This window comes from Herbidospora sp. RD11066, from assembly GCF_054661255.1.
In genome coordinates this window covers 173,015-283,586 of record NZ_BAAGDO010000001.1, presented here as the reverse complement: position 1 = coordinate 283,586, position 110,572 = coordinate 173,015, and the positions used below count along the sequence as shown (strand labels likewise).

Sequence of the window (110,572 nt, the reverse complement as noted above, 5' to 3'; positions counted from 1 at the left end):
TCGACGCGAAGGTCACCACGAACGGAGGCGGCTACTGGCTGCTCACCTCGATCGGCCAGATCTACGCCTACGGCAACGCCCCCTACCGGGGCGGCAGCCCGACCGGATTCAACGAGGAGATCGTCGCCATGGCCGCGATGCCCGACAACCAGGGCTACGTCATGGTCAGCGCGGTCGGCCAGGTCTACGCCTACGGCTCGGCCGGCTACCACGGCGGCAGCCCGGCGGGCTTCACGGGCCGGTTCGTCGACGTGGAGATGACCCCGGACGGCCGGGGCTACTGGCTGCTCACCTCGGCCGGTCAGATCTACGCCTACGGCAACGCCCAGTACCTCGGCGGCTCGCCCTCCGGTTTCAGCCGGGCGATCGTCGCCATGTCCCCCACTCCGGACGGCCGGGGCTACGTCATGGTCAGCAAGGCCGGCCAGATCTACGCCTACGGCAACGCGCTGTACATGGGCGGCTCGCCCGGCGGGGTCACCGGGGAGATCGCCGACGTCAGTTACCGCGTCGACGGCGTGCCCGGATACGTCATGATCTCCACCACCGGCGGGCACTACGCGTACAACACCCCCTGGCTGGGCAACCCGACCGGCACGGCCGCCTTCTTCTGACGAGGTTCCGTCCCGCTTCTCCAGGGCAGAAGGCGATCATGAAACTGAGTGCGCGGAACGCGATCCCGGCCGAGATCACCGGCATCACACGCGGTGAGGCCACCGCCAACGTCGAGCTGTCGGCGGGTGGCCTCCGGCTGGTCGCGTCGGTCACCACCGAGGCCGCCGACGAGCTGAAACTCGGCGTCGGCAGCCGGGTCACGGCCTTCGTGAAGGCCTCCGACGTGATCCTCGCCACCGATTGAGAACGCGTGGGCGGTCAGCCGCGGGACGAGATCTGCTGCACCGCCCACCCGTTCCCGTCGGGGTCGTCGAAGAACACGAACCCGACGTTGTCGAGGGGATCGGGCATCGACGAGGGGTTCTCCCCCATTTTCTGTACGTCGCTCACCTCGACCCCCCGCTCCACGAGCAGCGCGTGCGCCTTCCGGATGTCCGGGACCACGAGCTGCAGCCCGCGCAGCGACCCCGGCGTCATCGCCGGCACCGCCCCCTTGCCGATCACGACCGAACACCCCGACCCGGGCGGAGTGAGCTGCACGATCCTCACGTCGTCGCCAAATGACGTGTCGTGGTCGACGTTGAAGCCGAGTTTGCCGGCGTAGAAGGCCTTGGCCCGGTCGATGTCCGACACGGGTACGACGACCACTTCGAGCGTCCAGTTCATGCCTGTCCCTTCCAGCAGAGAATCCAGTTTCGTGTACGACTCCGCCATCCCCCTGGCCATCGGATACCGCAGCGCGGTGGCCCGGCCGCCGGTCGTGGCGTAGCGGATCGTCGTGGTGAGCAGGGTGCCCGCGCCGTCGGCGGTGAGCTCGTGGGTGATCAGGGTGACCCCCGGATACGACTGCTCGTCGAACACCTCGCTGATGACGACCCGCGCGGGCGGCTCGACGGCCCGCACCTCCCCCCGCTGCGTCATCCGTTCCCCGCCCGGCCCCTCGGAGACGAACCGGTAGGAGCCACCAGGCGACGCCTCGAAGGCGCACTCGGCCAGCCGCCACCCCCGGGCGCCGTACCACCGGAGGAGCAGGTCGGGCGTGGTCAGCGCGGCGAACACCTTCTCGCGGGAGGCGGCGAACCGGCGCGTGACGACGATCTCCCGGTCGCCCCGGGTGACGACATCGGTCATCCCAGGTCCTTCAGCAGCAGGTCGAGGTTCTGGTAGCGGGCCTCCCAGAAGTCCCGATATCCGGCCAGCCACTCGGTCGCCTCCTTCAGGGGCTCGGCGGCCAGGCGGCAGGGGCGGCGCTGCGCGTCCCTCCCCCGGGTGATCAGCCCCGCCTTCTCCAGGACCTTGAGGTGCTTGGAGATGGCCGGCTGGCTCATCGCGAAGGGCGCGGCCAGCTCGGTCACCGTGGCCTCGCCTTCGGCCAGCCGCGCCAGGATCGCCCGGCGCGTGGGGTCGGCCAGGGCCGCGAACGTGGCGTCCAACATGGGCAGATAACCCTCCAGTTATGTAACAGGATGGTTTTATACCACCTTGTCGGCCCGGCCCGCTAGGGTGACCGCCCGTGTCCCGAAGATCGTCGTTCCACCTGACCCTGGCGGGCCTCGTCTCCGCCGCCTACGTCGTCTACCTGGCGACGATGAACGGCCGCTTCTTCTTCGTGATCCCCGGGGAGGAGGGCTGCCCGGGGAGCGAGCTCTACGTCGACCTCGGCCGTCACGTCGCCCGGCTCGACGAGGTCTCCGGCCTCACCGCCGTGGCACTCGGCGGCCCCCGGCCGTTCGGGCTGGGTCTCTTCGGCGCCGCGTTCTTCGAGGTCACCCACTACGGCGGGGTCGTCCTGGTCATGGCGTCCGCGCTGGCACTGGCCCTGACCAGGAACGGGCGACCGGTCCGGATCATGGCGTGCTGGCTGTTGATCGGCCAGGGGTGGGAGCTCGCGCTGTTCGCCGTCGACCTGGCGCGGGACACGGCGTGCTTCGAGCGCGGGTGGTCGGGCCGGCAGGGGATGCTGGTGCTCCTGGTGCCGCCCTCGGCGACGGTGCTCAACGCGTTCCTCCTGCTGCTGGCGGTCCGGCGCGGCCGCGAGATCCGGTGGCGGATGCCCGCGGCGCTGCCCCGGCTGGTGGTGACCGGCCTGGTCGCCGGCCTCGTGGCGGCCGACGCGAACCGGGACGACATCACCGCCCCCGACTGCGAGCGACTGGCGTACACCGACGGCATCGAGGTCGGCGAGGGGCCGTACCTGTGCGGGATGCGCAGCGGGGGGCGCTTCGCCACGATCCCCGACCGCGACCTGATCGCCTACGGCCGTGCGGCGTGCGCGCGCCATCCCCTGAGGGGGTTCCCCGGCCACGACCTCGCGCCGATCTGCCCGCTCGCCCACCGCGACGAGACCGCGATGCTCGCCGCCGACACCGCGACCTATGCGCTGGGCGACGCCGTCGTCGAGGTCTCCTGCGACCTCGGCCGCCACCGCCCGCTGATCCGGCCTTCCCATGTGGTCGGCACCGTGACCTGGACCGACTACGGCGCCATCGAGTCATGGGATCCTGGGCTGGAGGAGGAGGGCGAGTGGGACCTCCCCGAAGAAGCCTCGCTCATCGCGACCGCCCCCGGCCTGCTCGCCCTGAACGTCCACGCAGACCCGGCCGTCTGCCTGACCGCCGAGGTCTATCGCGGGCGCCCCCCGGTCGAGACGAAGGGCTGGGACCACGTGGTCGAGGTCGGCTACCGGAGCCTCACCGGCCACATGGAACTCTATGACCCGATGGACGGGACGAACGGCCTGAAAGTACCCGGCCTGCGCCCCGGCGACTACCGGATCAGAGCCCACCTGAGGGAGTCGGGGGGAGACCTGTACGACCCGCAGACCCTGCTCCTGATGATCTTCCCCGGTGAGAGGGGTCAGGTCGGCGCGGCCCGTTAGGGTGACCGCTCGTGCCTCGAAGATCGTGGATCTGTTTCGCGCTGGCCTTACTCGTGTCGGTGCTCGACGTGGCGGTGCGGTCGAGGCCGGGCGCGTCGCTGGTCTACTACGGCGCCGGCCCGGCCTGTCCCCCGGACGACGGCCCGTGGTCCGGGCCCGGCTTCTCCGGCCAGGCGCTCTCGATCTACGCGGGCCCCGTCCTCGTGGTGCTCGCGATCGTCGTGGTCGCCGTGGCCACCGCGAGAGGCCGCGCTCTGACGGGCCGGGTCGTCGTCCGAGTGCTGGCCGGGGTGCTGCTCCTGATCTGTGGGCACGGCGGCCTGGTCTTCGGGTTCGATCTGATCCGCGACGTCGGCTGCCATCGTGACCTGCTGAGCTGGGGCGAGCTGCTCTCCTCGGCGGCCCCGTTCCTGCCGCCCTTCGTGGCCGCCGCACTGATGGTGCTGGCCGTCGGGCACCGTCGCTAGGGTGTGCGGCTGTGCCGAGACGTTCATGGATCTCCTTCGCGCTGGCCTTCGTCGTCTCGGCGGGCTTCATCGCCCACGGGATGCTGACCACCGTCGGCGGGTCCGTCGTGCTCGGTTACGTCGAGCCGCTCGAACCCTGCGTGGGCCACGATCTCGACGACGTGGTGTCGCGCGCGCTCTGGTCCGGCCCCGACGGGTTCGGCCGTGACACGGGCCTCCTCCTCGCCGGTTTCGCCGGCCCGATCGTCGTCGCGGTCTCGGTCGTCGTCATGGCCGTCACGACCATGGCCGGGCGGCCCCGACTGGGGCGCGCGTCGGTGCGGGTCATGGTGGCGGCGCTGGTGGCGAGCGCCCACAGCGTCTTCTTCTTCGCCTACGACATGGTCCGCGGCACCGGGTGCCTCCAGGTGTGGGGCGGCCGGACGGGGGTGGAGATGTTCGTGCTGCCCAAGGTGCCCGAGCTCGTCACCGCCGCGCTGATCCTCCTGGCGGTCCGGCGGTCGCCCGTCCGGTGGCCGGTGGTGCGGCGGGTGGTCGCCGTCGCGCTCGTGGCGACACTCGTGGCGGCCGATCTCCAGCAGGGCGGCATCACCCGACCCGACTGCGAGGGGTCGCGGGCCGAGACGGAGGCGGTGTCCTTCCTCTGCGCGGCGCGGCGGGACCCGGAGTTCGCCCGGATCTCCGACCGCGACCTGCTGGCCTACGGCCGCGCGGCCTGCGCGCTCCATCCGCTGAAGGAACCGGCCGACCTCCCGATCGATCCGATCTGCCCGCGGGCCCGTCGCGACGCCGCCGCAATCAAGGCCGCCGGTGACGCCGCCTGGGCCGCGCAGGAGGCCGTGTCGACGATGTACTGCGACCGGACCCGCCACCGGCCGCGTGTCGAGGCCCGCCACGTCGTACGGGACCAGGTCTGGACCGAATACGGCGTCATCGAGTCGTGGGAGGGAGACCACTACGACGAGGAGCTGTTCGACCGCTCCTACGAGACGCCGATCGCGACCTCCGCGGGTCACCTGCTCCTCAACACCGACCCCGACTACGACACCTGCCTCCAGGTCGAGGTCTACGCGGAGCGGCCCCCGGAGGAGAAGGGCTGGGACCGCGTCGCCGAGGTCGGCTACGTCAGCCCCGAGGGCCACATGAAGCTGGCCGACGCGATGTCCACGGGCGACGGGCTGACGGTGCCGGGGTTACGACCGGGCCGATACCGGGTCAGGCTCCACTACAAGGAGCCCGACTACGACGGCACGACACCCCAGGTCGTCGTGCTGATGATCTGGCCGGAACCTTAGTTCAACCCTTTGAACTAAGCATCAACTGGCGGCGTGCAGCCGCAGTGGGGCGCTCGTGTCAAGGAACTCCTCCAGCACCAGCGTGGCCGCCCCCATGGCCACCGCGTCGGGCCCGAGTTCCCCCAGCACGATCGAGGTCGCGTTGTAGGGCTGGGTCAGCGAGTTCTCCCCCACCACCACGCGGATCTGGTCGAGGTGGCGTTCGCCGATCATCAGCCCGGCCCACCCGCCGATGAGGATCCGCTCGGGGTTGAGCATGTTGATCAGGTTGGCCAGGCCGGTGCCCATGTACGTCACCGTCTCGTCGACCACCGCCCCGCCGAGGTCGAGCACCCGTCCCAAAGCGGAGGGCCAGTCGGTCGTCTGGGCCGGAACCCCGGCCCTGGCCAGCAGCCCCTCCGCCCCGATGTAGGCCTCCAGGCAGCCCCGGGACCCGCACCGGCACGGCCGCCCGTTCATCTCGATCTTGGTATGACCCCATTCACCGGCCGAGTTCGAGGTCCCCCGTACGGCCAGGCCGTCGGCCACCACCGTCGCCCCGACGCCCGATCCGATCAGCACGATCACCGCGTGGTCGGCCCCCCGGCCGGCCCCGAACCACAGTTCGGCCTGGCCCATCGTCTTGGCGCCGTTGTCGATGAACACCGGCAGCGTGGTCCCGGCCCGCATCAGCGCGCCGAGCGGCACGCCGTCCCAGCCGAACGTCTTGGCGTGGATCAGCGTGTCGGACGACCCGCGCTCGACGATCCCCGGCACCCCGATGCCCACGCCGAGCACCTGCGAGGCGGCCACCTGGCCGTCGGCCAGCACGACGTCGATCCCGGCCAGGATCCGGCGCGCGACCAGCTCGATGTCGTGGTGGGAGGGCCGGAGCGTGTAGTCGACCCGGGCCTTCTCGGTCATCTCGAGGTCGAACAGTTCCACTCTGACGTGGGTCTCGGCGACGTCCACGCCGATGACGTAGGCGTACACGGGATTGACCCGCAGCAGCACGCGCGGGCGCCCGCCGTCGCTCTCGACCTGACCGGCCTCCATCAGGATCTTCTCGGAGAGAAGATCACCGGTCATGGTGCTGATGGTCGCGGCGGACAGGCCGGTGAGCCCGGTCAGCTCGTGACGGCTCCGCGGGCCGCCGAAGTACAGGGTCCGCAGCAGCATGCCGCGGTTCCCCTTCCGGACATCCCTGACCGTCTTACGCTCCGGCCTCGCCATGGCGCCTGTCCTCCCGTTTTCTGCCGACATGTTAGTTCAATGCGTGAACGAAACGGCTACCAGGCACATGCCGCCGCACAGGGTAGCGGGTGCCGCGTTACCAAAGCGTTTCCGACGAGGGACTGATCTTTTTTTGCGTCTTACATTATCGTCTGTTCAACCCCCCGAGAAGGAGATGGAAATGATCAGGAGAGTCACTGGGGCGGCTGCCGCAGCGGTGCTGCTCGCCGGGCTCGCCGCCTGCGGCGGCGGCTCCGAGGAGGGCGGCGCGGGGTCTGCCGCCACGGAGTTGACCTACTGGATGTTCCAGGACCGCACCCCCCAGGCCGGTGAGGTGGTCGAGAAGATCCGGACGGACTTCGAGAAGGCCAACCCCGGCGTCACGGTGAAGATCGTCAAGATCCCCAAGGACGACTACAACACCAAGCTCGGCTCCGCGCTCGCGGGGAACACCGTTCCCGACGTCGGCATCCTCGACCAGCCGCTGGTCTCCCGGTTCGCCCAGGAGGGCACCATCAAGGAGGTCCCGGCCGGCACTCTCAACGAGGCCGACTACTGGGAGGGCGCGCTCAACACCAACAAGGTCGGCGGCAAGCTCTACGGCTTCCCGATCGACCACACCGCGGTCGCCCTCTTCTACAACAAGGCGCTGGTTCCGACCCCGCCGAAGACGTGGGACGAGCTCAAGACCATGAGCGCCGCCATCCACGCCAAGGACGCCAAGATCGCCGGCATCGTGGTGCCGAAGGGCGACGGCTACGGCGCCTGGATGTGGCCCGGTGTCGTCGGCGGCGCCGGCGGCTCGATGGTCGACGAGGCGGGCAAGAAGATCCTGTTCGACCAGCCCCCGGCCGTGGAGGCGCTGCAGCTCTGGGTCGACCTGCTGCCGTCGTCGCCGCGCGAGATCACCGACTCCGACCAGGCCTTCGCCAACGGCCTCGCCGGCATGATGATCTCCGGCCCGTGGGACGTCGCCACCATCAAGGACCAGTTCCCCGACCTCGACTTCAACGTCGCGCCGCTGCCGTACAAGACGACTCCGGCGGGCAACATCGGCGGCGAGAACGCGGTCGTGTTCAGCAAGGGCAAGAACGAGGCCCTGGCCTGGAAGTGGCTGCAGCACCTGACCAACGCGACCAACAACACCAACCTGGCCCAGGCCCTGGGCGGCTTCCCCGTCAACAAGGAGGCGGCCGAGCGTGACGCCGCGACCTTCGGCGAGCAGCAGCAGGCCTTCCTCGAGCAGCTCAAGGTGGCGCAGGCGCGCCCGGCGCTCCCGCAGTGGATCCAGATCAACGACGAGATCATCGCCCCGGCTCTGGAGTCGGCGCTGAGCGGCAAGATGACCGCCCAGGAGTCGCTGACCGACGCTGCGACCAAGACCCGCGCCCTGCTCGGCTGGAACAGCTAGCCCAGTCATCACGGAAGCGAGGCAACCGTGGCATCTCCGGTCGTGGCCCACCGGCCCGCCGAGACGCCCGCCAAGCCCGGACGGCGCCGCCGTCCGGGCATCGGCAGGCGCGACCATCTGATCGGGTGGCTGCTCATCGCCCCCGCGATGGTGTACTTCATCATCTTCCTGCTCTATCCGGCCCTGGCGGCCCTGTACTACAGCTTCACCGAGTGGGACCTGCACTCGGCTCCCATCTGGGTGGGGCTGCAGAACTACACCGACCTGTTCTTCGACGACGTGAAGTATCCGCACTTCTGGAAGTCGATCATGGTCACGCTCCAGTACACGCTGGTGGCGGTGCCGCTGACGCTGGTCACCGCGCTGGCCCAGGCGCTGCTGATCAACTCGATCAGGCGCGGCTCCAATCTGTTCCGCCTGCTGCTGTTCCTGCCCGTCGTGACCGCCGAGGCGGCCGTCGGCGCCATCTGGCGCTGGCTCTACGACCCGCAGTACGGCGTCATCAACGCGGTGATCGGCCTGTTCGGCATCCCGCGGCAGAACTGGCTGAACACCCCCGAACTGGTGATCCCGGCGCTGGCCTTCATCGCGGCCTGGCAGTGCGGCATCTCGATGATCATCTACCTGGCGGGCCTGAAGAGCATCCCGGAGTCCATCAAGGAGGCCGCCGTCATCGACGGCGCGAGCCCGGTGCAGCGCTTCTTCAAGGTGATCGTGCCGATGCTCCGACCGACGACCTTCTACCTCGTCGTGACCGGCATCATCGCCGCACTCCAGGTCTTCGGGCTGGTGTACGTCATCTTCTCCGGCGGCGGCAACAGGAGCGTCACCGGCGGACCCGAGCAGTCGGGCCTGGCGTACGTGCTGCACATCTACCTGTACGCCTTCCGCTACAACGCGATGGGCGCGGCCTGCGCGATGTCGTTCATCCTGCTGATCTTCATCATGATCATCACGTTCGTCCAGTTCAAGTTCATGAAGCAGGAGGCATCGTGACCCAGAAGACGGTGCGCCGCCTGCCCATCTACATCGCGCTGATCCTGCTGGCGCTGGTGTCGGTCGTCCCGTTCGTGTGGATGCTCGCGACGTCGTTCAAGAACGGCCCCGACGTCTACACGCAGGTGCCGCAGCTCCTCCCGCTGGACAAGAAGACCGGCGAGTGGAACCCGACGCTCGAGAACTACGAGTACGTCTTCACCATCAGCGGCCTGGGCACCGCGTTCTGGAACAGCGTCTGGATCACGTGCTTCCTGGTCCCGGTGAAACTCCTGATCGACGCCCTGGCGGCCTACTCGTTCGCCCGCATCCCGTTCCCCGGCCGGGACAAGATCTTCGTCCTGATGCTGGCGGGCATGATGGTGCCGACGATCACGCTGCTGGTCCCGCGCCTGCACGTCACGCAGGTGCTCGGCGTCTACGACTCGCCGTGGGGCATCATCCTGCCCAACGTCGCCTCGGTCCTGGACATCTTCCTCATGCGGCAGTTCTTCCGCACCCTTCCGGTCGAACTGGAGGAAGCCGCCCGGATCGACGGCGCCGGCCGCATGCAGATCTTCTGGCGGGTCATCCTGCCGCTGTCGAAGCCGGTCCTGGCCGTCGTGACGATCACCAGTTTCATCTTCCACTGGAACGACCTGGTGTGGCCGCTGATCGTGCTCAACGACCCCGAGCTCTACACCCTGCCGCTGGCGTTGCAGCAGCTCGCGAGCACGGAGTCGGGACGCGCCTACTACATCATGGCGGGCGCGGCGCTCGCGGTGATCCCGGTCATGGTCGTGCTGCTGATCTTCCAGCGGCGCATCATGCAGGGCATCGCGTTCTCCGGCCTGAAGAGTTAGGCCCGAAGAGTCAGGCCTGGTGCGACAGGGCGCGCGGGTCCACCTCGAACCTGAGGGGGACACCGCGCGTCAGTCGTTCCACCTCGTCGAGCGCGGCCCGCCCCAGCCTCTTCACCTCGGATCCGAGCGCCCCCGCGACGTGCGGCGTCAGCACGACGTTGGGCAGGTCCCACAGGGGTGAGTCGGGGGCCGGAGGTTCGGGGTCGGTGACGTCCAGGATCGCGAAGATCCTGTTCTTCCGGAGCTCGTCGATGAGCGCCGCCTCGTCGACGAGGGAACCCCGCGCGGTGTTGATGAGGGTCGCTCCGTCCTTCATCGCTCTCAGGCGCTCCGCGCCGATCATCCTGTACGTCTCCCGCGTCGCCGGGGCGTGGATCGACACCACGTCACTGCGGCCGATCACGGCGTCGAGATCCGTGGTGGCCAGATCCGTGGCATAGGGGTCGGCGACCAATACGTCCAGGTCGAAGGGCTTGAGCAGTTCGATCACCCGCCGGCCGACCCGGGAGGCCCCGACGATGCCGACGGTCTTGCGGTAGTTGCCGAGGTCGCCGTCCTGGGTCAGCAGTCCGAGGTCGGTCTTCGCGCGGGAGTACGCACGGGCCAGCCGGGGCACCGCCTTGTTGGCCAGCAGGATCATGGCGAGCGTGAACTCGGCGACGGGGATCGCGTTGGCGTCGGCCGCCGAGCTCACCACGATCCCCCGCGCGAACACCTCGGGCGTGACGTGCCCCTTGACGCTCCCCGCCGCGTGGACCACCGCCTTCAGGTGAGGCGCGGCGTCGAGAGCGGCGGCGTCGAGGACGGGACACCCCCAGCCGGTCACCAGGATCTCCGCCCGTGCCAGCCTGTCTCGCGCCTCCGTGCTGGTGAACTCGGTCAGCGGCGCCTCGGGCCGGTCGAACAGCCGGAGCGTGAGCTCCGGGTACATCGCGAAGTCGACGATCACCCCTGCGTCCATCCGGGCAGGTCGAGCGGCCCGCGCTGGACACCGATCCACTGGCGGCGGGTGAACCCCGGCATCTGGTTCTCGGCGCCGTGCCGGGCGTGCGCGTCGTTGACGTGCACCTCTCCGGCGTGCAGCCGCTCGGCGACGGCCAGCCCCCGCATGAGGTCGCGGCTGAAGACCGAGTTCATCAGCATCGGATAGCCGTTGACCAGCTCGATCGCCTCTTCCTCCGTGCTCGCCACGGTGACCGGGAGCACCGGCCCGAAGATCTCCTCGGCGAACGCCGGCATGTCCGGGGTGACGTTCGTGAGCACGGTCGGCCGGTAGAACAGCCCGTCGTAGGTGGCGCCGGTCGCGACCACGGCGCCCTTCGCGACGGACGGCAGCACGATCCGCTCGTGCACCCGGTCGCGCTGCACCTCGCTGATCAGCGGCCCGAGGTCACTGTCGGCGTCGAACGGGTTCCCCACCTTCAACGCCTCGACCTTGCGCACGAGCGCCGCGACGTACGCGTCGGCGACCGCTTCGAGCACGATGTGACGGCTCGCGCTGATGCACGTCTGCCCCTGGAACTCCAGCGACGCGATCAGCGCGCAGGACGCGGCCAGCTCGACATCGGCGTCGTCGAGCACCACGAACGCGTTGCTCCCGCCCAGCTCCAGCCGCACCAGCCGCAGATCTCGCGCGGCCGACAGCGCGATGGCCGTCCCGACCTCCCGCGACCCGGTGAAGTCGAGCAGGTCGAGCCCCCGGTGCTCGGCCAGCGCGTGCCCCGCCACCGGCCCGTCGCCTTCGACGACGTTGAACACCCCCGGCGGCAGCCCCGCGGCGTGAGCGGCCTCGGCGAGCACCTGCCCGCCGATGATCGGCGTGAGCTCGGCCGGCTTGAGCACGATCGTGTTCCCGAACGCCAGCCCCGGCGCCACCGCCCGCATGGCCAGATTGACCGGATAGTTCCAGGGCGTGATGATCCCCAGCACCCCGAGCGGCACCGCCCGGGACAGCGACAACTTCCCCGCCTTGTACGGCTGGAGCACCTCCCCCGCCGTCCCGCACGCCTCCACCGCCGAGATCCCGAGCTGCTTGAGCCCCGCCGACACCTCGTCGACGGCCTTGGCCCGGACTCCCCCGGTCTCCTTCATCGACAGCTCGACGAGCTCGTCGTACCTCTTGCGGAGTTCATCGGCGAACGCCGTCAGATGGGCGGCCCGCTCGGGAGCCCCCAACGCGGCCCACCCGGGCTGCGCGTTCCGCGCCGCCGCGACGGCCCGATCGACGTCGGCGGCGTCCCCGAGGGAGTATCGCCCGATCTCGGCACCGGTCGCCTTCTCGTGCACGGAAGCGGTGTGTACGGCCGGGACGAAAGCCCCATCGATGTAGTGCATAGGCTATATTCTATACTTAAGCTTATATATAAAAATAAGTATTGACAGGAGCGAGATGGCAGCGGATCGTGCGGCGATGGCCCAGCTCGTACGGGATCTCGTAGACCCGCTCCTGCCTTTCTTCAGCCCCGGCCGAGCCCGCCTGCGCCTGGGTGTGAACACCGCCCACTACGACGACACCGCCGCCGAGTTGGAGGCCTTCGCCCGCCCCCTGTGGGGCCTCGCGCCTCTGGGCGACGGCATGGACCTGTGGCGCGAGGGCCTGGCGGCGGGCACGAACCCCGACCACCCCGAATACTGGGGCGACATCGCCGAGATCGACCAGCGCCTGGTCGAAACGGCGGCTCTGGGCTTCGCCCTGGCCCTGGCCCCGGCCGAACTCTGGGACGACCTGACCGGCACCGAACGCGACCGCGTCGCGACCTGGCTCTCCCAGGCCCTCGACCGCACCGGCGTCGACAACAACTGGCAGTTCTTCCCCGTCCTGGTCGGCCTGGGCCTCAGACGCCTCGGTGTCCCTTTTAATGAGAAGTCGCTGGAAACCCGGCTCGACCGCCTGGAATCGTTCGCCCTGGGACGCGGCTGGTACTCCGACGGCCCGACCGCGCAACGCGACTACTACGTGCCCTTCGCCATGCACTACTACGGCCTGATCTATGCGGGTCTGAGCGAAGACGCGAGAGCCGAGCGTTTCCGTACCCGCGCGGGCGAATTCGCCCTGGACTTCCGCCACTGGTTCGCCGCCGACGGCGCCGCGATCCCGTTCGGCCGCTCGATGACCTACCGCTACGCGCAGGCCGCGTTCTGGGGCGCCCTGGCCTTCGCCGAAGTCGACGCGCTGCCGTGGGCCGAGACGAAGGGCTACCTGCTCCGCCATCTGCGCTGGTGGGAGGGCCGCGACGTGGCCGACCGGGCGGGGGTGTTGACGATCGGCTACGCCTACCCGCAGCCTTTGCTCGCCGAGCAGTACAACGCCCCCGGTTCCCCCTATTGGGCCATGAAGGCGTTCCTCCCCCTGGCCCTGCCCGAAAGCCACCCTTTCTGGACGACGCCCGCGTCCACTTCTCCCGTGCCGGATGGCGCCGTCCACCAGCCCGAACCCGGAGTGACCCTGATCCGCTCCGACGAGGGGCGGCACGTGGTGATGCTGAGCGCGGCCCAGCACAACATGTGGGCGCGTGGCGGCGCGGCGAAGTACGCGAAGTTCGCGTATTCGACGGTGTTCGGCTTCAGCGTCCCCGCCGGAGGTGCGGGCCTCGAACAAGGCGCCTTCGACAGCACCCTGGCCCTGAGCGAAGACGGTCACCACTGGCGCTGCTGCGAGGTCCCCATCGCCGAAGGAGACCTCCACCTGCGCTGGTCACCGTGGGACGACGTACAGATCGAGACCTGGCTGATCCCCCAGGGAGAGGCACACCTGCGCATCCACCGCGTGGTGTCGGCCCGCAGCCTGTTCACCGCCGAGGCGGCTTTCGCCGTCGACCGCGACACCGAAACCGGCAGGGAGTGCGGCGACGGCTACGCCTGGGCGAGCTCGGCCCAGGGACGGTCCGGCATAGAAGACCACGAGGACCCGGAATGGCCGACGGGGGTCCGGCGGGAGGGGGAGGTCGTGCAGCCGCACCCGGGCACCAACGTCCTGGTGCCGCGCACGATCCTCCCCACCCTGCGAGGCGAGCACGAGGCAGGCGAGTTCTGGCTGACCTGCAAGGTCACCGGCTCGCCCGCTCGATGACCTCCTCCGTCGTCAGCGGCGCCCGAGGATGGTGGCTCAGGCACAGAGGTGTACGCACCTTCGCGAACCCGGCACCCTCCGGCGCCACGTAGAACTGCCCCGTGACCAGAGAGCTGATGTCATCGGCCGAGCCGCCCTTGGCACGTGCCATCTCCTTGGCGGCGTCGATCTGCACCTGCGCGTTGAGCAGACCGTAGAACTGGGTGGCCGCGTTGCCCGGGATCTGGTTGTGCAGCCCCTTCGGCGCCTGCGTCGCGAACACCAGCCCGAGCCCGTACTTCCGCGCCTGCGAAGCGAGCGCCAGCGTGCTCTTCGTGCAGACCGTCGTCGCCCCGGACGGCGCGAAGTTCTGCGCCTCGTCCATCACGAACAGCCCACCGAGCGGCCGGTCACCCGCCGGGTTCTTCTTGATCCAGGCGAAGAGCCCCATCTGGAGCTGGTTGACGAAACTCTGCCGCTCGGCGTTGCTCTGCAGCCCCACGAACGAGATGACCGACACCCGGGCCCGCTTCCCCGGTGCCGGGGTGAGCAGCAGCCCGGGATCGACCGGCTGCCCCTCTCCCCCGAACAGCGGGTCGTTGACCTTCGCGGCGTGCAGGACCTGGGAGAGCCCATGCGCGATCTTCACGGCCTCGCTGATCTGACTGATGTCCTCGGGGAAGTCCTCCAGCAGGTTGATGAGCCCGTTGAGCCCCCCACTCTTGTACTTCCCGAAGTGGACGACGGCCGCCTTGAGCACGGCCCGAGCCATCTCGGCCTTCCCCGTGTTGCCCTCGATCTTGGCCCGCGGAACCAGCGCGGCGACGGCGGCGTCGACGGCCTCGTTGAACTCGTCGACGTCGTCCCGGACGCTGGTGAAGTCGGGCAACGGCTGGAAGGCCAGGGGCCGGCCCTTCTCCCTGCGCGGCGTCCACACGACGACCTCGGTGTCCGCGATGTAGCGAGCGGCCCGAGCGGCGTCCCCCGGCCCCCAACCCGAAGGCTCCTCGGGCCAGGCGTCACCGAGCCGAGCGAGGTCGTTGTTCGTGTCGAGGACGATGGAGGAAACGCCCTGAATGGCGCACTCCTCGATGATCCGCCGGATCAGAACGGTCTTTCCGGAGCCGGACCCCGCGAAGATGGCGACATGCTTCCGCAGCGCCTCCAGCTCAACGGAGACCGGAAGCCCACGCTCGTAGGACCGCCCCACGATCAGCGACGGGACCCCGACGGGATGGTTCTGCGGGCCGTGGCCCGAGGTACCGGACTTCCGCGTCGGTAAGGGTTCCGCCTGCGCGGGCGGATCCTCCAGCACGTCGCCTACGGGCCCTTTGGGAGTCTGCGGCCCCTGTTCTTCCAGGGTGTCGACTGAGGGCGCCGGTGCGGGCAGCGTGAGGTCGGGCCAGTCGCCCAGCGCTTCCTTGAAGAACCGGGTGTTCGTCGCGGGCTTGCGCGCCGCGAACCATGATTCGAGGCCGGGCGGAGCCTCTTTGATCAGGTCACGCAGTGCGTGCATCACCCGCAGGTCTTCGTCATCGATTCCGATGTCACGCCCACCAGCTGCGCGGAAGTCGCTCAGAGCCTCCTGCGTGACCTTGCCCTTGTTCCACTCGGTTCTCCGGATGAGAATCAGCCGACGTTTGGGAACCCCAGCGTCGAGCCCAGCCGCTACAGCAGCGTTCCGGATCCGGGTGAGGGCAGCAATGTGATGGGGAGCCGCGATGGCGCGAAAGGCCCAATGCACTTCGTCTTCGGTGGCCTCATTCAGGCTGAGCCGTAGCCGAGCATGCAGGGGAGGTTTCCGACTGGGCTCGGCGTCGACGGAATAGACCCGGTCACCACTCCCCTGCTCGGCGATCCATGCCTTGAGGCCGGCTGCGAGAATCTCAGGAAAGACCTCATCTTCCGCCGCCGGGTCGAGTGCCCGACCGACCTCTACCGAATCTGCGAGCATCGCGAACCGCGTGTCGATGGCGACCAGGTCGACTATCGGCGGCGTGATGACAGGGACATGTTCCTCGATGGTGCCGTCAAGGCGATCAAGCTCGCTTACCTCGCCTCTGGCGACGCAGGCCGCGATGTGGTTGTAGACGCGCTTGAGCAATCTACGAGGCGTCATCAAGGGGGCTACTTCGAACGCCTCTGCCTTGATCGGCCACGTGGGGTAGGGCGGCTGGAATCCGATGTCCGAGAAGTGCTCGGCCGTGCGAATCTCAACCAGCTTGCGGCCCACTTCGGCCGAAGGGATGCGCTTCAGGACGATCGACTCGGCGAAGCGATCCTGGACGGTTTCAACAGCGATGGTCCGGATCGTCAGCCATGTGTCCGGAAGACACGAAACGACCGTCACTGTCCGACGCGTCGTCTCACGTAACTCCATCAACCCGTGGGCAGCCTGAATAGCTGCCACCTTGGCCCGAGAGTCAACATTGCTGTCCACCCGGCCCGCCTCGGGGGCCTGGACGAGCAACATGTCGATCTGGTCGACGGCCATCACGCTCGGCCCTGTAAGCGCCAACAGGCGCGAGATGTCCCGGACGATCTGTTGCGGGGAACGATTGGGAGCCTGAATCCCCCAACGCGACCGCGCTTCTGGGGCGATGTGCTCAATGGACGAGAGGAACGACTGCCCGACGTCTTGTAGGTCCAGTTTGTCCGAAGCGTAGAGAGCAAGCGCCCGAACGGTGTCGCGCGCGTCCCCTCCGACCTTCTTGTGCACCTGCCGCAGGGTCGCGACGAAGGCGTTGAGATCTTCTGGAGTGAGTTCCTTGTTGCCTATCACCGCCAGACGGGTGAGGCGCGGAATGCCGATCTGTAGCGCCAATCGGCGAAGGAAGATCTTGAGCTGGCTTTCTCCGTTCGCGCCTTCCCGAGTCAGCCCGTCGAGAACTGACACGACGACGCTCTCCCAGAAGTTCGCCGAGTCGAGCAGGCTGATGAGGAAGAAGTATCCGCCGCTTGTCTGGGTCTCTTCGCGAAGCCAGCTCAACATGTGAGTCTTGCCCGTGCCGTGGGCACCTTGAAGGACCACGCCGACAGGACTGCTGTCCGGGCTCTGTTCCGCAGCCTTGAGTCCAGCCCTCAGCGCCGCCGTCGGCGATGGGGCCATATCGCCCACGTGGTATTTCGCCGAATGCCATACGTCGTCAAGCGTGTGAACCGTGTTGAACTGCTGCAGCGAACTCAGCGCATACCACTCACCGACGATCATCGCGCTCCGATCATGATCATATGATTCGCCTCATCGAGCACATAGAGCGCGGCGTCACGCTCCTCCTGGCTCATGGCTCGCTGTACCGACTCGGGAACGATCCGCACATCGGGCTGCAGGAGCATCTTCAGAAGCACGGCATCCTGTTCGGCCCTGTCGATATCCGTGAGCAACGGGCGGAGCTTGGCGAAGTGAAGCCATCCGCCGGGCTTGTCCTCAATGGAGTTGTAAGCCTGCCGGATGCGCTCCTCCACCTCATCGTGGGAGAGGGGAGCATCGGAGGGCGCCGCAGAAGGCGCTACCGACCCGCTCTGATTCTGGAGGAATTTCAAGAAAGCCAAGCCCAGCGTCGCCGACGCCGGAACCGGGAAGCCCTCCCGCACCTCTTCAAGCGCACGCTCTCGCCCGGCTTCGGTGAGCGTCCAGGTTCTAACACGCCCATGGACACCACGCTCGATGAGCTTGGCCTCCTCGAGGGCATCCCGCAGCTTCGGAGTGATCCGCAGCCGATAATCCAGGGTCAGGGTGGTGTTGAGAACATCGGGCCTGCGCTCGGCCATCAGAACAAGCAACATGGCAATCTGGTGATACTTCAGCCTGTCGGTTGACACGTGACGTCTCCTTCGATCGTTCCAGAGCGTTGCCCGCAAAGGAACTTCTCTATTTGCCGGACAATCGTCAACAGATCCGACTCGATCTGTTCATTGGTGAAGCGGAAGACGGTGTACCCGTCTTTCTCCAGGTGCGCGTCTCGCCACCTGTCGTATTCGCTCTGCCGGGCGCCCCGATGCTCCGGCCCGTCGATTTCCACGACGCAGCGTTCCTCGGACCACATCAGGTCCGGCCGGAATCGCATCGACAGCTGACTCACCGACGGATACGTCTGGTTCCACGCCCGCCCGCGCGCCCACGCGCACTCCCGGAGCGCCTTCTCCAAAGTCTGTTCGGCCCAGCTGAAGGGATGCGGCCGACCGGCGATCGGCGGCACATACACCTTCTGCGTCTCGCGTTCCCGTGGGGGCAGTTCGCGCACGAGCGCGACCACTTCCTCCCGCACGCGAACCTGCACAGACTCGACCCGGCGCACCTCCGGCCCGACCAGCCACACTCCGATCGCGGCCCGGTAGGCGAGCCACTCACAGCCCGCGACCAGCACGGTCTCCCCATGAGGCGACAGTCCCTCGGGGACATAGACCACCAGCACCGCCCGCTCCCGCCGGAACGCCGAGGCCAGCACCCGCGCCAGCCCGGCGGCACGCGCCTCCGCGGGGAATCTCGCGCTCGGTTCGGGATCACGCCGCAGGGAACGTTCCGCGAGGTCGGCGAGAAACGGCCCGAAGTGGCGGCTTCCCGCTGCCAGTCGCGCCGCCAGTGACCGCACGGCGGCCCGGCCCAGCGAGCTCGTGTCGGAAATCTTGTCGCCTTCGGGGAGCCACGCGGGGAAGAGGGCGACGGCCAGGATTTCGAGCTCCCGTAAGACGCCTTCGACCATTTCCTGGACAGACCCGGATTCCCCCGCGCTATAAGTCACGATCGCCGGCGCGTCAACGGGAAGCGAATCGAAGGACAGTTCGATGGCGTCGGCGTCGATTCCGGCCAGGTGCACGACTCGTCCAGCCGGTAGCTCCGCCCACGACAACGCCATGCGGTTCCCTCTGGACACTCATCTGAAAACGTGACGCCGCAGAGGTTATAGGGCACGCCACTTGATGCGCAGGAATTCCAGAGATATCCCGGTTTCAGGAGTTACAAAACTCCCCAAACGGCCATCCTGACAATATTTCAAATCCACTCATATCCGAAAATATCCGATCAGGACCCCCTCCTCCACCCTCAGGTCCGATCTATGTCCGATTTCGAGCCACTCGAACGCCCACTTTGCACCGTTCCCACGCCAATACATCCAACCTATCTGTTGACGACAAAGACCTGTCAGCTTAATCTCGGCCTGATCACGATCCCTGGGGTCCCCTGTGGTCTCGTACAGGCAGAAGGACAGGATGCATCGGTTAATCCGGGCGCTCGTCGCCGCACTCGTCGCGCTTCTCGTCGCGACCAACCTTCCCGCACCGGCCTCCGCAGCCACCTGGCTCGGCACGTGGGCCGCCTCCCCGCAGAGCGGTTCGAACCGCGAGTTCAACAACCAGACGTTGCGCCAGATCGTCCGGACCAGCATCGGCGGCACCGCCGTCAGGGTGCAGCTGTCGAACGCCTTCGGCACCCGCGCGCTCACCGTGGCCAACGTGCACGTGGCCAGAAGGACGAGTGGTTCGTCGATCGACACGTCCACCGATCGGGTGGTGACGTTCGGCGGGCAGCAGACGGTGACGATCCCCGTCGGGGGGCTGGCCATCAGCGACGCGGCAAGTGTGCCGGTCGCGGCCTCCTCCGACCTGGCGGTCAGTTTCCATCTGCCCTCGGCGACCGGGCCGGCGACCTACCACCAGACCGCGCTGCAGACCAGCTACATCGCCAATGGCAACGTCGCGGGGAACGCCACCATCACGCCGACGGGTGAGACGGGCGACAACTTCATTCTTTCGGGGGTGGACGTCGACAACGCCTCCGGCACCGGGACCGTTGTCGCGCTCGGCGCCTCGATCGTCGACGGCGTCGCATCCAGCCACAACGCCAACCGGCGGTGGCCGAACCTGCTGTCGAACCGGCTCAACGCCTCCGGGCGCGTGGTCGGGGTCGTCAACCAGGGGATCAGCGGCAACCAGCTGCTCCGCGACGGCGCCGGGCAGAGCGCGATCAACCGGTTCGAGCGTGACGTGCTCAACCAGACCGGGGTGAAGTGGGTCGTCTTCGCCGACAACCCCATCAACGACGTCGGGTCCAACCGGCCCGTGCCGACCGGGCAGCAGCTCATCACGGGGGCGCAGAACCTGCTCAACCGGGCGCACGCGCGGGGCATCCAGTTCATCTGCGCCACGCTGACCCCCTTCCAGGGGGCCGGTTACTGGACGCAGGAGGGCGAGAACAGCCGGGCGGCGTACAACACCTGGGTTCGCAGTTCGGGCAGTGGGTGTGACCGGGTCGTCGACTTCGACGCGGCCACCCGCGATCCCGCGAACCCGACCCGGTTCCTGCCCGCCTACGACCCGGGCGACCACCTGCACCCGAACGACGCCGGGTTCCAGGCCATGGCCAACGCCTTCGACCTGGCCTGGTTCGGCACCGGCGGCAACCCGCCGCAGGGCGGGATCCAGCTCCGGTCGCGGGCCAACAACCAGCTCGTCAACGCCGGGCCGACGCTGGTCGCGAACGGCAACGCCACCACGTTCGAGCGCATCGAACTGGGCAACGGCAACATCGCGCTGCGTTCGCGCGCCAACAACATGATCGTCGCCGCCGAGGCGGCGGGCGCGCAGCCGCTCATCGCGAACCGGACGGCCGTCGGGCCCTGGGAGACCTTCACTGTCGTCAACAACCCCAACGGGACGATCAGCCTCCGCGCCCAGGCCAACGGTCAGTATGTCTGCGCCGACGGCGGGGGCGCCCAGCCGCTCATCGCCAACCGGGCGGCCATCGGGCCGTGGGAGCAGTTCGACGTGGTGAACGTCTGACCCAACGGGAACAATGCGGCCATGCGGATCATCGTGGTTCAGGGTGACATCACCGATCAGCGGGCCGACGCGATCGTCAACGCCGCCAACTCCTCGTTGCTGGGAGGGGGCGGCGTCGACGGCGCGATCCACCGGAAGGGTGGCAGCGAGATTCTGGAGGCCTGCCGCAAACTGCGGGCCTCGTCGTATGGGAAGGGGTTGCCGCCGGGGCAGGCGGTGGCGACGACGGCCGGGATGCTCCCGGCCAAATGGGTGATCCACACCGTCGGGCCGGTCTACAGCGCGTCCGAAGACCGGTCGAAGACGCTCGAATCGTGTTATCGCGAGTCGCTGCGGGTGGCCGACGAACTCGGGGCCGAGACGGTCGCGTTCCCGGCGATCTCCACGGGGATCTACGGGTGGCCGATGGACAGCGGCGCCCGGATCGCCGTGCAGACGGCGCGGTTCACGCCGACCAAGGTGGCGGAGGTGCGATTCGTGCTGTTCACCGGTGAGGCGTTGCGGGCCTTCGAAGCTCAGATGTGAGGGCTGATCGCGTCGACGATGACCCGCTTGGGGCGGGCGCCCTTGATCTGCTGCACGACCTCGCCATCGCGATAGAGGTTCAGGGTGGGCAGGCCGATGACGTCGTAGCGGAGCGCGATCGACGGGTGGTCGTCGGCGTTGATCTTGGCGACAACGACCTTGTCGCCGTGTTCGCGCTCGATCTCCTCCAGCAGCGGGGAGATCATCTTGCAGGGCGGGCACCACTCGGCCCAGAAGTCGAGCAGCACGGGCAGTTCGCTGCCCAGGACATCGCGCTCGAACGACTCGGCGGTGACCTCGATCATGTGTTCCTCCGTAGCATCTCGTCGCGGCGGGCCATCAGGTCCCGGATCTCGGTGTCGATCTCGATGAGCTTGCGGCGGACCACCTCGACCGACTCGGGGCAGACACCCCCCGAGTCGTTGCCCGCCTGGAGGCAGGCCACGAACGGCCGCGCGTCCTCCAGGGTGAAACCGACCGCCATCAGCGCCCGGATCTCCTGGACGAGCCGGACGTCCGACTCGTCGTACTCGCGATATCCGTTGGCGCTCCGGCGGGCGGCCAGCAGGCCCTTCTCCTCGTAATGGCGCAGCGCCCTGGCGCTCACTCCCGAGCGCCGCGCCAGCTCACCGATCCGCATATCCGCAGGTTAAACCTTGACATCAGCGGCAGGGTCAAGCCCGGCAGAGGATCTCGCCGTGGGTGATCGACAGGAAGCCGTCGGGGTCGGCCGCCCAGGTCAGCCAGCCGTCGGCGATCCGCCGCAGGTCGGTCTCGGTGGCGATGCCGTTGGCCAGCGCCTGGCGACCCAGCGACGACTTCACGACACGGTCGGCCCACATGCCGCCCCAGAACGCGCGGTCGTCGGGGTTCGCGTAGGTCCAGGTGGAGGTGGACACCTCGATGTCGGTGAACCCGGCCGCGCGGGCCCACGACAGCATCCGCCGACCGGCTTGGGGCTCGCCGTCGTTCAACCTGGCCACGGAGTAGTAGAGCGCGAGCCACTCGTCGAGTTCCGGCAGCGCCGGGAACCAGGTGAACGCGCCATAGTCGCTGTCGCGGGCGGCGACCAGCCCGGCGACGCGGCCCATCTCCCGCAGGGCTTGAACCGGGTCGGCGACGTGCTGCAACACCTGGTGGGCGTGCACGACGTCGAACCGCTTGTCCGGGTACGGCAACGCGTGCACGTCGGCCACCTCGAAGGTGACGTTCGGCGTCCCCCGTCGCTCCGCCTCGGCGCGGGCGAGGTCGAGCTCGTCGGGGCCGATCTCGGTGGCGGTGACGTGGGCGACCCGGGATGCCAGGTCGGCGGTGATGGTTCCGGGGCCGCAGCCCACGTCGAGCAGGGTGGTCTCGGGGGTCAGGTGCGGCAGCAGGTAGGCCGCGGAGTTCTCGGCGGTGCGCCAGCGGTGGGACCGCAGCACGCTCTCATGGTGCCCATGCGTGTAGTGCATGGGCACGAGAGTAGCCTCAGTCTCGCGATACGAGAGGATCTGTCTTGAATGGTGAGACTAGAACGTCTTGCCGATGTGGAACCCACCGGGCAGCCGCACGCTCACGTGGCGGCGTCCGTCGGGTGTGCGGTAGACGTGGAAACGACGGCCCCCGTAGCTGCGGGACACGCCGTGACGTGAAAGGTGAAAGCGCATCGGTCCGACTTTTACGGACTTCCTGTAGTCCCATCCCATGCTCGGTGAACGAGCGGTTACGGGCGGAAGTTCCTAACCGAGCCAGATATAGGCCCCGAAGCGCCCGGTGCGCCCTTCCCGGCGGTATGAATACAGATCACCGGTTTCGATGGTGCACCGGTCGTCGTGCGTCACCGCGGTGACCCCGGCCCGTGCGAGCTGCGCCGCGATGGCGGCCCGCAGGTCGACCGAGGGGGTGTCGCGCGAGGTGGTCGCCCACGCCTCGGGCACGACGGCCGCGACTTCCTCCCGCATCTCGGCGGGCACCTCGTAGCACCGCCCGCAGGCGGCCGGACCGACCAGCGCGACCATGCGCGACGGGTCTCCCCCGCGCCCGGCCATCGCCTCGACCAGCGCGGGCACCACTCCGGCCAGAGTCCCCGGCCGGCCCGAATGGGCGGCGCCGACCAGCCGGGCGACGGGATCGGCCACGAGCACCTGCGCGCAGTCGGCCGCCAGCGACACCAGCGCCAAGCCCTCTTCCGCGGTGAAGACCGCGTCGACTCCGGGCGGTTCGTCACCGAACGGCCGGTCGACATAGGCGACGTCGCGGCCGTGGACCTGCCGCATGAGCACCACGCGCGAGGGGTCGACGCCGAACTCTTCGGCGGTCATCCGCCGGTTGGCCGCCACGTGGCCCGGGTCGTCTCCGACGGCCCCGCCGAGGTTCCGGCTGCCGAACGGCGCCGCGCTCACGCCTCCGTGTCGGTCGGTGATCGCGGCGTGTACGCCCTCGCCCAGCAGCACCCTCACACCCTACCGGTGATCAACGCGACGACCGGGGAGGGGATCCGCAACGAGACAAGCCCGTACATCATCTTGGCCGTGTAGACGTGGTCGAGCCGGAGCCCGTGGCGCGTCTCGAAATCACGGATGAACGCGCTCAGTTCCGGAGTGGTGCGGGCATAGCCGCCGAAATGGAACCCGGTCTCGATGCGCCAGTTCGGCGTGACGTGGCCGAGCGCCTCGGTCTGGAGGCGCGCGACCTCGTCGTACAGGAAATCACCGCCTTTGAGCACCGAGAACCCGACGGCGGTGAACCCGGGCGGCAGCCCGGCCGCGAGCCCGGCGAGTGTGCCGCCGGTGCCGACCGGGCAGCAGACGACGGCCTCGCCGAGATGGGCGAGTTCGGGCCCGATCTCCATGCACCCGCGCACCGCCGCGGCGTTCGAGCCGCCCTCGGGCACCACCCGGTAGCCCGGAAAGTCGGCTTCGAGCAGGTCGAGCATCTCCGGGGAGCTTTTCTCCCGGTAGAGCGCCCTGGTCACGAACACGAGCCGCATCCCGCAGGCCACCGCGAAGTCGAGCACCTCGTTGCGCACCGGTTCGCCCCGGATCACCCCGCCCGTGGCGAACCCGAACTCGCGCCCGGCCGCCGCGACCGCGCGGATGTGGTTCGAATAGGCCCCGCCGAAGGTCACCAGCGGTTCGCCCGTGATGTTGTATTTAAGCTTCCGCCATTTGTTGCCGGGAATGTCGGGATGGAGGAGGTCGTCGCGCTTCAACAGGACCCCGTCGGCCGGGGTGAGAGGCGAGACCACAGCGATAACCTAACGGCCATGCGGGTCGTCTCCTCCTTTGAAACCGCCTTCGGCGGCACCCCCGAGGGCGTCTGGCACGCCCCGGGCCGGGTCAACCTGATCGGCGAGCACACCGACTACAACGACGGTCTGGTGCTCCCCTTCGCGGTGCCGTGGGGGGTGACGGCGGCGGTCGGCCGGCGCTCCGACGACCGCGTGCGCGTCGTGTCGGTGCAGGCCGGCGGCCCGGTCGAAGAGGTCGAGGGCTGGGCGGCCTACCCGATCGGGGTGGCGCTGACCATGCGCGCCGCCGGGCTCCCCGTCGGCGGCGCCGACATCGCCGTCGACGGCGACATCCCGCGCGGCGCGGGCCTGTCGTCGAGCGCGGCCCTGGAGGTCTCGGTCGCCCTCGCCCTCAATGATCTGTACGACCTGGGCCAGACCCCCCTCGACCTGGCGAAACTCGGCCAGCGGGCGGAGAACGAGGTCGTCGGCATGCCCTGCGGCATCATGGACCAGGCCGCCTCGGCCCTGTCGAAAGAGGGCCACGCCCTCCTGCTCGACTGCCGCACCCTCGGCAGCCGCACGATCCCCTTCGACCTCCCGGCCCACGGCCTCGAACTGGTCATCATCGACACCGGCGTCCACCACGAACTGGCCGACGGCCAGTACGCCCAGCGCCGCCGCGACTGCGAGAACGCCGCCAGGAAACTCGGCGTCGAGGCGCTGCGCGACGTCACCGACCTCGCCGCCGCCCTGTCCGAGTTGAGCGGAGACGAGCGCAAACGCACCCAACACGTCGTGACCGAGAACCACCGGGTCGAAGCCGTCGTGGGCCTCCTCCGCGCGGGAGCGGTCGCCGAGATCGGCGCCCTCCTCAACGCCTCCCACCTGTCCCTGCGCGACCAGTTCGAGGTGAGCTGCCCCGAACTCGACGTGGCCGTCGAATCGGCGATCAGAGGCGGCGCGCGCGGGGCCAGGATGACCGGCGGCGGCTTCGGCGGCTCGGCCATCGCATTGGTCGCCACCGACCGCGCCGACACCCTGCGCCGGACGGTGGCCGACGCCTACGAGGCCAAGGGCTGGAAAGCCCCCGTTTTCCGCACCGCGACCCCGTCGGCGGGCGCCCGCCGCCTGGCCTGACCGCGTGGACGGCTCGTGGACACCGGTCACCACCGGCGAGTCGGGCGCCCGGGTGTTCCGCTCACCCGACGGCGCCCGCTACGCGAAGTTCGGCCCCGGTCTCGAAGCCGAGCGCGACCGCATCGAGTGGCTGGCCGCGCGGGGCTTCCCGGGCCAGCGCGTGCTCGACTGGCGCGAGAGCGGCGACGACGCCTGCCTGGTCACTTCGGCCGTCGAGGGCGTGCCCGCCGACCAGGTGTCCCGCGAAGACCTCGAAAGGGCGTGGCCGTCGATCTCCGGCGCGGTCCGCCGCCTCCACGCCCTCCCCGGCTGCCCCTTCTCGCGCGACCTCGACTGGATGCTCGCCAAAGCCGCCGACGTCGTCGCCCGCGGCGCGGTCAACCCCGACTTCCTGCCGGAAGACCAGGTGGGCACCCCTCCGGCCGACCTCCTGGCCCGCCTGACGCCCGAACTGGAGCTGCGCCGCAGGCAGGAGACGGCGGAGGCCGTCGTATGCCACGGCGACCTGACCCTGCCGAACATCATCCTCGACCCCGAGACGCTCACCGTCGCGGGCCTCATCGATGTCGGCAGGCTGGGCCTGGCCGATCGGCACGCCGATCTGGCCCTGCTCTTCGCCACCGCCGAGGAGATCTGGCCGGACCCCTCGCAGGAGGGCTTCGACCCCGATCCCGACCGGATCCGGTTCTATCTGTCCCTCGACCCGCTCACCTGGGGCTGACCGTCTTCCACACCCGGTCGAGGAACCCGGCGATCAGCGGCGCGATCTCCGGCAGGTACTCCTCCAGCGCGAAGTGCCCGGTCGGATAGACGTAGAGCTCCGCGTCCGGCAGGTCGCGGAGGTAGGCGCGGGCGCCGGGTTCCGGGAAGAACATGTCGTCCCGGCCCCAGGTGATCAGCATCGGCGGCTGAGCCGTCCTGAGCCACTCCTGCCATTCGGGGTAGTGGCCGACGTTGCTCCCGTAGTCGAGGAGCAGTTCGATCTGTGGACGGGCCCTCTCGGGCTTGTCCAGGAAGTACTGGTCGAGCACCCAGCTGTCGGGTGAGACGAGCCTGACGTCGGTCGTGCCCGCTTCGTACTGGTGCCGGGTGGTCGGCAGGGTCAGCATCTCGCGGGCCGCCTTCTCCCCGTCGGGGCCGGGCCGGAGCGCGATCAGGTTCCGCATGATCGGCGACAGGCCCTCCTCGTAGGCGTTGCCGTTCTGGACCACCAGACCGGCGATCCGTTCGGGGTGGCGCAGGGCCAGGCGGAAGCCGACCGGGGCGCCGTAGTCGAAGACGTACAGGACGAAATGATCGAGGCGGAGCCTCTCGACGAAGCCCGCCATGACGTCGGCGAGCCGGTCGAAGGTCAGCTCACCCTCGGGGACGTCGCTGTGCCCGAAGCCGGGCATGTCCGGCGCGATGAGCCGGTAGTGGGCCCCGAGGGCGTCGACGAGCCGGCGGTACTGGTGCGAGGCCGACGGGAAGCCGTGCAGCAGGAGCAGCACCGGCGCCTGCTCCGTTTCCGGTACGGATTCGCGGTAGAAGACCCGCAGCCCATCGATGTCGACGTGACGGTGCAGGGTCCGAGTGACGATTGGGAACGCCATTGCGTATCACCTCGCCACTGGCCCTACCCAGTGAACGGCGGGAACCTCGGAGGGCGTTTCTCCAGGAAGCTGGCCACGCCCTCGCCGAAGTCGGCCCGGCCGAACGACTCGGCCATCAGGCGCTCCGCTTTCGTCCGGGACGAATCGAGGGACAGGTCCCAGTCGCCCCAGACCTGCCGCTTGATCACCGCCATCGACGTGGGCGAGCTGTGCGCCGCCAGCTCCCGGGCGTAGGCCCCGGCCATCTCCAGCAGATCGGCTCCGGGCACCGAGCGCAGCGCCAGCCCCAGCCCGGCCGCCTCCTCCCCCGTGAAGGTCCGGCCGGACAGCAGCAGGTCGAGCGCCTTCGCCTGGCCGATCAGCTTCGGCAGCACCCAGGCGAGGCCGTATTCGGCGATGAGGCCGCGCCGGGAGAAGGCGGTGGTCCACTTCGCCTCGTCGGCCGTGAAGACCAGATCGCAGACGAGGGCGTGCACCATGCCCAGCCCGGCGCAGGCGCCGTTCACGGCCGCGATGAGCGGCTTCCCGATGGTCGTGGGGAAGGTGTTGGGCCGCTTCTCCGCGAAGCTCTTCAGCGTGCCCTCCTGGAGCGCGGTGAGCGTCTGGAAGTCGGCCCCGGCGCAGAACCCCCGACCCGCGCCGGTCACCACGATCACCCGCACCTCCGGGTCGAGCTCGGCCGCGGCGAGCAGGTCGAAGTAGCGGGTGCCGAGCGCCTCGGTCCAGGCGTTGAGCCGCTCGGGACGGTTGAAGGTCAGCGTCAGGACGCCGTCGGCCAGGTCGCTCAGCACCAAGTCACTCACGAACAATGTTCTACTACAGCGGCCGGTGGTGGGTGAAGGACGGCCGCATGACCACGTCGTCGTAGTAGCGGTGGAAGACGGGCGTGAGCGCCCCCGACAGCGGCGGGACGATCCACGACCAGTCGGCCGGGCAGACCCGCCCCGACCGCTCCTCCTTCTCCAGATGGGTGAGGAACCGCTTCGACTCGGTGTGGTGGTCGGTCATGGTCACCCCGGCCTCGGCGAAGGAGTGCAGCACCGCCACATTGAGCTCGACCAGGGTGTGGTCGCGCCAGAGGGTGCGGTCGTTGGAGGTGTCCATGCCGAGCCGCCGGGCGATCACCGGGAGCTGGTCGTAGCGGCCGGTGTCGGCGAGGTTGCGGGCGCCGATCTCGCTGCCCATGTACCACCCGTTGAAGGGCGCCGCCGGATAGCAGACCCCGCCGATCTCCAGGCACATGTTGGAGATCACCGGGACGGCGTGCCAGCGCAGCCCCAGTTCGGCGAACCAGGGGTAGTGCGGGTGGCTCAGCGGCACCTCCAAGACGGCCTCGGGCGGCATGGCCCGCATCTCCAGGCGGTCTTTCACGTCGATCAGCAGCGGCAGCACGTCGAACCGGCCGCCGTCGCCCTCCCAGCCGAGCGACCGGGCCACCCGGGTCAGCTCCAGGTGGGAGGGGTCGCCGACGACCTCGCCGTCGCGGTCGTAACCGGCGTAGCGGATCAGCTGGTCGTTGCGGATCCGGGCGGCGCGCTGCCCGGGGCGGTCGGGGGCGAACACGGTGATCGTCGGCCTGATCTTGCCGCCGTTGGTCGCCTCGCGCAGGTGGGCCGCGCACTCGTCGGCGATGGCGTCGGCCGTGTCGATCTCACGCCGGTCGCGGACCTTCAGCGAGTGCCAGTAGAGCCGCCCGATGCACCGGCCGCTGTTGCGCCAGGCGACACGCGCGCCGAAGGTCAGTTCGTCGAGCGTGTGGGCATAGGTGCCGGTCTGCTCGATTTCGGCCGCGATCTCCCGCAACCGCTCCTCCACGGGCCCGGCTGAGGGCACCTCGGCCCGGTGCAGCCGGACGAACTCCTCCGCCGCTCCCCAGTCGACCCCCTCGCCGGTGTTCTCCTCGTCGGATCTTCTCCACCACGTCCGCATCGCGACTTTCCCCTCGCGGATCGCCGATGGCCGTTCCGGGCGGCGACGACGACCCTCGCGCGGTGGCCCTCTCCCCACCGCCGGTGCGTTTTTTGGTCCGCGGCGACCACGCCTGTCTCAGGCGGATTCGTGGATCACATTTTCGGGGCTTCTCCCCGGATTTGTCATCTATATCTGTGCATCTCCGGCGACGGAGCGTCAAGAGCTCGGGGGTGTACGCACACACGAAGAAGCCCCGGCCTGATCTCTCAGGCCGGGGCTTCTGGCAGCTCCCGCGATAGGACTCGAACCTATAACCTGCCGGTTAACAGCCGGCTGCTCTGCCGATTGAGCTACACGGGATCGTGCGGTGCTCCGCTCGGGCCTTGCGGCTTTCCTTGCGGCGCGGAACTAGATTAGCGCACTCCGGGGGTGGTCTGTCACATCCATTGATCGGGGCTTTGAGTCGGCCCGGTTTGGATAGATGACAACCCATTGGGTAGGGGCCGAGGTAGCGAAGCGCGGAGGTGGAAGATGCGGTACAAGGTGATGTTCGCCGCCGGGCTGGGTCTTGGATACGTCCTGGGCACCCGCGCCGGGCGTGAGCGCTACGAGCAGATCGTGCGCGCGACGAAGAGGGTGTCCGACAGTCCCGCCGTGCAGGAGGCGGCCGGGCTCGTGGGCGCCCGCATGTCGAAGATGACCGTGGCGGCCAAGGACAGGGTCCCGTTCCTGCGCAGACCTGACCCGTGGGACGGGGAGACCACAGCCGGCCCGACAGGCTGGCCAGACCCAGAGGTCAACCGGATCACCTGACAACGAGACGCCGAGGGCCCGTCCTTTTGCCAGGACGGGCCTTCGCATGTTCAGACCCCGAGGCTCCGGCGGACCTGCTCCAGCGCCTGTTCCGCGGCGGCCAGCACGCCCGGGTCTCCCCCGTCGATCCCGTCGTCGAACGCCAGTTCCCACTCGATCGCGTCGGTGTCGGCGACCCGGCGGGCGATGAACCGCACCCCGGCGTTTGTGGTGAGTTTCACATAGCGGCTGGCGACGATGGAGTTCTGCACCCTTTCCCGGATGGTTTCGGGCAAGAAGCCGGGTTCTTCCAAATCGACCCGATAAACGCCGCCCGTCACGGTTGTAATGGTTACCCCGGTTTCGTCCCAAGCGGCCTTGTCGATGGTGTGCCAGGGCACCCGTTCCCCACCGGGAAGGTGGAGCGCCACGAAGGTCGCGACGGAGTAGTCACCGGACGGCGTGCGGGCGTAACTCAGCACCCGCTCCCCCGACAGACGGGAGCGGACGTCGGCGGGCAGGCGGTTCCCGAACAGAGGCATGCCCAGAACCTACAAGCGGACGGCCCGTGCCCCGCAGTCCGGGGCACGGGCCGTTTCCGAATGGACGGCTAGTCCAGGTAGTCGCGGAGCATCTGCGCACGCGTCGGGTGACGCAGCTTCGCGAGCGTCTTGGACTCGATCTGGCGGATGCGCTCCCGGGTCACCCCGAACTCGCGGCCGACCTCCTCCAGCGTGCGCGGATGGCCGTCGGCCAGGCCGAACCTGAGCTGGATGATGCGCTGCTCGCGCTCGGACAACGTCGCGAGGATGTCGTCGAGCTGGTCTTGCAGCATGATGAACGCGGCGGCCTCGATCGGCACCACGGCGTCGGCGTCTTCGATGAAGTCTCCGAGGTCGGAGTCCTCCTCGCCGATGGGCGACTGCAGCGAGACGGGCTCCTGGGCGATCCGCTGGATCTCGATGACCCGGTCGATCGGCAGGTCCATCTCGGCGGCGATCTCCTCGGGCGCCGGCTCACGGCCCAGATCCTGGTGCAACTGCCGCTGCACCCGCACCAGTTTGTTGATCGTCTCGACCATGTGGACGGGAATGCGAATCGTCCGCGCCTGATCGGCAATGGCTCTGGTGATCGCCTGCCGAATCCACCACGTGGCATAAGTAGAGAACTTGTAGCCCTTGGTGTAGTCGAATTTCTCGACCGCACGGATCAATCCGAGATTGCCTTCCTGAATCAGATCCAGGAATAGCATTCCGCGGCCGACATATCTTTTGGCGATGGAGACGACGAGCCGCAGATTCGCCTCGATGAGACGTTGCTTGGCGCGTACGCCCTCCCACACCAGGTCTTCGAACTCGGGCCTGGCCACCCTGATCGCGGGGCTCTCACAGAGCTTGTCCTCCGCGAAGAGGCCGGCCTCGATGGCCTTGGCGAGTTCCACCTCCTCCTCGGCGGTGAGCAGCGGAACCCGGCCGATCTCCCTGAGGTAGATCCTTACCAGGTCGCTGGTCGGCGCCCTCTTGGTGACGTCTTCCTCGTCTGGCTTGGATGTCTCCTCGTCGCCCTGGGGCTCGAGGACCTCCACTCCGTTCTCGGCGAGCATGCGCACGACGCGCTCCAGCGCGTCGGCCTCAAGCCCGGATCGGTCGAGCGCGGCGGCCACGTCGTCAACCGTGACGCTCCCGCGCTCCCTTCCCTTCACGACGAGCTCGGCCACCTGGTCTACCGATGGCGGCCCGCTTGGCAGCACCGATGCACCCACGGAACACAGTCTGCGGTATAACCACAACAAAACGGCAGGCCTATTTTTGTCACCGAAGGTTAGATCTGTGTCATTACCGAATCGATATCAAACCCGTGTTTCGCCTCTGTGAGGGGCGGAAAGGAATTGATATTCACGCCCCGGCCGCGCGTTCTCTCAACACGCGTCGCTGCTGTTCGAGGGCGACCAGTTCGGCGAACATGCGGTTGTAGTCGCCCACTTGGTCGACCGGGTTCAGCCGCTGCATGGTCGCCTTCAGCGCGTCGAGCCGGCGACCGACCGTAACCTCCTGGAGCTTGGCCAGAACGGCCATGCCGTAGCGCTCCTCGACGTTCGTCTCGACCTTCACCGGGTCGACCGCGAGACGCGTGAGGAGCGGCCTGAGCTCCTCGGAGGCGGCCGCCAGGAGCGTCTCCACCCACTGCCGCCCACCGGGGCCGCCGGCGGCCGTGCCGCCGCAGGAGGCGACCAGTTCGAACAGCGCGACGTGCTCGGGGACGGTGAAGGCTCCGGCGCCGAGGACGTCGAACTCGGGGCCGAGCAGCGCGGGCCGTTGGACGGCCAGTTTCAGCGCCTCCAGCTCCAGCCGCGCGAGCGGGTCGAGCGGCGTCTCCTTCTTCTTCACCCTGTCGCCCCGGTTCTCCACCGGCCGGGCCGCGATCTCGGTGACCCGTTCGACGACCAGCCGCTCGTTCATGAAGCCGAGCCAGCGGTCGAGGTCGACGGCGTACATGTGCCGCAGGGCCTTGTCCTTGATCGAGGCGACCACGGGGGCGGCGGCGTCGAGGGCCGACAGGCGGCCCTCGTTGGTGCTGGTGTCGTAGCTGCCGATCACGCTGCGGATGGCGAAGGCGAACAGCGGCTCGCGGCTGGCGACCAGGTCGCGGACGGCGGCGTCGCCCTTCTGCACGCGCAGGTCGCACGGGTCGAGGCCGTCGGGCTGGACGGCCACGAAGGTCTGGGTGACGAACTTCTGCTCGTCCTGGAACGCCCGCAGGGCGGCCTTCTGCCCGGCCGAGTCGCCGTCGAAGGTGAAGATGACCTCGCCCTGGCCCTGGTCGAACAGGATGCGCCGCAGCACCTTGATGTGGTCTTCGCCGAAGGAGGTGCCGCAGGTCGCCACGGCGGTCGGCACCCCGGCCAGGTGGAGGGCCATCACGTCGGTGTAGCCCTCGACCACGACCGCCTGCGACCGCTTGGAGATCTCGCGTTTGGCCAGGTCGACGCCGTACAGGACCGAGCTCTTGTGGTAGATCGGGCTCTCGGGGGTGTTCAGGTACTTCGGGCCGTCGTCGGATTCGAGGAGCTTGCGGGCGCCGAAGCCGATGACGTCGCCGGTGATGTCGCGGATCGGCCAGATCAGGCGCCCCCGGAACCGGTCGATCGGCCCCCGGCGGCCCTCGCGGGCCAGCCCGCCCTTGATCAGTTCCTGGACGGTGAAACCGCGCCCCAGCAGGTGACGCGACAGCGCCTCCCACTCGTTGGGGGCGTAGCCGACCCCGAAATGGTCGGCGTCGGCCCGCTCGAACCCGCGCTCCGACAGGAACCTGCGGGCGACCGCGGCCTCGGGCGAGACCAGCTGGGAGACGTAGAACTCGGCCGCGGCCTTGTGGGCGTCGATCAGCCGCGACCGCTCGCCCTGCTGACGGCCGGGCACGTAGCCGCCCTGCTCGTAGCGGAGCTGGATGCCCGCCCGCCCGGCCAGGCGCTCGACCGACTCGGCGAAGGTCAGGGCGTCGATCCGCTGGAGGAAGGAGATGACGTCGCCGCCCTCGGAGCAGCCGAAGCAGTAGTACATCCCCCGCGCGGGGGTCACGTTGAACGAGGGCGACTTCTCGTCGTGGAACGGGCACAGGCCCTTGAGGTTGCCGCCCCCGGCGTTGCGGAGCTGGACGTATTCGCCGATCACGTCGGCGATCGGGGAACGCTCCCTGACGAGGGCAATGTCATCATCACTGATCCGGCCTGCCACGTCGTGAGTCTAGTCAGCGCTGAGCAGATCGACTCCCAGCGGACCGACCTCGACCGGCTTGGCGGGCTTCTTCGTCGGCGTCGGCTGCGGCCGCTCGACGCCCTTGACCTCGGGCTTGGCCGCGCAGGCGATCGAGCACGCCGGAAGCGGACCGGTCTTCTTCCGCACGCCCCTCATCTCGGCCAGCGGAGAGTAGGTGCGGTTGCCGTTGCGCCAGGCGTCGAGGTAGTCCCACGGCTCGACCATGCCGCGCCGGATCCACCACTCGTTGGCGTCGGTCTTCCAGGTCATCGCGAAGTAGAGGTTGCTGGCGGTGTCGCGGGCGTTGCCGGTGTTCCCGATCGTGCCGAGCCGCTGCCCGGCCTTCACCTTCGTGCCCGGCGTGATCCCCTCGCTCACCGTGTCGAGGTGCCCGCCGAGGTAGAGCACCCCGTCGTCGCCGAGCAGCGTGACGAACCGCCCCTCACGGTCGCCGCCCCTGTCGGTCGAGGGCACCCACCGGTTCTGGACGTTCACCTCGCGGACCGTCCCCGCCACCGGCGCCACGAACGCGCACCCCTTGTCGGCCCAGATCGTCGTCTTGGGCAGCACGAGGAGCTTGCGCGCGTAGCTGACCTGGCATCCCTTGACCGGGAAGGCGTATTCGAACTTCGACAGCTTCGGCGGCGGCAGCAGCACCGGCTCGTCGCCGGTGGGCGGCACCGCCGCCGAGATGAAGGCGGGTGCCGGGGTCGCCACGTCGTTGATCGGCTGCCCCGTGACGGGCGGCTCGGGTGGCCGGGTGCTGACCCCCGCCACACCCATCGGCGTGCTACAGCCCGCGGTCAGGCCGACCAGTACGAGGGCCAGGATCCCCGGTCGCATGATCTCCACCCTCATGACGTTATCTGACGCGAGATGACCCAACGGCCGGTTTGAGCCGAAGGTGAGGTCATCCTGCCAAAGGGGTGTCGGGATCGGCCAGTCGCTTCGCGTCGACGGTCTCGCCGGAACGGATGAGTTTCTGGATGTCGCCGACCACGTCCCACACGTTGACGTTCATGCCCGCGACCACCCGGCCCTCCTTCAGCCAGAACGCGATGAACTCCAGGTCGGCGCCCCGGATGACCAGGTCGTCGGCGCCCGTGATGTCGCCGGAGAACTCCATGCCGATCTCGAACTGGTCGGTGTAGAAGTAGGGCACCCGGTCGTACACGACCTCCTGGCCGAGCATCGCCCTGGCGGCGACGGGCCCCTGGTTGAGGGCGTTGGCCCAGTGTTCGACCCTGATCCGGCGGCCCAGCAGCGGGTGGAACGCCTCGGCGACGTCGCCGGCGGCGAAGACGTCGGGGTCGCTCGACCGCAGCGAGGCGTCGACGAGGATGCCCGAGCCGATCTCCAGCCCTGCTTCGCGGGCCAGTTCGACGTTGGGGGCGGCGCCGATGCCGCCGATCACGTCGTCGGCCGGGATCGCCTCGCCGCTCTCCAGGACGACCTCGCGGACATGGCCGCCCTCCCCGGCCAGGCGGGCGACCTTGGCGCCGAGGCGCAGGTCGACGCCGTTGCGGCGGTGGACTCCGGCGAAGATCTCGCCCCTCTCGGCGCCCAGCGTCTTGTACAGCGGGGTCGGGGAGGGTTCGATCACGGTGACGTCGCATCCGGCCTTGCGGGCCGCGGCGGCGGTCTCCAGGCCGATCCAGCCGCCGCCGACGACCACGACGTTGCCGCCGTGGGCGAAGGCGGCCCGCAGGGCCTGGCTGTCGGCGACGGTGCGCAGGTAGTGGACGCCGTCGAGGTCGGCGCCCTCGAACGGGAGCGGGCGCGGGGTGGCGCCGGTGGCGATGAGGAGCTTCTCGTACGCCAGCCGCTCGCCGGTCCCCAGCACGACCTCCTTCGCGGAGCGGTCGATGCGGGTCGCGGCGGCGCCGAGGCGCAGGTCCACGTCGTTCTCGCGGTACCAGCCCTCGGGATGGACGTACACCTTCTCGAGTTCCGAGGTGCCCTGGAGGTAGCCCTTGGACAGCGGCGGGCGTTCGTAGGGGCGTTCGTGCTCGGCGCCGAGGAGCGTGATCGCGCCCTCGTAGCCCTCCTCGCGGAGGGTGGTGGCGGCCTTCGCCCCGGCCAGGCCGGCTCCGATGATGACGAACATGGGTGGCTCCTTTACGCGCTACGGGCGGACAGCATGCGATGCATCGCCGTGGCGGACGCGTCGGTCAGCGACGCGATCTGGTCTATCACCGCCCGGAGCCGTCCGGCGTCGTCTTTGGCGTTCTCGAACGCGGGGCGCAGCGCGGGCTGCAGCGTGTGGGGGGCGCCCAGCATGGTGAGTGAGGTCAGCTCGGCCAGCAGCTCCCGCTGGCGGGCCCGGACGGTCTGGTTGTCGGCCTCCCCGATCACGAACCGGACGGTGACGCCCTTGAGCAGGGCGCACTCCAGCCGGGTCACGTGGGGCACGACGAGGTCGGCGTCGTGGCGGCCGGCCTCGTCGAGGACGTAGGCCTCGCGGGTGGCGTCCTGGGCGCGGCGGCAGAAGCGGCCGATGAGCGTGCTGGTGAGCTGCTTCAGGGCGGCCAGGTCGGGGAATCCGCCGTCGAAGCGGCCGGGCCACAGGGGCTCGCCGATCAGCCGGGTGAAGGTCTCTTCGAGCTCGTTGAGATCGGCGTCGGGCAGGTACCACTCCTGCGTGAGCTTGCAGACCTCCAGCCGCTCGGCCGGGTCGCGCAGCATCGTGGGCGTGACGTAGCCGCTGTGCAGGGCGTCTTCCAGGTCGTGGACGGAGTAGGCGACGTCGTCGGCCCAGTCCATGATCTGCGCCTCGAAGCTCACCGAGCCGACGGGCGCGCCCTGGCGGACCCACTCGAAGATCGGCATGTCGTCGGGGTAGACGCAGTACTTCTCCCCGCAGGAGCGGTCCCACGGGTATTTGATGGCGGAATCCAGGGTGGCCCTGGTCAGGTTGAGGCCGGCGTTGACGCCGTCCTCGGTGATGACCTTGGCCTCCAGGCGCGACAGCAGGCGCAGGCTCTGGGCGTTGCCCTCGAAGCCGCCCGCGCGCTCGGCGATCTGGTTGAGCGCGAACTCGCCGTTGTGGCCGAACGGCGGGTGGCCCAGGTCGTGGGCCAGGCAGGCGGTCTCCACCAGGTCGGGGTCGCGGCCCAGGGCCTTGCCCATCTCGCGGCCGATCTGGGCGCACTCCAGGGAATGGGTCAGGCGGGTGCGCGGGCTGTGCATCATCTGGTCGACCGGCGCGACCACTTGGGTCTTGCTGGCCAGCCTGCGCAGGGCGTCGCTGTGGAGCACCCTGGCGCGGTCGCGCTCGAATGGGCTTCTCTCCGGATTCCCCGGCGGCTCGGGAACCCAGCGTGCCTCGTCGTGCTGGTCATATGGCCTCACGGCTCCCCCTTTCGTCGCGGCGAGGGAGCTAGAAGGTACCCACAAATATCGGCCTTCACGACAAACACGCTGGAAACATCTGATTGCCCGAGCCGCCATATCGTGTTAATGGGGTTACAGAACCCTCGCACGGCCCGCTTCGAGACGTGCGACGGGCACCCGGAACGGGGAGCACGACACGTAGTCGAGGCCGATCTCGTCGCAGAACCTGACCGAGTCGGGGTCGCCGCCGTGCTCGCCGCAGATGCCCATCTTGATACCGGGCCGGGCCCGGCGGCCCTCCTCCACGGCGACGCGCATCAGGCGGCCGACGCCGTCGCGGTCGAGCGACTCGAACGGCGAGACCCCGAAGATGCCCTTGTCGAGGTAGGTGCCGAAGAACGCCGACTCCACGTCGTCGCGGGAGAAGCCCCAGGTCATCTGGGTCAGGTCGTTGGTGCCGAAGGAGAAGAACTCGGCCGCCTCGGCGATCTGCCCGGCGGTCAGCGCCGCCCGCGGCACCTCGATCATGGTGCCGATGAGCGCCTCCATCCCGACCTCGCCGAGGATCCGCCTGGCCTCCTCACGCACGCTCTCCAGTTCCTGTACGGCCCCCACGAGCGGAATCATGATCTCGGGCTTGGCGTCGTCGGCGGCCTTGGCGGCCTCGGCGATGGCCCGCACCTGCATGGCGAACAGCCCCGGCACGACGAGCCCGAGGCGGACCCCGCGCAGGCCGAGCATCGGGTTCTGCTCGTGGAGGCGCTGCACGGCCTCCAGCAGGCGGCGGTCCTTCTTGGTCCCCTTGCCGGTGGCGACCTTGACCGACAGGTCGATGATGTCGGGCAGGAACTCGTGCAGCGGCGGGTCGATGAGCCGGATCGTCACCGGCAGGCCCTTCATGGCCGTGAACAGCCCGGCGAAGTCGGCCTTCTGGAGGGGCTCCAGCGCGTCGAGCGCGGCCTGCCGCTCCTGCGGGGTCTCGGCCAGGATGAGGTCCTCGATGAGCACCCGGCGGTCGCCGAGGAACATGTGCTCGGTCCGGCACAGGCCGATGCCGCTGGCGCCGAACCGGCGGGCCCGCTCGGCGTCCTCGGGGGTGTCGGCGTTGGCGCGGACGCCCAGGCGGCGGCGCTCGTCGGCGTGCTTCATGATCGTGTCGACGGCCCGCACCAGTTCATCCCGAGAAGGACTCCCTTCGAAGTACTCCACCACCGGCGAGGCCACCACGGGCACCTCGCCCAGGTAGACGCAGCCGGTGCCGCCGTCGATGGAGATGACGTCGCCCTCCTCGACCACGACGTCGCGGACCGTGAAGGTCTTCTTCTTCGCGTCGACCTCGATCTCCTCGGCGCCGCAGACGCAGGTCTTGCCCATGCCGCGGGCGACGACGGCGGCGTGGGAGGTCTTGCCGCCGCGCGAGGTCAGCACGCCCCGGGCGGCGATCATGCCGGCCAGGTCGTCGGGGGTGGTCTCGCGGCGGACCAGGATGACGGCCTCACCCCGGGCGGCCAGTTCGGTGGCGCGGGCCGAGGAGAACACGGCCTTGCCGACGGCCGCGCCCGGGGAGGCGTTCATGCCCTTGGTCAGCACGGTGTTGCCGTGGTCGAGCGCGAAGCGGGGGAACATCAGCTGGGCCAGCTGGTCGCCGGTGACGCGCTTCAGCGCCTCGTCGAGGTCGATCAGGCCCTCGTCGACGAGCTGGACGGCGATGCAGAAGGCTGCTCCGGCGGTGCGCTTGCCCACCCGGGTCTGCAGCATCCAGAGCTTGCCGCGCTCGATGGTGAACTCGATGTCGCACAGGTCGCGGTAATGGCCTTCGAGCTTGGCCATGATCTCCATGAGCTCGGCGTAGGAGTGGGCGTCGATGCGCTCCAGGTTCTGCAGCGGGACCGTGTTGCGGATGCCGGCCACGACGTCCTCGCCCTGGGCGTTCTGGAGGTAGTCGCCGTAGACGCCCTGGTGGCCGGTGGCGGGGTCGCGGGTGAAGGCGACGCCGGTGCCCGAGTCCATGCCGAGGTTGCCGAAGACCATCGCGACCACGTTGACCGCCGTGCCGAGGTCGGCCGGGATGCGCTCCTGGCGCCGGTAGAGGACCGCGCGGTCGGCGTTCCAGGAGTCGAAGACGGCCTTGATGGCCAGCTCCATCTGCTCCTTGGGGTCCTCGGGGAAGTCGCGGCCCTTCTCGCGGCGCACGATCTCCTTGTACGTCCCGACCAGCGCCCTGAAGTCGTCGGCGGTCAGGTCGAGGTCGGTGCGGCCGTCCTTGAGGTCGTCGATGGCCTCCTCGAACAGGTCGCCGTCGATGTCCAGGACGGTCTTGCCGAACATCTGGATCAGCCGCCGGTAGGAGTCCCACGCGAACCGCTCACTGCCCGACTGACGCACGAGCCCCCGCACCGACGCGTCGTTCAGGCCGATGTTGAGGACGGTCTCCATCATCCCCGGCATCGAGAACTTGGCCCCCGACCGCACGGAGACCAGCAGCGGGTCCTCCGGGTCGCCGAGCCGCTTGCCCATGGCCGCCTCGAGCTTGGCCAGGTGCGTGCCGATCTCCTCGGCGGGGACGGAGCCGTCCGCCATGTACGCGCGGCACGCGTCGGTGGTGATCGTGAACCCGGGCGGGACCGGCAGGCCGAGGTTGGTCATTTCCGCGAGATTGGCGCCCTTGCCCCCGAGGAGGTCCTTCAGGTCTTTGTTTCCTTCGGTGAAGTCATAGACAAGCTTCGGCACGACAGTCTCCTCCAGGGGCCCAATTAATCGCGGAACCACCCCGCGTGCGGGACACTACCGAATAAGAACAACACGAAACGTCACGGCTGTCACTCATAAGTGTTCCCGCAGGTGAGCAGGGTACAACCGGTCTAATCCAATTCGCCGGAACGTAAAGAACGGCCGTTTTTTCGCAAGACCAACATTGGTCTGAACCAATTCGCCGACCCCGTTTGTTTCGACCCCGTTAATTGGTTCAGACCAATGCCCTGTTATCGTGGAATCACCCTCCGACAAGATCCCATTTCGGAGGGTGACGGATGAGCCGAGCGAAGTTGGTCGCGATCGCCCTGGTGGCGATGACCGGGGTCGGCGGTGGCGGCGGTCCCGCCGACGTGCCCGGCCTGAAGTGGGCGGCCTGTGCCGAGGTGCCCCAGGCGTCCTACGAGTGCGCGACGCTGACGGTGCCGCTCGACTACGCCGACGCGGCGAAGGGCACCCTCGACCTGGCGCTGGTCCGCAAGCGGGCGACCGGGCCGCGCATCGGGTCGCTGGTCCTCAACTTCGGCGGCCCGGGTGGTTCGGGGGTGACCACCCTGATCGACTCGGGCACCGCGTTCGCGTCGCTGAACCGCAACTACGACCTGGTCAGCTTCGACCCGCGCGGCGTCGACCGCAGCAGCGGCATCCAGTGCCTGCCGCCCAAGGAGTTCGAGGCGTTCCTGGAGGCCGAGCCGTCTCTCGACCAGCGCACCGAACGCGACCTGTCGGCCGAGTTCGTCCAGGGCTGCCAGCGCAACAACGCGCGCATCCTGCCGTACGTCGGCACGGTGAACGCCGCCAAGGACATGGAGCTGCTCCGCCAGGGCATCGGCGACCCGAAACTCAACTACCTGGGCTTCTCGTACGGCACCCACCTGGGCGCCACCTACGCCACGCTGTTCCCCGCCAAGACCGGCCGGATGGTGCTCGACGCCGCCCTCGACCCGACGGTCGGCCTGCTCGACCAGTCGAAGACGCAGGTCAAGGGCTTCCAGAAGGCGTACGAGAACTACCTGGCCGACTGCCAGAAACAGGGCTGCCCGTTCGGCGGGAACGCGGCCGTGGTGAAGCTGCTCGACCAGGTCGACAAGAAACCGCTGGTCGTGAACGGCCGCAACGTCACCGACGACACCGTCAGGTCAGCCATCGGCGAGGCGCTCTACAGCAAGACGAGCTGGCCGCTGCTGACCGAGGCGCTGTCGGCCGCCATGAAGGGCGACGGGTCGGGGGTCCAGGCCCTCGCCGACCAATATGCCGGGCGTCAGCCCGACGGGACGTACAACACCCTGCTGTCGTCGCTGAACGCGGTGCTCTGCGCCGACACCACCGAACGGCCGACGTTCGCGCAGTCGGAGGCGCTGGCCAGGGACCTGGCGAAGACCTCACCGATCTTCGGCCCGGACGCCGCCAGCGCCGGCATCTGCAGCATCTGGCCGACGCCGGGCGAGGACTCCAACAAGAAGGTCGACGCCCGGGGCACGGCCCTGCCGATCCTGGTGGTCGGGGCGATCAACGACCCGGCCACGCCCTACGTCTGGGCCCCGAAGCTCACCTCGGAACTCGGCAACGCCGTGTTGCTCACGTTCGAGGGCGAGGGCCACGGCGCCTACGGCCAGACGACGTGTGTCACCGGGACCGTCGACGCCTACCTGCTCAACGGGACGGTGCCCGCGAAGGGCACCGTCTGTCCGGCGACCTAGTCGTTGAGGTGCTGACGGAGGAACGGCTCGACCTGGTCGAGCGCGATGCGCTGCTGCGCCATCGTGTCGCGCTCGCGGATCGTGACGGCCTGGTCGTCGAGGGTGTCGAAGTCGACGGTGATGCAGAACGGGGTGCCGATCTCGTCCTGACGGCGGTAGCGGCGGCCGATCGCGGCGGCGTCGTCGAAGTCGACGTTCCAGCGGCGGCGCAGCTGGGCGGCCAGGTCTTTGGCCTTCGGGGTGAGGTCGGCGTTGCGCGACAGCGGCAGCACCGCGACCTTGACCGGCGCGAGCCGGTGGTCGAGGCGCATGACCGTGCGCTCCTCCATCACGCCCTTGGCGTTGGGGGCCTGGTCGACGGTGTAGGCGTCGAGGAGGAACGTCAGCGTGGCGCGGTCGACGCCCGCGGCCGGCTCGATGACGTAGGGCACGTAGCGCTCGCCGGAGTCCTGCTCGAAGAACGACAGGTCGGTGCCGGAGGCCTTGCCGTGGCTCGACAGGTCGTAGTCGGTGCGGTTGGCGATGCCCTCGAGCTCACCCCACTCGGAGCCGGTGAAGTTGAAGCGGTATTCGATGTCGACGGTCCGCTTGGAGTAGTGGGACAGCTTCTCCTTGGGGTGCTCGTAGAGACGCAGGTTGTCCTTGGAGATGCCGAGGTCGACGTACCAGCGGAGACGCTCGTCGATCCAGTACTGGTGCCACTCCTCGTCGGTGCCGGGCTTGACGAAGAACTCCATCTCCATCTGCTCGAACTCGCGGGTGCGGAAGATGAAGTTGCCCGGGGTGATCTCGTTGCGGAACGACTTGCCCTGCTGGCCGATGCCGAACGGGATCTTCTTACGCGCCGACTGCTGCACGTTGAGGTAGTTGATGAAGATGCCCTGCGCGGTCTCGGGGCGCAGGTAGGCCAGGCCCGATTCGTCTTCGACCGGGCCGAGGTAGGTCTTCAGCAGGCCGCTGAACTGCTTGGGCTGGGTGAAGGTGCCCTTGTTGCCGCAGTTGGGGCAGGTGATGTCGGCCAGGCCGTTGGCCGGAGGGTTGCCGTGCTTCTCGGCGTAGCCCTCTTCGAGGTGGTCGGCGCGGTAGCGCTTGTGGCACGACTGGCACTCGGTGAGCGGGTCGGTGAAGGTCTCGACGTGGCCGCTGGCCTGCCAGACCTCACGGGCCAGGATCACGCACGAGTCGAGGCCGACGACGTCGTCGCGGCCCTGGACCATGGACTTCCACCACTCGCGCTTCACGTTGTTCTTGAGCTCGACACCCAGTGGTCCGTAGTCCCAGGACGCCCGCAGACCGCCGTAGATCTCGCTCGACGGGTAGACCAGCCCGCGGCGTTTGGCGAGACTGACGATGGTTTCCATGACGTCGGTGCGACGTGCCATGAGTGGTGCTCCATCCGGCTGGGTGTCGGCGATGGGAAAAGGGAATGGGCAAAGCTTAGTGGCCTCAGCCCTTGGGATAGACCTGCTCGAACGCCCCTGGCTCATTGATCATCAGGGTCATCAGCGGATACATCGTCATGCGGGCCGCGGACAGGGCACGACGGTAGAAACCGGCGCCCTCCCACTCGCTGACCAGCGCCCACAGGTTCGGCTCGTCGACCGAGCGGCCGACCTGGCCGCGCAGGAAGCCGCTCTGGGCCGAGAACAGATCGATCACCTCGCGGGCGTGCAGCTCGAACTCCTCGGACCGGGCTTCGGGCACGGAATAGCGGATCACGGCCAGCATGAGCCCAGCATGCCATCAGCCGGGGTCCTCCACCTGCGAGTAACCTCGACAGGTGGCCAACAGACGTCCTCCTCAGCGGAAGAAGGCTCCGCGCCCGCTGCCGCCAGGCGAGCAGTTCTTCACGCCCGGCGCGACCGGGCTGCGCAAGACGATCGAGACCCGCAGCGCGCCGGTGCTCGTCTACCTCTACCAGCTGCCCAAGATCGTGCTGCCGATCGTGCTGGTGGTCTGCCTGCTGGCCGGGTTCGCGATCGCCGACTGGCGCGGTGGCCTGGCGATGCTGCCGGTGATCGCGTTCGTCGGGGGGCTCGCCTACCTGTCGTGGCCGTCGCTCGGCGCGGGGGGCCGGGTGCTGCGGGTCGCGGTGGTCGCGTTCCTGGTCGCGGTGGCGGTGACACGGTTCGGAGGGTTCTGAACCGTTTTTGACAATCATTTTCATTTTCTGGCACACTCGGTGGGGTGATGCCCGGAAATGTTGTGCGATTTCTCGCCGGATCCGCTCTTGTCATGACCGCCGCCTGTGGAGCGTCCACGTCGGCCGAGTCGGGCAAGCCCGTGGTGGACGCGGCGTTCTTCCCTCTTCAGTGGCTCGCCGAGAAGGTCGGCGGCGCCGACGTCACGGTCGAGGGCCTGACCAAGCCCGGAGTCGAGCCCCACGACCTCGAACTGACCCCCCAGCAGGTGGCCGGGGTCGCCGAGGCCTCCTTGGTCGTGTACGTCAAGGGCGTGCAGCCCGCCGTCGACGAGGCCGTGGCCCAGCACGCCGGTGACCGCGGGTTCGACGCGGCCTCCGTGGTGCCGACGATGGCCGCCGTCCACGACGAGGCCGAAGAGGAGCACGGCCACGAGGAGGAGGTCCCCTACGACCCGCACCTCTGGCTCGACCCCTCGCGGATGGCCACACTGGCGACGGCCCTGGGAGGACGTCTCGCCGAGGCCGATCCGGCCCATGAGGCGGCGTACAAGGAACGCGCTCGTGAAACGGCGGCCCAGCTGGGGAACCTCGACGCCCAGATGGCCTCGGGCCTGGAGAACTGCACGAGCCGGGTCATCGTGACGGCCCACACCGCCTTCGGATATCTGGCGAACCGCTACAAGCTCGAACAGGTCGGCATCAGCGGCATCGACCCCGACGCCGAACCGTCTCCTGCCCGTTTGGCCGAAGCCGCCCGGATCGCGAAGGAGAAGAAGGTGACTACCATTTTCACCGAGGAACTCGTCAGCCCCAAGGTCGCCGAGGTCCTCGCGAGCGAGGTCGGGGCCAAGACGGCGGTTCTCAATCCGCTGGAGAGCCCTCCCCAGGGTGGTGACTACATCTCCGGCATGACCGCCAACCTCACCGAACTCCGCACCGCACTCGGCTGCCAGTGACCGGAAGGCGACCCATGAGCACGGCTTTCGACATGACCGGCGGTCAGGTGACGATCGACGGCAGGAAGATCCTCCGCGGCATCGACCTCAGGGTCGACGACGGCGAGGTCGTGGCCGTGCTCGGCGCCAACGGCTCGGGCAAGTCGACCCTGATCAGGTCGCTTCTCGGGGTCCAGCCCCTGTCGGGCGGTTCCACTCTCCTGTACGGCCACACCCCCGCCCGCTTCCGTGAGTGGCACCGGATCGGCTACGTGCCCCAGCGGCTGTCGGTGGGCGGCGGCGTCCCCGCGACGGTCCGCGAGGTCGTCGCCTCGGGCCGCATCGCCCGCCAGAAACGCGGCAGGTGGACGAGCGCGGCCGACAAGCAGGCGGTGACGGCGGCGCTGGAGGAGGTCGGCCTGCTCGACCGCGCCTCCGACCCCGTGTCGTCGCTGTCGGGCGGGCAGCAGCAGCGGGTCCTGATCGCCCGCGCCCTGGCCGGCGAGCCCGACGCCTTCGTCATGGACGAACCCACCGCCGGGGTCGACGCCACCAGCCAGCAGATGCTCGCCAAGACCATGGCGGGCCTGGTCGAACGCGGCAAGACGGTGGTCCTGGTCGCCCACGAGCTGGGCGCGATGGAGCCGCTGATCAGCAGGGCGGTCGTGCTCAACCAGGGCTGCAAGGTCCACGACGGCGCCCCGCCCTCACCCGTGGGAACCCACGCGCTCCCCGGCCACGACCACGTCCACCCCCACGAGCCCGAACCGGTCGAGGCCGCCCTGCCGGGCTGGACCCTGGCCCAGGAGAAGGCATGACCATCTTCGATCTCGACTTCATGCGGTACGCCCTCGTCGCGGCCGTCATGGTGGGGCTGACCGCCCCGGCCGTCGGCACGTTCATCGTGCAGCGGCGCCTGGCCCTGCTCGGTGACGGCATCGGCCACGTGGCGCTGACCGGTGTGGCGCTCGGCTTCCTCACCGGCACCGCGCCGGTCGCGACGGCCGTGGTGGTGGCCGCGCTGGGTGCGGTGGCGATCGAGATGGTCAGGGCGCGGGGGAAGACGAGCGGCGACGTCGCGCTGGCGCTGCTGTTCTACGGCGGCCTGGCCGGGGGCGTGATGATCATCTATCTCACGCCGGGTGAGAGCACGGCGTCCCTGAACTCCTATCTGTTCGGCGCCATCACCAGCGTCGACGCCACCGACCTGTGGGTCATCGCGGGGCTCGCGGTGGCCGTTCTGGCGTTGCTGGCGATCTTCGGGCGGGAGCTGTTCGTGCTGTGCCAGGACGAGGAGGTGGCCAGGGCCAGCGGGCTGCCGGTGCGGTTCCTCGGCCTGCTCATCGCGGTGATCGCCTCGGTGACGGTGGTCGTCGCGATGCGGGCCGTGGGCCTGCTGCTCGTCAGCGCGCTTATGGTTGTGCCGGTGGCCACCTCACAGCAGCTCACCCGGAGCTTCCGCACGACGATGGCGCTGTCGATGGTCTTCGGCGTCCTCGCCACCGTCGGCGGCCTGACGTCGTCGTTCTACCTCGACGTGCCCTCCGGGGCCACGATCGTGCTGCTCGCCCTCGCCGGGTTCGCGGTCGCGCTCGGGATCGGTAGATTCGTGAGGCGGAGCCGTACAGGGGAGTCGACAGCATGAGCAGAAGCCGCGACGCGGTGCACGAGATACTTCGGCAGAGCGAGGCGTTCCGCAGCGCCCAGGACATCTTCACCGAGATGCGCGCCGACGGCTCGAAGATCGGCCTGACCACGATCTACCGCGCCCTCCAGGCCCTCAACAGCGACGGCCGGGTCGACGTCCTCCACACCGACGCGGGCGAGACCGTCTACCGCGCGTGCGCCACCGACACCCACCACCATCACCTGGTCTGCGTGACCTGCGGCCGCACGGTCGAGGTCGACGGCCCCGACGTCGAGGTGTGGGCCGAGCGGGTCGGGGCAGAACACGGCTTCACCGCCATCACCCACACGGTCGAGGTGTTCGGCACCTGCGCGGGCTGCGCGAAGGGTTAGAGTTCCGGGACAGAATCCAGAGGAGCTGCGATGCCGTTCAGTCACGACATGGTGCACTCGCTGGCCACGGCGGTCGACCTGGTGAACACCCCACCGGCCGACCTCGAGGAACTCGGCGCTTTAGTGGTGCGCCGCGAGGTGAGCGGCATCGAGTTCGTCAACGCCACCGACCTGGCCGAGGTCCAGGCCCTCTCGGCCGCCTTCCACGAGGTCTTCACCTCGCCCGACGAAGACGTCGCGGTGACCCGCCTCAACACCCTGCTCGGCCGCACCCGCATCACCCCGAGCCTGACCAGGCACGACGGCTTCGCACTGCACGTCCACTACTTCGCCCCCGGGGCGTCGCTGGCCGAGCACCTGGCCGCCGACTGCGGGGTGGCGCTGGCCCACGTGCTGGTCGAGGGTGAGTGGGAGCGCCTGCGCACCTGCTCGGCCCCCGACTGCGCCAACGTCTTCGTCGACGAGTCGCGCAACCGTTCCCGCGTCTACTGCGACTCCCGCACCTGCGGGAACCGCATGCACGTCGCCGCCTACCGGGCCCGCCGCCGGGCCTAGATGGCGGCGTCGAGCCGTTCGAAGGGGCCGGGGCCGTCGTGCGGCCCCGGCGGGGCGCCGAGGTGGCGGACGCGGAGTTCGTCCATGAGTTCCTCGACGAACCCCGGGCCCTGGTCGCGGATGAAGCGCTGGCGGGGGTCGTCGCCGCCCTCGCGCCAGTCGAGGCCCCAGTCGCCGAGGGCGCAGATGATCGGGAGCGTCCGGATGCCGGCCTCGGTGAGGCTGTAGCGGGCGCGCTGGCCCCGCGCCGCCGTGCCGCGCACGAGGATCCCGGCCTCCATGAGCCGGACCAGCCGGTCGGAGAGGATGTTCGTGGCGATGCCCTCGGCCGACCCGTTGAGCAGCGCCCGGAAGTGGCGCAGGTCGCCGAAGATGACGTCGCGCAGCACGAGCAGCGACCAGCGATCTCCCAGCACGTCGACGGCGGCGCCGATCGAACGCCCCGGCCGTGGATCCACGATTCCTCCTTGACAGGCCTTTCGCGTCCCTCAATATAGTGGTTGCATTCTGCAAGCACTATACGGAAAGAGGAGCTGATGGGCCACTTCGTGTACTCGATGAACGTGTCCCTCGACCTGCGGATCGAGCAGGTCCCGGGCGACAACGGCGCGGGCGAGTGGCTGCGCATCACCGAGGAGCTGCACCGCGAGTTCAACGCCCGCACCCGGGAGCTCGCCATGATCGTCCACGGCCGGGTCATGTACGAGACGATGGAGGAATACTGGCCGCGCGCCGCCGCGGACACCTCGCTGCCCGACTACATGCGCGAATACGGCGAGCTCTGGACGTCCACTCCCAAGGTGCTGGTCTCCCGCACCCGGCAGAGCGCCGGCCACGGCACCCGGATCATCGGCGGCGACGACGCGATCGAGCGGCTCGCCGCGCTCCGGAAGGAGACCGAGGGCGTCATCGGGGTCGGCGGCGCCGACCTGGCGACCCAGCTCCTGCGGGCCGGGCTGCTCGACGAGCTGATGCTCACCACCCACCCCTCCTACCTGGGCTTCGGCAGATCGCTGTTCGACGACTACGACCGGCCGCTCGACCTCGACCTGCTGGAGCAGCGCTCGTTCCCCGAGGGCGTCACGATGCACCGCTACGCGATCAGGGGTGCCGCATGCTGACCCGGGTGGCGGAGGGGGTCTACGTCCACGAGAGCGTGTTCGTGCAGACCAACACCGTCGTGGTGCGGGGGCGCGACGGCGTGCTGCTGATCGACCCGGGTGTCACCGAGGCCGAACTCGGCTGCCTCGCGACCGACCTGGCGGAGCTGGGCCAGACCGTGGTGGCGGGCTTCTCGACCCATCCCCACTGGGACCACCTGCTCTGGCACCCCCGCCTCGGCGAGGCCCCCCGCTACGGCACCGAGCGCTGCGCCGCCTCCGCCCGGGAGCAGCTCGCCGACCCCGGGACGAAGACCGAGATCGCCGACCACCTGCTGGAGACGGAGATCGCCGGGCAGGTCCCGCTCGACCTGTTCGGCCTCGTCACCGGCACCGACCGGCTCGTCTGGGACGGCCCGGACGTGCGGATCATCGAGCACGAGGCGCACGCCCCCGGCCACGCGGCCCTGCTGATCGAGGACCTCGGCGTGCTCGTCGCGGGCGACATGCTGTCGGACGTCCTGATCCCGATGCTCGGCTCGAACGACGTCGACGCCTACCTCGCCGCGCTGACCCTGTTCGACGGGGTGCAGACCGATGTCGTCATCCCCGGCCACGGCTCCGTCGGCGGAAAGGGCGAGCTGCGCGCCCGCGCCGACCTCGACCGCGCCTACGTCGAGGCCCTGCGCGACGGCCGCGACTCCGGCGACCCGCGCATCGGCCCGTCGGCCAAGCCCGGCTGGGAGTGGGTGGCCGACGTGCACGCCTACCAGCGGTCCTAGACCTGGTTGGGGATCGCGCCGCCGTAGCGGCGGTCACGGCTGGCGTAGATCTCGCACGCCTGCCAGAGGTCGCGCCGGTCGAAGTCGGGCCACAGCCGGTTCAGGAAGACCATCTCGGCGTACGCCGACTGCCAGAGCAGGAAGTTGCTCGTGCGCTGCTCACCGGACGACCGCACGAACAGGTCGACGTCGGGGATCTCGGGCTGGTGGAGGTACCGGGCGAAGGTCTTCTCGTTGACCTTGCCCGCCTTGACCCTCCCGGCCTCGATGTCGGCGGCCAGCTTGAGCGCGGCGTCGACGATCTCGGCCCGCCCGCCGTAGTTGACGCAGAACTGGAGCGTGAGCGTCTTGTTCCCGGTGGTCATCGCCTCGGCGTCGCTGAGCTCCTGGATCACCGACTTCCACAGCCGCCCGGGACGCCCCGACCACCGGACCCGCACCCCCATGGAGTTGAGGTCGTCGCGGCGGCGGCGGATGACGTCGCGGTTGAAGCCCATCAGGAACCGCACCTCGTCGGGCGACCGCTTCCAGTTCTCCGTCGAGAAGGCGTAGGCCGACAGGTAGGGGATGCCGAGCTCGATGGCGCCCTCGATGACGTCGAACAGCGACGCCTCACCCATCTCGTGGCCCTTGGTGCGCGGCAGGCCGCGCTGCTTGGCCCAGCGGCCGTTGCCGTCCATGACGATCGCCACGTGCTTGGGGATCAGGTCCGCGGGCAGGGCGGGCGGGGTGGCCCCGGAAGGGTGGGGCGACGGGGGACGAACCATGGTCCCTGAGCGTATTGCGTCCCGGTGGAAGGTCAGGACGGTTCCGGTCCGCGAATGGCGGACCTGCACAAAAAAACGACAAATACGAAATTAGGCGCTGGAATTGGTGCCGCGTTCGACGTGCTTCAGCGACCTGATCCCGTGTTCCAGGTGCCACTGCAGGTACGCGGCCACCAGGCCGCTGCACTCCACCCGGTTCCGCTGTTCCGACGTGTCGGCCGTCTCCCAGTCGCCCCGGAGCAGCGCGATCATCAGCGCGATCGTCTCGGCCGCGGGCACCGCCGCGCCCGACGGGCGGCAGTTGCCGCACACCACTCCCCCGGCCACGATCGCGAACGCCCGCACCGCCTCCGCGCCGCAACGCGCGCACTCCGAAAGAGCGGGGGCGTATCCGGCCACGGCCAGCGACCGGAGGAAGAACGCGTCGAGGACCAGACGGGGTTCGTGGGAGCCGTCGACCAGCGTCCGCAGGCCGCCGACCAGCAGGAGGAACTGGCGCAGGGCCGGTTCCTTCTCGCCCATCGTCAGCCGGTCGGCCGTCTCCAGCATCGCCGTGCCTGCGGTGTAGCGCGGGTAGTCGGAGACCAGCGGCTCACCGTAGGGGCGGATCGTCTCGCACTGGGTGACCATGTCGAGGGTGCGGCCCGTGTGGAACTGGACGTCGACGTGGGTGAAGGGTTCGAGGCGGGCGCCGAAGCGGGACTTGGTCTTGCGGACGCCCCGGGCCACCGCCCTGACCTTTCCGGTGCGTCTGGTCAGGATCGTGATGATGCGGTCGGCCTCACCCAGTTTGTGGGTGCGCAGGACGACGCCCTCGTCACGGTAGAGACTCACGGCGGCCATGCTACTCCGGGTCACATTTAGCCAAATTTCAGTAAGTAACCTGATGGCGATGTCTGTACGTCCGGTAAACCTGGGGTGCGACGGGTTAACCGAAAGGTCACTAAGCTTTGGCCTCTGCGTGGGTTTCCTCCGCCCGCCGCATGAACCAGAGAAAGGGTGCCATGACCCGCGTGGTGCTGCTGGGCTCCGACTCCGGAGCTCCCCCACTGCCGCTCACCGGCCTGCCGGGCTCCCCCATGGCCTTCCAGCGGCTGCTCGATCAGGCCGCCGCCTACGACCCCGAGCCCTTGGTGATCGTACGACCAGGTCAAGCTTCTCTTTACCCCGGGGCCAGGACGGTCGAGAGTGTCGACCGGGCCGGTGACCTGAGGGCGATCGGCGAGCTGGCCGCCGTACTGGACGAGGATCTGCTGGTCCTGCCGGCCGACTCCCTGATCCACGACGAGCTGATCTACCAGCTCGTGAAGTCGAAGAAGGGCGCCGTCGCCCTGGTCGTCCGCGAGGAGCGCGATCCCGACGCTCCCGAGCCGGCGCCGATCGAAGAAGCCGTGCCCGAGATCGGGATGAACGTCCTGGAAGGGCGCCCCCAGCGCACCCGGATCAGCAAGACCCGGGTGATCTCCGTGGGGACCGCCTACCACCAGGTGACCCGGCCCAACGCGGCGCTGCTCGGACCGTTGCACGTCAAGGGCCGCCACGTCGCGACCCTCGCCGAGGCGGCGACCGATCTGGCCGAGCTCGCCTCGCTGAGCGGGCCAGAAGACGGCGTGACCGAGCTGCTGGCCCTCGGGCTGGTGCGGCGCGGCGTGTCGCTCGGCATCCGGGGCCGCCGCGACCTGTTCTACCGGCAGATCACGGCCGAGAACGTCCAGGAGTCGCAGCAGGAGTTCCTGACCTACGACGAAGACCGGGCCAAGCTCGACAACGCCGTGAAGGGCGCCGACGGCTTCTTCACGACGTATTTCGTCAGCACGTACAGCCGCTTCATCGCGCGCTGGGCGGCGCGGCGCGGGCTGACGCCCAACCAGGTCACGCTGATCTCGATCGCGCTGGGGCTGCTGGCCGCGGGCGCGTTCGCGACCGGCGGGCGGCCCGGATACGTCGCGGGCGGCATCCTCATCTACTTCGCGTTCGTGTTCGACTGCGTCGACGGGCAGGTCGCCCGGTACGCCCGGAAGTTCGGGGTGCTCGGGGCCTGGCTCGACGCGACGTTCGACCGGTTCAAGGAGTACGCCGTCTTCGTCGGCCTGGCGGTCGGCGCGACCGTGGCCGGTCAGGACAGTGACGAGATCTGGACGCTGGCGCTGATCGCCCTGTCGCTCCAGTCGGTCAAGCACCTGCTCGACTTCTCGTTCGGCGCGGCCAACCGCCGCAAGGCGCCGAACCCGCTGCCGACGCTCGACCTGGCGGTGGCCGACGACCGGCCGCTGCGTGAGGCGCTCGAAGTGCGCAAGTCGGGCAGCACCACGCCCGTCAAGGCGCTGCTGAGGATGTGGACGAAGGCCGGCAAGTTCCGGAGCGTCTACTGGGCCCGCAAGATGATCGTCTTCCCCATCGGCGAGCGGTTCGCCGCGATCGCCATCGTGACCGCGTTCTTCGATCCCCGGATCACGTTCCTGGTGCTGATCACCTGGGGCGGCATCGCGGCCACGTACACCCTGACCGGACGTCTCCTGAGGTCGATGGCATGATCACGCACCCCCAGCCCGAGCCCGAGGTCGTCGACCCCCACTTGGAGCGGCAGCGCGTGCAGACCGCGCGCCTGGTGGCCTACCGCGACGACGGTCCGCTGGTCGCGCTGCTGAAGCCCCGCATGGGGCGGGGGCTGCCGCCGGTGCCGACGACCCTGGCGGCGCTGCTGGCGATCATCGCGCTGGCGGCCACCGGGTCGCTGACCGAGGGGCCGATCCTGCTGGTGCCCGCGGTGGTGCTGACGCTGCTGGTGGCGCCGAGCGCGGCCCACGACCACCTGGGGCGCTTCGACTGGCTGACGCCGCCGCTGCTGCGGGCGGCCGAGTTCCTCACGATCATCCTGATCGGCCTGGCCGTCGACACGCCCAAGTGGCTGCTGTTCGTGCTGCTCTACATCGTGGGCTACCACACCTACGACACCGTCTACCGGACCCGTCAGAGCATCTGGCCCCCGGCGTGGATCTTCCAGGCCGGTCTCGGCTGGGAGGTGCGGCTGCTCGTGCTCGGCGTGGGCGCGGCCACCGGCACCCTGACCTGGGTGGCGGGCGCGCTCACCTTCTACCTGGTGGTGCTGTTCTCGGTCGAGAGCGTGACGAGCTGGGTGCGGCTCGACAAGCAGTCGGCGCTCGCGGTGGCCAACGCGGAGCAGGACCTCGAGGCGAGCCCCGAGGACGCCGTCGAGGCGGCCACCGGCGACGCCGAGCCGAACTAGGCCCGGACCAGGGCCGACCGCTTCGCGTAGAGACGCTTCCCCGCCAGGTTCCAGACGACCTTGGCGGGGAGCGGCAGATGGCCCATGAAGTGGGCGCGCTCCTCCGGAGTCGCATCCTCCAGGATCGCGCCCAGCACGATGAGCTGCTGCTTCATCGAGGCGCCCGACGCCTCCTTCCTCCCGCGCTCCCCGAGTTCGTTCCACTCGGCCACCGTGATGTGCGCGGAGACCAGCGGCAGGATGTGCACCTCCTCCTCGCCGAGGTGCTCCACGAGCGCGTGGTGGTGGTCGGTGAGCAGGTCGGCGATGCGGTCGCGCACGACGGGGTCGGCGGTGCGCGCGAAGCCGGGCAGCAGCTCCCCGACACGGTGCATGGTGTCGGCGATGTACTCGTGTTGGTGCTCCATGCGCTTGACCAGGTCGGCCTCGAGGGTGACCCGGGCCAGCAGCTTCGGCCAGAGCAGCTCGTCTTCGTTGGTGTGGTGGCCGTGCAGGCCGTCGGCGTAGGCGTGGTAGTGCTCGGCCATCAGCTCGGCACGGGCGACATCGCCCGCCCGCACCCGGCGGAACAGCTCGGGCATCATCTTCGACTCGCGCCGGAAGACCCGGTGGATCATGACCATCTCTTGGACGTAAGGGCGTTCGTTCGTCATGTGCTCCAGGGTGGAAGGGACCACTTGGAGATGATTGGTTACCCGCTTGAAGCCCCGCGTACGGCACCGAACCGGGCCCCGGCCGCGGCCCACTCGGCGACCGTGAGGTGCTCCTCGATCAGGGTCAGGACGAGTTTCTCCTCGTCGTCGAGATGCTCGATGAGGTCGGCCCGGTGGTCGGCGAGCAGGGCGGCCAGATGGTCGCGCAGGGCGGGGTCGGCGGTGCGCTCCCACTCGGGCAGCGCGGCCTCGATGCGGTCGAGGCCCGCGGAGACCCGTTCGTGCTGGTGCTCCATCCGGATCACCACGTCGGCCTCCATGTCGACCCTGGCCAGCAGTTTCGGCCAGATGAGGTCGTCTTCGGCGCCGTGATGGCGGTGCAGGCCCATCGCGTACTCCCGGTAGCGAGAGGCCAGGATCCCGGCCCCGGCGACGTCACCGGCGGCGACGGCGGGCACGAGTTCGGCGAGCACGCGGGACTCGCGGCGGAACACCCGGTGCGCCACGAGCATGTCGTGGGTGTCGGGCCGATCGGCAGACATGATCCTTTTCACCTATCTGTGGAGGTCAGGAGTTGAATGTCCGCCGAACGGCTTGTAGGTCTCTTGGGATGTTCTGGGTGTATAGCATTACTCCGTGACTGTTCGCGTGCGGGTCCTCGGACCGCTCGAAGCGGACGTCGACGGGCGTTCCGTGCTCCTCGGCGGACCGAGGCAACGTGCCGTCCTCGCCCTTCTCATCGCCGCGCGCGGAGACGTCGTCTCGGTCGACCGCATGATCGAGGACCTGTGGCGCGGGGAGCCCCCGGCCAAGGCGATCGCCTCGCTCCAGTCATATGTGGCCAACCTGCGCCGCCTGCTCGAACCCGGCCGCCCGCCCCGTGCGCCCGCCTCGGTGCTGGTCAGCGCCGCCCCGGGATACGCCGTCCGGCTCGATCCCGACACCGTCGACGCCTGGCGGTTCGAACGCGCCACCGCCGAGGCCCGTGACCTGAGCGCGCGCGACCCGGCCGCCGCCCGGACCCTGCTGAGCGACGCCCTGGGCAACTGGCAGGGCGCGGCCTTCGCCGAGTTCGCCGACGAAGAATGGGCCGTGGCGGAGGCCGCCCGGCTGACCGAGGTGCGCCTGGTCGCCCAGGAACTGCTGGTCGACACCACCCTGCGGTCGGCGCCCCCGGCCGACGCCGTACCGGCGGCCGAGATGCTGACCCGGCGCGAACCCCTGCGCGAGGAGGGGTGGCGGCTGCTGGCGCTGGCCCTGTGGGGCAGCGGACGGCAGGCCGACGCGCTCGCCGCGCTGCGCCGCGCCCGCACCACCCTCGTCGACGAACTGGGCCTGGACCCCGGCCGGGCGCTGGTCGAACTGGAGGAGGCGGTGCTCGCCCAGCGGCTCGACCTGCTGCACGCCGCCACCCGCGCGCCCGAACCCGCGGAACCGGCGCCGGCGACGATCACGCTGCCGCCGGCGGCGGAAAAGTGGACCGATCCCGCCGGGCCGCTGTTCGTCGGCCGTGACCTGGAACTGACCGAGATCACCGAGGCCGCCGCCCGCGCCGCCGCGGGTGAGGCCCGCGTGGTGCTGATCAGCGGCGAGCCCGGGGCCGGGAAGTCGACCCTGATGTCCCGCATCGCCGACGACCTCGACCCGGCGACCTGGCTGATCGCGACCGGCCGCTGCCCCGAGACCGAGGGCGCGCCGCCCGCCTGGGCCTGGATCGAGGCGCTGGCGCCGCTGACCGAGATCGCCCCCCTGAACGAGCACGCCGAGGCGCTGGCCCCGCTGCTCGGCGACGCGCGTCCCGGCGCCGACGGCGCCGCCACCGGCCGGTTCCGCATGCACCGTGCCGCCTGCGCGTGGCTGCGGGCCGTCACCCGGGGCCGCGCGCTGGCGATCGTGCTCGACGACCTCCACCGGGCCGACGCCGAGACGCTCGGCCTGCTGGTCGCGGTGGCCGAGGAACTGACGAGCGCGCGGGTGCTGCTGGTGGCCGCCTACCGCCCCTCCGACGTGACCGACGCCCAGGAGGACGCGCTGGCCGCGCTCGCCGGGCGCTCCCCCACCCGGCTGCACCTCGACGGGCTGTCCGAGGGCGACGTCGAACGCCTCGTGACCTCGGTCTGCGGCCGCGAGGTCGAGTCCGGGACGGTCGCCTGGATCGCGGAGCGTACCGGCGGAAACCCCTTCTACGTACGGGAGAGCGCCCGTCTCCTGGCCTCCGAGGGCAGCCTGGCGGGGGTGGCGCGGAGCGTCCCCGAAGGGGTGCGCGACGTGCTGCGGCGCCGGCTGGCCCGGCTGCCCGCCCCCGCCGTCACCGTGCTCCGGCTCGCCGCCGCCGTCGGCCGGGAGGCCGAGGTCGAGGTGCTGGTCGGCGCCGCCGACGCCGATGAGGACGGGGTGCTCGACGCCCTGGAGGCGGGCGTGCTGACCGGCCTGCTCACCGAGCCGTCGCCGGGCCGGGTGCGGTTCACCCACGCGCTGGTCCGCGACACCCTCTACCACGACCTGTCGCAGGTCAGGCTGACCCGCATGCACGCCCGCGTCGCCGACGCCCTGGCCGCCCTGCACCCCGACGACCACGCAGCCCTGGCCCACCACTACGCCCGCGCGGGCACCTCGGCGACGGCGGAGCGGGCCATCGCCCACTCGGTCAAGGCCGCCGAGCTGGCCACCCGCCGCTACGCCTACGACACCGCCACCGAACTCTACGAACAGGCGCTCAGCGCGTTCGACCGGGCGCCCGCCCAGGCGATGGCCGACCGCGACGCCGCCAAGGTCGCCCTGCTGACCTCGCTGGTCCGCGCCCAGGTGCAGGACGGCGCGGTGGCGCACGCCCGCGACACCCGCCAGAAGGCGGCGGAGATCGCCCAGGCGGCCGGGCGCGACGACCTGCTGATCGCCGCGTTCTCGTGCTGGACCGAGGCCACCCCGTGGCTCATCCGTTCCTACACCCACATCGACGAACGCACCGTCTCCCTGATCACCGGCCTGCTGAGGACCCGGCCCGACCTCGACCCGGTCGTCCGCTGCCGCCTCCTGGAGACGATCGTCTCCGAGCTGGAGAACGAGGGCGACCCGCGCAGCGCCGCGGCCGCCGCCGAACTGGAGGCGCTGGCCGCCACACTCGACGACCCCGCGATGACCGCGCTGGCCCTCACGGTCCGGATCAAGGAGACCCCGTTCGAGCTGCACCCCCGGGAGATCCTCGACCTGGCCGTCCGCCTGGTCGACCTGGCCGTCAGCCACGACCATCTGCTGGCCTACCGCTGGTACGGCGAGTTCGTCATCGCCCGGGCCTGCTGGGTCCTGGGCGACCTGCCCGCCATGCACCGTCGCCTGAAGGCGGCCTACGACCTCGCCACGACCTACCAGATGGTCGAGGGGCGCGAGGTCATCAACGTCGCCTACGCCACGCTCCGCCACGTGGCCGGCGACTTCGAGGGCGCGGAGGCGGGCTACGCCGCCGCCTACGGGCTGCTGGCCCGCAAGGGCTCGATCAACGCCGAGGGCGCCCACGCGCTGTCGGTCTACACCCTCCGCGTCAGCCAGGACCGCCACGGCGAGTACGCCGACCTGGCCTGGGCGCTGCGGGAGCGCTACGGCCCGACCGTCAACGACCTGGCCGCGGCGGCGCTGGCCCGGGAGGGCCGCCTCAAGGAGGCCGCCGAGTTCTGGGCCCAGCAGTCCCCGCCGCTCCGCAAGGACTTCTACTACTCCCTCTACCTGAGCCTGCGCGCCATGGCGGTGGCCCGGGTGGGCACACCCGAAGAGGTGCGGCAGGTCCGCGACGAGCTTCTGCCGATGCGCGACAGCGTGCCCGGCGCGGCCTCCCTGTCGGTCGCCATGCGCCCGGTGGCGCACCTGCTCGGCGACCTGGCCGTCCGCCTGGGTGACCTCGGCGAGGCCGCCGACTGTTACCGGCACGCCGCCGAGGTGGCCCGGCACCGGGGCGCCCCGGTGTGGGCGGCCGACGCGGAGAAGGCGCTGGCCGCGCTGCCCACCACCTGACCGACCCGCCTCCAAGCACACCCCAAGAGGCGCCCAAGCGGCCCGGCCGACCCTGGATGAGCGGAATTCGCTGATCCAGGAGAGGACACACCCCCATGTCACGCTTGCTCGGCCGCCTCGGTGGCGCGGCCGCCGCCCACCCGTGGCGCACTCTCGCCGCCTGGCTGGTCGCGCTCGTCGCGGTGACCGGCCTGTCCCTGGCCGCGGGAGGCACCCCCCATGACAACTACGACGTTCCCGGCGTTCCCTCCCAGGCCGGTAAGGACTACCTGAAGGAGCACTTCCCGGCGATGGCCGGGGCCGGGTCGCGGGTTGTCGTGCACGGCGACACGGCCGTGCCCCAGGACCTGCTCGCCACCCTGGCCGAGCGGCTCACCGCGATGCCCGACGTCTCGCGGGTCGCCCCGCCGCGCCTGTCGGCCGACGGCGACACCGCCCTGATCGAGATCGGCTACGCCGTCCCGGTCACCGACTTCACCGGCTCCGAGGGCGTGGACGCGCTCACCGAGGCCACCGCCCCCGCCAAGGACGCGGGATACACGGTCGCGTTCGGCGGGGAGATGCCGGAGAACGTCTCGGTGCCGAGCGGCGCCGCCGAGGCGGTCGGGATCGTGGCCGCCCTGATCATCCTGCTCGTCGGGCTGGGCTCGCTGGTCGCGGCCGGGCTGCCGCTCCTGGTCGCCATGATGGGCCTGGGCGTGGGCACCGCGATCGTCACGCTGCTGGCCGGGCTGACCGAGATCTCCACGATCGCGCCGACCATCGCCACGATGGTGGGCCTCGGCGTCGGCATCGACTACGCGCTGTTCCTGGTCAGCCGCCACGTCGAGGCGCTGCGGGCGGGCCTGTCGCCCAGGGACGCGGCGGCCCACGCGACCGCGACCGCCGGGACCTCGGTGCTGATGGCGGGCCTGACCGTGCTGGTCTCGCTGTTCGGGCTGAACCTGTCCACGCTGCCGGTCTACGCCTCGTTCGCGTACGCCACCTTCGCCACCGTGGGCGCGGTCATGATCGCGTCCATCACGCTGGTCCCGGCGATGCTGGGCCTGGCGGGCCGCCGGGTGCTGCCCCGCAGGGAGCGCCAGGGTCAGGGGCGGCCGGCGCGCAGGCCGCTGCGGACCGCCCGGTGGGCCGAATGGGTGGGCAACCGCCCGATCCGGTCGGCGCTGGTGGCTATCGTGGTGCTGCTGGCGCTGGCCGCGCCGATGCTCGGCATGCGCACCTGGCCGCAGGACGCCGGCACCCAGCCGGAGAGCAAGACCACCCGCGTCGCCTACGACCTGGTCGCCGAGGAGTTCGGCCCGGGGGCCAACGGCCCGATCGTGCTGGCGATGGACGCCTCCCTTTCCGACGAGACCGCTTCGCGGTTGACCACGGTGGAAGGCGTCAAGGCGGTGGCCCCTCCCATCACCCAGGGCCGGGCCACCGTCATCACCGTCGAGCCCACCACCGGGCCGCAGGATGAACGGACCACCGAGCTCGTCCGGAATCTGCGCGCCACCCTCCCCGACGGCGTCATGGTCACCGGCGTGGTCGCCGTGTTCGGTGACATCTCCGACCGGCTGGCCGAGCGGCTCTGGGTGGTGGTCGCCTTCGTGGTGGTGCTGTCGCTGTTGCTGCTGACCGTGCTGTTCAGGGCTCCGGTCGTCGCCCTCAAGGCCGCGGTGATGAACCTGCTGTCGGTCGGGGCGGCGTACGGCGTGATCACCGTGGTGTTCCAGACCGACGCCGGGGCGGCGCTGGTCGGGCTGCCGCACGGCGCCTCGGTGTCGAGCTGGGTGCCGATCCTGATGTTCACCGTGCTGTTCGGGCTGTCGATGGACTACGAGGTGTTCCTGCTGTCGCGGATCCGGGAGGACTTCCTGGCGACCGGCGACGCCAAGGGCAGCGTGATCCGGGGCCTGGCCTCGACCGGCAGGGTCATCTCCAGCGCCGCCGCGATCATGGTGGCGGTGTTCGTCGGCTTCGCGCTCGACCCCGACGTGACGGTGAAGACCACCGGCGTGGGCATGGCGGCGGCGGTGCTCATCGACGCGACGCTGGTGCGGCTGGTGCTGGTCCCCGCCACGATGGCGCTGCTCGGCAAGGCCAACTGGTGGCTGCCGGGCTGGCTCGACCGGCTGCTGCCGGAGGTGAAACACCACGACGCCGAACCTGCCGTGTTGGTTCACCGGGAATCTGAACTAATCCATAAATAATCGCATATGCACATGCATTGGCGGCTCTCGGCGATTTCCCATGAATGATGACTGTTTGCCAAGAGCCGCTGATGCGACAATGATGCACTGGGCTATGAAATGCCCCACTCGTGCTGACTCGTGCTGGAGACTGTCGTGACCGCTGATCCGGATTCCGCCGGCGTACTCTCGTACTCCCGTGGCGGCCCCACGGTGCTGCGCATTCTGCTCGGCGCCCAGCTCCGGCGGCTGCGCCGGGCCAAGGGCATCTCGCCCGAAGACGCAGGACACGTCATCCGCGCCTCCCACGCGAAGATCAGCCGCCTGGAACTCGGCCGGGTCAGCTTCAAGGAACGCGACGTCGCCGACCTGCTCACCCTCTACGGCGTCACCGGCTCCGCCGACCGCGACGCCATGATCACCCTGGCCCGGCAGGCCAACTCGCCCGGCTGGTGGCACAAGTACAGCGACCTGCTCCCCTCCTGGTTCGAGATGTACGTCGGCCTCGAGGAGGCCGCGTCGGTGATCCGGGCCTACGAGGTCCAGTTCGTCCACGGGCTCCTCCAGACCCCCGACTACGCCCGCGCCGTGATCCTGCTGGCCAACGGCGGTGCCCCGGAAGAGGAGATCGACCGCCGGGTCGCGCTGCGGATGACCCGGCAGGCCCGCCTCCAGGGCCCCGACGCGGTGAAGCTGTGGACCGTCATCGACGAGGCCGCCCTGCGGCGCCCGCTCGGCGGCCGCGCGGTGATGAAGGCCCAGATCGACCACCTGCTGGAGATGACCGAGCACCCCCACGTCACGCTGCAGATCGTGCCGTTCGACCGGGGTGGCCACGCGGCCGCCGGCGGCCCGTTCACGATCCTGCGCTTCGACGAGCGCGAACTGCCCGACGTGGTCTACCTCGAACAGCTCACCAGCGCCCTCTACCTGGAGAAACTCGACGAAGTGGACCGCTACATGCAGGTGATGAACAGCCTGTGCGTGGAGGCCCACCAGGCCCGCCAGACCCGCGATCTCCTGATGGAGATCAGAGGCTCTCTGTAATTGCCGATGCACGTGCAGATGACCTAATAAGGTGGCCCTCTGAACCAAGTGAGAGGGCACGATGGGATACGTTCCAAATTCAGGTCAGCTTCGGCATGCCGTCTGGGTGAAGAGCAGTCACAGCAACCCGAACGGCAGCTGCGTGGAGTTCGCCCGTCTCCCCGACGGCACCACGGCGCTGCGCAACTCCCGTGATCCGGAGGGCCCCGCCCTGGTCTTCGGCTCCGAGGCGCTCACGGCGATGCTGACCGAGATCAAGTCGGGACGGTTCGACCACCTGATGGGTTAGGCGTTCTCCCGGTTGAAGACCCGCGTCGCCAGGGGGAGCGCGAACGCGAGGAACAGGGCCACCCCGACGACCGCCCACCCGACGCCCTCAGCAGAGCCGGCGAACAGCGCCCTCACCGCGTCGACGACGTGCCGAAACGGGGTGGCCTGCGAGGCGACGTCCAGCCAAGTTGGAGCTCCATCCATCGGGAGCAGCGCTCCCGACAGCAGCAGCAGCGGCACCACCGCCGTGCCGACGACCGGCGCGAACAGCTCGTCTCCCAGCGTGAGAGCCGCGGCGTACGAGAGCGCGGCCAGCCCCAGCGCCATCGCGACCACCAGCACCAGCCCCGCGACCAGGCCCGGCACCGACGCCCGCAGCCCGAAGGCGGCGGCCATCGCGAGCAGGACGACCGCCTGCACCAGCAGCAGCACGGCGTCCTTCATGACCCGGCCCACGAGCAGCGTGAACCTGCTGACCGGAGTGACCCGCAGCCGCTCCAGCACCCCGAACCGGTGGTCGAAGACGATGTTGAACCCGGTGAGCCCGCACGTCAGCAGCGCCAGCTGCATCAGCAGCCCGGGGACCAGCACCTTCCAGTCGCCGATCCCCGCACCGGTGAACACCGGCCCGAAGAAGACCAGATAGAGCGCGGGCTGAACGACACCGAAAACGATAACAAACTTGTGTCGGTACGTTTCCCGGAGATAATGCGCCGCCACAACAAACGCAGTCATCCGATGACCTCCTTCGAGTCATCCGAAATTACGGGACGTTTCCCGCCCATGATCGTTTGCACTCCGGGTACCCATCCGATGTGGCCATCCGGAGAAATCCGAAGACACATTTCCGCACAACCGCAGCCCCCATTTCTCGGCCCGCCCGCCCGGCCGACGCGAGCGTCCCGGCAGTCCGCCCGAAATTTCGTGACACGCGGGAGGTGCCGGATCGCCGGCCGACTCCGCGTTTCCGGCACGACCGCGCCGGTCATGCCACCGCCTCCAGCGCCCGGCCCGTGACGGCCAGGAAGACCGCGTCGAGGGTGGCCGCCCCGTGGTCGCGCTTGAGATCCGCGGGCGAGCCCGTCGCCACGATCCGGCCGCCGTCGATGATCAGCACCCGGTCGCACAGCGCGTCGGCCTCGTCGAGGTAGTGGGTGGTGAGGAAGATCGTGGTGCCCAGCCCCCGGATGTGGGACCACAGTTCCGACCGCGCCCGGGGGTCGAGACCGTTGGTGGGCTCGTCGAGGAACAGCAGCCGGGGCGTGTGCACCAGCCCGAGCGCCAGGTCGGCCCGCCGCGCCTGCCCGCCCGACAGCGACGCGGGCGACCGGTCCTCGAACCCCGCCAGGTCGACCCGTTCCAGCACCTCCCCCGTCCGCCGCCGGGCCTCCCGGGCGGAGTGGCCGTAGAGGCGGGCCTGGAGCCGCAGTTCGGCGCCGATGACCGACAGCGGCGTGAACATGCCGCCCTGGGCGACGTACCCGATGGACCCGCGCACCCCCGAAGGGTCGGAGGCGAGGTCGTGCCCCGCCACGGTGGCCGTGCCGGAGGTCGGCCTGAGCAGGGTGGTGAGCATCCGCAGTGTGGTCGTCTTCCCTGCGCCGTTGGGACCCAGGAAGCCGACGATCTCGCCCTCGTGGACGTCGAAGTCGATGCCCCGCACCGCCTCGACCCCCTTGAAGGCCCGTGTCAGCGCTCTCGCGTGAATCATGTTTTTTAGAGTAACCACAAATTTGGTGTCACTACAAGTTTGGTAGGATCGCCGCCATGGAGACCCTGCGCGAGCGCAAGAAGCGCGAGACGAGGCTGAAGATCTCCGACGTCGCGATGGGCCTGTTCCTGCACCACGGCTTCGACAACATCACCGTCGCCGAGGTCGCCCGGGTCGCCGACGTGTCGGTCAACACGGTCTTCAACTACTTCAAGACCAAGGAAGACCTCTGCCTCGACCGCATCGACGAGGCCGAGCAGCTCCTCGCCGTCGTGGTCCGCGACCGGGAGCCGGGCGAGTCGGCGGTCGACGCGCTGCGCCGCGACTTCCTCGACGCCATCGACACCCGCGACTGGCGCTACGGCACCTCCGAGGGCAGCGAGCTCGTCGCGAAGATGATCAACGACTCGCCGGCGCTGGTCTCCCGCACCCGCGAGCTCCACGAGCGGCGGGAGGAGATCCTCGCCGAGGCCCTCGCCGAGGAGGCCGACGCCGACCCCGGCGACATCACGCCCCGGATCATCGCCGCCGTGACCTGCGCCGTGGTCCGCATCACGGCCTCCTCCTACTACGACCGCCGCACGGCCGGCGAGACGCCCGAGACGATCCTGCCCGACCTCCGGCGGGAGGCGGTCAGGGCCTTCGACCTGCTCGACCGCGCCGCCCCCGACTTCGCGCGGGCGCGTCCCGCCCGGTGAGCGGGCACCGCCAGGCGGTATACAGATGCTCGTGAAGTTGGACGAGCTAGACCGGGCGATCATCGGGGCCCTCGTAGACGACGCCCGGTCGACATATGCGGAGATCGGCGGACAGGTCGGCCTGTCCGCTCCTGCGGTGAAACGACGGGTCGACCGTCTGGTCCAGCAGGGGGCCATCACCGGATTCACCGCCCGTGTCGAACCCTCCGCCCTCGGCTGGACGACCGAGGCCTACGTCGAGCTGTTCTGCCGGGGCAAGACCTCCCCCGCCGAGATCGGCCTGGCCGTCTCGCGGCACCCCGAGGTGGTCAGCGCCTGCACGGTGACCGGCGAGGCCGACGCGCTGCTGCACATCAGGGCCACCGACGTCCGGCACGTCGAGCAGGTCATCGAACGCATCGCCGCCGAACCCTTCGTCACCAGGACGAAAAGCGCGATCGTCCTCACCCGGCTGATCACCTGAGCAACAAATCACCGCGAACCGGCCCGAAGACGCAAGAGACCGCGTTAAGGACGCAATGTCGCCGCATTGGAGCACCGGCCGCCGCTTCCTAGTCTGAGAGCACTACCCCAGCTCACCGCCGGAGACGTGCGTGAACACACCCGCTTTCGAGACTGCGACCACCACCCGCGAGCGGGTGGCCACGACGCGTCACTTCCTTATGTGCCGCCCGGAATTCTTCGACGTCACGTACAAGATCAACCCGTGGATGGATCCGGTCGCGGGTGCGAGCGCCGGGAAGGCGCTGGAGCAGTGGGACGCCCTGAAGGCCGCGTACGAGTCGCTGGGCCACCGGGTGAGCGTGATCGACCCGATCGACGGGCTGCCCGACATGGTGTTCGCCGCCAACGGCGCCCTCGTGGTCGACGCCCAGGTCTACGGCGCCAGGTTCGCGCACGCCGAGCGGGCCGACGAGGGCCCGGCGTACGCCAAGTGGTTCGCCGAGCTGGGCCTGCCGGTCAAGGAGGCCAACTTCACCAACGAGGGCGAGGGCGACTTCCTCACGCTCGACGAGGTGATCCTGGCCGGCACCGGCTTCCGGACCGACGTCGCCGCCCACATGGAGGCGCAGGAGTTCCTCGGCCGCCCGGTGATCACGCTGCGGCTGGTCGACCCGCGGTTCTACCACCTCGACACGGCGCTGTTCGCGCTCGACGGGCGCAACGTCGCCTACTACCCGGGCGCCTTCTCCGAGGGCAGCCTGCGGGTGCTGCGCCGGATGTTCCCGGACGCGATCATCGCCTCGGAGGACGACGCGCTCGTGCTGGGGCTGAACGCCGTCTCCGACGGCAAGAATGTGATCGTCAACGCCGAGGCCGACGGGCTCATCGCCGAACTGGAGCGGGGCGGCTACTCGGTCATCCCGGTCGACCTGTCGGAACTGCGCAAGGCCGGCGGCGGCCCCAAGTGCTGCACCCTGGAGATCCGCCTTTGAACACGCGAGAGATGATCGAGCTGGCCGAGAGCCGGAGCGCGCACAACTACCACCCGCTGCCGGTGGTGATCGCCTCGGCCTCGGGCGCCTGGGTCACCGACGTCGAGGGCAACCGCTACCTCGACTGCCTGGCCGGATATTCGTCGCTGAACTTCGGCCACGGCAACCCCGTGATCCTGGCGGCCGCCCACGCCCAGCTCGACCGGGTCACCCTGACGAGCCGCGCGTTCTTCAACGACCGGTTCCCCGCGTTCGCGGCGGGGCTGGCCGAGCTGTGCGGCAAGGACATGATCCTGCCGATGAACACCGGCGCCGAGGCCGTCGAGACGGCCATCAAGGTCGCCCGCAAGTGGGGCCACGACGTCAAGGGCGTCACCGAGCCCAACATCGTCGTGATGGAGGACAACTTCCACGGCCGCACGACCACGATCGTCAGTTTCAGCACCGACCCCGACGCGCGCGGCGGCTTCGGGCCGTACACGCCCGGGTTCCGGATCGTGAAGTACGGCTCGGCCGAGGCGATCGCCGACGCGATCGACGAGAACACCGTCGCCGTGCTGCTGGAGCCCATCCAGGGTGAGGCCGGGGTGCTGGTCCCGCCGGACGGCTACCTGCGCCAGGTCAGGGAGCTGTGCACCGAGCGCGGCATCCTGATGATCGCCGACGAGATCCAGTCGGGCCTCGGGCGCACCGGCGAGACCTTCGCCAGCGACCACGAGAACGTCGTCCCGGACATGTACGTCCTGGGCAAGGCGCTCGGCGGCGGCGTGGTGCCGGTGTCGGCGGTCGCGGCCGACGCCGACGTGCTGGGCGTGATCAAGCCCGGCCAGCACGGCTCGACGTTCGGCGGCAACCCGCTGGCCTGCGCGGTCGGCGAGACCGTGGTCAACCTGCTGAAGAGCGGCGAATACCAGGCCCGCGCCCGCGAACTGGAGCCGGTCCTGTTCGACGGCCTGCGCGCGCTGCCCGGCGTCACCGCCGTCCGCGGCCGGGGCCTGTGGGCGGGGGTCGACATCGACCCGTCGCTGGCCACCGGACGCCAGGTCTGCGAGGCTCTGAGCAAGAGGGGTGTGCTGGCCAAGGACACCCACGGCAGCACGATCCGGCTGGCCCCGCCCCTGGTGGTCGAGGCAGCCGAGATCGAGTGGGCGCTGCGCCAGCTGGAGGCCGTGCTCAGCGGATCGGAGTGAGCTCCACCCGCGAGACCTCCTTGAGTTTCGGTGGGTCGTCGAGGACGGTCGGCGTATCCCACCGGACCACGTGCTTGCCGTTCTCGTGAGTGAGGGTGGCCAGCGCGTTGGGAAACCAGGGGCCGTCGGTGATGCGCCACTTCACCGGCGGCTTCGGGAGTTTCGCCGTGCGGGCGATCAGGCCGCCGACCAGCGTGGCCACGCCGAACTGGGCGATCACGTTGGCCAGGCGGAGCGTGCGGCTGAGCGGGTTGCGGATCGGTGAGCAGACGAGCTGGTAGATCGGCAGACCGCGTACCCGCGCGACGTAGGAGTAGTGCACGTCGCCCGACATGAGCATGACCGTGGTGCCCGAGGCCGCCAGCATCTTCAGCAGGCGGTCGAACGAGCGGCGGAAGGCCGCCCAGTGTTCCAGGTCGACGGCCTGGCGGATCTTCTCCATGATCCGCGCCACCGTCTTGCCCCAGGCCCCGTCGCACAGGGCCTCGTTCCAGGTCTCGATGTGGTGTATCCCGGCCGGGAGCAGGATCGGCACCGACGATCCGATGAGCACCCGCTCGGGCGGGTCGGCCATCGTCTCCTCCAGCCAGGCCCACTCGGTGGCGTCGAGCATCGACCGCTCGCGCGGCTCCAGGTGCCGGGCGCACCGCGAGTCGAGCATGATCAGCCGGGTGTCGCCGAAATCACGCGCGTAGCTCCACCTGCTGGTCGTCGGGTCGGCGTCGGCCCGCTCGGCGAAGGCGTCGAGCACCGCGGCGCCGTCGCCCTCGGCCGCCTTGAGCTTCGTGTAGACCTCGTCGGAGGCCCGTTCGGCCGGAGACAGGTTGCCCAGGTGCTGGTAGACCCAGTAGGCGCCGAGCCCGGCCACGACCCGGCGCGGCCACCACGGCACCTTCGCCATCTGGGCGCGCCAGTCTTTGGAGGTGTTCCAGTCGTCGCGCAGGTCGTGGTCGTCGAAGATCATGGTGGTCGGCACGGTCGAGAGCAGCCACCGGATCTCCGGGTCGTTCCACGCCTGCCGGTAGAGCTCGGCGTACTCCTCGAAGTCGGCGATCTCACCGATGGGCTCCTGGTCGCCCCGGCGTTCGGTGATGTAGTCGAGCATCTCGCGCGACGGCTCGTCGGCGTAGACCTGGTCGCCGAGCATGATGAGCAGGTCGGGCAGGTCGTCGTGGACGGTCAGGGCGTGGCCCAGGGCGAAGAGGGTGTCGACGCCGTGGGAGATCGTGTGTGAGGTGTCGTGGGGGACGCTGGTCCGGCACGACCCGAACACGACCTTGTTCAGCCGCGCGACGGGACGGATGACGCTGGGGTCCATCGAGTCCAGCGGCCACACCGCCTCGTCGTCGAGGCGGATCTCGTAGGGGACGGGTTCGCTGACGGGGACGTCCACGATCGCGTAGTGGTGTCCGTGCACCGTGAAGGTGCGCTCTGCCGACTGTTCGGCGCCCGCAGTGACCGTGACCGTGCAGGGGTCGCTGGTCTCCACCCAGATGGACGCGGTCGCCGCGTCGACGTGGCGGAGGAGGGGGCCGATCACTAGTTGTGCCACGCTCCTAGTCATACCGGCTGTTTCGTGATGGACGCCACCGCTCACCTCTCCGACTCTGTCTTGATCGCGTTCAGGAACGCCTCGTGCCCCACCCTGAGCTTGGCCGACGGGTAGAGCAGCCTGGCCAGCGGTCCGGTCAGCGATTCGGAGATGGTCACGCGAGTGCGCCCGCCCGGCAGCGCCTCGACGGTGTTCCGGTCGACGGCCTTGTAAACCCCGAGCACGACCCCGCTCCAGGTCAGCTCGCGCCCCTCGGCCACGACGGCGAACCGGGACGTGATCTTCACCCCGCCCAGCCGCCAGCGGTACCGCTCGCCGGGGGCGATCTCGCCCAGTTCGAGCACCTTGTGCGCGGGCCACCAGCGCTCCCAGCCGCGCAGATCGATCATCAGCCCCCACACCTTCTCGATCGGGGCGTCGACCTCGATCGACGAGGTGTTGGTGACCGGGGCCCGCTCGTCGATGCGGCCCTTCATCGCGTAGTCCCTGTGCAGATCTGTCATGAGAGCAATGCTCTCTTTTCGGAGCGGTGTTCGTCAAGAGCACTGCTCTCTTTTCTGTACGCCGCTCTGTTAAGCTGCGGAAATGAGCGCAGCACGGACCGCGAGGGAACGCGTCAGGGCCGAGATGATCCGCGAGATCACCGACATCGCCCGCACCCACCTGGCGCGGGAGGGCGCCTCGGGCCTGTCGCTCCGGGCCGTCGCCCGCGAGATGGGCATGGTCTCCTCGGCCATCCACCGCTACTTCCCGACCAAAGACGACCTGCTGACCGCCCTGATCATCGACGGCTACACCGCCCTGGGCGACGCCGCGGAGAACTCCCAAACGGGCGTCGAGGATCCGGCCGGCCGGTGGCTGGCCCTCTGCCACGCCGTCCGCGACTTCGCGCTGGCCCGCCCCCACGAATACGCCCTGCTCTACGGCTCCCCCGTGCCCGGCTACCGCGCCCCCGCCGACACCGTCGTCCCGGCCGCCCGCACGATCCTCGTCTTCGGCCGCCTCATGGCCGACGCCAGGCCCACGCCCCCGCCCCTCGCGCCGGACGTCCCCGCCGTGATCGGCCCCGACGTCGAGGCCGTCAGGTCGGTCATGCCCGGCACCTCCGACGACGCCGTCACCCGCGCCCTCACCGCCTGGACGGCCCTGTTCGGCGCGGTCAGCTTCGAGGTGTTCGGCCAGTTCGACAACACGATCACGCACCGCCGGGAGTTCTTCGACCACGGCATGCGGTCTCTGGCGAGATACCTCGGTTTGTAACACCCCGTTCACGGCCCGTGACAAAAGTGGTGCGATAGTGGAGCCAGGTTCCACGAAAAAACGGTGATCAAGCCCGTAAATGGGACATCGCCGTGATCGAACTTCAGGACAATGGTGGACATCACCCGTCAATGGCGACGGCTGATCAATCCGAGAGGCACCACCAACATGACCGTCACGGACATCCCGACAGAGTCGTCGGCACCGCTGGCCTCCGCCCAGCGCCATCTCGCCGAGGCCGCGCGTTTCCTCGCCCTCGACGAGGGCCTGCACCACCTGCTCGCCACGCCCCGCCGGTCACTGACCGTCTCGGTCCCGGTCCGCCGCGAAGACGGCCGGATCGACGTGATCGAGGGCTACCGGGTCCAGCACAACCTGTCCCGCGGCCCGGCGAAGGGCGGTGTGCGGTTTCATCCCGGCACCGACCTCGACGAGGTCACCGCCCTGGCCATGGGCCTGACCTGGAAGTGCGCCCTGGCCGGGCTGCCCTACGGCGGCGCGAAGGGCGGCGTGGCCGTCGACCCGGCCGGCCTGTCCGAGCGTGAACTGGAGCGGCTCACCCGCCGCTACACGCACGAGATCCAGCCGCTGATCGGCCGCGACATGCCGTTCCCGACCGCGCGGCCCGACCTGTCCGAGGCGGTGGCGCTCGGCGTGCGGGTGCTGCTGGCCGGGGACACCACGAAGACGGTGGCCGTCCACGGCTCGGGTTCGGTCGCGGGCGCGGTCGTCGCCACCCTGGCCTCAGCTGGATATGCCGTCCGGCTCGACGCGCTGACCGCCGACGCCGACGTGCTCGTGCTCACGACCGGCACGATCACCGCCCACAACGCCACCGGGGTGCGGGCGCCCATGGTCATCGAGGCCGCGAACGGCCCGATCACCCCGGCGGCCGACCAGATCCTCGCCGGGCGGGGCTGCGTGGTCGTCCCCGACCTGCTGGGCAACGCGGGCGGCGCGATCGCCTCGCACAGCGAATGGACGGTCGGCGACCTCGACTCCCGGCTACGCGAACACCTCGAACCCGCCTACCGGGCGGTTCAGGCGATGTCCCGCGACAGGGGCCTCACGCTGCGGCAGGCCGCCCACGTGATCGCCGTCGGCCGGGTGGCGGAAGCCTGCCGGTCACGCGGCGTCTGACACCGCTTCGACGATCCGCTCGCACAGGCGGTGCGTCTCCAGCGCGTCGCCCGCGTCGAGGAGCCTGCCCTCGCCGACCGCCGTCAGGAAGGCCAGGCAGGCGCCGTGAAACCCGCGCTGGGTCCCCACCGGGACCCAGTCGGGACGCCGCCCGCTCACCTCGCCCGCCTCGGTGAAGGAGATCTCTTCACCGAGGTCGAGCACCTTGTGCTTCTCGCCGCGCCCGATGACCTCGCAGGTCTCCTCGGTCTGGCCGCTCACCCGCGACATGATCCCGAGGGCGGTGAAGCCGTCGCCCGACAGGTCGAGCACGACGTGCTCCAGCAGGTTCCCCTGCACTCTGACCCGCACCGACGTGCCGGTGATCTCCCCCGGGGCCAGGAACCGCAGCGTGTCGGCGACGTGGATGAAGTCGTCGAGGACCATCGTGCGCGGGTCCTCCGGCCGGGTGTGCCGGTTCTTCTGCAGGATGATCAGATCACGCGGGAGCGCTTTGAGTGCGGCGATGCCCGGGGCGTACCGGCGGTTGAAGCCCACCATGAGCGGAACACCGCGCTTGCGCGCCAGCTCGACCAGCCGTTCGGAGTCCTCCAGCCGGTAGGCGAGCGGCTTGTCCACGAAGACCGGCACCCCGGCCTCCAGCAGCTCGGTCACGATCGCCGGGTGGGCGGCGGTGGCGGTGTGCACGAACGCCGCGTCGGCCCCGTCCTTCAGCAGCTCGGTCACCGACGTGTGCCGCCGGGGCACGCGGTAGGCGTCGCCCAGCTCACGCAGGGTCTGCGGGTCACGGGTGCAGAACACCAGCTCGGCGCCGTCGATGGCGCTGAGCACCGGCAGGTACGCCTTGCGCGCGATCGATCCCAGCCCGATCATTGCGATCTTCATGGCCCGAAGGTTACCCACCGGAAACCGGCGGGCCACATGGGGGCAATGTGACAAGTGTTCACTTCCCGCCATGAGCTCCCACGCAGTGGTGATCATCGGGGGCGGGCTGGAAGGCCTGTCGATCGCCGCCGCGCTGACCGCCCGAGGGCAGCGCGACGTGCTGGTACTGGAGCGCCGGACCACCGGTTCCGGCGGCACCGCCAAGTCCAGCGGCCTGGTCCGCTGCCACTATGACTGCGCCACCCTGACCGCCATGGCCTGGGAGGGCACCCGCTTCTACGAGCGCCACCCCGGCCTGGGCTTCCAGCAGACCGGCCACATCGTCGGCGTCGGCGAACACGACGCCGCCGCCCTCCGCGCCAACGTGGCCATGCGCCAGGCCCTGGGCGTCGACGTCGCCACCGTCACCCACGACGACGTCGCGGCCCTGTGGCCCGGCCTGGAGACCAAGGACTTCGCCGCCTTCGCCTTCGAACCCCGCGGCGGCCACGGCGACCCGGTCGCCACCTGCCGCCACTTCGCCCAGGCCGCCCAGCGCGGCGGCGCCCGCATCATGGAACACACGAAGGTCGCCGCCCTCCTGGGCGACTCCTCCTCGATCTCGGGTGTACGACTGGTCGACGGCCGCGTGGTCGGCGCGCGCACCGTGATCGTCGCGGCCGGAGCCTGGACCGCCGAACTGGCCGCCCAGGTGGGCGTGACCCTCCCGATCGGCGCGATCCGCGAGCCCATCGTCATCGCCGCCCCCGGCGCCCCCGTGGGCCCGGTCCCCGCCTTCACCGACCTGGTCGGCCTCCAGTACGTCCGCCACGAACACCACGGCCGCCTGCTCATCGGCTCCCACACCGGCGCCGAACTGACCACCCCCGACGGCTACCTCAACAAGGCGACCGACGTCGAACTCGAACGCGCCGCGGCCAGGTTCACCACCCGCTTCCCCGCCTTCCCCGACGTCGTCTTCCCCCGGTCCTACGCCGCCTGCTACGACATCACCCCCGACCTGGCCCCCCTCATCGGCCCGGCCGGCCCCGAGGGCCTCTACGTGGCGGCGGGCTTCAGCGGCCACGGCTTCGCCATCGCCCCGGCGGTCGGCCGCATCGTCGCCGAGATGGTGCTGGGCCTGGAGGCTCCTCCGGAGGGCTTCTCTCCGAGCCGTTTCGCGTGACGGCGATGCGGTGACGCGGCCGGTTGGCGGCGGATACGGCGCGAACCGGCGGCGGCGGGCGGTGCCAGGGTGGGCGGAGCCGTAACGGAAGAAAAAGAAAAGCGCGGGACCACAGCGGCCCCGCGCCTTTCGCGTTTCTTAGCGGTTCGCCCGGTTCACGGCCGAGATGATCGCCTTCAGGGACGCGGTGGTGGTGTTGGCGTCGATGCCGACGCCCCACAGGACGCGGCCGTCGATCTCGGTCTCCACGTAGGAGGCGGCCTTGGCGTCGGCGCCGCCGCTCATGGCGTGCTCGGTGTAGTCGAGGACCCGCACGTCGATGCCGATCGAGCCCAGGGCGTCGCAGAACGCCGAGATCGGGCCGTTGCCGGTGCCGTGGATCTCCCGGATCTGGCCCTCGACGCGGACGTCGACGCTGATCGCGTCCTTGTCGTCGACGGCGGCGATGTTGCGGTGGGCCAGCAGGCCGACGCGGCCCCACGGGTTGGCCGGGTTGGGCAGGTATTCGTCGGTGAACGCCTCCCACATCTGCGCGGGGGTCACCTCGCCGCCCTGGGCGTCGGTGCGGGCCTGGACCGCGCGGGAGAACTCGATCTGCAGCCGCCGGGGCAGGTCGAGCTGGTGGTCGGCCTTCATGATGTAGGCCACGCCACCCTTGCCCGACTGGCTGTTGACCCGGATGACCGCCTCGTAGGTGCGGCCGATGTCCTTCGGGTCGATCGGCAGGTAGGGCACCGCCCACGTGAACTCGTCGACCGGCACCCCGGCCGCCGCGGCGTCGCGCTCCAGGTGCTCGAAGCCCTTCTTGATCGCGTCTTGGTGGGAACCGGAGAACGCGGTGTAGACGAGCTCGCCGCCCCACGGGTGACGCGGGTGGACGGGCAGCTGGTTGCAGTATTCGACGATCCGGCGTACTTCGTCGATGTCGGAGATGTCGACCTCGGGGTCGATGCCCTGCGAGAACAGGTTCATCCCCAGCGTGACCAGGCAGACGTTGCCGGTGCGCTCGCCGTTGCCGAACAGGCAGCCCTCGATCCGGTCGGCCCCGGCCATGTAGCCGAGCTCGGCGGCGGCGACGGCGGTGCCCCGGTCGTTGTGGGGGTGCAGCGACAGCACGATCGAGTCGCGGTAGCGCAGGTTGCGGTGCATCCACTCGATCGAGTCGGCGTAAACGTTGGGCGTGGCCATCTCGACCGTGGCCGGCAGGTTGATGATCACCTTGCGGTCGGGGGTCGGCTGCCACACGTCGTTGACGGCGTCGCAGACCTCGACGGCGTATTCGAGCTCGGTGCCGGTGTAGGACTCGGGCGAGTATTCGAAGTAGATCTCGGTCTCGCCCGCCATGTCGTCGGCCAGCTTCTTGCACAGCTTGGCGCCCTCGACCGCGATGGCGGTGATGCCCTCCTTGTCCAGCCCGAACACCACGCGGCGCTGCAGGGTGGACGTGGAGTTGTAGAGGTGCACGATGGCCTGCTTGGCCCCGCGCAGCGACTCGTAGGTGCGCTCGATCAGCTCGGGCCGCGCCTGGGTCAGCACCTGGATGACGACGTCGTCGGGGATGCGGCCCTCTTCGATGATCTTGCGGACGAAGTCGTAGTCGGTCTGGGAGGCGGCCGGGAACCCGACCTCGATCTCCTTGTAGCCCATCTGCACCAGCAGCTCGAACATCTTCAGCTTGCGGGTGGAGTCCATCGGGTCGATCAGCGCCTGGTTGCCGTCGCGCAGGTCGACCGCGCACCAGCGGGGCGCCTGGTCGATGACCTTGGAGGGCCAGGTGCGGTCGGTCAGGGCGACGGGGGTGAAGGGCTGATAGCGCCGGAAGGGCATGGGGCTGGGCTGTTGCCGGGGGTACATTTTTCGAGGCTCCTCGTGGGTGGTCACATCACAAGACGTGGCCGACGCGCATGACTCGCACCGCGACGAGGGAGCCGGCCTGTTACAGGCCCTCGACGCGGCGGCTAAGGAGGAGCAGCCAGCGCAGCATGGGTTCGAGGCTACCAGAGCCCCGCGACTGACCTCCGCGCGAGCACCCATAGAGTGGGGATCATGCAGGACAAAGAGATTCTCGGCCGCATCGGCGATCTGATCGACGAGGAGCATGAGCTCCGCTCCCGCATCTCCAGCGGGGAGGCCAGCGCCGACGACCACGGCCGCATCAAGAACCTGGAAGAGTCCCTCGACCAGTGCTGGGACCTGCTCCGCCAGCGTCGCGCCCGGCGCGGCGTCGGCGAGAATCCCGACGGCGCGGCGGCCCGCCCGGTCTCCGAGGTCGAGGGCTACATCCAATAAATTCGGTCGCCTCAGGGCGACCGCCGGGGTGGACTGTGTCCCATGGACATCGTCCCCCTCGACTTCACGGCCGAGCCCGGCAGGCTGGCCGAATACCACGCGCTCACGGCCGACACCATGGCGCCGGGTCCGCGGCTGCCCGCCCACCTGTTCCGGCTGCTCGCCGAGCGCGGGTGGCGCGCCATGCCCGCCGAGACCTGGCTCGCGATCGACGACGACCGGGTGATCGGCGGCGTGACCGTCCACCTGCCCGACCGTGACAACACCCACCTGGCGCTGATGCGCTACCTCCAGGTCGCGCCCGGCCACCGGCGGCGGGGGGTGGGCGGCGCGCTGCTGGCCCACGCCTCCGAACGGGCCCGCGTCCACGGGCGCGAGATGCTGCTCATCGAGGTCGCCGAGGGCGCCGTCGGCGAGGCGTTCGCCAAGGCCAAGGGCGCGCGCGAAGTGGCCACCCAGGCCCGGCGGGTGCTCGACCTCACCGGCAACGACCGGCCCGAGCGGGAGATCCCCGGCTATCGGCTGAACCTCCTACGCGGCCGCACCCATGAGCCGATGATCGCCGACATGATCACGTGCATGGAGATCATGAACGACGCGCCGCTCGACGACCTCCAGGTCAACGCCGAGAGCTGGACCCGCGCCGACATCGAGGCCATGGAGCACGCCTGGGACCTGACCCGCCAGGACGTCTTCACCGTGATCGCCCGCGCCGGCGACGGTTCGGTCGCCGCCTACACCCGCCTGTTCGCCGACACCGTCGAGCCCGGCGGCTGGGCCCGCCAGACCGACACCGGGGTGGTCCGCGCCCACCGGGGCCGCGGCCTCGGGATGTGGATCAAGGAGGCCAACACCATCTGGCTGAAGCGCGCCCGGCCCGACCTCGACCGCGTGATCACCTGGAACGCGGTCGCGAACGGCCCGATGATCTCGATCAACGAGCGAATGGGCTACCGGCTCCTCGACGTATGGCACGAGTGGGAATTCCGCGTATGACCCGGAGGATCGCCGGAAGGTCGTCGAGAGGCGGGTTCGCGAGGGCCAGTCGCAGCCCGTTGGCGGTGTAGGGGGGCACCGCGAAGGCGTCCGACGCGGCGACCAGGATGCCCTGCGAGGCCAGGTCGGCGGCGGCCGTGTCGCTCCTGATCTCCTCCGGCAGGGGCAGCCAGCCGAAAGACGAGGCGGGGTGGGCCCGCCAGCCGAGGTCGCCCAGCTCGGCCAGGGCGATCTCCTGGCGACGGCGGGCGTCGGCGCGGTGGTGGTCGTCGAGCTTGACGACCGTGCCGTCGCGGAGCCAGCGGGCCGCCAGGGCCGTCGTGAGGGCGGGGGTCCCCCAGGTCGAGGCGCGCAGCATCGTGGTCAGGGCGGGGAGGTGTTCGTCGGGCGCGACCAGGAAGCCGACCCGCAGGCCCGTGGCCAGGTTCTTGGACAGGCCGCCCACGTAGAGGGTGCGTTCGGGAGCGAGGGCCTGGAGCGGGGGCGGCGCGTCGGCGACCAGATGCGCGTGGGTGCCGTCTTCGATCAGGACGAGGTCATGGCGCCGGGCGAGCTCGACGATGCGCACCCGGTCGTCGAGGCCGAGCACGTGGCCGAGCGGGTTGTGCAGGGTCGGCATGAGATAGAGGGCCGGGATCCGGCTCGTGGACAGCGACGCTTCGAGATGGTCGACGGTCGGGAAGGCGGCCAGGCGCAGGTGGCGGGCCCCGGCGATGAGTTTGACGCCCGGGTAGGTCAGCGCGTCGACGCCGATGAGGGAGGCGGGTGCGGCCAGGGCGCCGAGTGCCACGTCGAGGGCGTGCTGGGCACCGGAGGTGAGCAGGACGTTGGCGGGCGGCACGTCGATCCCCCGCGCCAGCAGGTAGGTCGCCATCGCCGCCCGGTCGGCGGTGCGCCCGCCCGGCGGCTGCTGCCGGAGCAACCCGTCGAGGGCGCCCTGGCCCGCCATGTCCCGGAGGGCGGGCCGGAGAAGGTCCCCGAGGAACGGCGCCTGCGGCTGGTTGAAGCTCAGGTCGGCGACCCGCCCGGCGTGCCCGAGACGGCGGGGTTCGAGGCCGCCGTAGCCGCTCTGGTCGAGAACGAACGTCCCCCTGCCGGTCTCGCCCGTGACCAGCCCGGCGGCGGCGAGTTCGGCGTACACCCGGGAGGCGGTGGCGAGGGCCACGCCGTGGTCGCGGGCCAGTTCGCGATGGGTCGGCAGCCGGGTGCCGGGCGGCAGCGCGCCGCTGTGGATGGCGTCGGCGAGCCCGGTGGCGATGGACTTGTACCTAGGACAATTCGTTGATCGCACCAGTGCCACGTTCCTAGCATCGCACCCATGACAGACCTGTCCGTCCTCGACTATCTGCGGCGCGAACTGGCCGGGGCCCTCGAACCGGGCGACCGGACCCACATGCGCTATCCGACGGCGATCTCCCGGCTGCTGGGCTTCCGGGTGACCGAGGTCGGGCCGGGGTTCGCCGCCGTCGAGGTCGAGGCCGACGCCGCCTCGCACGGCAACCAGCAGGGCACGGTGCACGGCGGCTTCCTCGTGGAACTGGCCGACGCGGCCATCGGGACCGCGCATTCGACGCTGATGGAGCCGGGTGAGACCTTCACCAGCATCGACATCAGGGCGGTGTTCCTGCGGCCCGTGTGGAGCGGCCGTCTCGTGGCCACCGCCCGGCCCGCGCACCAGGGGCGGACGATCACGCACTACGCGTGTGAGATCACGCGGGCCGACGGCAGACCCGCCGCCATGGTCACCGGCACGGTCATGACGCTGCGCGGCGACAGAGCCGCCGGACGATGAAAAAACGGACCCGTCGGGACGGCCCGGACTGTGCCACCAAGTCCGGGAGAGTCCCGACGGGTCCTGACTAAGACGCTACCCTTCTTCGAGCCGTTGAGCTGCGCCGTTACTGAGAACTGTCAAGAACGGTCAGACGGCGAGCAGCTTACGGGCCTCCTCTCCCTGGAGGTCGGCGGCCGTTCCGGCGTTGACGACGTGACCTCCGTCGAGGATCAGGTAGCGATCGGCCAGGCGCATGGCCAGGTCGAGATACTGCTCCACGAGCAGGACGGCGATGCCCGAGGCGTGCAGCGCCTCGATCGCCTCCTCGATCTCGATGATGATCGACGGCTGGATGCCCTCGGTCGGTTCGTCGAGGATCAGGAGCTTCGGCCTGGTGACCAGGGATCGCGCGATGGCGAGTTGCTGCTGCTGGCCGCCGGACAGGAATCCGGCCTTGCGCTTGAGCAGCGGCTTGAGGCGGGGGAACACGTCGAGCGCCTCGTCGAGCGCCGACTGCGGGTTGCCCGACGCCTCCAGCGTCACCAGCAGGTTGCCGAGGACGCTGAGCTGGGGGAAGGTCTCGTGGCCCTGGGGGACGTACCCCATGCCCAGTTTGACCCTCTCGTGGGGCTTCATCTTCGTGACGTCGTGACCCTCGAAGGTCACCGTCCCGGCGGTCGCCGGGATGACGCCCATGATCGTGTTGAGCAGGGTCGTCTTGCCGACCCCGTTGCGGCCCATGACGCAGACGAGCTGGCCCGGCTCGACCGCCAGGCCGACCCCGAACAGCACCCGGGCGCGGCCGTAACCGGCCTCCAGACCATCAACCGACAACATCGTGTGCGGCCTCCTCGCGCGCGCGACCCAGATAGACCTCTTGTACCCGCGGATCGGCGCGCACCTCGTCGACCGAGCCCTCTATCAGGAGTTTTCCCTCGTGAAGCACGGTAACGGTCGAGGCATAACGTCTGAGGAAATCCATGTCGTGCTCGATGACGATCACCGTGTGGTCCTTGGCGATCTCGGTCAGCAGGTCGCCGGTCCTGACGCGCTCCTCCGACGACATGCCGGCGACGGGTTCGTCCAGGAGAAGGAGCCGGGGGCCTTGGGCGATCAGCATGCCGATCTCCAGCCACTGCCGCTGGCCGTGGGAGAGCACGCCCGCCTTCTTCGACGCGAGGTCGGTGAGCTGGGTCGTCTCCAGCGCCTGCTCGACCTTCTCCGTCACGCCCCTGCGCCGGGCCAGCAGCGAGACCAGCGGCTTGCGGAACGACGCGGCGAGGTCGAGGTTCTCCAGGACGGTCAGCTCCTCGAAGACCACCGAGGTCTGGAAGGTGCGGCCGATCCCGAGCCGCACCCGCTGGTGCTCCCGCTTGCCGTTGACGACCGCGCCGTCGAAGCTCACGGTGCCCGTGGTCGGCCTGGTCAGCCCGGTGATGATGTCGATCAGGGTCGTCTTGCCGGCGCCGTTCGGGCCGATCAGGAAGCGGAGTTCGCCGTGGTCGACGGTGAAGTTCACCCCGTCGAGCGCGCGGAACCCGTCGAAGACGACCGAGACGTCGCGGACCTCCAGCAGCGCCGTCATGCCGCCACCTCCTTCTTACGACGCAGCGACCCCAGAAGCCCGATGATGCCCTTCGGCGCCAGGCCGATGACCAGGATGAACAGCGCGCCCTGGAGGTAGAGCCAGGCGTCGGGGAGTTCCTCGCTGAAGTAGGTCTTGGCATAACCCATCAGCACCGCGCCGAGCACCGCCCCGGCGAGCGCGAACCGCCCGCCGATCGCGACGGCCACCACCAGTTCCAGTGACGGCACGACGCCCAGCAGCGCCGGCGAGATGATCCCGACGATCGGCACGAACAGCGCGCCCGCGATGCCCGCCATGACCGCCGACAGGGTGAACGTGATCGTCTTCACGGTGGCCGGGTTGTAGCCGAGGAACCGCACCCGGTCCTCGCCGTCCCGTACCGCGAGAAGGAGCCGCCCGAACCGCGACCGCTGGAGCTGCCAGGCCCCGAGGAACAGGATCCCGAGCACGATCGCCACGGTGAAGTAGAGGCCGCGCTGGGTCGAGTCGGCCGCGACGTCCTGGCCGAAGAACTCGAAGAAGTTGGTCAGGCCGTTGGTGCCGCCGGTCAGCCCCTGCTGGCCGACCAGCAGGATGACCATCGCGGCGGCCAGGGCCTGGGTCAGGATCGCGAAGTAGGCGCCCCGCACCCGCTGCCGGAACACGAGCGTGCCGAGCAGCCAGGCGAGCACTCCCGGCACGACCACCACCATGGCGATCGCGAAGACGGGGTTGCGGAACGGCTCCCACAGGGCGGGCAGCGTCTCGACGCCGCTCCAGACCATGAAGTCGGGCAGGCCGTCCCCGGCGTCGTTGAGCTTGAGGTGCATGCCCATCGCGTAGCCGCCGAGGCCGAAGAACACCCCCTGCCCGAGGGTCAGCATGCCGCCCTGGCCCCAGGCCAGGCCGATGCCGAGGGCGACGATCGCGTAGGTGAGGTACTTGGCCAGCAGCCCCAGCCGGAACGGCTCCAGCACCAGCGGCATGACCACCAGGCCGATGATCGCGACCGCGGCGAACAGGGCGGGCCCGCGCCAGTCGCGCGGCTCCTTGACGGGGGCCTCGGCGACGGGCGGCTTCTCGAGAGTGGCTGTCATGTGAGTGCCCTCGATCGGAGAACGAACAGGCCCTGCGGCCGGAACTGGAGGAAGGCGATGATCACGACGAAGACGATGACCTTGGCCAGGCTGGCGTTGGTCCAGAATTCCGCGTAGGAGTTCAGCAGCCCCAGCGCGAGCGCGGCGATGACCGCACCGCGCAGCTGCCCGAGCCCGCCCGCGACGACCACGAGGAAGGCGTCGACGATGTAGTAGGTGCCGAGCGTCGGCCCGACGGGCCCGATCAGGGTGAGCGCGACCCCGGCGATCCCGGCGAGGCCGGAGCCGATGAAGAAGGTCCGCTGGTCGACCCGGCCGGTGTTGATCCCGCTGGTCGCGGCGAGCTGCCGGTTCTGCATCACGGCCTGCATCCGCCGCCCCTGGGCGCTGCGGTTCATGTAGACCCAGATCGCCACCACGGAGCCCACGGCCAGCAGCAGGATGAACATCCGGTTGTACGGCATCGGCCCCAGCGACCCCTGAAGCCAGGTCGGCGACTGCACCTGCACGTTCGGCGCCCCGAAGAGGTCACGGGCCACCTGCTGGAGCACGAGGGAGACGCCCCAGGTCAGCAGGAGTGTGTCGAGCGGGCGTCCGTAGAAGTGCCGGATCGCCGTCCGTTCGAGGATCAGCCCCATCAGCCCGGCCACCAGGAACGCCACGGGCAGGGCCACCAGCACGGCGTTGCGGTCGGCGAAGTCCTGGAGCAGGTACGCCGTGTACGCCCCGGCCATGATGAACTCGCCGTGAGCCATGTTGATCACGCCCATCTGGCCGAACGTGAACGTCAGGCCGAGCGCGATGAGCAGCAGGACCGCCGCGATCGACAGCCCGATCGGCAGCTGGTTGAGGATTCCCTCCACCCTGCCCCCTTTCTGGAAGTACGGTCCCGGGGCGCCCGCGCGACGCCCCGGGAAGTCGGCGTCAGGAGGCGAGGCTCCCGGCCCACGGATACGACTTCAGGTAGGGGTCGGGCTTGATCGGCTCACCCGAGTTCCAGACCTCCTTGATCAGTCCGTCGGGCTGGATGATGCCGATGCGGGCCGTCTTGTACATGTGCTGCGTCTCGCCGTCGATGGTCACCAGGCCCTCGGGACGCTCCAGCGCGATCCCGCCGGAGGCCTTCTTGACCGCCTCGACCTCGACCGTTCCGGCCTTCTTGGCCGCCTCGGCCCACAGGTAGACCGCGTTGTAGCCGGCCTCCATCGGGTCGGAGGTGACCTTCGCGGCGCCGTACTTGGCCTTGAAGGCGGCGACGAACTTGGAGTTCGCGGCGTTCTCGGTGGTCTGGTAGTAGTTCCACGCCACCGGGTGGCCGACGATGTTGTCGACGCCGATTCCGGTGACCTCCTCTTCGGCGACCGAGACGGAAAGGACGGGCATCGATTCGGCCGTTACCCCGGCGCTCTTCAGCTGCTTGAAGAAAGCGACGTTCGAGTCACCGTTGAGCGTGTTGAACACCGCGTCGGGTTTGGCCTGAACGACCTTGTTGGTCAGCGTCGAATATTCGGTGTGACCGAGTGGCGTGTATTCCTCGCCGAGGATCGTCATTCCGTTGGCGGCGGCGTAAGCCTTGATGATTTTGTTCGCCGTCCGCGGGAAGACATAGTCGCTGCCGACCAGGAAGATCTTGGTCTTGCCCTGTTCCTTCAGGTAGTCCAGACCCGGGATGATCTGCTGGTTGGTCGTGGCGCCCGTGTAGAAGATGTACGGGGACGACTCCAGGCCCTCGTACTGCACCGGATACCAGAGCAGCGCCTTGTGCCGTTCGAAGACCGGCAGCATCGCCTTACGCGAGGCGGACGTCCAGCCGCCGAAGACCGTGGCGACCTTGTCCTGGCTGATCAGCTTGTTCGCCTTCTCGGCGAAGGTCGGCCAGTCGGACGCGCCGTCCTCGACCACCGGTTCGAGCTTCTTGCCGAGCACGCCGCCGGCGGCGTTGATCTCCTCGATCGCGAGGAGCTCGGCGTCGCGGACGGTGACCTCACTGATGGCCATCGTGCCGCTCAGCGAGTGCAGCAGACCGACCTTGATGGTGTCACCACTCGCGGCGCCACCACCGGTCGTGCTCTCGGTCGCCTCGCCACCACAGGCCGCGAGAGCAAGCGCGAGCCCCGCAGCAGCGGCGGTCCGTAAGAATGCGTTGCGCAATGCATTTCCTCCTTGCCAGTACGGCCCCCGCACCGACCCATCTGCCGCAAAGGTGATCGAACGCGATTTCCCGGGAAAATCGGGGAGGTTAATAGCCGATTACCGAAACTTCACTCAATCAACGAGTACGGCGGATCGCGCTATCATGGATTCGAGTGCCGGAAAGTTCGGAAACGCTGCCGTCATCGTGCGGAAACGCCAATGAAACCGATCTTTCTTAGGGTCCGGCCATGCGGCTCACCCCACACGAGCAGGAACGCCTGCTCATTCACGTCGCGGCGGGCGTCGCGCGCGACCGGATGGACCGTGGCCTGCGGCTCAACCATCCGGAGGCCACCGCGATCATCGCCTCGTTCCTTCTTGAGGGTGCCCGCGACGGTCGGTCCGTCGCCGACCTCATGGACGCCGGCCGCAAGGTGCTGCGCCGCCAGGACGTCATGGAGGGGGTGCCCGAAATGCTGGATTCTGTCCAAATCGAGGCGACCTTCCCCGACGGGACCAAACTCGTCACCGTCCACCACCCGATCACATGACGGTCCCCGGAGAGATCGTGCCCGGCACGACCCCCGTCCCGCTGAACCCGGGGCGTGAGCGGGTGACCGTGCGCGTGGTGAACACCGCCGACCGGCCCATCCAGGTGGGCTCCCACTACCATTTCGCCGCCGCCAACCCGGGGCTGGAGTTCGACCGCGAGACCGCCTGGGGTCACCGTCTCGACATCGCGGCGGGCACCGCCGTCCGTTTCGAGCCGGGCGTCGAGCGCGACGTCACCCTGGTGCCCATCGCCGGGAACCGGGTCGTGCCCGGCCTGCGCTCCGAATGGGCCGGCCCTCTCGACGGGACCCCGCATGCCTGAGATCAGCAGAGCCCGTTACGCCGCCCTCTACGGCCCCACCGCCGGCGACCGGATTCGCCTGGCCGACACCGACCTGTTCATCGAGGTCACCGACGACCTCGCCATGGGCCCCGCAGGGGCGGGCGACGAGGCGGTGTTCGGCGGCGGCAAGGTGATCCGCGAGTCGATGGGCCAGGCCCGCGCCACCCGCGCCGAGGGCGCCCCCGACCTGGTCATCACGGGCGCGGTCATCCTCGACCACTGGGGCGTCGTCAAGGCCGACATCGGGGTACGCGACGGCCGCATCGTCGCCATCGGCAAGGCCGGCAACCCCGACACGATGGACGGCGTCCACCCCGACCTGGTGATCGGCCCGTCGACCGAGATCCTGGCCGGCAACGGCAAGATCATCACAGCCGGGGCGGTCGACTCCCACGTCCACCTGATCTGCCCCCAGATCGTCGACGAGGCCCTGGCCAGCGGCGTGACCACGGTGGTCGGCGGCGGCACCGGCCCGGCCGAGGGCACCAAGGCGACCACGGTGACCGGTGTCTGGTACCTGAGCCGCATCCTGGAGGCCATGGACGGCATGCCCGTCAACGTGGCGCTGCTCGGCAAGGGCAACACCGTCAGCGAAGAGGCGCTGCTGGAGCAGCTGCGGGCGGGCGCGTCGGGCTTCAAGCTGCACGAGGACTGGGGCACCACCCCCGCCGCGATCGACGCCTGCCTGAAGGTCTGCGACGCGACCGGCGTGCAGGTCGCCATCCACACCGACACGCTGAACGAGGCCGGTTTCGTCGAGTCGACCCTGGCGGCCATCGCCGGGCGGAGCATCCACGCCTACCACACCGAAGGCGCCGGAGGCGGCCACGCCCCCGACATCATCAAGGTCGCCGGGGAGCGCAACATCCTGCCGTCGTCGACCAACCCGACCCGGCCCCACACGGTCAACACCCACCACGAGCACCTCGACATGCTCATGGTCTGCCACCACCTGAACCCGTCGATCCCCGAAGACCTGGCCTTCGCCGAGTCGCGCATCCGCCCGTCGACGATGGCCGCGGAAGACGTCCTGCACGACATCGGCGCCATCTCGATGATCGGCTCCGACTCCCAGGCCATGGGCCGCGTCGGCGAGACCATCATCCGCACCTGGCAGACCGCCCACGTCATGAAGAAACGCCGCGGCGCCCTGGAGGGCCCGGCCGACAACCTCAGAGCCCGCCGTTACGTCGCCAAATACACCATCAACCCGGCGATCGCCCACGGTCTCGACGCGGAGGTCGGTTCCGTGGAGGTCGGCAAGCTGGCCGACCTGGTCCTGTGGAGCCCCGCGTTCTTCGGCGTGAAACCCGACCTGGTCGTCAAGGGCGGCATGATCGCCTACGCCCAGATGGGCGACGCCAACGCCTCCATCCCGACCCCGCAACCGGTCCTCCCGAGGCCCATGTTCGGCGCCTTCGGCGCGGCCCCCGCCGCGACGTCGGTCCACTTCGTCGCGCCGCTGGCCCTCGAAGGAGACTTCGCCGACAGGCTGAGAGTCGACCGCCGCCTGGTCGCCGTGGCCGACGTGCGCTCCCGAGGCAAGGAGTCGATGCCCCTGAACGACGCCCTGCCCGACATCGACGTCAACCCCGACACCTTCGCCGTCAAGATCAACGGCGACCTGATCGAACCGGCCCCCGCCGAGGTCCTGCCCATGGCCCAGCGCTACTTCCTCTTCTAAGGATGCCCATGCAAGGACCGCCCCCGAGTGGAACTCCGACCGGAGGTCTGCCCACAGGCGGTCTGCCCACCCACGGTCTGGCCGCCCTCCTGCTGCTGGCCGACTCCCGGCTGCCTGCGGGCGGCCACGCCCATTCGGGCGGCGCCGAAGAGGCCTGCCGCACCGGCGCGATCTCCGGCCCCGAGGACCTGGCGCGGTTCCTCCGGGGCCGGCTCGCGACGGCCGGCCGCGTCGCCGCGGCCTTGGCCTGGTCGGCCTGCGCGGCAGCCGATATCCAGAAATATCCGGCCATGGAGGCTTCGGCTCTCGACGCGTGGCGTCTCCTGGATGCCGAGGCCGACGCGCGGATCGCGTCCCCTGCGCAGCGGCTGGCCAGTCGTACCCAAGGCCGGTTGCTGGTGCGAACGGCCAGGCGCATCTGGCCGTCCACAACGCTCAACGACCTCGCCCAGGCCCTCCCCGAGGGGGCTCACCACCCGATCGCCCTCGGGGCCGCCGCGCAGGCCGCCGGGTGCTCGCCCGGCCAGGCCGCCATGGCCGCCGCGTACACCTCCGTCACCGGGCCGGCCACGGCCGCGGTGCGGTTGCTGGGGCTCGACCCCGTGACCGTCCACCGCGTCCTGGCCGAGCTCCCCTATGACTCGGTCATCGCCGAACAGCACGACTGGTCAGCGCTACCCGCGCACGCCGCCCCCGCTCTCGATCTGCTGGCTGAACAGCACCTACGTACGGAGGTAAGGCTCTTTGTCAGCTAACCACGATGACCACCACGACGCGCCCGACGGGCACGGCCGGGCGCTGCGCCTGGGCATCGGCGGCCCCGTCGGGAGCGGCAAGACCGCTCTCACCGCGGCGCTCTGCCGGAGCCTCGGCCCCTCGCTGCGCCTGGGTGTGGTGACGAACGACATCTACACGACCGAGGACGCCGACTTCCTGAAGAGGGCCGGCGTCATCGATCCCGCCAGGATCACGGCCGTGCAGACGGGCTGCTGCCCGCACACCGCGATCCGCGACGACATCGCCGCCAACATCGACGCCGTCGAAACCCTGGAGGCCCGCTTCGGCCCCCTCGACCTGGTGATCGTCGAGTCGGGCGGCGACAACCTGACCGCGACGTTCAGCCGGGGCCTGGCCGACCGCCAGATCTTCGTCCTGGACGTCTCGGGCGGCGACAAGGTCCCCCGCAAGGGCGGCCCGGGAGTGACGTCGGCCGACCTGCTCGTGGTGAACAAGACCGACCTCGCCCCGATGGTCGGCGCCGACCTCACGGTCATGTCCCGTGACGCCGCCGCCGTCCGCGACGGGAAACCGGTGCTGTTCACCTCGATCCGTGAGGACAAGGGCGCCCACTCGGTCGCCGAATGGGTCGTCGGCATCGTCGACTCCTGGCGCCATCAGCACTCCCACAGCCACCTGTGATGACGAAAGCGCTGGTCCGGGCCCGTGCGGTCCTCCGCACGGGCCTGGACGACCGAGGCCTCACCCGCCTTGAGACCATGCGCTCCGACCCTCCCCTGACCCTCCGCCAGACCGCCCCGGGCGAGATCCACCTCGTCTCCACGGGCGCCGGCCCTCTGGGCGGCGACCACCTGCGCCTCGACATCGAGGTCGTCGAAAACACGTCCCTGACCGTCCGCTCCATCGCCAGCACGCTGGTGCTCCCCGGCACCGGCCGCTCCCTGATGGAGATCCACGTGTACGTCGCCTCCGGAGCCACCCTCGTCTTCGCCCCCGAACCGACGGTCCTGGCGGCCGGCTGCGACCACGCGATGACGACCACCGTCCACCTGGAGGAGGACGCCGACCTCTACTGGCGTGAGGAGATCGTCTTCGGCCGCCACGGAGAGAAGCCCGGCCGCTGCCACTCCCGCTTCGACGCCCTGGCCGGCGGCCGCCCCCTGCTCCGCCAGGAGTTCGTCGTCGGCGACCCCGACGTCGACGGCAGCCCTGCGGTCTTCGGCACCGCCCGCTGCGTCGGCAGCACCTTGATCTCCCCGGCCAACGTCAAAGAGGCCCAAGTGGCCGAAGGGGTGGCGGTACTGCCGCTGGCCGGGCCGGGAACCCTGATCTCCGCCCTGGCAGGGGATGCCGTCGAACTCCGCCGGCGGCTCTCGTGGGGCGAGGGCCGCGTTCTCCCCTAGGGTGGAGTGGTGGCAACCGCACATCCCCCCACACCGGATCGAAGCGGGACGAGCACGTTACTCGGGCTGGCCGTGGTCGTCGCGGGGCTCGCCCTGGCCATGACCGGCGTGCTGCCCTGGGCGGGCGTCAGCGCCACGATCGGGGTCGTCAACGCCGACCTGACCACCGTCCACGGCATCGAAGACGGCGCCGGCTGGTGGGTGATGGGGGCGGGCGTCGCCGCCGCAGGGCTCGGCGCGCTGGGCATCAAACGCAGCCGCCTCATCACCGGCATGGCCATCCTGCCGGGCGCGATCGCGGCCTTCTCGCTGGCGATGTTCCTGACCAGACCCCCTGGGTTCGACCGGCTCACGATGGCCATCCCTGGCCTCGTTCGGGTCGAACCCACGATCTCCTTCGGCTGGTTCGCCGGGCTGGGCGCCTCGGTCGTGGTCGCCTCGCTGGCCTGCCTCGCGCTCGCCGGGCGCAAGGTCATGGGCCCGCCCGATCAGTCGTAGAAGCCGAGCCGCCGCAGCTGCTTCGGGTCGCGCTGCCACTCCTTGGCGACCGACACCCGCAGGTCGAGGTAGACGCGGCTGCCGAGCAGCGCCTCGATCTGGTGGCGGGCCCTGCTCCCCACGTCTTTCAGCCGGCTGCCCTTGGGACCGATGACGATGGCCTTCTGGGAGTCGCGCTCGACGAACATGTGGGCGTATACATCGAGCAGGTCGTCGCGACCCTCGCGGGGGCCCATCTCGTCGACCACCACGGCGATCGAGTGGGGCAGTTCGTCGCGGACGCCCTCGAGTGCCGCTTCGCGGATCAGCTCGGCGACCAGCGTCTGCTCGGGTTCGTCGGTGAGCACGCCGTCGACGTAGAGCGGCGGCGACTCGGGCAGCCGGGCGGTCAGCAGGTCGGCCAGCACGTCGAGCTGGTCGTCGCCGACCGCCGACACGGGCACGATCTCGGCGAACTCGGCCAGCTCGGACACCGCGAGCAGCTGCTTGGCGACCTGCTCGCGCGAGGCCAGGTCACACTTGGTGACCACGGCGACCACCGGCGTCTTCTTGACCGCCGCGAGCTTCTCGGCGATGAACCGGTCGCCCTTGCCGATGGGCTCGTTGGCCGGGACGCAGAACCCGAGCACGTCGACCTCGGTCAGCGTGGCCAGCACCAGGCTGTCGAGCCGCTCCCCCAGGAGGGTGCGCGGCCGGTGCAGACCGGGGGTGTCGACGATCACGAGCTGCGCGTCGGGCCGGTGGACGATGCCGCGGATCACCCGGCGGGTGGTCTGCGGCTTGGAGGAGGTGATGGCCACCTTGGTGCCGACCAGGGCGTTCATCAAGGTCGACTTGCCCACGTTGGGCCGCCCCACGAACGCGGCGAACCCCGCGCGGAACTCAGACCCCCGCCGATCAGACATAGCGACCTTTCAATGAACCGTCGGCACCCGCGTGGAAGATGATCGCGTTGCCCATGTCCTCCACCGCGCCCAGGTCTTCCTGGGACGGCTCCTCGGCGTCGTTGACCAGCGCGGCGGCCTCCAAGCCCTCGGCTCCGCTCGACACCGCCATCGCCACCGCGACCTGCACGGCGGTCAGCCGCAGCGAGGGGAGGTTCACGTCGGTGGCGACGTAGGTCCGGCCGGTCTCGTCTCGAACGGCGGCGCCTTCTGCGGTGCCGTTCCTGGCCCTGGCCGACCGGGCCAGGGTGAGGATCTTTTCGTCTTCAGGGTCGAGCGTCACAGGTCAAGGGTAGCGACCTTGCGGGACACCAATCGGGCCAGTTCCTCGGTGGTGCGGGCATCGGGGCCGCTCATGCCGGCGTTCACCAGCCCGATCACGGCCGGGCCCTTGCGGGCCACGATCAGATGCATCTCGTACGGATAGCCGCCCACCCGCCCCACCAGCCGCCGCGCGATGCCCCCGCCCTCAAGGATCTTCTCCGACACCGCGAGCGGCGCCACGGTGAGCCGGTTGACCTCACCGGCGGTCTGGTCGCGGACGGTGGTGCACTTGCGCGACGCCTTGACCAGGGCGTCCATCTCGGTGGCGGCCTCGCGGGAGCCGTACAGGGCAAGGGAGACGGCGGCCGTCTGGCCGACGCCCTCGCCCAGATAGGTCGCGGCGGCGGTGGCGGTCAGCCCCTTCTTGGCCGGACGGCCGGACACCAGGTTGAACAGGCGGCGGCACTCCTGGACGACCGGTTTGAACGGCTGCTCCCAGCCGGGACGCGAGCGGGTGGCGAACCCGCGCGGGATCTCGTCGAGATCGGCGAACAGCGCCTTGATCTTGAGCGCCTGCGGGGTGGTGCGGGCGTCGCCCACGGGCGCCGAACCACAGGCGGCCGCCGCGGCGAGCAGGCAACAGGCGATCGTGAGTCTCGCCACGCGCATTGAAGGTCCCCTCGTCGATCTCCCCCGGGCTACATTCCCGGGCGGAAATTCGACAACCATGGGGCCGAAAACATCATTAGGGGGCTCTCGCCGGACGAGAGCCCCCTAATCGATGATCCCCCTCGGATCTTCCGGTGCGCCGCGAACCCCTCCCGGCGCACCGATCGACCCCTTTGTTCGGCGCCCCGAACCCCTCCCGAGCGCCTTGAGAGAAGAATGCACGAGATGACTTGCAAGTCGCTTAAAGAACGCTTGCGGAGAAACTCCACTTCGGATGCAAGACATGACCAAGCAGGTGAGAGCATCCTTGGCACGTGACATCCGCACCAACCCACGGCCGCCGTCTCCTGCTCGAGTACGTCGGCAACGCCCGGCTCATGTCCCTGTCCGCCGTCGGTGACGACGGGGCGCCGGCCCTTCTCCCCCTGCCCTTCCACGCGGCCTTCGGCCCGGATCGGCTCATGTTCATCGCCCACCGCGAGCGGCCACTGGTCGCCGGTCTGGCGGCACGACCGAAAGTGGCCGGCTCGATCATCGCCGCCCCCGGCAGAGGCGTCACGTTCGCCGGGCTGACCAGCGTCGCCGAGTCGCCCGACCCGGTGCGCCTGGCCCCGGGCGAGCAGCTCTACCGGATCGACGTCACCGAGTGGTTACTCTTCGACGAGAACGCCTACGAGTTCCGCGTGCATCCGCTCAGGAGTTAGTGCCTCGCCACCGCGTCGTCGTCGACCCGCCGGACCACCACCGTGCTGATCCGGTTGCGGCGACCGGCCAGTTCGTCGGCGGTGAGCCGCAACCCGGCCACCGTCGCCTCGGAACCCGCGATCGGCACCCGCCCGAGCGACTGGGCCAGCAGGCCGCCCACCGTGTCGACGTCCTCCGACTCGATCTCGGTGCCGAACAGCTCCTCGAGCTCCCACACCGCCAGTCGCGCGGTGACCCGGACCGCGCCGTCGTCGAGGTGCTCGACCCGGGGGGCCTCCTGGTCGTATTCGTCGGCGATCTCACCGACGATCTCCTCAATGACGTCTTCGATCGTGACGAGCCCGGCGGTGCCGCCGTATTCGTCGATCACGACGGCCAGGTGGATCTGCCGGGCCTGCATCTCGCGCAGCAGGTCGTCGATCGGCTTGCTCTCGGGGACGTAGGTCGCCGGGCGCATCAGCTCTTCGACCGCGCCCTCGTCGTCGCCGGTCTCCTGGATGCGCCGGACGATGTCCTTCAGGTAGGCGATGCCGATGACGTCGTCTTCGTTCTCGCCGGTCACCGGGACGCGGGAGAAGCCGCTGCGCAGCGCCAGGGACAGCGCCTGCTCCAGCGACTTGTGGCGTTCGATGAAGACCATGTCGGTGCGCGGCACCATGACCTCGCGCACGAGCGTGTCGCCCAGCTCGAACACCGAGTGGATCATCTCCCGTTCGTCGGGTTCGATCACCCGCCGCTCTTCGGCCAGGTCGACCAGGTCGCGCAGCTCGGCCTCGGAGGTGAACGGCCCCTCGCGGAACCCCTTGCCGGGGGTGACCGCGTTGCCGAGCAGGATCAGCAGCGTCGGCAGCGGGCCGAGGATCCGGGTCAGCCCGTAGACGACGGGCGCCACGGCCAGCGCGATCGGCTCGGCGTGCTGCCGGCCGAGGGTGCGCGGGGAGACGCCGACGATGACGTAGGCGATGACGATCATGGCCCCGGCCGCCGCCGCGTAGGCCTGGCCCGTGTCGCCCAGCCAGTCGATGAACAGCAGCGTCGCGATGACGGTCGCGCCGAGTTCGCAGCTCATCCGCAGCAGGAGCAGCAGGTTCAGGTAGCGAGGAGGGTCGGCCACGATGGCCTGGAGGCGGATCGCGCCACGGCGTCCGTCTTTGACGAACTCCTCGGCGCGCACGCGGGAGATTCGGGTGAGCGCGGTCTCCGCGCTCGCGAGCAGGCCGCCGCCGATGATGAGGGCGACGGCCGAGATCAACCAGCCGTTACTCATGGTCCTTAGGGGGCTGTTTTACGCCACGACTCGAGCAGCTCACCCTGGAGGCCGAACATCTCGGCGTGCTCCTCCGGCTCGGCGTGGTCGTAGCCCAGTAGATGGAGGATGCCGTGGGTGCACAGCAGATCGAGTTCGTCTTGGGTGGAGTGACCCGCCTCGGCGGCCTGGCGGGCCGCGACGGTCGGGCACAGCACCACGTCGCCCAGCAGCGCCGGGTCGGGTGAGGCGTCGTCGTTGCGGCCCTGGCCGGGGCGCAGTTCGTCCATCGGGAAGGCCAGGACGTCGGTGGGGCCGGGCTCGCCCATCCACTGTTCGTGGAGGGCGGTCATCGCGGCCTCGTCGACGACCAGGATCGACAGCTCCGCGAGGGAGTTGATGCCCATCTGGCCCAGGACGTGGGCGGCGAGGGCGACGAGACGGTTCTCGTCGACCTCGGCGCCCGATTCGTTGTTGACCTCGATCGTCATCGTCGCCCCCTGGGCCGGTTGCCGTTGGCCCGCGGGTCGGACGCGACCGCGGCGTCGTAGCGCCCGTAGGCGTCGACGATCTGGCCCACCAGCTTGTGGCGGACGACGTCGGCGCTGGTCAGGCGGCTGAAGTGGATGTCGTCGATGCCGTCGAGGATCCCCTGGACCACCTTGAGGCCGCTGTCGGTGCCGCCGGGCAGGTCGATCTGGGTGACGTCACCGGTGACCACGATCTTGGAGTTGAAGCCAAGGCGGGTCAGGAACATCTTCATCTGCTCGGGCGAGGTGTTCTGGGCCTCGTCGAGGATGATGAAGGCGTCGTTGAGGGTGCGGCCGCGCATGTAGGCCAGCGGAGCGACCTCGATCGTGCCCGCCGCCATCAGGCGCGGGATCGAGTCGGGGTCGATCATGTCGTGGAGGGCGTCGTAGAGCGGCCGCAGATAAGGGTCGATCTTCTCGTAGAGCGTTCCGGGCAGGAAGCCCAGCCGCTCACCGGCCTCCACGGCCGGACGGGTCAGGATGATGCGGTTGACCCGCTTCTCCTGCAGGGCCTTCACGGCCTTGGCCATCGCCAGGTAGGTCTTGCCGGTGCCCGCGGGGCCGATGCCGAAGACGATCGTGTGCTTGTCGATCATGTCGACGTAGTTCTTCTGGTTGACCGTCTTCGGACGGATCGTGCGCCCGCGCGAGGAGATGATGTCGAGCGAGAGCACCTCGGCCGGCCGGCCGTTGCTCTTGCGCAGCATGGAGATGCTGCGCTCGACCGCGTCGGGGGTGAGCTGCGCCCCGGCCCGGACGACCTCGACCAGTTCCTCGAACAGCCGGACGACCAGACCGCTCTCATCGGGGGACCCGGTGATGGTGATCTCGTTGCCCCGCACGTGGATGTCGGCCCGGAAGCTCTTCTCGATGACCCGGAGGAGCTCGTCACGCGAGCCCAGGATGCTGATCATCGCGTGCTCGTCGGGGATCACGACCTTGGCGTGGGTCTTCTGTGTTTCGCGCGTCTCGGACATGGGCGGCCTCGTCGGGCCTGCTCGCCTCCCTATTTCCGCTGTCAATGGTAGCCGTCCGCTACCCCATCTGGAGCGTGAGCGGAGCCCCGCCCAGCACGTGGAGATGGGCGTGGAAGACGCTCTGCCCCGAGTCGGGTCCGCTGTTCAGGATCAGCCGGTAGCCCGATTCGGCGATGCCCTCGGCGACCGCGACCGCCTTCGCCGCGTTGATCACCTCGTTGGCGAGACCAGCCTCCGCCAACTCACCGGCGTCGCGCACATGGTTTTTCGGCACGACCAGAACATGAGTGGGGGCATGGGGGTTGATGTCACGGAAGGCAAGGGTGGTGTCCGTCTCGTGAACGACCGTCGCGGGTATCTCACCGGCCACGATTGCGCAGAACAAGCACTCATTCTTCACGAGGGAAGCCTAGCGTTGCCAATCGGTAATCCCCGGATCGTCCCGGGCAAAGATCTGCCCGGATAGGGTTTATGTGCGACACTGCACCGTCAACCAATCCCTGTGTCGGGCGAGGACACAACTGGGTCATGCCCCCTAATGATTCGGAAGAACGTAAACCCTCTGGCAAGGACGAGCGTCCTACTGATGTGACCACCGAGACCCTCGTGGCCGACAGGTCGCTGGGCACGGTGCCCGTCGGGTGGGATGCCGACGTGGCCGTTACGGCGCTTTACAGCGCCCACTATCGGTCGCTGGTGCGTCTCGCGGTACTGCTGGTCCGGGATGTGGCCAGCGCCGAGGAAGTCGTTCAAGACGCGTTCGTCGCCATCCATGGCGCCTGGCGCAGGCTGCGCGACCCCGACAAGGCACTGGCCTACCTGCGACAGTCGGTCGTCAACCGTTCGCGCTCCGTGCTGCGCCATCGGGCCGTCGTGGAGAAGTACGCCCCCAAGGGCCTCCCCGACGCTCCGAGCGCCGAGAACGGCGCCATCGGCGAGCTTGAGCGCAGCGCGGTGATCGAGGCGCTCCGCGCCCTGCCCCAGCGGCAGCGCGAAGCCCTGGTCCTGCGCTACTACGGCGACCTTTCCGAGGCCGAGATCGCCCACGCCATGGGCATCTCCAAAGGCGCGGTGAAGAGTCACACCGCCAGAGGCATGGCCTCACTACGAGCAGTGCTGGAGAAGTTCTCATGACCATCCCCCCCGACGAACACGGTGACCTCCTCCGCCGTGTGATGCGCGCGGAGGCGGACTCGGTCGTGCCGTCTCCCGACGGACTGGAGATCATCCGTCACCGCATCGAGAACCGCGGGCTCCGCGGTCTCCTGTGGTGGCGCATAGGTGCGTCCGTGGCCGCCGCCGCCCTGGTGGCCGGAATCGTCGTCGTGTCCGTGCCCGAGATACGGGACAACGTGGGCATCATCGAGGTCGTCAACGGAACCGATCAGACTCCTCAGGGAGTGCTTCCTTCGTCCGACTCGACCTTCCAGCCTCCGCCGGCTCCGTCGGAGCCCGGAATCGCGATCACGACCCAAGACCCGACCAAGGCTCCTGAGACACCCGCCCCGGCCACGTCGGTGGCCCCGTCTCAGCCCGCCGTCGTCCCGTCGCCGGAGCCGTCGGCCAACCCGTGCGTCACGCACGAGCCGACGCCCACGCCCGACCCCGGCCAGAACGCCGCGGCCAAGTGCCCGACGGAAGAGGCCAACCCGACCTCGGGAACTGGTCCGAAGCCGAAACCGACCTCGACCAAGACCCCGAACAAGCCGTCTCCGACGCCGTCGGCCGACACTCCCTCCCCGACCCCCACGGGCTGCGGCGACACCTGTGAGACCCCGACCGCCGACCCGACCCCTACGGAGACACCGTCGACGACGGTGGAGGTCTCGACCCCGGCGTCGTGAGTTCGCGTTTTTTAAAGGCGGGCCCCTCGGAACGTGCCAAGCGCACCCGAAGGGGCCCGTTTTCTTTTTCCGGTACGCATTTCGAATGCGAACGGAATCTGAACGGCAAATGTCCAACCGGAATATCCGGACTGAAAGGGCACCCTCGGCTACCAGCGGCCCGTGCGGGCCAGCAGGACCGCCGCCGCCGCGACCCCGGCCGTCGAGGTGCGGAGCACGGTCGGGCCCAGCAGGGCGGGCACCGCGCCGGCCGCGCGGAAGCGGGTGAGCTCGTCGTCGGAGACGCCGCCCTCGGGGCCGACCACCACGACGATGTCGCCCTTCTCGGGCAGCTCCAGCCGCGACAGCGGCTCGGCCGCCTCCTCGTGGAGGACCAGCGCCAGGGCGGCCGATGCGAGCAGCGCCGCCACCTGGTTGGTGGACGCCTGCTCGGTGACCTCGGGCAGATGGAACCGCCGGGCCTGCTTCCCGGCCTCACGCGCCGTCGAGCGCCAGCGGGCCAGCGACTTCGCCGCGCGGTCGCCCTTCCACTGGGTGATCGACCGCGACGCCGACCACGGCACGATCGCGTCGACCCCGGCCTCGGTCATCATCTCGACGGCCAGCTCACCCCGGTCGCCCTTCGGCAACCCCTGCACGACCACCAGACGTGGTGAGGGCGGCGCGATCTCGTACACGCGGAGGACCGTGAGGTCGAGGTGGTCCTTACCGGCCGACTCGACCGTGCACTCGGCCACCCGGCCGGCGCCGTCGGTGACGTCGACGCGCTCACCGGCGGTGATGCGGCGGACGGCCGCCGCGTGACGGCCCTCGGGCCCGTCGAGGATGAGTCGCGGGCCCGGGGAGACCTCGCCCAGGAAGACGGGGACGGTCACTCGGAAACTCCCGAAGCGTGGAAGGGGTCAGGTCACCGGCCGTTGAAAGCGTCTTTCAGCCGTGAGAAAAAACCCTGTTGCCCGGGTGCGAACTTACCCGGCGGGCGCTCCTCGCCTCGGAGCTGGGACAGCTTGCGGAGCAGTTCTTCCTGCTCGGGGTCGAGCTTCATCGGCGTCTCGACGCTCACGTGGATCAGCAGGTCGCCCCGGCCGGTCTCGTTGAGGCGCTGCACGCCCCGCGCGTAGAGGGGGATGACCTGGCCCGACTGGGTGCCCGGCCGGACGTCGATCTGCTCGGCGCCGTCGAGGGTCTCCATGGTGAGGGAGGTGCCCAGGGCGGCCGCCGTCATGGGGATCTGGACGGTGCAGTGGAGGTCGTCGCCGCGGCGCTCGAACGTCGGGTGGGGACGCTCGACGATCTCGAGGAACAGGTCGCCGGGCGGGCCGCCGCCAGGGCCGACCTCGCCCTCACCGGCGAGCTGGATGTGGGTGCCGTCTTCGACGCCCGCGGGGATGCGGACCTTGATGGTCCGGCGGGTGCGGACCCGGCCGTCGCCGGAGCACTCCTGGCAGGGGTGGCGGATGACGCTGCCGAAGCCGCCGCACTGGGGGCACGGCCGCGAGGTCATGACCTGGCCCAGGAACGAGCGGGTCACCTGGGAGACCTCACCCCGGCCGTGGCACATGTCGCAGGTGTCGGGGTGGGTGCCGGCCGCCGCGCCGGAGCCCTGGCAGACCTCGCAGAGGATCGCGGTGTCGACCACGAGCTCGCGGGTGGTGCCGAAGCCCGACTCGGCCAGGTCGAGCTCGACCCGGATCGTCGCGTTGCGCCCTCGCCGCGCCCGCGAACGGGGGCCGCGCGCGGCCGAGGCCGTGCCGAAGAAGGCGTCCATGATGTCGCTGAACGGGAAGCCCGCGCCGAAGCCCGCAGCGCCGCCGCCCGCGCCACCGAAGGGGTCGCCGCCCATGTCGTGCATCTGGCGCTTCTGGGGGTCGGACAGCACCTCGTAGGCCGCGGTGATGTCCTTGAAGCGCTCCTGCGTCGCCGGGTCGGGGTTGACGTCGGGATGCAGCTCACGGGCGAGACGGCGATACGCCTTCTTGATCTCTTCCTGGCTGGCGTCGCGGCGTACGCCGAGGGTGGCGTAATAGTCCTTGGCCACTTATGACCCCGCCAGGATCTGGCCGACATAGCGCGCCACGGCGCGCACCGCACCCATCGTCACCGGATAATCCATTCGCGTCGGGCCCAGCACTCCGAGCCGGGCCAGTTCCTTGTCGCCCGAACCGTATCCGGCGGCCACGATCGAGGTGCCGCGCAGACCGGTGTAGGGGTTCTCCGAGCCGATCCGGACGGTCAGCTCGGACAGATCGTCGGTCTCGCCGAGGAGACGCATCAGGACGACCTGCTCCTCCAGTGCCTCCAGCACATCGCGCAGTCCGACGGTGAAATCGGCGGCGGCGAGGTTGGCGGCCCCGGCGAACACGATCTTCTCTTCATGCCGTTCGACCAGGGTCTCCAGGATCACAGACAGGATCGTGGCGGCCACCGGCCGGTCTTCGGGGGACAGACGTTCGGGCAGTGCGGCCACGGTCTCGGGGACCTTGGCCAGGCCACAGCCGTCGAGCGCCGCGTTGAGCACGGCGCGCAGATGGGACACCCGGTCGTCGGCGATCACTTCGGGCAGGTCGACCACCCGCTGCTCGACCCGGCCGGTGTTGGTGATCAGGACCAGCATCACCCGCGTGTCGGCCAGCGGCACGATCTCCACGTGGCGGACCGTCGATCGGGTCAGCGAGGGATACTGGACGACCGCGACATGCCGGGTCAGCTGCGACAGCAGCCGGACCGTCCGCATGACGATCTCGTCGAGGTCGAGGGTGCCGGCCAGGAAGGTCTCAATGGCCCGCCTTTCGGCACCCGAGAGGGGCTTGACCTGGGACAGCCGGTCGACGAACAACCGGTAGCCCTTGTCGGTCGGAACCCGGCCCGCGCTGGTGTGGGGCTGGTGGATGTAGCCCCCGTCTTCGAGGGCCGCCATGTCGTTGCGGATCGTGGCAGGTGAGACGCCGAGGTTGTGCCGGTCGGCGAGCGCCTTGGAACCCACGGGCTCGTTGGTGGAGACGTAGTCTTCGACGATCGCCCGCAACACCGCCAGCTTCCGGTCGTCAAGCACGGTCTCACCTCCCTGGCACTCTGTGTTCCCGAGTGCCAAGTGTACGGCCACCGCTCCCAGGGTGCGATAACACGGCCCCGGCCCGGTGGAACAAGCCGACTGCAAATGCGCCGCAAGTCGCCTATCCCACAATGTCCCCTATGACCGCTCCTTATGGCCAGAGCCATGGCCAGCAGCCCCACCCTTATTACGGCGCCCCCCAGGCTCCCTACGGCTCCCCTTACGGCGCCCCGCCCCCTCAGGGCCCCATCCGCCCGCGCGTCCTCTGGATCGTTCTGTCGTGGGTGTTCTTCCTCGTCACCATCGTCGTCGGCGGGGTCATCTTCGCCACCGGCGTCAGCTCGACCATCGCCAACATCGGTGAGATCGCCCCGCAGAGTTCCTTCCAGGGCGGCGAGACCGTCAAGGTGAACCTCGACCCGGCCGACAGCCCCGCCATCTGGGCCGCCGCCGGACAGCCGACCGACGTGTCGTGCCAGGTCACCGGCGCCGACGCAAGCCAGAAGATCACCCTGGACAAGGCGGTCGGCAACCAGACCCTTTCCTACAACGGCAACGACTGGGAGATGCTCTTCACGATCGGCGTCCCGGCGGCCGGCGAATACCAGGTCGCCTGCGACGGCGAGGGCGTCACGTTCGGTGTCGGCAAGCAGCTCCTGTCGGCCGTGACCGGCGAGGCCGCGGGTGGTCTGGTGGGCGGCCTGGCCGCGCTGGTCATCCTGCCCGGCATCGGTTTCCTGCTCGCCCTGATCACCACGATCGTGGTGCTGGTGCGGCGCGGCCGGGCCCGGCGCCGGATGGCGGGGATGTACTAACGTTCCCGCCATGTACGAGCGGGACGTGCTCTCCGGAGACTGGCGGCGCCCCAAGAAGGGGACGATCCCGCAGATCCCGGCCGAGCTCGACCTCGTGGTCGAGTGGGCCGACGACGGGTTCTGCGGGGCGGTGGTGGCCTGCGACAAGGAGGCCGTCACCCTGGAAGACCGGTTCGGGCGACGGCGGCTGTTCCCGCTGGAGCCCGCGGCCTTCCTCCTGGAGGGGAAGACGGTCACTCTGGTCCGCCCCCAGGCCGGGCCCCAGGCCCCGAGGCGCAGCGCCTCGGGTTCCATCGCGGTCGAGGGCCTGAAGGCCAGGGTCGCCCAGCAGAGCCGGATCTACGTCGAGGGCGTCCACGACGCCGCGCTCGTGGAGAAGATCTGGGGCCACGACCTCCGGGTGGAGGGCGTGGTCGTCGAATACCTCGAGGGCGTCGACCACCTGCCCGAGATCGTCGCCGAGTTCGCTCCCGAACCCGGCCGCCGTCTCGGCGTGCTGGTCGACCATCTCGTGCCCGGCTCCAAGGAGAGCCGCATCGCCGCCCAGGTGAGCGGCCCCCACGTGCTGGTGGCGGGCCATCCCTATGTGGACGTCTGGCAGGCCGTCAAGCCGTCGGTGCTGGGCATCAGGGCGTGGCCCGACGTGCCGCGCGGGATCCCCTGGAAAGAGGGCGTGATCGCGGCGCTCGGCTGGCGCCTCGAACCCGCCGACGCGTGGCGCCGGATCCTCGGCCGGGTGACCACCTACGCCGACCTGGAGCCCGAACTCCTCGGCCGGGTCGAGGAACTCATCGACTTCGTCACGTCAGATCTCTGACGACCGCGTCGGCCAGCAGCCGCCCCTGGAGGGTGAGGACGGCGCGGCCCTTCTTGAACGCCTCGACGTCGAGCAGCCCCGTCGCCAGGGCCTTGGCCGCGGCGGGCCGGACCTCTTTGGCCAGGTCGTCGAGCGGGTAGCCGTCGCGCAGCCGGAGTTCGAGCATGACCCGCTCCAAGGTGCGCTCTTCGGCGGTGGTGCGTTCGCGGGCGTGGGCCGGTGAGTGGCCCTCGGCGAGGCGGGCGGCGTAGGTCGAGGGGTGCTTGACGTTCCACCAGCGCACGCCGCCGACGTGGCTGTGCGCGCCGGGACCGGCGCCCCACCAGTCGGCGCCCGACCAGTAGAGCAGGTTGTGGCGGCAGCGGGCCTGCTCGCTCGTGGCCCAGTTGGAGACCTCGTACCAGGAGAAACCGGCCTTCTCCAGCAGTTCGTCGGCGATCAGGTAGCGGTCGGCGGCGACGTCGTCGTCGGGCATGGGGACGGTGCCGCGCTTGATCTGGTTGGCCAGGCGGGTGCCGGTCTCGACGATCAGCGAGTAGGCCGACACGTGGTCGGGCCCGGTCGCGATGGCCGCCTCCAGGGAGGCCCGCCAGTCGTCGTCGGTCTCGCCCGGGGTGCCGTAGATCAGGTCGAGGTTGACGTGGGCGAACCCCGCCTCCTTCGCCTCCCGGACGGCCTGCGCGGCCCGGCCCGGGGTGTGGTTGCGCTCCAGCACCCGCAGCACGTGGTCGCGGGCGCTCTGCATGCCGAAGGAGATGCGGTTGAGGCCGCCTTCGCGCAGGATCGCCAGCTCACGGGGGCCGACCGACTCGGGATTGGCCTCGGTGGTGACCTCGGCGTCGTGCTCGATGCCGAACTCCTCGTGGAGGGCCCTGAGGATGCGTACAAGATCGGTGGGGGGCAGCAGCGTCGGGGTGCCGCCACCGAAGAACACGGTCTGGACCGGCAGATCGGCGTCGCCGAGCACCCGGCGCGAGAGCCGGATCTCCTCGATCACGGTGTCGGCGTAAGCGCTTTGTGAGGCCCCGGAGCCTAGCTCCGACGCCGTGTAGGTGTTGAAGTCGCAGTAGCCGCAGCGGGACGCGCAGAAGGGCACGTGCACATAGAAACCGAACGGACGGTCACCCAGTGTGGCGAGCGCGGCGGCCGGAATCTCACCGGACGTGGGGACGGTCTCACCGTCAGGCAACACGGAAGGCATCCGCCCAGTCTGCCCGATGCGGGGAGGTTCATTGACGGGGTCACCGGAGCCGCTTTATGATCCCGGCAAACTTACAGGAAACTTTCCTATAAGAAGTGCCTCCTAGCAGCGGAGACAAGAGTGCCGAGACTACGCACCCCCCTTCTGTTAGCGCTGGTGGCCGGTCTGGTCGCCACCGCCGCGCCCGTTCCGGCCCAGGCCTCCACCGGCAACTCGGGCTACAAGCGCGTCGCCTACTTCATCCAGTGGGGCATCTACGGCCGCAATTACCACGTCAAGGACGTGGACACGAGCGGTGCCGCTTCCAAGATCACCCACATCAACTACGCCTTCGGCTTCGTCAACCAGCAGAGCGAGTGCTACTCGGCCGACCCGTGGGCCGACTGGCAGCGCCCGGTCCCGGCCGAGCAGAGCGTCGACGGCGTGGCCGACGACGGCACCGGCGCCATCGCCGGCAACCTCAACCAGCTCAAGAAGCTGAAGGCCAAGCACCCGAGCCTCAAGGTCCTGATCTCGCTCGGCGGCTGGACCGGCTCGAAGTACTTCTCCGACGCCGTCCTCACCCCCGCGGCCCGCACCAAGCTGGCCGCCTCCTGCATCGACCTCTGGCTGAAGGGCAACCTGCCCGGCGCCGCCCCCGGCGCGGGCGCGGGCGTCTTCGACGGCATCGACCTCGACTGGGAGTGGCCCGGTTCGTCCGGTGAGGTCGGCAACGTCATCCGTCCCGAGGACAAGCAGAACTTCACCCTGTTCCTGGCCGAGCTGCGCAGCCAGATGAACGCCTACAACAAGAAGCACGAGCTCACCGCCTTCCTCCCGGCCGCCGCCGCGAAGATCGACGCCGGCTTCGAGGTCAAGAAGGTCTTCTCCTACCTCGACTTCGCCACCGTCCAGGGCTACGACCTGCACGGCTCGTGGGAGACCGTGACCGGTCACAACGGCAACCTGTTCACCGACCGCAAGGACCCGAACCCGGTCAAGTACAGCGTCGACCAGACCGTCCGCGACTACATCTCGCGCGGCGCCCCCAAGAAGAAGATCGTCGTCGGCGTCCCCGCCTACGGCCAGGGCTGGACCGGCGTGACCGCCGGCGGCAACGGCCTCTGGAAGCCCGCCACGGGCCCCGCCCCCGGCAAGTGGGCCGCCGGTTCCGAGGACTACAAGGACCTCGTGAACAAGCCCGGCAAGCGCCACCGCGACCTGCTGACCGGCGCCCTGTGGCTGTACGACGGCAACGAGTTCTGGTCGTACGACGACCCGATCTCGCTGGTCGAGAAGGCGGCCTACATCCGCCTGAAGGGCCTCGGCGGCTCGATGATGTGGTCGATCGACCAGGACGACAGCAAGGCGTCCCTGACGACCGCGCTGTACAAGGTCCTGCGCTGACCTGAAGACGGGAGCCGGAGCGCACTGGGTCGCGCTCCGGCTCTTTCTCATTTCTCGTGTACGCGGAACTCCACGACGGACATCCCGCCCGAGGCGTGGGTGGCGACATGGCCGAGCCCGGCCCGTTCGCCGAGCACGGCGAGTTCGGTGACGCCGCGCTCCTTGCCGGTCATGTAGACGAGGATCCGCAGGTTCATCCTGGTATTGACCTGGTCGCCGGTGACCTTCTCGATCACGAACACCCGCCCGCCGGGCCCGGCCGCCTCGGCGACCCTGCGCAGAATCTCGATCGAGCGGGCGTCGTCCCAGTCGTGGATGATCGCGGTCAGCAGATAGCCCCCGGCGTCCGCGGGGACGCGCTCGAAGAAGGAGCCTCCAGTGGCGGAGGCCCTGGTTCCGAACCGCGCGAGACGGCGGGCGGCGGTCGCGGCGGTGGCGGGCTGGTCGAAGACCTCGCCGGTGAGCGTGGGGAACCGGTCGAGCAGGGCTTCGAGGAGCGTGCCGTCTCCCCCGCCGACATCGACGACGTGTCCCAGGGAGGCCCAGTCGAAGGCGGCGGCGATGTCCGGGGCGTCGCCGGAGACGTCGAGGCCCATCTGGTGGTCGTAGTCGGCGGCGTGGGTGCGGGCGTCGGTCCAGAAGTCGGCGCCGTAGAGCTTGGGATAAGCGGCCTCCCCCGTTTTGACGCTGTGCGGGAGATGGACGAGGGCCAGATCACCCCGGCCGATCATGGACGCGGGGTCGGCGAAGGCGCGGAAGCCGTCGGGGTGGTCGTCACGGAGCGGCTCGCCGAGTTCGGTCAGGCGGTAGTGGTCGCCGGATCTCTCCAGAACACCGATGTGCACGAGATGCGCGAGCAGCCGGGTGAGGGCGTCGTCGTCGGTGGCGGTGAGCTCTGCCAGTTCGGGGGCGGTACGAGGAGCCTTGGCCAGGTGGTCGGCGAGGCGCAGGTGCGCGGCGGTCCTGATGGCCATCGGGGTGATCAGATCGGCGAGCTCCCAGATTCCGGGCATGGGTCGACCTCTCTTCGTTGGGGGCGAAGGAGGGACGCTACTGGGCGAGCACCCGTTCCGCGATCGAATTCCCGGCCGTAGCTCAGAGTTCGAAGGGCAGCAGAACGAGCGAGTCGACGTGACATGGCCGCACCACGGTGAAGTGGCGCCGGTCCAAGGTGGCGACTGTGGGGATGTTGAGCCGCTCTGCGACCGCGATCACTGACGCATCAGCCGCCCCCAACCGGAGGCTGGCGTACTGATTGACCAAGGCACTCATCCGACGTAGATCATCGTCGACAAGATCAACCATGATCAGCGCATCGGGGAAGGAAGCGAGGAAGTCCGCCTCCGACCTACTCCCCAATTCCTTCTCAACGAGTTGGCACACCTCCACGATCACCGTCGGCGGGACGAGCAGGGGGCCGGGATAGCGTTCAACGAGGTCAGCGCAGACCTTATGGTGCCGATCGTCACGGTTGAAGGCCGCGACCAACGGCCCTGTGTCCACGACAACAGGTCCGGCAGCAAGGACAGTCACAAAGGGTGATTGTCCCCTGACCGAAGGATATCTTCCGACCGTTCGGCAAAATCAGGTCCGGCTTCCATCGTCCCGATCCACGGCAGATGCCGCACTTTGGGCGCATCGGCGAGCTGGTCGCGGACGAGCCGCAGCACAGGTGCGACCTTCTCTTCAGGGAGCGCGTCGACCAGCTCATGAAGTTCATCCCGCATGACGCTCATACCAGGAGTGTATGAGCGTCACCCGGCCGCGTTACCTGTCTTTATCTGTCTTTACCTGTCACAAACTTGTCGTGCTACTTCTTGGCCTTCTCCACGGCGCCGCTGTCGGTGCTCAGCGCTGCGACGAAGGCCTCCTGCGGCACTTCGACGCGGCCGACCATCTTCATGCGCTTCTTGCCCTCTTTCTGCTTTTCGAGGAGCTTGCGCTTGCGGGAGATGTCGCCGCCGTAGCACTTGGCCAGAACGTCCTTCCGGATCGCGCGGATGTTCTCGCGCGCGATGACGCGGGCGCCGATGGCCGCCTGGATGGGGACCTCGAACTGCTGCCGCGGGATGAGTTCCTTGAGTTTCTTGGCCATGTCGACGCCGTAGGCGTAGGACTTCTCGCGGTGGACGATCGCCGAGAAGGCGTCGACCGCCTCGCCCTGGAGGAGGATGTCGACCTTGACCAGGTCGGCGTCCTGCTCGCCCGAGGGCTCGTAGTCGAGGGAGGCGTAGCCGCGGGTCTTCGACTTCAGCTGGTCGAAGAAGTCGAAGATGATCTCGCCCAGGGGCAGGGTGTAGCGGATCTCGACGCGGTCTTCGCTCAGGTAGTCCATGCCCTGGAGGTTGCCGCGGCGGCCCTGGCAGAGCTCCATGATGACGCCGATGAACTCGGACGGCGCCAGCACCGTCGCCTTGACGATCGGCTCGTAGATCTCGGCGATCTTGCCCTCGGGGAACTCCGACGGGTTGGTCACCGTGTGGTGGGTGCCGTCTTCCATGATCACGCGGTAGATGACGTTGGGCGCGGTCGAGATCAGGGCCAGGTTGAACTCGCGCTCCAGGCGCTCGCGCACGATCTCCATGTGGAGCAGGCCGAGGAAGCCGCAGCGGAAGCCGAAGCCCAGCGCGGCCGACGACTCGGGCTCGTAGACCAGGGCGGCGTCGTTGAGGCGCAGCTTGTCGAGGGCCTCGCGGAGCTCGGGGAACTCGTCGCCGTCGATCGGGTAGAGGCCCGAGTAGACCATCGGCCTCGGGTGGGCGTAGCCGTCGAGCGCCTTCTCCGCGGGCTTGGCGGCCGAGGTGACGGTGTCGCCGACGCGGGACTGGCGGACGTCCTTCACACCGGTGATCAGGTAGCCCACCTCGCCGACGCCGAGGCCGCGGTCGGACGGGAGCGGCTCGGGGCTGATGACCCCGATCTCCAGCGTCTCGTGCTGGGCCTTGGTCGACATCATGAGGATGCGCTCGCGCTTGGACAGGTGGCCGTCGATCACCCGGACGTAGGTGACCACGCCCCGGTAGGTGTCGTAGACCGAGTCGAAGATCAGGGCCCGCGCGGGGGCGTCGGCGTCGCCGACGGGGGCGGGGACGGCGTCGACCACGTGGTCGAGCAGCTCCTTCACGCCCACACCGGTCTTGCCGGAGACGCGCAGCACGTCGGACGGGTCGCACCCGATCAGGTTGGCCAGCTCTTCGGCGTATTTCTCCGGCTGCGCGGCCGGGAGGTCGATCTTGTTGAGGACCGGGATGATGTTGAGGTCGTTGTTCATGGCCAGGTAGAGGTTGGCCAGCGTCTGCGCCTCGATGCCCTGGGCGGCGTCGACCAGCAGGACCGCGCCCTCGCACGCCTGGAGCGACCGCGACACCTCATAGGTGAAGTCGACGTGGCCGGGCGTGTCGATCATGTTGAGCACGTGGCCGTTCCACGGCAGCCGGACGGCCTGCGACTTGATGGTGATGCCGCGCTCGCGCTCGATGTCCATGCGGTCGAGGTATTGGGCGCGCATCGATCGGTCGTCGACGACACCGGTGATCTGCAGCATCCGGTCGGCAAGCGTTGACTTGCCATGGTCGATGTGCGCGATGATGCAGAAGTTGCGAATCAACGCGGGGTCGGTCTGGCCGGTCTGAGTGCGCACCGAGGTCCGTTTCAGCAGGGTTTGAGGCGGTCGTCGGCTGGCGAGGCAGCCACCCTCCATGGTGGCATGTCCCCATGCTTGCCTCGACCACGCGCCGCCGTGCGCTGCTCGGCTTATTGATCGTCGTGGCTGTTCCGCTGGTGCTCGCGGTGACCGGCATGGCCGTCCTCCGGCTCGACTACCTGGGCACTCCCGTGGCCACGGCGCGTTCGGCCGGGACCGACGCGCTGTGGATGGGGCACATGTGGGTCGACGGGCGGCGTACGGAGAAGGATCTCGAGGAACTGAAGCCGCGCCTCACCCACATGCGGGATCTGTTCGTGCACTCGGGGCCCTACGGTCCCGACGGGAAACTCGATCCGAATCTGCACCCCAAATCGCGCGATTTCCTGAACTGGGCGCGGAACCAGCTCCCCGGCGTGCGGGTGCTGCCGTGGCTCGGGCAGACCGTCGACGAGGAGGATCGGGGGTCCCTCGACCTCGGCGACCCGGCCACGCGGGCCAACATCATCGCCGGCGCCAGGGAGATCGTGGCGCTCGGCTACGACGGGGTGCACTACAACTTCGAGCCGGTCGTGGACGGCGACGCCGACTACCTGAAGCTGCTCGACGAGACCCGCGCCGCCATCCCGAACGCCCGCATCTCCGTCTCCAGCCACCAGATCGAGCCCTTCCCCGGGGCGGTGTTCACCTGGAACACGGTCGTGGGCCACGGGAAGTACTGGTCGGAGGCCTATTTCACAACCGTGGCGGAGAAGGTCGACCAGGTCGCGGTGATGACCTACGACTCGTGGACGCCGCTCCAGACGCTCTACGGCGGCTGGGTCGCCCGGCAGGCCCGCAAGGCGTTCGCGCTGGCGCCGAAGGAGACGAGTGTGCTGATCGGCGCCCCGGCCTACCACGACCACATGGTCGGGGTGAGCGACTACGCCGAGAGTGTGGAGATGGCCGCCGAGGGGATGCGGCTGGCGATCACCGAGACGCCGCGCGAGAACGCGGGGCTGGCCCTCTACGTGGACTTCGCCGCCACGGAGCAGGATTGGAAGGAGTACCTCACGTCATGGGTGCTGGTATCCTAAGCAACTGCGTATGGCACGCCCTCTCATCGAGCCAGCGCGGCCCATACCGAAACCCAGACTTCTTTTTGAGGCTTCTTCGTGGCGAACATCAAGTCCCAGATCAAGCGCAACCGGCAGAACGAGAAGGCCCGGATGCGTAACAAGGCCGTCAAGTCGTCCCTCAAGACGGCTGTCCGCAAGTTCCGTGAGGCCGCCGAGACCGGCGACGCCGCTGCGGCGACCGCGGCGATGCTGGCGGCCAGCCGTCAGCTCGACAAGGCTGTGAGCAAGGGTGTCATCCACAAGAACCAGGCCGCCAACCGCAAGTCGGCGATCGCCAAGCGCGCCGCCGCGCTCGCGGCCAACTAAGGCCTGCGTTCACAACGCGTCCGGAAGCCGTGTCCCGTCATACCGGGACACGGCTTCCGCCTTTTGCGGAGACCACGGAGATCCGTGCCGCGATTCAACCCGTGATATGTCACGTTTTCGATATCACATTGGCATCGCCGCAGCGTACCGGCTAGGTCACCGTCTTCCCTGACCCGTCGTCAAGGCTTCCTGCTCCCCTATCGTGTGCCGCACAACGGTGAAAACGATAGGAGTCGGTTCATGCGGGGGCGTATTCCGCTGGTCCTGCGGCGCGCTCTCAGCCAGCCGCTCCTCCTCGTGGCCGCGTTCGGCTCGATCCTGCTGGCGACCACGGCGCTCGTGGCGCTGATCATGTACGCCGTCACCGTCGCCGAGGTCGGTGTCCGGCGGACCATGGAGACGGCCCCGATCAAGACCACCTCGGCCCGGGTCACCACCCCGGTCGACGCGAAGACCTACCCCGAGCGCGACGCCCTCATCCGCGGCCGGTTGGCCACGACCTACGGCGACGTGCCCGCGGACGTCACGGTCGCCATCCGCTCCGACTCCTACGCCATGCCGGGCCAGGAGAAGCTGGAGCAGCCCGAGCTGACCCGGTTCGGCACCTACCAGAACTTCGACCGCTTCGCCCAGCTCGTCGACGGCGCCTGGCCCGCGGATGCTCCGTCGGGGCCGGTGCAGGTCGCGCTGTCGCAGCCGGCCGCGCAGGCGATGAACCTGACCACGGGCGCGACCTTCACCATCGTCGGGCGGCTCGACAAGAAGCCGGTCGACGTGCGGGTCAGCGGGATCTACCAGCTCGACGACCCCTACAGCGACCGGTGGAACGGCGACGAGCTGCTGCGGCGGGGCTCGGAGATCCGCAACTACACGACGTACGGGCCGATGATGACGGCGCCCGAGACGTTCGTGGCGCGGTTCGCGACGAACGTGACGGCGACCTGGTTCGCGGTGCCCGACCTGCGCGACCTGCCGCGCGAGCAGTTGCGGCCCTTCGCCGAGTCGGTGGCGGGGCTGAACGACGAGCTGAAGAAGGAGTGCTCGGGCTGTTCGGCGACCAGCAGCCTGCCCGAGATGCTGGGCCAGCTCGACCAGGCCGCGCTGGTGGCCCGTTCGACGATGCTGGTGCCGGTGCTGCAGCTGCTGGTGCTGGCGGCGTACGCGCTGATGCTGACGGCGCGGCTGCTGGCCGACCACCGGCGCATGGAGGTGGCGCTGCTGCGCTCGCGCGGCGCCGGATCGCTGCGCCTCGGGCTGCTGGCGGGGGCCGAGTCGCTGCTGGTGGCGCTGCCGTGCGCGATCGTGGCGCCGTTCCTGGCGCCGCCGGTGCTCACGTTGATCGGGTCGCTGCCGTGGTTGCGGGCGACCGGGGTGAGGCTCACGCCCACGCCCAACCTGTCGACCTTCCTCATCTCGGCGGGCGTGGCGATCGCGTGCGCCGTGCTGCTGGCGCTGCCGGCGTTGCGGGGGGCGCGGCGGACGTACATCGAAGAACAGTCCTCGCGAGGACGCGGTGAGAAGCAGGGGATCATCCAGCGCGCCGGTGGCGACCTGGCCCTGCTCGTCGTGGCGGCCCTCGCGGTCTGGCAGCTCCAGAGGTACGGCGCTCCGGTCACGTCCACTTCGAGCGGCGGGCTCGGCATCGACCCGCTGATCGTGACGGGACCGGCACTGGCCCTTCTGTGCGGGGGCATGCTGGGCCTGCGGCTCGTCCCGATCGTCTCGGGCATCGCCGAACGGTGGACCAGCCGCAGGTCCAGTCTCGCGCCGGCGCTGGGCGCCTGGCAGGTCAGCCGCCGCCCGCTGCGCTATTCGGGGCCGGTGCTGCTGCTGACGATGGCCATCGCGATCGGCGTGGTGTCGATCGCGACCGCCGCGACCTGGCGCGGTTCGCAGATCGACCAGGCCCGCCACATCGCCGCCGCCGACCTGCGGGTCGCCGGGCCGGTCGCGGGCACCGAACTCGGCTCGCTCGGCCGGGCGGGCACCTATGCCGCGCTGCCCGGGGTCACCGGGATCAGCCCGGTCTACCGGGGCACGATCGAGACGGGCGACGACGACGCGGTGTTCCTGGCCGCCGACGCGGAGCGCCTCGACGGGCTGATGCACCTGCGTCCCGACCTGACCCCGATGACCCTGCCGGAACTCGCGGGCGAGCTCTCCTCCTCCCGGCCCGACCCCGCCTCGATCGCGGTCCCCGGCGAGCCCGCCGCGCTGAAGCTGGGGGTCCGGCTCACGCTCGACGACCCGGCCCGCGCGGCCGGGTACACCGGCCTGTCGCTGCGACTGGTGGTCCGCGACCGGCTCGGCACCCGCGCCGAGGCGCCGACCGGCGTGCTCACCCCCGACGGACGGACCCACCAGCTCACCGCCGATCTGAAGGCCCTGGCCGGGCGCTCCGGCGCCATCGCCTACCCGCTGACCGTCGAGGGCCTGCTGCTCGACGTGCCGATCCCGCCCGAGGGCACCCCGATCACGGTCGCCGTCGACGCGGTCACCACCGACGCCGGAACCACGCTCGCCACCCCCACCTGGACGGTCGTCCAGCGCGGGAAGCAGAGCCTGGGCACCCCGGTGCTCACCCCCGGCGGGTTCCTCCAGCTGAAGACCGACCAGCCGGCCTCCCACCCGGCCGACGTGCCGGTCGAGTCGGAGCACTTCGCGCTGGTGCCGGGCCCGGCCGACCCGGCGGCGCTGCCGATCGCGGTCACCGCGGGCCTGGCCGCCGAGGCGAAGCTCGTGATCGGCAAGACGACGACCATGGCCATCGACGGCACGCCGACCCCGGTGACGCCGATCGCCTTCCTCGACGCGATGCCCGGGACCGAGGGCGGGCAGGCCGCCGTGCTGGCCGATCTGGAGACCGTCCAGGCCCGGGACCTGGCGGGGGCGTACACCCCCCATCAGGCCACCGAATGGTGGCTCGCCACCGGCGACGCGCGCGCCGAAGCGGAGATGACCAGGCACATCGACTGGGACCAGACGATCGTCTCGCGGGCCGCGCTGACCACCCAGCTCCAGGACGACCCGCTGGCCAGCGGCCTCCAGGGCGCGCTGATCCTGGGCTTCGCGGCGGCGCTGGTGTTCGCGGTGCTCGGCTTCCTCGTCAACGCGGCCGTCGCGGCCCGCGAACGCACCACCGAGTTCGCGCTGCTGCGCGCGCTCGGGGTGAGCTTCAACCAGGTCTTCGGGCTGCTCGCCGTCGAGCAGACCTTCATCATCGGGCTGTCCCTGCTGGCCGGTACGGCTCTCGCGGTCGCCGTGGCCACCCTCGTCGTGCCGCACATCGTGCTCACCGGTCAGGCGACCGCGGTGACGCCGGGAGTGCTGCTGGACATCCCGTGGGGCGCGACGGCCGCCCTGCTCGCAGCGGTGGCGCTGTTGCTGTTCGCGGTGGTCGCGGGCCTGGCCCGTACGCTCCGCCGCCAGGGTCTCGGCCGCGCGCTGCGCATCGGGGAGGACTGAGTGAACGTCTGGCAGCTCGTCAAGGTGCACCGGGGCGCCGCCCTGGTGCTGGCGCTGCTGGCCCTTTCCGCGTCGCTGCTGCTCGCGGCGCTGCCGAGGGGGTTCGAGGACGCCTACGACGACGCCGTGCGCGGCATGCTCGGCGACGTCACCGCCCAGCAGACCGACCTGACGGTGACCACGCGGGCGCTCGCGCCCCAGTCGCTGATCACCCATCCGCGCGACTTCGAGAACCGCTACGAGGAGTTCGGCGAGAACCTGCCGCCGGACCTGCGCAAGGTCGTCGTCCCGCTCGGCCAGGGCACCTCCCACGTCGCCGCCAAGACCCACGGCACCCCGGTCGCCGAACGGATCACCGGGCCCACCGGGGCCTCCCACGAGTACGTCGACTTCGCCTGGCTGCCCGGCGCGGCGAGCCGGGTGAAGTGGGTCGAGGGCACGCCGCCCGGCCCCTCGTCGACGCTGGCCACCGTGCCGGGCCGTCCCGAGCTGAAGAACCTGAAGGTGATCGAGCTCGGGGTCGTC

The 110,572-nt window shown here is 69.5% G+C and carries 114 protein-coding genes and 1 tRNA gene (2 of these 115 cut by a window edge); 56 read left to right on the top strand and 59 right to left on the bottom strand.

What is annotated here, in order from left to right; translation table 11 throughout:
• Both ACYQ78_RS01295 and ACYQ78_RS01290 read left to right on the top strand, forming a co-directional pair.
• Positions 1-614 carry the end of a M23 family metallopeptidase gene (locus ACYQ78_RS01295; protein WP_459798766.1) on the top strand. The gene continues 640 nt to the left of window position 1, outside the view, so 614 of the gene's 1,254 nt are visible here — the last part of the coding sequence; the start codon falls outside the window, past its left edge; it ends in the stop codon at positions 612-614.
• A gap of 38 nt (positions 615-652) precedes the next feature.
• Entirely contained in the window at positions 653-859 is a 207-nt protein-coding gene (locus ACYQ78_RS01290; protein ID WP_459798765.1) for a TOBE domain-containing protein, read from the top strand.
• Positions 860-873: 14 nt separating this feature from the next.
• On the opposite strand, the gene ACYQ78_RS01285 is transcribed toward ACYQ78_RS01290, so the two are convergent.
• Both ACYQ78_RS01285 and ACYQ78_RS01280 read right to left on the bottom strand, forming a co-directional pair.
• Positions 874-1,746: an SRPBCC domain-containing protein gene (locus tag ACYQ78_RS01285; protein WP_459798764.1), complete on the bottom strand. Its 873-nt coding sequence runs from the start codon at positions 1,744-1,746 to the stop codon at positions 874-876.
• Positions 1,743-2,051, bottom strand: coding sequence for an ArsR/SmtB family transcription factor (locus ACYQ78_RS01280; RefSeq protein ID WP_459798763.1), 309 nt, complete (start codon positions 2,049-2,051; stop codon positions 1,743-1,745). Before ACYQ78_RS01280 ends, ACYQ78_RS01285 begins: the two co-directional genes overlap by 4 nt.
• 77 nt (positions 2,052-2,128) lie before the next feature.
• Here ACYQ78_RS01280 and ACYQ78_RS01275 point away from each other — a divergent pair, with 77 nt between their 5' ends.
• From ACYQ78_RS01275 to ACYQ78_RS01265, 3 genes are read left to right on the top strand one after another with little or no spacing between them, the layout of a single operon-like run.
• The gene (locus ACYQ78_RS01275; RefSeq protein WP_459798762.1) at positions 2,129-3,493 is read left to right on the top strand and encodes a hypothetical protein; all 1,365 of its coding nucleotides are present in this window, start codon (positions 2,129-2,131) and stop codon (positions 3,491-3,493) included.
• Between the two features lie 11 nt (positions 3,494-3,504).
• Entirely contained in the window at positions 3,505-3,960 is a 456-nt protein-coding gene (locus tag ACYQ78_RS01270) for a hypothetical protein (RefSeq protein WP_459798761.1), read from the top strand.
• Between the two features lie 11 nt (positions 3,961-3,971).
• A complete protein-coding gene (locus tag ACYQ78_RS01265; protein ID WP_459798760.1) occupies positions 3,972-5,255 on the top strand; it encodes a hypothetical protein in 1,284 nt (427 codons plus the stop codon).
• Positions 5,256-5,276: 21 nt separating this feature from the next.
• Here the strand turns inward: ACYQ78_RS01265 and ACYQ78_RS01260 are convergent, their stop codons facing one another.
• A complete protein-coding gene (locus ACYQ78_RS01260) occupies positions 5,277-6,467 on the bottom strand; it encodes an ROK family protein (protein WP_459798759.1) in 1,191 nt (396 codons plus the stop codon).
• A gap of 181 nt (positions 6,468-6,648) precedes the next feature.
• Between ACYQ78_RS01260 and ACYQ78_RS01255 the strand changes: the two genes are divergently transcribed.
• The 3 genes from ACYQ78_RS01255 to ACYQ78_RS01245 are packed head-to-tail and all read left to right on the top strand — an operon-like array spanning position 6,649 to position 9,716.
• The gene (locus ACYQ78_RS01255) at positions 6,649-7,878 is read left to right on the top strand and encodes an ABC transporter substrate-binding protein (RefSeq protein ID WP_459798758.1); all 1,230 of its coding nucleotides are present in this window, start codon (positions 6,649-6,651) and stop codon (positions 7,876-7,878) included.
• A gap of 27 nt (positions 7,879-7,905) precedes the next feature.
• On the top strand, positions 7,906-8,874 hold the full coding sequence (locus ACYQ78_RS01250) for a carbohydrate ABC transporter permease (RefSeq protein WP_459798757.1): 969 nt from the start codon (positions 7,906-7,908) through the stop codon (positions 8,872-8,874).
• Positions 8,871-9,716 (top strand): carbohydrate ABC transporter permease, encoded by an 846-nt coding sequence (locus tag ACYQ78_RS01245; RefSeq protein WP_459798756.1) that lies wholly within the window; start codon positions 8,871-8,873, stop codon positions 9,714-9,716. The genes ACYQ78_RS01250 and ACYQ78_RS01245 overlap by 4 nt, the downstream gene beginning before the upstream one ends.
• Positions 9,717-9,726: 10 nt before the next feature.
• Here the strand turns inward: ACYQ78_RS01245 and ACYQ78_RS01240 are convergent, their stop codons facing one another.
• The gene (locus ACYQ78_RS01240) at positions 9,727-10,677 is read right to left on the bottom strand and encodes a hydroxyacid dehydrogenase (protein ID WP_459798755.1); all 951 of its coding nucleotides are present in this window, start codon (positions 10,675-10,677) and stop codon (positions 9,727-9,729) included.
• Positions 10,662-12,050 (bottom strand): aldehyde dehydrogenase family protein, encoded by a 1,389-nt coding sequence (locus ACYQ78_RS01235; protein ID WP_459798754.1) that lies wholly within the window; start codon positions 12,048-12,050, stop codon positions 10,662-10,664. The genes ACYQ78_RS01240 and ACYQ78_RS01235 overlap by 16 nt, the downstream gene beginning before the upstream one ends.
• Before the next feature lie 55 nt (positions 12,051-12,105).
• Between ACYQ78_RS01235 and ACYQ78_RS01230 the strand changes: the two genes are divergently transcribed.
• Positions 12,106-13,785 (top strand): DUF2264 domain-containing protein, encoded by a 1,680-nt coding sequence (locus ACYQ78_RS01230; protein WP_459798753.1) that lies wholly within the window; start codon positions 12,106-12,108, stop codon positions 13,783-13,785.
• On the opposite strand, the gene ACYQ78_RS01225 is transcribed toward ACYQ78_RS01230, so the two are convergent.
• From ACYQ78_RS01225 to ACYQ78_RS01215, 3 genes are read right to left on the bottom strand one after another with little or no spacing between them, the layout of a single operon-like run.
• Positions 13,763-16,975, bottom strand: a complete 3,213-nt coding sequence (locus ACYQ78_RS01225) for an ATP-binding protein (RefSeq protein WP_459798752.1) — start codon at positions 16,973-16,975, stop codon at positions 13,763-13,765. The genes ACYQ78_RS01230 and ACYQ78_RS01225 overlap by 23 nt on opposite strands.
• A complete protein-coding gene (locus ACYQ78_RS01220) occupies positions 16,972-17,586 on the bottom strand; it encodes a hypothetical protein (protein ID WP_459798751.1) in 615 nt (204 codons plus the stop codon). The genes ACYQ78_RS01225 and ACYQ78_RS01220 overlap by 4 nt, the downstream gene beginning before the upstream one ends.
• A complete protein-coding gene (locus tag ACYQ78_RS01215; protein ID WP_459798750.1) occupies positions 17,568-18,581 on the bottom strand; it encodes a DUF559 domain-containing protein in 1,014 nt (337 codons plus the stop codon). Before ACYQ78_RS01215 ends, ACYQ78_RS01220 begins: the two co-directional genes overlap by 19 nt.
• 394 nt (positions 18,582-18,975) lie before the next feature.
• Between ACYQ78_RS01215 and ACYQ78_RS01210 the strand changes: the two genes are divergently transcribed.
• On the top strand, positions 18,976-20,544 hold the full coding sequence (locus tag ACYQ78_RS01210; RefSeq protein WP_459798749.1) for a GDSL-type esterase/lipase family protein: 1,569 nt from the start codon (positions 18,976-18,978) through the stop codon (positions 20,542-20,544).
• Positions 20,545-20,565: 21 nt separating this feature from the next.
• Positions 20,566-21,069, top strand: a complete 504-nt coding sequence (locus ACYQ78_RS01205; RefSeq protein ID WP_459798748.1) for an O-acetyl-ADP-ribose deacetylase — start codon at positions 20,566-20,568, stop codon at positions 21,067-21,069.
• Here ACYQ78_RS01205 and trxA read toward each other — a convergent pair.
• From trxA to ACYQ78_RS01175, 6 genes are read right to left on the bottom strand one after another with little or no spacing between them, the layout of a single operon-like run.
• Positions 21,060-21,374: a thioredoxin gene (gene trxA, locus ACYQ78_RS01200; RefSeq protein ID WP_459798747.1), complete on the bottom strand. Its 315-nt coding sequence runs from the start codon at positions 21,372-21,374 to the stop codon at positions 21,060-21,062. The two genes, ACYQ78_RS01205 and trxA, sit on opposite strands and share 10 nt — an antisense overlap.
• Entirely contained in the window at positions 21,371-21,709 is a 339-nt protein-coding gene (locus ACYQ78_RS01195; RefSeq protein ID WP_459798746.1) for a MerR family transcriptional regulator, read from the bottom strand. The genes trxA and ACYQ78_RS01195 overlap by 4 nt, the downstream gene beginning before the upstream one ends.
• A 34-nt stretch (positions 21,710-21,743) precedes the next feature.
• Positions 21,744-22,523 (bottom strand): class I SAM-dependent methyltransferase, encoded by a 780-nt coding sequence (locus tag ACYQ78_RS01190; RefSeq protein WP_459798745.1) that lies wholly within the window; start codon positions 22,521-22,523, stop codon positions 21,744-21,746.
• Positions 22,524-22,580: 57 nt separating this feature from the next.
• A complete protein-coding gene (locus ACYQ78_RS01185; RefSeq protein ID WP_083958372.1) occupies positions 22,581-22,757 on the bottom strand; it encodes a DUF4236 domain-containing protein in 177 nt (58 codons plus the stop codon).
• 33 nt (positions 22,758-22,790) lie between these two features.
• Positions 22,791-23,504 (bottom strand): peptidoglycan editing factor PgeF, encoded by a 714-nt coding sequence (gene pgeF, locus ACYQ78_RS01180; RefSeq protein ID WP_459798744.1) that lies wholly within the window; start codon positions 23,502-23,504, stop codon positions 22,791-22,793.
• Between the two features lie 2 nt (positions 23,505-23,506).
• Positions 23,507-24,298, bottom strand: a complete 792-nt coding sequence (locus tag ACYQ78_RS01175) for a 1-aminocyclopropane-1-carboxylate deaminase/D-cysteine desulfhydrase (RefSeq protein ID WP_459798743.1) — start codon at positions 24,296-24,298, stop codon at positions 23,507-23,509.
• A gap of 18 nt (positions 24,299-24,316) precedes the next feature.
• Between ACYQ78_RS01175 and galK the strand changes: the two genes are divergently transcribed.
• Together galK and ACYQ78_RS01165 are read left to right on the top strand one after the other, a co-directional pair.
• Positions 24,317-25,420 carry a galactokinase gene (gene galK / locus ACYQ78_RS01170; RefSeq protein WP_459798742.1) on the top strand — a complete coding sequence of 368 codons (1,104 nt, stop codon included), beginning with the start codon at positions 24,317-24,319 and terminating at the stop codon, positions 25,418-25,420.
• Between the two features lie 4 nt (positions 25,421-25,424).
• A complete protein-coding gene (locus ACYQ78_RS01165) occupies positions 25,425-26,141 on the top strand; it encodes a phosphotransferase (protein WP_459798741.1) in 717 nt (238 codons plus the stop codon).
• Here the strand turns inward: ACYQ78_RS01165 and ACYQ78_RS01160 are convergent.
• The 4 genes from ACYQ78_RS01160 to ACYQ78_RS01145 all read right to left on the bottom strand — a co-directional run bounded on the left by ACYQ78_RS01160 (position 26,128) and on the right by ACYQ78_RS01145 (position 29,283).
• Positions 26,128-27,012 carry an alpha/beta fold hydrolase gene (locus tag ACYQ78_RS01160; protein ID WP_459798740.1) on the bottom strand — a complete coding sequence of 295 codons (885 nt, stop codon included), beginning with the start codon at positions 27,010-27,012 and terminating at the stop codon, positions 26,128-26,130. The genes ACYQ78_RS01165 and ACYQ78_RS01160 overlap by 14 nt on opposite strands.
• Before the next feature lie 23 nt (positions 27,013-27,035).
• Complete coding sequence (locus ACYQ78_RS01155) at positions 27,036-27,815, bottom strand: enoyl-CoA hydratase-related protein (RefSeq protein ID WP_459798739.1); 780 nt, start codon at positions 27,813-27,815, stop codon at positions 27,036-27,038.
• Between the two features lie 13 nt (positions 27,816-27,828).
• Entirely contained in the window at positions 27,829-28,941 is a 1,113-nt protein-coding gene (locus ACYQ78_RS01150) for a nitric oxide synthase oxygenase (protein WP_459798738.1), read from the bottom strand.
• A 269-nt stretch (positions 28,942-29,210) separates the two neighbouring features.
• Positions 29,211-29,283 (bottom strand) — tRNA-Asn (locus ACYQ78_RS01145).
• Positions 29,284-29,454: 171 nt separating this feature from the next.
• On the opposite strand from ACYQ78_RS01145, the gene ACYQ78_RS01140 reads away from it, so the two are divergent.
• Positions 29,455-29,736, top strand: a complete 282-nt coding sequence (locus tag ACYQ78_RS01140) for a hypothetical protein (protein WP_066365480.1) — start codon at positions 29,455-29,457, stop codon at positions 29,734-29,736.
• 50 nt (positions 29,737-29,786) lie between these two features.
• Here the strand turns inward: ACYQ78_RS01140 and ACYQ78_RS01135 are convergent, their stop codons facing one another.
• From ACYQ78_RS01135 to ppdK, 7 genes are all read right to left on the bottom strand, one after another.
• The gene (locus ACYQ78_RS01135) at positions 29,787-30,257 is read right to left on the bottom strand and encodes a hypothetical protein (protein WP_459798737.1); all 471 of its coding nucleotides are present in this window, start codon (positions 30,255-30,257) and stop codon (positions 29,787-29,789) included.
• Positions 30,258-30,325: 68 nt separating this feature from the next.
• Positions 30,326-31,465 (bottom strand): RNA polymerase sigma factor RpoD, encoded by a 1,140-nt coding sequence (gene rpoD / locus ACYQ78_RS01130; protein ID WP_061294577.1) that lies wholly within the window; start codon positions 31,463-31,465, stop codon positions 30,326-30,328.
• A 145-nt stretch (positions 31,466-31,610) separates the two neighbouring features.
• Positions 31,611-33,449 carry a DNA primase gene (gene dnaG / locus ACYQ78_RS01125; RefSeq protein ID WP_459798736.1) on the bottom strand — a complete coding sequence of 613 codons (1,839 nt, stop codon included), beginning with the start codon at positions 33,447-33,449 and terminating at the stop codon, positions 31,611-31,613.
• A 9-nt stretch (positions 33,450-33,458) separates the two neighbouring features.
• Complete coding sequence (locus ACYQ78_RS01120; RefSeq protein ID WP_459798735.1) at positions 33,459-34,313, bottom strand: M23 family metallopeptidase; 855 nt, start codon at positions 34,311-34,313, stop codon at positions 33,459-33,461.
• A 67-nt stretch (positions 34,314-34,380) separates the two neighbouring features.
• Positions 34,381-35,577: an NAD(P)/FAD-dependent oxidoreductase gene (locus ACYQ78_RS01115; RefSeq protein ID WP_459798734.1), complete on the bottom strand. Its 1,197-nt coding sequence runs from the start codon at positions 35,575-35,577 to the stop codon at positions 34,381-34,383.
• A gap of 11 nt (positions 35,578-35,588) precedes the next feature.
• Entirely contained in the window at positions 35,589-36,821 is a 1,233-nt protein-coding gene (locus ACYQ78_RS01110; protein WP_459798733.1) for a deoxyguanosinetriphosphate triphosphohydrolase, read from the bottom strand.
• Positions 36,822-36,935: 114 nt separating this feature from the next.
• Entirely contained in the window at positions 36,936-39,533 is a 2,598-nt protein-coding gene (gene ppdK / locus ACYQ78_RS01105) for a pyruvate, phosphate dikinase (protein ID WP_459798732.1), read from the bottom strand.
• 299 nt (positions 39,534-39,832) lie between these two features.
• Here ppdK and ACYQ78_RS01100 point away from each other — a divergent pair, with 299 nt between their 5' ends.
• On the top strand, positions 39,833-41,254 hold the full coding sequence (locus ACYQ78_RS01100; protein WP_459798731.1) for an alpha/beta hydrolase: 1,422 nt from the start codon (positions 39,833-39,835) through the stop codon (positions 41,252-41,254).
• Here ACYQ78_RS01100 and ACYQ78_RS01095 read toward each other — a convergent pair.
• Positions 41,251-42,615 carry a glycine--tRNA ligase gene (locus tag ACYQ78_RS01095; RefSeq protein ID WP_459799731.1) on the bottom strand — a complete coding sequence of 455 codons (1,365 nt, stop codon included), beginning with the start codon at positions 42,613-42,615 and terminating at the stop codon, positions 41,251-41,253. The two genes, ACYQ78_RS01100 and ACYQ78_RS01095, sit on opposite strands and share 4 nt — an antisense overlap.
• A gap of 85 nt (positions 42,616-42,700) precedes the next feature.
• Positions 42,701-42,982, bottom strand: a complete 282-nt coding sequence (locus ACYQ78_RS01090; RefSeq protein WP_459798730.1) for an antibiotic biosynthesis monooxygenase family protein — start codon at positions 42,980-42,982, stop codon at positions 42,701-42,703.
• A gap of 52 nt (positions 42,983-43,034) precedes the next feature.
• Here ACYQ78_RS01090 and ACYQ78_RS01085 point away from each other — a divergent pair, with 52 nt between their 5' ends.
• The 6 genes from ACYQ78_RS01085 to ACYQ78_RS01060 all read left to right on the top strand — a co-directional run bounded on the left by ACYQ78_RS01085 (position 43,035) and on the right by ACYQ78_RS01060 (position 46,906).
• Positions 43,035-43,397, top strand: a complete 363-nt coding sequence (locus ACYQ78_RS01085; RefSeq protein ID WP_459798729.1) for a DUF6703 family protein — start codon at positions 43,035-43,037, stop codon at positions 43,395-43,397.
• A 92-nt stretch (positions 43,398-43,489) separates the two neighbouring features.
• Positions 43,490-44,353, top strand: a complete 864-nt coding sequence (locus tag ACYQ78_RS01080; protein WP_459798728.1) for a metal ABC transporter substrate-binding protein — start codon at positions 43,490-43,492, stop codon at positions 44,351-44,353.
• A 14-nt stretch (positions 44,354-44,367) separates the two neighbouring features.
• Positions 44,368-45,150: a metal ABC transporter ATP-binding protein gene (locus ACYQ78_RS01075; RefSeq protein ID WP_459798727.1), complete on the top strand. Its 783-nt coding sequence runs from the start codon at positions 44,368-44,370 to the stop codon at positions 45,148-45,150.
• Entirely contained in the window at positions 45,147-45,977 is an 831-nt protein-coding gene (locus ACYQ78_RS01070) for a metal ABC transporter permease (RefSeq protein ID WP_459798726.1), read from the top strand. The genes ACYQ78_RS01075 and ACYQ78_RS01070 overlap by 4 nt, the downstream gene beginning before the upstream one ends.
• Positions 45,974-46,351, top strand: a complete 378-nt coding sequence (locus tag ACYQ78_RS01065; protein WP_459798725.1) for a Fur family transcriptional regulator — start codon at positions 45,974-45,976, stop codon at positions 46,349-46,351. Before ACYQ78_RS01070 ends, ACYQ78_RS01065 begins: the two co-directional genes overlap by 4 nt.
• A 30-nt stretch (positions 46,352-46,381) precedes the next feature.
• Positions 46,382-46,906: a CGNR zinc finger domain-containing protein gene (locus tag ACYQ78_RS01060; RefSeq protein ID WP_459798724.1), complete on the top strand. Its 525-nt coding sequence runs from the start codon at positions 46,382-46,384 to the stop codon at positions 46,904-46,906.
• Here ACYQ78_RS01060 and ACYQ78_RS01055 read toward each other — a convergent pair.
• Complete coding sequence (locus ACYQ78_RS01055) at positions 46,903-47,364, bottom strand: winged helix-turn-helix transcriptional regulator (protein ID WP_459798723.1); 462 nt, start codon at positions 47,362-47,364, stop codon at positions 46,903-46,905. The genes ACYQ78_RS01060 and ACYQ78_RS01055 overlap by 4 nt on opposite strands.
• A gap of 78 nt (positions 47,365-47,442) precedes the next feature.
• On the opposite strand from ACYQ78_RS01055, the gene ACYQ78_RS01050 reads away from it, so the two are divergent.
• Positions 47,443-48,027, top strand: coding sequence for a dihydrofolate reductase family protein (locus ACYQ78_RS01050; RefSeq protein ID WP_459798722.1), 585 nt, complete (start codon positions 47,443-47,445; stop codon positions 48,025-48,027).
• Entirely contained in the window at positions 48,021-48,788 is a 768-nt protein-coding gene (locus tag ACYQ78_RS01045) for an MBL fold metallo-hydrolase (protein WP_459798721.1), read from the top strand. The genes ACYQ78_RS01050 and ACYQ78_RS01045 overlap by 7 nt, the downstream gene beginning before the upstream one ends.
• Here the strand turns inward: ACYQ78_RS01045 and ACYQ78_RS01040 are convergent.
• On the bottom strand, positions 48,785-49,555 hold the full coding sequence (locus ACYQ78_RS01040) for an isoprenyl transferase (RefSeq protein ID WP_459798720.1): 771 nt from the start codon (positions 49,553-49,555) through the stop codon (positions 48,785-48,787). The two genes, ACYQ78_RS01045 and ACYQ78_RS01040, sit on opposite strands and share 4 nt — an antisense overlap.
• Before the next feature lie 90 nt (positions 49,556-49,645).
• Positions 49,646-50,389, bottom strand: a complete 744-nt coding sequence (recO, locus tag ACYQ78_RS01035) for a DNA repair protein RecO (RefSeq protein WP_459798719.1) — start codon at positions 50,387-50,389, stop codon at positions 49,646-49,648.
• Positions 50,390-50,559: 170 nt separating this feature from the next.
• Here recO and ACYQ78_RS01030 point away from each other — a divergent pair, with 170 nt between their 5' ends.
• Together ACYQ78_RS01030 and ACYQ78_RS01025 are read left to right on the top strand one after the other, a co-directional pair.
• Positions 50,560-52,089, top strand: a complete 1,530-nt coding sequence (locus ACYQ78_RS01030) for a CDP-alcohol phosphatidyltransferase family protein (protein ID WP_459798718.1) — start codon at positions 50,560-50,562, stop codon at positions 52,087-52,089.
• Positions 52,086-52,802: a DUF5941 domain-containing protein gene (locus tag ACYQ78_RS01025; RefSeq protein ID WP_459798717.1), complete on the top strand. Its 717-nt coding sequence runs from the start codon at positions 52,086-52,088 to the stop codon at positions 52,800-52,802. Before ACYQ78_RS01030 ends, ACYQ78_RS01025 begins: the two co-directional genes overlap by 4 nt.
• On the opposite strand, the gene ACYQ78_RS01020 is transcribed toward ACYQ78_RS01025, so the two are convergent.
• Positions 52,799-53,455 carry a hemerythrin domain-containing protein gene (locus ACYQ78_RS01020; protein ID WP_459798716.1) on the bottom strand — a complete coding sequence of 219 codons (657 nt, stop codon included), beginning with the start codon at positions 53,453-53,455 and terminating at the stop codon, positions 52,799-52,801. The two genes, ACYQ78_RS01025 and ACYQ78_RS01020, sit on opposite strands and share 4 nt — an antisense overlap.
• 38 nt (positions 53,456-53,493) lie before the next feature.
• A complete protein-coding gene (locus tag ACYQ78_RS01015; protein ID WP_459798715.1) occupies positions 53,494-53,997 on the bottom strand; it encodes a hemerythrin domain-containing protein in 504 nt (167 codons plus the stop codon).
• 94 nt (positions 53,998-54,091) lie between these two features.
• Here ACYQ78_RS01015 and ACYQ78_RS01010 point away from each other — a divergent pair, with 94 nt between their 5' ends.
• From ACYQ78_RS01010 to ACYQ78_RS00995, 4 genes are all read left to right on the top strand, one after another.
• Positions 54,092-57,460 (top strand): BTAD domain-containing putative transcriptional regulator, encoded by a 3,369-nt coding sequence (locus tag ACYQ78_RS01010; protein ID WP_459798714.1) that lies wholly within the window; start codon positions 54,092-54,094, stop codon positions 57,458-57,460.
• Positions 57,461-57,555: 95 nt separating this feature from the next.
• Positions 57,556-59,658 carry an MMPL family transporter gene (locus ACYQ78_RS01005; RefSeq protein WP_459798713.1) on the top strand — a complete coding sequence of 701 codons (2,103 nt, stop codon included), beginning with the start codon at positions 57,556-57,558 and terminating at the stop codon, positions 59,656-59,658.
• Positions 59,659-59,793: 135 nt separating this feature from the next.
• A complete protein-coding gene (locus ACYQ78_RS01000) occupies positions 59,794-60,684 on the top strand; it encodes a helix-turn-helix domain-containing protein (protein WP_459798712.1) in 891 nt (296 codons plus the stop codon).
• Between the two features lie 106 nt (positions 60,685-60,790).
• The gene (locus tag ACYQ78_RS00995; protein WP_459798711.1) at positions 60,791-60,973 is read left to right on the top strand and encodes a DUF397 domain-containing protein; all 183 of its coding nucleotides are present in this window, start codon (positions 60,791-60,793) and stop codon (positions 60,971-60,973) included.
• On the opposite strand, the gene ACYQ78_RS00990 is transcribed toward ACYQ78_RS00995, so the two are convergent.
• Positions 60,970-61,689 (bottom strand): ABC transporter permease, encoded by a 720-nt coding sequence (locus ACYQ78_RS00990; protein ID WP_459798710.1) that lies wholly within the window; start codon positions 61,687-61,689, stop codon positions 60,970-60,972. The two genes, ACYQ78_RS00995 and ACYQ78_RS00990, sit on opposite strands and share 4 nt — an antisense overlap.
• Positions 61,690-61,939: 250 nt before the next feature.
• Entirely contained in the window at positions 61,940-62,665 is a 726-nt protein-coding gene (locus tag ACYQ78_RS00985; protein ID WP_459798709.1) for an ABC transporter ATP-binding protein, read from the bottom strand.
• 56 nt (positions 62,666-62,721) lie between these two features.
• On the opposite strand from ACYQ78_RS00985, the gene ACYQ78_RS00980 reads away from it, so the two are divergent.
• The 4 genes from ACYQ78_RS00980 to rocD all read left to right on the top strand — a co-directional run bounded on the left by ACYQ78_RS00980 (position 62,722) and on the right by rocD (position 65,989).
• Positions 62,722-63,363, top strand: a complete 642-nt coding sequence (locus ACYQ78_RS00980; RefSeq protein WP_459798708.1) for a TetR/AcrR family transcriptional regulator — start codon at positions 62,722-62,724, stop codon at positions 63,361-63,363.
• A gap of 31 nt (positions 63,364-63,394) precedes the next feature.
• A complete protein-coding gene (locus ACYQ78_RS00975; protein WP_459798707.1) occupies positions 63,395-63,826 on the top strand; it encodes an Lrp/AsnC family transcriptional regulator in 432 nt (143 codons plus the stop codon).
• Positions 63,827-64,025: 199 nt separating this feature from the next.
• Entirely contained in the window at positions 64,026-64,799 is a 774-nt protein-coding gene (ddaH, locus tag ACYQ78_RS00970; RefSeq protein ID WP_459799730.1) for a dimethylargininase, read from the top strand.
• A gap of 11 nt (positions 64,800-64,810) precedes the next feature.
• Positions 64,811-65,989, top strand: a complete 1,179-nt coding sequence (rocD, locus tag ACYQ78_RS00965) for an ornithine--oxo-acid transaminase (protein ID WP_459799729.1) — start codon at positions 64,811-64,813, stop codon at positions 65,987-65,989.
• Here rocD and ACYQ78_RS00960 read toward each other — a convergent pair.
• Positions 65,973-67,541 carry an alkaline phosphatase D family protein gene (locus ACYQ78_RS00960; protein WP_459798706.1) on the bottom strand — a complete coding sequence of 523 codons (1,569 nt, stop codon included), beginning with the start codon at positions 67,539-67,541 and terminating at the stop codon, positions 65,973-65,975. The two genes, rocD and ACYQ78_RS00960, sit on opposite strands and share 17 nt — an antisense overlap.
• A gap of 41 nt (positions 67,542-67,582) precedes the next feature.
• Complete coding sequence (locus ACYQ78_RS00955) at positions 67,583-68,044, bottom strand: SRPBCC family protein (protein WP_459798705.1); 462 nt, start codon at positions 68,042-68,044, stop codon at positions 67,583-67,585.
• 82 nt (positions 68,045-68,126) lie between these two features.
• Between ACYQ78_RS00955 and ACYQ78_RS00950 the strand changes: the two genes are divergently transcribed.
• Both ACYQ78_RS00950 and ACYQ78_RS00945 read left to right on the top strand, forming a co-directional pair.
• Positions 68,127-68,801 carry a TetR/AcrR family transcriptional regulator gene (locus ACYQ78_RS00950; RefSeq protein WP_459798704.1) on the top strand — a complete coding sequence of 225 codons (675 nt, stop codon included), beginning with the start codon at positions 68,127-68,129 and terminating at the stop codon, positions 68,799-68,801.
• A 168-nt stretch (positions 68,802-68,969) separates the two neighbouring features.
• Complete coding sequence (locus ACYQ78_RS00945; protein ID WP_459798703.1) at positions 68,970-69,941, top strand: Glu/Leu/Phe/Val family dehydrogenase; 972 nt, start codon at positions 68,970-68,972, stop codon at positions 69,939-69,941.
• On the opposite strand, the gene ACYQ78_RS00940 is transcribed toward ACYQ78_RS00945, so the two are convergent.
• Positions 69,927-70,826, bottom strand: a complete 900-nt coding sequence (locus ACYQ78_RS00940) for a Gfo/Idh/MocA family protein (protein ID WP_459798702.1) — start codon at positions 70,824-70,826, stop codon at positions 69,927-69,929. The two genes, ACYQ78_RS00945 and ACYQ78_RS00940, sit on opposite strands and share 15 nt — an antisense overlap.
• 70 nt (positions 70,827-70,896) lie before the next feature.
• On the opposite strand from ACYQ78_RS00940, the gene ACYQ78_RS00935 reads away from it, so the two are divergent.
• Positions 70,897-71,991 carry an NAD(P)/FAD-dependent oxidoreductase gene (locus ACYQ78_RS00935; RefSeq protein ID WP_459798701.1) on the top strand — a complete coding sequence of 365 codons (1,095 nt, stop codon included), beginning with the start codon at positions 70,897-70,899 and terminating at the stop codon, positions 71,989-71,991.
• A 138-nt stretch (positions 71,992-72,129) separates the two neighbouring features.
• Here the strand turns inward: ACYQ78_RS00935 and leuA are convergent, their stop codons facing one another.
• Positions 72,130-73,845 (bottom strand): 2-isopropylmalate synthase, encoded by a 1,716-nt coding sequence (gene leuA, locus ACYQ78_RS00930; protein ID WP_459798700.1) that lies wholly within the window; start codon positions 73,843-73,845, stop codon positions 72,130-72,132.
• Positions 73,846-74,037: 192 nt separating this feature from the next.
• Here leuA and ACYQ78_RS00925 point away from each other — a divergent pair, with 192 nt between their 5' ends.
• Both ACYQ78_RS00925 and ACYQ78_RS00920 read left to right on the top strand, forming a co-directional pair.
• Entirely contained in the window at positions 74,038-74,280 is a 243-nt protein-coding gene (locus ACYQ78_RS00925) for a DUF2630 family protein (protein WP_459798699.1), read from the top strand.
• Positions 74,281-74,322: 42 nt separating this feature from the next.
• On the top strand, positions 74,323-75,276 hold the full coding sequence (locus ACYQ78_RS00920) for a GNAT family N-acetyltransferase (RefSeq protein ID WP_459798698.1): 954 nt from the start codon (positions 74,323-74,325) through the stop codon (positions 75,274-75,276).
• Here ACYQ78_RS00920 and ACYQ78_RS00915 read toward each other — a convergent pair.
• Positions 75,215-76,567: an aminotransferase-like domain-containing protein gene (locus ACYQ78_RS00915; protein WP_459798697.1), complete on the bottom strand. Its 1,353-nt coding sequence runs from the start codon at positions 76,565-76,567 to the stop codon at positions 75,215-75,217. The two genes, ACYQ78_RS00920 and ACYQ78_RS00915, sit on opposite strands and share 62 nt — an antisense overlap.
• Before the next feature lie 27 nt (positions 76,568-76,594).
• On the opposite strand from ACYQ78_RS00915, the gene ACYQ78_RS00910 reads away from it, so the two are divergent.
• Positions 76,595-77,068 (top strand): PaaI family thioesterase, encoded by a 474-nt coding sequence (locus ACYQ78_RS00910; RefSeq protein WP_459798696.1) that lies wholly within the window; start codon positions 76,595-76,597, stop codon positions 77,066-77,068.
• Positions 77,069-77,197: 129 nt separating this feature from the next.
• Here ACYQ78_RS00910 and urtE read toward each other — a convergent pair whose 3' ends face one another.
• The 5 genes from urtE to urtA all read right to left on the bottom strand — a co-directional run bounded on the left by urtE (position 77,198) and on the right by urtA (position 81,865).
• A complete protein-coding gene (gene urtE, locus ACYQ78_RS00905) occupies positions 77,198-77,887 on the bottom strand; it encodes an urea ABC transporter ATP-binding subunit UrtE (RefSeq protein ID WP_459798695.1) in 690 nt (229 codons plus the stop codon).
• Positions 77,874-78,635, bottom strand: a complete 762-nt coding sequence (gene urtD, locus ACYQ78_RS00900) for an urea ABC transporter ATP-binding protein UrtD (protein ID WP_459798694.1) — start codon at positions 78,633-78,635, stop codon at positions 77,874-77,876. The genes urtE and urtD overlap by 14 nt, the downstream gene beginning before the upstream one ends.
• Entirely contained in the window at positions 78,632-79,714 is a 1,083-nt protein-coding gene (urtC, locus tag ACYQ78_RS00895; RefSeq protein WP_459798693.1) for an urea ABC transporter permease subunit UrtC, read from the bottom strand. The genes urtD and urtC overlap by 4 nt, the downstream gene beginning before the upstream one ends.
• A complete protein-coding gene (gene urtB / locus ACYQ78_RS00890; protein WP_459798692.1) occupies positions 79,711-80,577 on the bottom strand; it encodes an urea ABC transporter permease subunit UrtB in 867 nt (288 codons plus the stop codon). Before urtB ends, urtC begins: the two co-directional genes overlap by 4 nt.
• 61 nt (positions 80,578-80,638) lie before the next feature.
• Positions 80,639-81,865 carry an urea ABC transporter substrate-binding protein gene (gene urtA, locus ACYQ78_RS00885; protein ID WP_459798691.1) on the bottom strand — a complete coding sequence of 409 codons (1,227 nt, stop codon included), beginning with the start codon at positions 81,863-81,865 and terminating at the stop codon, positions 80,639-80,641.
• Positions 81,866-82,095: 230 nt separating this feature from the next.
• Between urtA and ACYQ78_RS00880 the strand changes: the two genes are divergently transcribed.
• The 7 genes from ACYQ78_RS00880 to ACYQ78_RS00850 are packed head-to-tail and all read left to right on the top strand — an operon-like array spanning position 82,096 to position 87,065.
• Entirely contained in the window at positions 82,096-82,398 is a 303-nt protein-coding gene (locus ACYQ78_RS00880; RefSeq protein ID WP_459798690.1) for an urease subunit gamma, read from the top strand.
• Positions 82,395-82,721, top strand: a complete 327-nt coding sequence (locus ACYQ78_RS00875; protein WP_459798689.1) for an urease subunit beta — start codon at positions 82,395-82,397, stop codon at positions 82,719-82,721. The genes ACYQ78_RS00880 and ACYQ78_RS00875 overlap by 4 nt, the downstream gene beginning before the upstream one ends.
• Positions 82,714-84,426 (top strand): urease subunit alpha, encoded by a 1,713-nt coding sequence (locus ACYQ78_RS00870; RefSeq protein WP_459798688.1) that lies wholly within the window; start codon positions 82,714-82,716, stop codon positions 84,424-84,426. Before ACYQ78_RS00875 ends, ACYQ78_RS00870 begins: the two co-directional genes overlap by 8 nt.
• A gap of 8 nt (positions 84,427-84,434) precedes the next feature.
• The gene (locus ACYQ78_RS00865) at positions 84,435-85,181 is read left to right on the top strand and encodes an urease accessory protein UreF (RefSeq protein ID WP_459798687.1); all 747 of its coding nucleotides are present in this window, start codon (positions 84,435-84,437) and stop codon (positions 85,179-85,181) included.
• The gene (gene ureG, locus ACYQ78_RS00860) at positions 85,171-85,845 is read left to right on the top strand and encodes an urease accessory protein UreG (protein ID WP_459798686.1); all 675 of its coding nucleotides are present in this window, start codon (positions 85,171-85,173) and stop codon (positions 85,843-85,845) included. The genes ACYQ78_RS00865 and ureG overlap by 11 nt, the downstream gene beginning before the upstream one ends.
• A complete protein-coding gene (locus ACYQ78_RS00855; RefSeq protein WP_459798685.1) occupies positions 85,845-86,567 on the top strand; it encodes an urease accessory protein UreD in 723 nt (240 codons plus the stop codon). The genes ureG and ACYQ78_RS00855 overlap by 1 nt, the downstream gene beginning before the upstream one ends.
• Positions 86,568-86,576: 9 nt before the next feature.
• A complete protein-coding gene (locus ACYQ78_RS00850; RefSeq protein ID WP_459798684.1) occupies positions 86,577-87,065 on the top strand; it encodes a hypothetical protein in 489 nt (162 codons plus the stop codon).
• Here the strand turns inward: ACYQ78_RS00850 and era are convergent.
• The 3 genes from era to ACYQ78_RS00835 are packed head-to-tail and all read right to left on the bottom strand — an operon-like array spanning position 87,056 to position 88,942.
• Positions 87,056-87,970 (bottom strand): GTPase Era, encoded by a 915-nt coding sequence (gene era / locus ACYQ78_RS00845; RefSeq protein WP_459798683.1) that lies wholly within the window; start codon positions 87,968-87,970, stop codon positions 87,056-87,058. The two genes, ACYQ78_RS00850 and era, sit on opposite strands and share 10 nt — an antisense overlap.
• Complete coding sequence (locus tag ACYQ78_RS00840) at positions 87,963-88,292, bottom strand: cytidine deaminase (RefSeq protein ID WP_459798682.1); 330 nt, start codon at positions 88,290-88,292, stop codon at positions 87,963-87,965. Before ACYQ78_RS00840 ends, era begins: the two co-directional genes overlap by 8 nt.
• Positions 88,289-88,942 carry a hypothetical protein gene (locus ACYQ78_RS00835; RefSeq protein WP_459798681.1) on the bottom strand — a complete coding sequence of 218 codons (654 nt, stop codon included), beginning with the start codon at positions 88,940-88,942 and terminating at the stop codon, positions 88,289-88,291. Before ACYQ78_RS00835 ends, ACYQ78_RS00840 begins: the two co-directional genes overlap by 4 nt.
• Before the next feature lie 314 nt (positions 88,943-89,256).
• On the opposite strand from ACYQ78_RS00835, the gene ACYQ78_RS00830 reads away from it, so the two are divergent.
• Positions 89,257-89,646 carry a pyridoxamine 5'-phosphate oxidase family protein gene (locus tag ACYQ78_RS00830; protein WP_459798680.1) on the top strand — a complete coding sequence of 130 codons (390 nt, stop codon included), beginning with the start codon at positions 89,257-89,259 and terminating at the stop codon, positions 89,644-89,646.
• Here ACYQ78_RS00830 and ACYQ78_RS00825 read toward each other — a convergent pair.
• Genes ACYQ78_RS00825 through ACYQ78_RS00810 form a run of 4 tightly spaced genes read right to left on the bottom strand, consistent with a single transcriptional unit; the run spans position 89,643 to position 92,800 of the window.
• Complete coding sequence (locus tag ACYQ78_RS00825) at positions 89,643-90,914, bottom strand: hemolysin family protein (RefSeq protein ID WP_459798679.1); 1,272 nt, start codon at positions 90,912-90,914, stop codon at positions 89,643-89,645. The two genes, ACYQ78_RS00830 and ACYQ78_RS00825, sit on opposite strands and share 4 nt — an antisense overlap.
• A gap of 5 nt (positions 90,915-90,919) precedes the next feature.
• Positions 90,920-91,384 carry an rRNA maturation RNase YbeY gene (gene ybeY, locus ACYQ78_RS00820; RefSeq protein WP_459798678.1) on the bottom strand — a complete coding sequence of 155 codons (465 nt, stop codon included), beginning with the start codon at positions 91,382-91,384 and terminating at the stop codon, positions 90,920-90,922.
• On the bottom strand, positions 91,381-92,400 hold the full coding sequence (locus tag ACYQ78_RS00815; RefSeq protein WP_459798677.1) for a PhoH family protein: 1,020 nt from the start codon (positions 92,398-92,400) through the stop codon (positions 91,381-91,383). The genes ybeY and ACYQ78_RS00815 overlap by 4 nt, the downstream gene beginning before the upstream one ends.
• A 58-nt stretch (positions 92,401-92,458) precedes the next feature.
• Positions 92,459-92,800: a histidine triad nucleotide-binding protein gene (locus ACYQ78_RS00810; protein ID WP_459798676.1), complete on the bottom strand. Its 342-nt coding sequence runs from the start codon at positions 92,798-92,800 to the stop codon at positions 92,459-92,461.
• A gap of 128 nt (positions 92,801-92,928) precedes the next feature.
• On the opposite strand from ACYQ78_RS00810, the gene ACYQ78_RS00805 reads away from it, so the two are divergent.
• Together ACYQ78_RS00805 and ACYQ78_RS00800 are read left to right on the top strand one after the other, a co-directional pair.
• Positions 92,929-93,534: a SigE family RNA polymerase sigma factor gene (locus ACYQ78_RS00805; protein WP_459798675.1), complete on the top strand. Its 606-nt coding sequence runs from the start codon at positions 92,929-92,931 to the stop codon at positions 93,532-93,534.
• Positions 93,531-94,244 carry a hypothetical protein gene (locus ACYQ78_RS00800; protein WP_459798674.1) on the top strand — a complete coding sequence of 238 codons (714 nt, stop codon included), beginning with the start codon at positions 93,531-93,533 and terminating at the stop codon, positions 94,242-94,244. The genes ACYQ78_RS00805 and ACYQ78_RS00800 overlap by 4 nt, the downstream gene beginning before the upstream one ends.
• Positions 94,245-94,393: 149 nt before the next feature.
• Here the strand turns inward: ACYQ78_RS00800 and ACYQ78_RS00795 are convergent, their stop codons facing one another.
• From ACYQ78_RS00795 to hrcA, 3 genes are read right to left on the bottom strand one after another with little or no spacing between them, the layout of a single operon-like run.
• Positions 94,394-95,119 (bottom strand): 16S rRNA (uracil(1498)-N(3))-methyltransferase, encoded by a 726-nt coding sequence (locus ACYQ78_RS00795; protein ID WP_459798673.1) that lies wholly within the window; start codon positions 95,117-95,119, stop codon positions 94,394-94,396.
• Between the two features lie 32 nt (positions 95,120-95,151).
• Positions 95,152-96,282 (bottom strand): molecular chaperone DnaJ, encoded by a 1,131-nt coding sequence (gene dnaJ / locus ACYQ78_RS00790; RefSeq protein WP_459798672.1) that lies wholly within the window; start codon positions 96,280-96,282, stop codon positions 95,152-95,154.
• Positions 96,283-97,296 (bottom strand): heat-inducible transcriptional repressor HrcA, encoded by a 1,014-nt coding sequence (gene hrcA / locus ACYQ78_RS00785; protein WP_459798671.1) that lies wholly within the window; start codon positions 97,294-97,296, stop codon positions 96,283-96,285. It abuts the gene before it with no gap.
• Positions 97,297-97,436: 140 nt separating this feature from the next.
• Between hrcA and ACYQ78_RS00780 the strand changes: the two genes are divergently transcribed.
• Both ACYQ78_RS00780 and ACYQ78_RS00775 read left to right on the top strand, forming a co-directional pair.
• The gene (locus ACYQ78_RS00780; RefSeq protein ID WP_459798670.1) at positions 97,437-98,111 is read left to right on the top strand and encodes a hypothetical protein; all 675 of its coding nucleotides are present in this window, start codon (positions 97,437-97,439) and stop codon (positions 98,109-98,111) included.
• A gap of 10 nt (positions 98,112-98,121) precedes the next feature.
• On the top strand, positions 98,122-98,928 hold the full coding sequence (locus tag ACYQ78_RS00775) for a DUF3097 domain-containing protein (protein WP_459798669.1): 807 nt from the start codon (positions 98,122-98,124) through the stop codon (positions 98,926-98,928).
• Here the strand turns inward: ACYQ78_RS00775 and hemW are convergent.
• On the bottom strand, positions 98,912-100,129 hold the full coding sequence (gene hemW, locus ACYQ78_RS00770; protein ID WP_459798668.1) for a radical SAM family heme chaperone HemW: 1,218 nt from the start codon (positions 100,127-100,129) through the stop codon (positions 98,912-98,914). The two genes, ACYQ78_RS00775 and hemW, sit on opposite strands and share 17 nt — an antisense overlap.
• A gap of 120 nt (positions 100,130-100,249) precedes the next feature.
• Between hemW and ACYQ78_RS00765 the strand changes: the two genes are divergently transcribed.
• Positions 100,250-101,515 (top strand): glycoside hydrolase family 18 protein, encoded by a 1,266-nt coding sequence (locus tag ACYQ78_RS00765; RefSeq protein ID WP_459798667.1) that lies wholly within the window; start codon positions 100,250-100,252, stop codon positions 101,513-101,515.
• Positions 101,516-101,562: 47 nt separating this feature from the next.
• Here ACYQ78_RS00765 and ACYQ78_RS00760 read toward each other — a convergent pair whose 3' ends face one another.
• From ACYQ78_RS00760 to lepA, 4 genes are all read right to left on the bottom strand, one after another.
• Positions 101,563-102,528 carry a methyltransferase gene (locus tag ACYQ78_RS00760; RefSeq protein ID WP_459798666.1) on the bottom strand — a complete coding sequence of 322 codons (966 nt, stop codon included), beginning with the start codon at positions 102,526-102,528 and terminating at the stop codon, positions 101,563-101,565.
• Between the two features lie 82 nt (positions 102,529-102,610).
• Complete coding sequence (locus ACYQ78_RS00755) at positions 102,611-103,018, bottom strand: type II toxin-antitoxin system VapC family toxin (RefSeq protein WP_459798665.1); 408 nt, start codon at positions 103,016-103,018, stop codon at positions 102,611-102,613.
• A 26-nt stretch (positions 103,019-103,044) separates the two neighbouring features.
• Positions 103,045-103,251 (bottom strand): hypothetical protein, encoded by a 207-nt coding sequence (locus ACYQ78_RS00750; protein ID WP_459798664.1) that lies wholly within the window; start codon positions 103,249-103,251, stop codon positions 103,045-103,047.
• Between the two features lie 74 nt (positions 103,252-103,325).
• The gene (gene lepA / locus ACYQ78_RS00745; RefSeq protein ID WP_459798663.1) at positions 103,326-105,155 is read right to left on the bottom strand and encodes a translation elongation factor 4; all 1,830 of its coding nucleotides are present in this window, start codon (positions 105,153-105,155) and stop codon (positions 103,326-103,328) included.
• A 74-nt stretch (positions 105,156-105,229) separates the two neighbouring features.
• Between lepA and ACYQ78_RS00740 the strand changes: the two genes are divergently transcribed.
• The 4 genes from ACYQ78_RS00740 to ACYQ78_RS00725 form a co-directional block, all read left to right on the top strand.
• A complete protein-coding gene (locus tag ACYQ78_RS00740; protein ID WP_459798662.1) occupies positions 105,230-106,234 on the top strand; it encodes a glycoside hydrolase family 18 protein in 1,005 nt (334 codons plus the stop codon).
• A 78-nt stretch (positions 106,235-106,312) separates the two neighbouring features.
• Positions 106,313-106,582, top strand: a complete 270-nt coding sequence (gene rpsT, locus ACYQ78_RS00735) for a 30S ribosomal protein S20 (RefSeq protein WP_459798661.1) — start codon at positions 106,313-106,315, stop codon at positions 106,580-106,582.
• 240 nt (positions 106,583-106,822) lie between these two features.
• On the top strand, positions 106,823-110,047 hold the full coding sequence (locus tag ACYQ78_RS00730) for an FtsX-like permease family protein (protein ID WP_459798660.1): 3,225 nt from the start codon (positions 106,823-106,825) through the stop codon (positions 110,045-110,047).
• Positions 110,048-110,572, top strand: partial view of a hypothetical protein gene (locus tag ACYQ78_RS00725; RefSeq protein ID WP_459798659.1) — the beginning only. 2,148 nt of this gene lie beyond the right edge of the window; 525 of the gene's 2,673 nt are visible here — the first part of the coding sequence; the start codon lies at positions 110,048-110,050; its stop codon lies off the right edge, out of view.

Coding starts and splice junctions, on each gene's coding strand:
- ACYQ78_RS01290 (WP_459798765.1), top strand. CDS start 653: ATGAAACTGAGTGCGCGGAACGCGATCCCGGCCGAGATCACCGGCATC.
- ACYQ78_RS01285 (WP_459798764.1), bottom strand. CDS start 1,746: ATGACCGATGTCGTCACCCGGGGCGACCGGGAGATCGTCGTCACGCGC.
- ACYQ78_RS01280 (WP_459798763.1), bottom strand. CDS start 2,051: ATGTTGGACGCCACGTTCGCGGCCCTGGCCGACCCCACGCGCCGGGCG.
- ACYQ78_RS01260 (WP_459798759.1), bottom strand. CDS start 6,467: ATGGCGAGGCCGGAGCGTAAGACGGTCAGGGATGTCCGGAAGGGGAAC.
- ACYQ78_RS01255 (WP_459798758.1), top strand. CDS start 6,649: ATGATCAGGAGAGTCACTGGGGCGGCTGCCGCAGCGGTGCTGCTCGCC.
- ACYQ78_RS01240 (WP_459798755.1), bottom strand. CDS start 10,677: ATGGACGCAGGGGTGATCGTCGACTTCGCGATGTACCCGGAGCTCACG.
- ACYQ78_RS01235 (WP_459798754.1), bottom strand. CDS start 12,050: ATGCACTACATCGATGGGGCTTTCGTCCCGGCCGTACACACCGCTTCC.
- ACYQ78_RS01230 (WP_459798753.1), top strand. CDS start 12,106: ATGGCAGCGGATCGTGCGGCGATGGCCCAGCTCGTACGGGATCTCGTA.
- ACYQ78_RS01225 (WP_459798752.1), bottom strand. CDS start 16,975: ATGATCGTCGGTGAGTGGTATGCGCTGAGTTCGCTGCAGCAGTTCAAC.
- ACYQ78_RS01210 (WP_459798749.1), top strand. CDS start 18,976: ATGCATCGGTTAATCCGGGCGCTCGTCGCCGCACTCGTCGCGCTTCTC.
- ACYQ78_RS01205 (WP_459798748.1), top strand. CDS start 20,566: ATGCGGATCATCGTGGTTCAGGGTGACATCACCGATCAGCGGGCCGAC.
- trxA (WP_459798747.1), bottom strand. CDS start 21,374: ATGATCGAGGTCACCGCCGAGTCGTTCGAGCGCGATGTCCTGGGCAGC.
- ACYQ78_RS01195 (WP_459798746.1), bottom strand. CDS start 21,709: ATGCGGATCGGTGAGCTGGCGCGGCGCTCGGGAGTGAGCGCCAGGGCG.
- ACYQ78_RS01190 (WP_459798745.1), bottom strand. CDS start 22,523: ATGCACTACACGCATGGGCACCATGAGAGCGTGCTGCGGTCCCACCGC.
- ACYQ78_RS01185 (WP_083958372.1), bottom strand. CDS start 22,757: ATGGGATGGGACTACAGGAAGTCCGTAAAAGTCGGACCGATGCGCTTT.
- galK (WP_459798742.1), top strand. CDS start 24,317: ATGCGGGTCGTCTCCTCCTTTGAAACCGCCTTCGGCGGCACCCCCGAG.
- ACYQ78_RS01160 (WP_459798740.1), bottom strand. CDS start 27,012: ATGGCGTTCCCAATCGTCACTCGGACCCTGCACCGTCACGTCGACATC.
- ACYQ78_RS01150 (WP_459798738.1), bottom strand. CDS start 28,941: ATGCGGACGTGGTGGAGAAGATCCGACGAGGAGAACACCGGCGAGGGG.
- ACYQ78_RS01140 (WP_066365480.1), top strand. CDS start 29,455: ATGCGGTACAAGGTGATGTTCGCCGCCGGGCTGGGTCTTGGATACGTC.
- ACYQ78_RS01135 (WP_459798737.1), bottom strand. CDS start 30,257: ATGCCTCTGTTCGGGAACCGCCTGCCCGCCGACGTCCGCTCCCGTCTG.
- ACYQ78_RS01120 (WP_459798735.1), bottom strand. CDS start 34,313: ATGCGACCGGGGATCCTGGCCCTCGTACTGGTCGGCCTGACCGCGGGC.
- ACYQ78_RS01115 (WP_459798734.1), bottom strand. CDS start 35,577: ATGTTCGTCATCATCGGAGCCGGCCTGGCCGGGGCGAAGGCCGCCACC.
- ACYQ78_RS01100 (WP_459798731.1), top strand. CDS start 39,833: ATGAGCCGAGCGAAGTTGGTCGCGATCGCCCTGGTGGCGATGACCGGG.
- ACYQ78_RS01095 (WP_459799731.1), bottom strand. CDS start 42,615: ATGGAAACCATCGTCAGTCTCGCCAAACGCCGCGGGCTGGTCTACCCG.
- ACYQ78_RS01090 (WP_459798730.1), bottom strand. CDS start 42,982: ATGCTGGCCGTGATCCGCTATTCCGTGCCCGAAGCCCGGTCCGAGGAG.
- ACYQ78_RS01080 (WP_459798728.1), top strand. CDS start 43,490: ATGACCGCCGCCTGTGGAGCGTCCACGTCGGCCGAGTCGGGCAAGCCC.
- ACYQ78_RS01075 (WP_459798727.1), top strand. CDS start 44,368: ATGAGCACGGCTTTCGACATGACCGGCGGTCAGGTGACGATCGACGGC.
- ACYQ78_RS01070 (WP_459798726.1), top strand. CDS start 45,147: ATGACCATCTTCGATCTCGACTTCATGCGGTACGCCCTCGTCGCGGCC.
- ACYQ78_RS01065 (WP_459798725.1), top strand. CDS start 45,974: ATGAGCAGAAGCCGCGACGCGGTGCACGAGATACTTCGGCAGAGCGAG.
- ACYQ78_RS01060 (WP_459798724.1), top strand. CDS start 46,382: ATGCCGTTCAGTCACGACATGGTGCACTCGCTGGCCACGGCGGTCGAC.
- ACYQ78_RS01050 (WP_459798722.1), top strand. CDS start 47,443: ATGGGCCACTTCGTGTACTCGATGAACGTGTCCCTCGACCTGCGGATC.
- ACYQ78_RS01045 (WP_459798721.1), top strand. CDS start 48,021: ATGCTGACCCGGGTGGCGGAGGGGGTCTACGTCCACGAGAGCGTGTTC.
- ACYQ78_RS01040 (WP_459798720.1), bottom strand. CDS start 49,555: ATGGTTCGTCCCCCGTCGCCCCACCCTTCCGGGGCCACCCCGCCCGCC.
- ACYQ78_RS01030 (WP_459798718.1), top strand. CDS start 50,560: ATGACCCGCGTGGTGCTGCTGGGCTCCGACTCCGGAGCTCCCCCACTG.
- ACYQ78_RS01025 (WP_459798717.1), top strand. CDS start 52,086: ATGATCACGCACCCCCAGCCCGAGCCCGAGGTCGTCGACCCCCACTTG.
- ACYQ78_RS01020 (WP_459798716.1), bottom strand. CDS start 53,455: ATGACGAACGAACGCCCTTACGTCCAAGAGATGGTCATGATCCACCGG.
- ACYQ78_RS01015 (WP_459798715.1), bottom strand. CDS start 53,997: ATGTCTGCCGATCGGCCCGACACCCACGACATGCTCGTGGCGCACCGG.
- ACYQ78_RS01005 (WP_459798713.1), top strand. CDS start 57,556: ATGTCACGCTTGCTCGGCCGCCTCGGTGGCGCGGCCGCCGCCCACCCG.
- ACYQ78_RS00990 (WP_459798710.1), bottom strand. CDS start 61,689: ATGACTGCGTTTGTTGTGGCGGCGCATTATCTCCGGGAAACGTACCGA.
- ACYQ78_RS00985 (WP_459798709.1), bottom strand. CDS start 62,665: ATGATTCACGCGAGAGCGCTGACACGGGCCTTCAAGGGGGTCGAGGCG.
- ACYQ78_RS00980 (WP_459798708.1), top strand. CDS start 62,722: ATGGAGACCCTGCGCGAGCGCAAGAAGCGCGAGACGAGGCTGAAGATC.
- ddaH (WP_459799730.1), top strand. CDS start 64,026: ATGTGCCGCCCGGAATTCTTCGACGTCACGTACAAGATCAACCCGTGG.
- rocD (WP_459799729.1), top strand. CDS start 64,811: ATGATCGAGCTGGCCGAGAGCCGGAGCGCGCACAACTACCACCCGCTG.
- ACYQ78_RS00955 (WP_459798705.1), bottom strand. CDS start 68,044: ATGACAGATCTGCACAGGGACTACGCGATGAAGGGCCGCATCGACGAG.
- ACYQ78_RS00950 (WP_459798704.1), top strand. CDS start 68,127: ATGAGCGCAGCACGGACCGCGAGGGAACGCGTCAGGGCCGAGATGATC.
- ACYQ78_RS00945 (WP_459798703.1), top strand. CDS start 68,970: ATGACCGTCACGGACATCCCGACAGAGTCGTCGGCACCGCTGGCCTCC.
- ACYQ78_RS00940 (WP_459798702.1), bottom strand. CDS start 70,826: ATGAAGATCGCAATGATCGGGCTGGGATCGATCGCGCGCAAGGCGTAC.
- ACYQ78_RS00935 (WP_459798701.1), top strand. CDS start 70,897: ATGAGCTCCCACGCAGTGGTGATCATCGGGGGCGGGCTGGAAGGCCTG.
- leuA (WP_459798700.1), bottom strand. CDS start 73,845: ATGTACCCCCGGCAACAGCCCAGCCCCATGCCCTTCCGGCGCTATCAG.
- ACYQ78_RS00925 (WP_459798699.1), top strand. CDS start 74,038: ATGCAGGACAAAGAGATTCTCGGCCGCATCGGCGATCTGATCGACGAG.
- ACYQ78_RS00920 (WP_459798698.1), top strand. CDS start 74,323: ATGGACATCGTCCCCCTCGACTTCACGGCCGAGCCCGGCAGGCTGGCC.
- ACYQ78_RS00910 (WP_459798696.1), top strand. CDS start 76,595: ATGACAGACCTGTCCGTCCTCGACTATCTGCGGCGCGAACTGGCCGGG.
- urtE (WP_459798695.1), bottom strand. CDS start 77,887: ATGTTGTCGGTTGATGGTCTGGAGGCCGGTTACGGCCGCGCCCGGGTG.
- urtD (WP_459798694.1), bottom strand. CDS start 78,635: ATGACGGCGCTGCTGGAGGTCCGCGACGTCTCGGTCGTCTTCGACGGG.
- urtC (WP_459798693.1), bottom strand. CDS start 79,714: ATGACAGCCACTCTCGAGAAGCCGCCCGTCGCCGAGGCCCCCGTCAAG.
- ACYQ78_RS00880 (WP_459798690.1), top strand. CDS start 82,096: ATGCGGCTCACCCCACACGAGCAGGAACGCCTGCTCATTCACGTCGCG.
- ACYQ78_RS00875 (WP_459798689.1), top strand. CDS start 82,395: ATGACGGTCCCCGGAGAGATCGTGCCCGGCACGACCCCCGTCCCGCTG.
- ACYQ78_RS00870 (WP_459798688.1), top strand. CDS start 82,714: ATGCCTGAGATCAGCAGAGCCCGTTACGCCGCCCTCTACGGCCCCACC.
- ACYQ78_RS00865 (WP_459798687.1), top strand. CDS start 84,435: ATGCAAGGACCGCCCCCGAGTGGAACTCCGACCGGAGGTCTGCCCACA.
- ACYQ78_RS00855 (WP_459798685.1), top strand. CDS start 85,845: ATGACGAAAGCGCTGGTCCGGGCCCGTGCGGTCCTCCGCACGGGCCTG.
- era (WP_459798683.1), bottom strand. CDS start 87,970: ATGTCTGATCGGCGGGGGTCTGAGTTCCGCGCGGGGTTCGCCGCGTTC.
- ACYQ78_RS00835 (WP_459798681.1), bottom strand. CDS start 88,942: ATGCGCGTGGCGAGACTCACGATCGCCTGTTGCCTGCTCGCCGCGGCG.
- ACYQ78_RS00825 (WP_459798679.1), bottom strand. CDS start 90,914: ATGAGTAACGGCTGGTTGATCTCGGCCGTCGCCCTCATCATCGGCGGC.
- ybeY (WP_459798678.1), bottom strand. CDS start 91,384: ATGACGATCGAGGTCAACAACGAATCGGGCGCCGAGGTCGACGAGAAC.
- ACYQ78_RS00815 (WP_459798677.1), bottom strand. CDS start 92,400: ATGTCCGAGACGCGCGAAACACAGAAGACCCACGCCAAGGTCGTGATC.
- ACYQ78_RS00805 (WP_459798675.1), top strand. CDS start 92,929: ATGCCCCCTAATGATTCGGAAGAACGTAAACCCTCTGGCAAGGACGAG.
- ACYQ78_RS00800 (WP_459798674.1), top strand. CDS start 93,531: ATGACCATCCCCCCCGACGAACACGGTGACCTCCTCCGCCGTGTGATG.
- ACYQ78_RS00780 (WP_459798670.1), top strand. CDS start 97,437: ATGACCGCTCCTTATGGCCAGAGCCATGGCCAGCAGCCCCACCCTTAT.
- ACYQ78_RS00775 (WP_459798669.1), top strand. CDS start 98,122: ATGTACGAGCGGGACGTGCTCTCCGGAGACTGGCGGCGCCCCAAGAAG.
- hemW (WP_459798668.1), bottom strand. CDS start 100,129: ATGCCTTCCGTGTTGCCTGACGGTGAGACCGTCCCCACGTCCGGTGAG.
- ACYQ78_RS00760 (WP_459798666.1), bottom strand. CDS start 102,528: ATGCCCGGAATCTGGGAGCTCGCCGATCTGATCACCCCGATGGCCATC.
- ACYQ78_RS00750 (WP_459798664.1), bottom strand. CDS start 103,251: ATGAGCGTCATGCGGGATGAACTTCATGAGCTGGTCGACGCGCTCCCT.
- ACYQ78_RS00740 (WP_459798662.1), top strand. CDS start 105,230: ATGCTTGCCTCGACCACGCGCCGCCGTGCGCTGCTCGGCTTATTGATC.
- ACYQ78_RS00730 (WP_459798660.1), top strand. CDS start 106,823: ATGCGGGGGCGTATTCCGCTGGTCCTGCGGCGCGCTCTCAGCCAGCCG.